Raw genomic sequence first — 92,060 nt, 5'->3', positions numbered from 1 at the left:
ACGGGACCCACTCCCCCCCCCCCACAACCACTTTTTCCTCTTTTCGTCGTTCCTCCCCCCCCCCCCCCCCCCCACCCGGAGCCCGTTCACCGACCCCTGCGCTGCCCGGGGGTGAGGGCCGCCCGCAGCGCCGGGTCGTCCAGGGCGTGCACCCCGCCGATGGCCACGGCGGCGAGCGGATCGCGCCGGCTCACCCGCGTCAGCAGGCTCTGCCCGGCGGGGGAGGCCCACCGGGTGTACGGGTGGACCTCGACGCGCGCGATGACCAGGCACCCGAGCGTCAGGACGAGCGGGAGCGCGAACCACGTCATGGCCCGGGCGTCCGGCGCGTGTCCGTCCGGGAGCAGCAGCGCGGCGACCGCCGCCAGCGCGACGGTCAGCACCGTGGAGCGGCGCACGCTCCGCAGCGCGGCCACGATGGCGGACCTGGCCGTCTCGGGGACGGCGAGCCCCGCCGCGACGAGCCGGTCGGCGAGCGCCCGGACCGGACCGGCGGCCGACGCCCCGGCCCGTACCGCCGCTATCCGCGACTGCCCTCCGGGCCCTATCGCACCCATCACCGACCGCTCCACCTCGTCGGCGCCCGCCGGGTCCGCGTCCACGACGGTCGCCCAGCCGGTGTGGGCCAGCCACAGCCGTCGCCGGTGGTGCATCGACACCAGCGCCAGGTCGGTCACCCGCTGCGGGCCGCCGGCCAGGAACGCGGTCTCGTACAGGCTCAGTTCACGGTCGCCGTCCGGCGCGGAGGGACCCACCGGCCGCGCGGCCTCGACGGCGGCCAGGCACAGCCGCGCACAGCTGACGGCCGCCGCGGCCCATGTGATGAGCAGGAGGGGGACCCAGAGCATGCCGGATTTCTACGCCAACCGGTGGGCGCGGCGCCACAAAGTTCTCACAATGCGGACGACGTGTGCCCGGCCGCCCGGAGGCCCTCCGGCGTGGTCAGGCCGCCGGGGTGACGTCCCCCTGCGTCACCGGGGAACGCGCCGGGCGTGGTGCCGACACCCCCGGGGCGTGCGTACGTCGGCGGCTTGCGGGCCCGGTCAGTCGCCGCCCCCGCCCCCTCCGCCGCAGCTCGATCCGCCCCCGCAACTGGACCCGCCCCCGCCCCCGCCGCTTCCGCAGCCCGACCCGCCGCTGCACGCCGAGCTGCCGCCCCCGCCCCCTCCGCAACCGCCGCCACAGCTGGACCCGCCCGTGTCGGCGCTCGCGCACCACACGGCGACGGACGTGGTCGCGAACAGGTCGTCCTGCTGCGTACCCCCTCCGCCGCCGCTCCGCCGCCCGTACATGCGCGCCGCCGCGACCAGTTGCTCCCGCAGGACGGGGTCGGGCAGGGCACGCAGCCCGTGCAGCGCCACCAGGTCCCCCGGCTCGACCAGGTGGGCATGGGCCCTGCGGTACGAGGCGAGGGCCCGGCGTCCCGCCCCCGTGAGCCGGCGGCCGCTGACGGCAGCGCAGACCAGCGCGGTCACCAGACCGGCGAACAGGGCCGGCAACACCTTGACGACGAAGGGGAACGGGATGTCCTCGCCGGGGCCGAGGGCGGTGTACTCGACGACGGTCGCCGCGATGGAGGCGAGGAACAGCAGGAAGCAGCTCACCGCCTGGACGACGCTCCACCGGCGCCAGGCGCGCCCGGTGCCGCGCGGCAGGATCAGCCCGCGGTGGGCGAGCCGGTCGCCGATCTCCTGCACGGCGGGGTGGCGCATGGCGGCCAGCCGCACCGCGTGCAGGGCGCCGTTGGGCGCGGCGGCGAGCTCGTGCAGCACGGCGCGCTCGACGGGGTCGTGGCCGAGCGGGCGGACCACGTGCACGATGCCCGGCCCGCCGACGGCCACCCGGCCGTCGGTGGCGAGCGAGGCGAGGACGGAGTCGACGACCCGTGCGGGCCCGCCGTTCAGGAACGCGGCCTCCACCCGGTAGTGGATCGAGCCGCCCGGTCCGCGCCGGGAGGTGGCGACCCCGTGGACGAGGAGGACGGAGGAGACGGCGACGGCGGCGTAGAGGAGCAGGGCGACGACGTTCACGCGGCCCGCCTCCCCACGAGCGCGGCGCGGGCGGCACGCACCAGCCGGCCGGTCCGGCCCGGTGGCCGCGCCCCGGCGCGCTCCTGCCACCACGCGGTGAGCCGCCGTCGGGCGACGGGATCCTCCGGCTGTCCGGCGATCAGGAGGTGCTCGGCGAAGTCCAGCGCGTCACGCCGGTAGCCGCCGCGCAGGGGGCGGGACCCGGCGTACCCGAGGAACGCGGGGCGGTAACCGCCCCCGAGGATCTCCGGCAGCTCGGGCGCCACTTTGGCGACGACCCCGGCCCGCTTGGCCGCCAGCGCCCGGGTCTGCACCCGCAGCCGCGCCCGGTCGAACCCCTCGGGCGCCGGCGTCCCGGCCACCAGCGCCGACAGCAGCGCGGCCTGCGCGATCCCCACCCGCTGCCGCACGCCACCGGGCACGGGCCCCGCCTCTGGCCGGTCCGCCCCGCCGCGGCCCCGCGCACCGGCCACCGCCGAAGCCACCGGGACCCGCCCGGCGCCGCCCGCCGCCCGCGCCGGGACGTCACCGTCCGCATCGCCGGCCGTCGTCCCCGGGCCCGCCGCCCCCGGGCCTGTCGCCGCCGCGCCGCGCACCGTCGCGCGGATCGCGGCGAGTTCGGCCGCCAGCTCCTCCGCCGGCGGGAAGTCGTCGTCCCGCTCCAGCAGCACGCCCGGCGGGGTCGCCCGGGACGCGAGGTCCGCCAGGATGTCCAGCACCGCCGGCGGGACCGGGTGGGCGTGGCTGTCGTGCCAGACGCCGTCCCGCTCGACGCCGCCCGCCACGTGCACGTACGCGATGGCCTCGACCGGCAGCTCCGCCAGGGCCTTCGCCGGGTCCTCGCCCCGGTTGACGTGGTTGGTGTGCAGGTTCGCCACGTCGATCAGGAGGCGGACGCCGGTACGCTCCACCAACTCGGCCAGGAACTGCCCCTCCGTCAGCTCCTCGCCCGGCCAGGAGAACAGCGCCGCGATGTTCTCCAGCGCCAGCGGCACCGGGAGCGCGTCCTGCGCGATGCGGACGTTCTCGCACAGCACGTCCAGCGCGTCCCACGTCCGAGGCACCGGCAGGAGGTGGCCCGCCTCCAGGGCGGGTGACGCGGTGAGCGGCCCCCCGGCCCGGACGAAGGCGATGTGCTCCGTCACCAGCGGTGCCCCCAGCGCCGTGGCCTTCGCCGCCAGCTCCGCGAGCCGTCCCCCGTCCGGCCGGCCGGCGCCGCCGAGGCCGAGCGACACGCCGTGCGGGACGACCGTGACGCCCCGCTCGCGCAGCCGCAGCAGGGAGTCGGGGAAGTGGCCGACGCAGAGGTTCTCCGCGACCACCTCCACCCAGTCCACCCCGGCCAGACCCTCCACCGCGTCAGCGATCTCCGGACGCCAGCCGATGCCGGTACCCAGTTCTCTCATGTCCCCCTCCTCCTGCGTCGGTCGGAAGGGTGATGGCCCCGCGGAGGGAACCCCGAAACGGCAGAACCGCAGTTCAGAGCTTCATTTGAGGTTACGGGCGGTTCGTGTTGATGGCGGTCGGCGGCCCGGGCTGCGTCGAGGGGCGGGAGGTGAACGACTGGTCCGTCCCCGTCGGTACGGCCGGTGTCGGCGCCGGCGGCAGGTTGCCGTTGGGCGCCGGCGGGCCGGACGGGCTCGCGGTCGCGTTGCCGGCCGCCTCGTTGGCGATCGCGTCGAAGTCGACCTTGCCCGTCGCCTCCAGCATCGTGATGTGGTCCAGTACCGTCTGGTTGGCGTCGCTCGCCAGCTGGCGTATCAGTGTGTTGCGGGTGGTGTGCCGCACCTGGGCGACGAGCGCGAACACCTTGCCGTGCGCGTTGCGCAGCAGGTTGGCGAACTTGCGCTCGTACTCCTCGCCGCTGGCCGCGGACAGCTCGCGCAGCCAGCCCTGCTGCTGCTCCGTCGGCTGGTTGGGCAGCTCCACCCCCAGCTTCGCCGCCACGTCCCGGGCCCGCTGGTCGAGGTCGGCGTGGCCGACGACGAGGTGGTCGCCCGTGTCCTTGATGGCCTGGCTGGGGGCGCGCTCGATGGCCTGCTGACCGGCCGGCAGCTCCCAGAGCCCTGCCAGCCGCACCTTCACCAGGAAGTCACGGTCCGTCGCCGACAACGGCCCCCACTGAGTCGCCACCGTCGACGCGTTGAGGTTGGCCTGGCCGGTCCCGGAACGGTCGGCGTACGACCAGACCGGGAACGCCAGCGCGCCGACCGTGACGACGAGGGCCGCGATGATGAGTGCCGAGCCGTTGATACGTCGCAACAACAAGGTGGTGCCTCCCGAACCCGATGGCATTACTGGGAGGTACGTATACAGGGACGCGACCGTTCAGTCGGCCCCGCCCCGGAAATCGAAGCCCCCGTATGCTGGCGCCCATGGGAGACGACGCCCCGCACGACACCCGTTCGGAAACCCTTCGCGACACCCCTCGGAGAACCCTTCACGACGCCGCTCACGACGCCCCCCGGGCGCACGACGTGGGGTACCAGGGCCGCGATCCGCGGCGCCGTGGCATCGGCCCGCTCGGATGGGCGTTGCTGGTGCTGCTCGTGGTCGCGCTGCTCACGCTGGGACCGCGCTGAACGGGCGGGACGGCCTCAGCGCCGGCTCACCGGGTAGTCGGCGACCACGGTGCAGGACCCCGGAGCGATCTCCGTGAACCCGGCGTCCCGTACCAACGGCAGCCCCGAGGAGGTCAGTCGGGCCCACTCGCCGGGGCCGGCCGTGCGTACCGCCAGCGGGAAACCGGCGTCCCGCCACGTCTCGCGGTCCTCGTCCGTCATCGCCCACCACAGCAGTTGGGCGCCGTGACCGACCTGCGCCATCTCCTTGCCGGTGGACATCCGCAGCTCCGGGTTGAGCCACAGCAGGGCCTGTCCGGGCCGCGTCCCGGCCGGCTCGCCGGCGTCGTCCAGCTCCGTCCCCGACACCTGGAGCCTGGCCAGCTCCTTGGGCCAGCCGTCCAGCGGGACGGGCGGGAAGACCCGTACCTCCGCGGAGCCGCCCGTGACGGTGATGCCCGGCAGCCGCGACGCCTTGCGCCATTCCGCGCCACGCGCGCGGCGCACCACCTTGCGGATCCGCGCGTCCTCCCAGGCGCGCACGGCCCCGGCCCATTCCCCGTCGCCGAGCGCACGGTCGTCCGACAGCATCACCAGTACCGCGCGCGCGGCGGTCTCCAGCGCGTCGGTACGGGCCGGCGGCTCCGCCCGCTCGATGCGGACCACCAGGGGGAGGACGTACTGGGGGGCGTCGTCGCTGCTCACCCGGACAGTCTGCCAGTCCGCCCAGGGCCCGTTCTTGGCGGAATGGGTGGTTCCGGGACACGATGCCCGCATGAAAAGCGATCTTTTCGCGTCCGAGAACATGGCGCAGCAGGCGACAGTGCCCGGCATGACCCTCCAGAACGCGAAGTCGGTCAAGTACGCCGTCAACGGGGAGATGCACGCCCGGCAGGGATCGATGATCGCCTACCGGGGAAACCTGCAGTTCGAGCGCAAGGGGCAGGGCCTGGGCGGCATGCTCAAGCGCGCCGTCACCGGTGAGGGCCTGCCGCTGATGGCCGTCCGCGGCCAGGGCGAGGCCTGGTTCGCGCACGAGGCGCAGAACTGCTTCATCGTGGACGTCGAGCAGGGTGACGCGCTGACCGTCAACGGCCGCAACGTGCTCTGCTTCGACGCGACCCTCTCCTACGACATCAAGACCGTGAAGGGCGCCGGCATGACCGGCGGCGGCCTGTTCAACAGCGTCTTCACCGGTTACGGCAAGCTCGCCGTGATCTGCGACGGCAATCCCGTCGTCATCCCGGTCACCACCAACCAGCCGGTGTACGTGGACACCGACGCCGTCGTCGGCTGGAGCGCCCAGCTGAACACCTCGCTGCACCGGTCGCAGTCCCTCGGCTCGATGATCCGGGGCGGCTCCGGCGAGGCCGTGCAACTGATGCTCCAGGGCGAGGGCTTCGTGATCGTACGGCCCAGCGAGCTGACCCCCGAGAAGGCGAAGCAGTCCTGAGCCCGCGGGGCGCCGGCCGCCGCTACGGCCCGGCCGCGCCCCGGTGCCGGTGGGAGCGGCGACCCCGGCCGGAGCCGCTCCCACCGGCACCGGCCGGCCGGGGCGATCACCGCGGCGGTGCCGCCGGCCCTCCGGTGACCACCGGGTTCACCACCGCGCGGGAGTGAGTACGCTCGTATACATGGACGATTCGTACCGCGGGACGACGCCTCCCGGGGCGACACCTCCGGAGAGGACACCTTCCGGCGCGGCCGAGCCGGAGGCGGGGCCGCCGTACGCCGCGTGCGTCCTGTGCCAGGAGCCGACCGGGTACCCGGAGTCGACGAAGGGCATCACCCTGTGCCCGGTCTGCGAGTGGCGGGAGGCGGAGCGCACCGCCTGTTCCGGTTAGGGCCGGCTCCTCCGGCTCGGGCCGAGCGGGACGCGCGCCACGTGCGGCGCTCGCCGATGTCCCGCGCAGGTGTAGCTGGGGGCCGGCGCGAACCGGTCGCGGCGGCCCTCCAGCGGCTTGCCCACGACCCTCTCGGAGACGCCGCCGCCGTGGATGTCGGCCGTGTCGACGAAGTCGCCGCCCGCGTCCGCGTCCGCGTCGAGAATCCGCCGCTCCACCTCCTCGTCGCCTTCGCCCCCATGGTCATGGCGCCCAGCGCCGGCTCGCCCACGCCCGGACCGGTCCGGCCGAACCGTGCGTGACGCACGGTGTGTCCCTCGTGGGTGGTGTCCCTGGCACACCGGACGCCAGGGGGTGGAGCGCGCTTCAGGGCAAGTCCGCCGCCGGGGCGCCGCGGCCGGCGGCGGCCATCAGGTCCGAGACCTTGACGAAGCGGTACCCGCGTGCGCGCAGCTCGGGGACGATGCGGCGGATGGCCCGCTCGGTGGCGGGCGCGGCGCTGGTGGTGCAGTGCAGCACCACCACGGAGCCCGGCCGGACGCCCGCCAGGACCTGCTCGGCGACCGCGTCGGCGTCGGTGGCGAACGCGTCGCCGCCGACCACGTCCCACTGGACGGCCGTCACCCTCGCGGCGGTCAGCGCGCGCAGCGCGTCGCCGTCGTAGCAGCCGCCGGGGAAGCGGAAGTACGGCACGACGTTGCGCGCCCCGGCCGCGCGGAAGGCGTCGAAGGCGCGGCGTACGTCGGCCGCCATGTCCGGTCGGCCGAGGGCGGGCAGGCCGTAGCAGGGCTCCTTGAAGGCGTGGTGGCTGTAGGAGTGGTTGGCGATCTCGAAGCGGGGGTCGTTGCCGATGGCCCTCGCCTGGTCGGGGTACTCCTCGGCCCAGCGCCCGGTCATGAAGACGGTGGCGTCCACGCGCAGGCGCCGGAGCGTGTCGATCAGCGCCGGGTTGTCGAACCGTTCGCCGCGGGCCGCCCTGGGGCCCTGGTCGGCCGTCATGTCGGCGTCGAAGGTGAGGGCGACGGTCCGGCCGGCCGTCGCGGGCCCCCGCTCGAACACGGGCGTGATCCCGCCGGGGCCGGGCGCCATGGTGGGCGGCGCCCCGGCGGGGGAGGGGCGCGCCGAGGCGGGTGAGGGATTCTCCGAGGCGGCCGGTCTTCCGGGCGGGACGGGGCGGGGACGGCCGCCGGGGAGGTCACCGCAGCCGACGAGGGCGGTGCACAGCACACCCAGAAGCGTCACAATACGTACAAAAGTGATCACATGCGGAAAATATATGATCATCGGGGTGGAGGGGGTGTCCTGCTTCCGTCCGGAGTAGTCCAGCGCGATGTTCCGCCCCGCGCGGGTGATGGTGAGGGGAACCCACGTCGTCGAAGGGACGGACGCACGCATGACCGAGGACACCGCGACACGGCCCATCCTGGGCCCGCCTCCCGTGCGGCACTGGCCCGCGCTGGACATCTCCGGCACGGAGTTCGACCCGGTGCTCGCCGAGCTGATGCGCGAGGGGCCGGTCAGCCGCGTCCAGCTCCCCCACGGCGAGGGCTGGGCCTGGCTGGTGACCCGCTACGAGGACGTCAGGATGGTCACCAACGACCCGCGCTTCACCCGCGCGCCCGTCGTCGACCGCCAGGTCACCCGGCTCGCGGCCCACTTCAAGCCCAAGCGCGGATCGCTGGCCTTCGCCGACCAGCCCGACCACAACAGGCTCCGGAGCGCGGTGGCGCCCGCCTTCACCCTGCGCGGAGTGGAGCGGCTGCGCTCACGCGCCCGGGACACCCTGGACGAGATGGTGGACGAGCTGCTCGCCGGCGCGCCGCCTGCGGACCTCGTCGAGCGGGTCCTGGAGCCGTTCCCCATCGCCGCCGTCTGCGAGGTCATGGGCGTACCCGCCGCCGACCGCGACCGGATGCGCGCCTGGACCCGGCAGATCGTCTCCCCGTCGGGCGGCGCCGCCACCAGCGCCCGCGCCAAGGAAGGCATGTACGGCTGGTTCGCCGAGGCGATCCGCGCGCGCTACGGCAGCACCGAGGACGACGTCATCTCCCTGCTCGGCGCGGCGGTGGGACGCGGCGACATCAGCGAGGAGGAGGCCATCGGCCTGGCCGGCCCCCTCCAGATCGGCGGCGAGGCCGTCACCGCCAACACCGGCCAGATGCTCTTCCTCCTGCTCACCCGCCCCGCGCTCCTCGAACGGCTCCGCGCCGAGCCGGCCGTCCGGCCCCGGGCCATCGACGAACTGCTGCGCTACATCCCGCACCGCAGCGCCGTCGGGCTGGCCCGCATCGCCCAGGAGGACGTGGAGATCCACGGCGTGCGGATCAGCGCGGGCGACGCCGTCTACGTCTCGTACCTCGCCGCCAACCGCGACCCGGAGGTGTTCGCCGATCCGGAGCGGATCGACTTCGACCGCGCCCCCAACCCGCACGTCGCGTTCGGGCACGGACCGCACTACTGCATGGGCGGGCTGCTCGCCCGGATGCAGACCGAGCTGCTGATCGACGCCCTCGTCGACCGCCTGCCGGAGCTGCGCCTGGCCGTCCCGCCCCAGGAGGTCCCCTGGCGGCGCGGCACACTGATCCGCGGCCCGGAGGCCCTGCCCGTCGCCTGGTGACCACCGCCGCCCCCCGTGCGGCGCGGCGGGACCGGGCGGTCGCGACGCCCCGGTGCGGGACGGCGGGCGCGCTCCCCGCACGCGCCGCCGTCCCGCACCCGCGTCACCTCAGCGCCACGGCCCGGTCACCGCGAACGTCGTACCCGGCGTGTAGCAGTTGACGTACATCGTCCCGCCGTCCGGCGAGAACGTCACGCCCGCGAACTCGCCCCACTCCGGTTCCTGCGGCGTACCGATGTTCTGCGCGCCGCGTGCCATCGGGTACACCTCGCCCCGCCTGGTGAGCCCGTAGACGTGCTGAGCGCCGTTGCCGTCCTCGCACACCATCAGACCGCCGCCGGGCGCCAGGCAGATGTTGTCGGGGGACTCGCCCGGCAGCCGGACGTCGCTGCTCGGGCCGAAGACGACGACCAGCGTGAGCCGGCGCCGGTGCGGCTCGTACCGCCACACCTGGCCGTAGTGGTCGGACGCCGAGCCCTCGGCGGCGCGCGCGAAGCTGGAGACGAAGTAGACGCCGCGCCCGCCCCAGTAGCACCCCTCCAGCTTCTGGGCGTGCGTGATGCCCCGGGGCCCGAAGTCCTGGAGCCGGATGGGCGTCCGGCGCGCCTGGCTGTCGGGCACCGGAACCCACTCGACGCCCTCGAACGTCGCGCCCGTCTCCTGGACGGCCGACAGGTCCGGCACGCCCGGCACGCGCATCGCCTCCAGGGTGCCGCCCGCGCGCAGCGAGCCGGTGCCGCCGAGCGGCCGGTTGGGCAGGAAGCGGTAGAAGAGCCCGAAGGGCTTCTGGAAGGCGTCCTCGGTCTCGTACACGATGCCGCTGCGCGGGTCGACCGCCACGGCCTCGTGCTGGAAGCGGCCCATCGCGGTCAGCGGTACCGCGCCGGTGCGCAGCGGGTCCGCCGGGTGGACCTCGAAGACGAAGCCGTGGTCCTTGGTGTAGCCGTTGGTGCCGGCTCTGTCCTCGGTCTCCTCGCAGGTCAGCCAGGTGCCCCAGGGCGTGAGCCCGCCGGAGCAGTTGACGGCGGTGCCCGCGATGGCGACGCGTTCGCCCAGGACGTTGTTGCGGTCGTCCAGTTCGAGGGCGGTGCACCCGCCCTTGGCCGCCGGGTCGTAGGTCAGGCCCCGGACGGTCGGCACGGCGAGGCGGGCCGAGGCGCGGTTCTCGTGGTTGCGGACGAGGTGGACGCGGCCGCGGCGGCCGGCGAAGGCGCCCATGCCGTCGTGGTTGCCGGGCACCGTGCCCTCGCCGGAGCGGAGCGGGTCGCCCTCGCGGGAGAGAACCTCGTAACGGAAGCCCCGGGGGAGGTCCAGCAGGCCGGCCGGGTCGGGGACGAGGGCGCCGTAGCCGGCGTGGCCCCGCGCGGCGGCGGTGCCGGTGAACAGCTCGGAGAAGGCGCCGGCGAAGGCGATCCCGGCGGCGGACGCACCGGTGCGGGCGAGGACTTGACGTCGTGTTGCGGACAGCCGTTCGGACACGAGGCAACAACTCCCTGCTCGGGGCACCCCCGGGCGCGGGGCCGGGGGTGGGACAGGTGTGACGTGACCCGCACGTGTGTATCACGTGGTGTGGTGACACGTGAACACTGCGGGCCACGTCGCCTCGTGCGGCCGTGTACCTAGACCAGCTTGGCGGTCAGCGTGATCGTCGTCCCGGTGAGGGCCTGGCTGACCGGGCAGTTCTTCTTGGCGTCCTCGGCCGCCGCCGCGAAGTCCTCGGCGTCCATGCCCGGCACCTCGCCCTCCACCGTGAGGTGGATGCCCGTGATGCCGGTGCCCGGCTGGAACGTCACCTCGGCCTTGGTGTTCAGGCGGGTCGGCGGGTTCCCGGCCTTCCCAAGGGCGCCGGAGAACGCCATGTTGAAGCAGCTCGAGTGCGCGGCCGCGATCAGCTCCTCCGGACTGGTCTTGCCGTTCGGCTGCTCGGCGCGCGCCGGCCAGGACACCGGGTACTCGCCGATGCCGGACGAATCGAAGGTCACGACGCCCTTGCCCTGGAGGAGGTCGCCCTCCCAGACGTTGTGTGCCTGCCGCGTGGTGGCCATGCTGGTTCCCTTCGTACGGTGTGGAGCCGACCGGCCCAACCTACTGGGCCACCAGCCCCTTCGCGTCGCGCGCCAGCGCGGTGAGCCGCGAGATCGCCCGGAAGTACTTCTTGCGGTACCCGCCGTTCAGCATCTCGTCACTGAACAGCTCGTCGAACGGCAGCCCCGAGGCCAGGACCGGGATCTCCCGGTCGTACAGCCGGTCGGCCAGCACCACCAGGCGCAGCGCCGTCGACTGGTCGGGCACCGGCGTCACTCCGGTGAGGCAGACCGCCCGGACGTCGTCGGTCAGCGCGCCGTACCGGCTCGGGTGGACCCGGGCCAGGTGCTCCAGCAGGCTCGGGAAGTCGTCGAGCGACGCGCCCGGCGTGGTGTACGCCGCCCGGGCCACCTGCTCGTCCGCGAACGGCGCCGGAGCCTCCGGCAGGCCGCGGTGGCGGTAGTCCTCGCCGTCGATGCGCAGCGGCCGGAAGTGGGCGGACAGGCCCTGGATCTCCCGCAGGAAGTCGGCGGCGGCGAACCGGCCCTCGCCGAGCTTGCCCGGCAGCGTGTTGGAGGTGGCGGCCAGGGCGACCCCGGCGTCGACCAGCTTGCCGAGCAGCGTCGACACCAGGACGGTGTCGCCCGGGTCGTCCAGCTCGAATTCATCGATGCACAGCAGCCGGTGCCCGCTGAGGGTGGCCACCGTCTTCTGGAAGCCGAGCGCCCCGACCAGGTTGGTCAGCTCCACGAACGTGCCGAACGCCTTCAGGGAGGGCTCGGCGGGCGTGGCGTGCCACAGGGAGGCCAGCAGGTGCGTCTTGCCGACGCCGTACCCGCCGTCGAGGTAGACCCCGCGCGGGCCGGTGGGCGCCTCCGGCTTCCTCCGGAACCAGCGGCGCTTCCCCGCGCCGGTCGCGTGCGCGCCGCCCAGTCCGGCCGCGAAGGAGCGCAGGCCCTCGACCGCCCGGGTCTGGCTCGGCTGGTTCGGGTCCGGGATGTACGTGTCGAAGCGCACCGCGTCGAAGCGCGGCGGCGGCACCATCTCGGCGACCAGACGGTCGGCGGGGACGTGCGGCTCGCGGGCGCACAGGGACAGTGGGGCCGCTTCGGTTATGGCACTGGTCGACACGTCTCTCACTCTAATCGCCGTGCCAGACTGCACGGCATGCGACGCCTCTTCCCTGTGACCGACCGGACAGTCCCCGCCGAAGGGCGTGAGTGGTCCCTCGACGAGCTGGCCGAGGCCTACGCGTACCCCGCCGAGGGGGCGTGGCTGCGGGCCAACATGGTGTCGTCCCTGGACGGGGCGGCCCAGCACGAGGGGCGGTCCCAGCCCATCTCGTCCGCCACCGACATGCGGATCTTCGGCACCCTGCGCGGGCTGGCCGACGTGGTGATCGTCGGTGCCGAGACGGTACGGCTGGAGGGCTACCGCCCGGCGCGCGCCCGCGAGGCCTTCGCGGAGCGGCGGGCCGCGGCCGGGCAGGGGCCCGCGCCGGCGATCGCCGTGGTCAGCGCCTCGCTGAGCCTCGACTTCTCCGCTCCGCTGTTCACCGAGCCCCTGGTCCCGACGCTGCTGCTGACGGGCGCATCAGCCGCCCCGGACCGGGTAAGCGCGGCCCAGGAGGCCGGCGCCGAGGTGGTCGTCGCCGGGGACGGACCGGGCGTGGAGCCGGAAAGGGCGGTGCGGGCGTTGGCCGAGCGCGGGCTGACCCGCCAGCTGACGGAAGGCGGCCCCCGGCTGCTCGGCCAGCTGGTGGCGGACGGGGTGCTGGACGAGCTGTGCCTGACGGTGTCGCCGATGCTGACCGCCGGGCAGGCGCAGCGGATCACGGGCGGGCCGTCCCTGAAGGTGCCGGAGCGGTTCGCGCTGGCGTCCCTCCTGGAGGAGGACGGGTTCCTGTTCACCCGTTACAGCCGGACGTGACCGATCAGCGGAATCAACCGTTCCGCTTAGCGTCCGGTGGGCAGACTTGACTCACGCAGTCCCCGTGCGGACACGGGGAAGGATGGTTTCCGCAGAAGGGCTCCCAAGTGTTCACAAGCGTTCTGATGATCGAGAAGCCGCTGTCGTCCGTGGACGTGGAGTTCGTCACCACCCTCCACGGCGACGAGGAGATGTCCTTCATCGTCCTGATGCAGCCGCGCGGCGACCAGGCCGTCGTTCTGCTGCGAGCCATCGACGACGTCGCCCTCGGCGAGCTGAGAGAAGCCGTCAAGGAGGGCGAGGAACCGGAGGGCAGGGCCGCGGAGCTCCCCGCCCAGGAAGGGCTCGACCACTCCCTGCGCGTCCTGCGCGAAGCCGGCTGCGACGCCGTCGGCCAGGTCGTCGAGGACCATCCGCTGGACAAGCTGAAGGCCGTCGTGGAGGAGTCCGGCGCCGACGAGGTGATCGTGCTGACCAAGCCCCACTACGTGGAGGAGTTCTTCCACCGGGACTGGGCCTCCCGCGCCCGCCACAAGGTCGGCGTGCCGGTGCTGAAGCTCTTCGCGCACAACGACGAGCCGGACACCGAATAGGCTGGGGCCCTCACGTACGCCACACCCCTGGAGAGACACGCATGGCACCCGCCGTTCCCGCCGCCATGATTCCCGCCGCCATGGAGCGACCGCACTTCATCGGCATCGGCGGCGCCGGGATGTCGGGCATCGCCAGGATCCTCGCCCAGCGCGGGGCCGAGGTCGCCGGCAGCGACGCGCGCGAGTCCGAGACCGCCGCGTCCCTGCGGGCCCTCGGCGCGACCGTCCACATCGGGCACGCCGCGGGCAACGTCGCGGACGGCACCACCGGCGTCGTCGTCTCCAGCGCCATCCGCCCCGACAACCCCGAGCTCGCCCGCGCCACCGAGCTGGGCATCCCGGTCGTCCACCGCTCCGACGCACTGGCCGCGCTGATGACCGGGCTGCGCGCGATCGCCGTGGCCGGGACGCACGGCAAGACCACCACCACCTCGATGCTCGCCGTCGCGCTCACCGAACTGGGCCTCGCCCCGTCGTACGCCATCGGCGGCGACCTCGCCGGGCCCGGCACCAACGCCCTGCACGGCGACGGCGACATCTTCGTCGCCGAGGCGGACGAGAGCGACCGCAGCTTCCAGAAGTACGAACCCGAGGTCGCCATCGTCCTCAACGTCGAGCTGGACCACCACGCCAACTACGCGTCCATGGACGAGATCTACGAGTCCTTCGAGGCGTTCGTCGCCAAGATCCGTCCCGGTGGCACCCTGGTCGTCGGCGAGCACTCCGGCGCCCGTGAGCTGGCCCGCCGGGTGGCCGGCCGCGACGACCTGACGATCGTCCGCGTCGGCGAGTCGGCCGACTCCGACGCCCGGATCCTCGCCATCACGCCCAAGGGCATGACCAGCGAGGTCACCGTCGCCCTCGACGGCGTCGAGCACACCTTCACCGTCTCGGTGCCCGGCCGCCACTACGCGCACAACGCCGCCGCCGCGCTCGCCGCCGGCGCCCGGGTCGGCATCGAGCCCGCCGCCCTGGCCCAGGCCCTGACCGCGTACACCGGCGTCGGCCGCCGCCTGCAGCTCAAGGGCGAGGCCGCCGGCGTCCAGGTCATCGACTCCTACGCGCACCACCCCACGGAGATGACGGCAGACCTGGAGGCCATGCGCGGTGCCGCGGGCGACGCGCGCCTCCTCGTCGTCTTCCAGCCCCACCTCTTCTCCCGCACCCAGGAGCTCGGCAAGGAGATGGGGCAGGCCCTCGCCCTCGCCGACGCCTCGGCCGTCCTGGAGATCTACCCCGCCCGGGAGGACCCGATCCCGGGCGTCACCAGCGACCTGATCATCGACGCGGCGCGCGCCGCCGGCGCCGACGTCACCGCCGTGCCCGACAAGGACACCGTCCCGGACGTCGTCGCGGGAATGGCCAAGCCCGGTGATCTCGTTCTCACCATGGGCGCCGGGGACGTCACCGACCTCGGCCCCAGGATCCTGGACCGCCTGGCGGACCGCGACTGAGGGAGAGAGCAGCACATGGCGTACGACGTCGAGAAGCCGGACGAGCAGTGGCGCGCGGAGCTGTCCCCCGAGGAGTACCACGTCCTCCGGGAGGCCGGCACGGAGCGCGCCTTCACCGGTGAGTACACCGACACCGCGACCGAGGGCGTCTACTCCTGCCGCGCCTGCGGAGCGGAACTGTTCACCTCCACCACCAAGTTCGCGTCGCACTGCGGCTGGCCGTCCTTCTACGACCCGAAGGACACCGACGCGGTCGAGCTGATCCAGGACCGCTCGCACGGCATGGTCCGTACCGAGGTGCGCTGCGCCCGGTGCGGCTCCCACCTGGGCCACGTCTTCGAGGGCGAGGGCTACCCGACCCCGACGGACCAGCGCTACTGCATCAACTCGATCTCGCTGAGGCTCACCCCGGCCGACGGCGAGGGCTGACGCCCGGGGGGTGCGCCGTCCGGCGGGCGCCCTCCGCCCGGCCCTGCACCGCGCCACCGCCCGGACGCCCGCCCAGGTGCCGTACGAAGCGGAGGCCGGGGCGGCCGTCCAGCTCGACGTCGCCGGTCGGCCGGAACCCCGTACGGACCAGCACGGCCCGCGAGGCGGCGTTGTCCAGCGTGGTGACGGCCCGCACGGCGGTCAGGCCGTACTCCGCGGCGGCCAGCGAGCAGACCTCACGGACCGCGGCCGTGGCCAGTCCGCGGCCGGTGGCCCGTTCGGCGAACCGGTACCCCAGCTCGGCCGCGCCGTCCGCCACGTCGACCAGGTTGACCCGTCCCAGCACCTCGCCGTCGTCACCCGTCACCACATGGAAGAAGCAGGTCCCCGCCGCCTGCTCGGCGAGCAGCGCGAGGTGGCGCGCCTCGAACCGCGCGAAGTAGTCGTCGCCGCGATCGGGGACGGACGCCGCGAAGAAGGCCCGGTTCTCCCGCTCGAAGACGAGCAGCGCCGGGGCGTGGTCGGGGCGGAGCGGCTGGAGGAGGGACATCCCGCCACCCTACGCACCGGCGCCGGGCGGCGACTTCGGGGCGGCGCCCAGCAGGTGGCGGGCGCCCCCTCCGGGCGTGCCAGGGGGCGCGGGCGGGGCGGCCCGAGGCCGTCAGGCCGGCTGGAGCAGGTCCCAGCGGTTGCCGTACAGGTCCTCGAACACGGCCACCGTCCCGTAGGGCTCGTGGCGCGGCTCCTCCAGGAACCGCACGCCCGCCGCCAGCATCCGGGCCCGGTCACCGGCGAAGTCCTCGGTGTGCAGGAAGAAGCCCACGCGCCCGCCGGTCTGCGCCCCGACGCTCGCCTCCTGCGCCGCGCCCGCCGCCCGGGCCAGCACCAGGCCGGTGCCCGACCCGGCGCCCGGGGGCCGGACGACGACCCACCGGGAGCCCTGCCCGCGGTCGGTGTCCTCGACCAGCTCGAAGCCGAGAGCACCGGTGTAGAAGGCGATGGCCTCGTCGTAGTCACGGACGACGAGGGTGATCAGGGCGATGTGCGACATGGTTCCAGACGTTATACGTATGACAGCGAGCTGACCAGCGGCGCCATCTGCACGGCCGTCGCCTGCCCCGAGCCGGAGGACGTCCCGGCCTCGGAAGAGCCGCTGCCTGCCGCTCGACGGCGTCCAGGGCGCCCCGGCGAATCCCGGCCCAGCGCAAGGCCCGCCGCGCGTAGGAGAACCGGGTCAGCACGTTCGGGCCGCCCGAACCATGATCGTCACCACCGGCATCCGCTGTACCGAGGCTCCCCGCGGCCGGACTGCCACACTGCTGCCATGGACTCGCAGCAGCTCGCCGAGCTCACCGCCCGCGCCCGCCGCCTCGCCGTCCCCGGCACCCGCCGCGTCCTGGGGCTGGCCGGAGCGCCGGGGGCCGGCAAGTCGACCCTCGCGGCCCGCCTGGTCGAGCGCCTCGACGGGCTCGCCGCGCTGGTCCCGATGGACGGCTTCCACCTCGCCCGCGCCGAGCTGAGCCGCCTGGGCCGCACCGACCGCAAAGGCGCCCCGGACACGTTCGACGCGGCCGGGTTCGCCGCCCTGCTGGCCCGCCTCCGCGCCCCCGAGCCCGGCACCGTCGTCTACGCTCCCGCCTTCGACCGCGCCCTGGAGGAACCGGTCGCGGGCAGCATCCCCGTCGGCCCGGAGGTGCCGCTCGTGATCACCGAGGGCAACTACCTTCTCCACGACGACGGCCCCTGGGCGCCCGTCCGCCCGCTCCTCGACGAGGTCTGGTTCCTGGACCTGGACGACCACCGCAGGATCCACCGCCTCGTCGAACGGCACGTCCGGTTCGGCAAGGACCGCCCGCACGCCGAGCGGTGGGTCAGGGAGTCCGACGAGGCCAACGCCCGGCTCGTCGCAGCCGGACGCGGCCGCGCCGACCTGGTGGTCCACATGGGCTGAGCACGCACGAGCCGCGGATATCGCTCGCGTCCCGCCGACCGCCCGGCCAGGATGACCGTCATGGACAGCCGCAACGACAGCGCCCCCGCCCCGTTCACCGCCGACGACTACCGCGCCCGCATGGCCCGCGCCACCGAAGCCGCGGCCGGTGCCGGGCTCGCCGGCCTCCTCGTCGCGCCCGGCCCCGACCTGGTGCACCTCACCGGCTACCGGCTCACCGCCGACACCGAGCGCCTCACGCTCCTCGTCCTCGCCCCCGGCCAGGACCCGGTGCTCGTCGTGCCGACCCTCGAAGCACCCGACGCCGCCCGGGCCGCCGGAGCCGCGGCGCTCACCCTCCGGGACTGGACCGACGGCACCGATCCGTACGCCGTCACCACCCCGCTCCTCGACCCCCGAGGCTGCTTCGGGGTCAGCGACAACGCCTGGGCCATGCACCTCCTCGGGCTCCAGAACCGGCTGCCGGGCACCACCTATGCCGCGCTCACGCAGGCCCTGCCCATGCTCCGGGCCGTCAAGGACGCCTCGGAGCTGGCCCGCCTGGAGGCGGCGGGCGCCGCCGCCGACGCGACGTACCGCGACATCCTCACGGTCCGCTTCGAGGGGCGGAAGGAGACGGACATCGCCGCCGACCTGGCCGGGCTGCTCGCCGATCACGGTCATTCACAGGTGGACTTCACCGTGGTCGGCTCCGGGCCCAACGGGGCCGACCCGCACCACGAGGCGGGCGACCGCGTCATCGAGCGGGGCGACATGGTCGTCCTCGACTTCGGCGGCCTCAAGCACGGATACGGCTCCGACACCACGCGCACCGTCCACGTCGGCGAGCCGACGGCCGAGGAGAGGCGCGTCCACGACATCGTGCGCGAGGCGCAGCAGGCCGGGTTCGAGGCGGTCCGGCCGGGCGCGGCGTGCCAGGACGTCGACCGGGCGGCCCGCGCGGTGATCACCGAAGCCGGGTACGGCGAGTACTTCATCCACCGCACCGGTCACGGCATCGGCGTCACCACGCACGAGCCGCCCTACATGATCGAGGGCGAGGAGCAGCCCCTCGTGCCCGGCATGTGCTTCTCGATCGAGCCGGGGATCTACCTGCCGGGCCGCTTCGGCGTCCGCGTCGAGGACATCGTCACGGTCACCGAGGACGGCGGCCGCCGCTTCAACACCACACCGCGCGAGCTCGCGATCGTCGCATAGGCGACCCCGCCGCGAGCCGCCGCATCCGGGCGGCGGCGCGGGGCGGTGCCGGCTGGAGAAACGGGGCCGGCCGGGCGGCGGCCTACGCGTCCGTCAGCACCACGCACGACTCCGGCGGCAGGGTCATCAGACCGTCGCCGTTCGGCATCTCCACCGGCTCCCAGGCCGCCAGCACCCGCCCCTTGCCGCCGAGCGGCACATGGGCGGGCTCCTTCGCGAAGTTGACCGCGACCCGCAGGTCCCCCCGCCGGTACGCCAGCCAGCGGGCGTCCTCGTCGAACGCCACCCGCACCGCCGCCAGATCGGGGTCGGTCAGGTCCGGCTGCGCGGCGCGCAGCGCGATCAGCTCCCGGTACCAGGCGAGCAGCCGGGCGTGCGGCTGCCGGCCTGGCTCGGTCCAGTCCAGACAGGAGCGGTCCCGGGTGGCCGGGTCCTGCGGGTCGGGAACGTCCTCGGCCGCCCAGCCGTGCTCGGCGAACTCCCGCCTCCGGCCGTCGCGGACCGCCTCCGCCAGCTGCGGGTCCGTGTGGTCGGTGAAGAACTGCCACGGGGTGCCCGCCCCCCACTCCTCGCCCATGAAGAGCATCGGCGTGGCCGGACCGGTCAGCACCAGGGCCGCCGCGCACGCCAGCAGCCCGGGGGAGCAGGACGCCGAGAGCCGGTCGCCGGTGGCCCGGTTCCCCACCTGGTCATGGGTCTGGGCATAGCCCAGGAAGCGGTGCGCCGGGGTCCTGGCCCGGTCCACCGGCCGCCCGTGCGTACGGCCGCGGAACGACGAGTACGTACCGTCGTGGAAGAAGACGTGGCCCAGGGTCTTGGCCAGCGCGGCCAGTGGGGCGCGCGCGAAGTCGGCGTAGTAGCCCTGCGACTCACCGGTCAGCGCGGTGTGCAGGGCGTGGTGGAAGTCGTCGTTCCACTGGGCGTGCAGGCCGAGGCCGCCCTCCGCGCGCGGCGCCGTGGTACGCGGGTCGGCCAGGTCGGACTCGGCGATCAGGAACAGCTCCCGGCCCTGCTCGGCGGCGAGCCCGTCCACCGCCGCCGACAGCTCCTCCAGGAACGTCAGCGCGCGCGTGTCGGCCAGCGCGTGCACGGCGTCCAGCCGCAGCCCGTCGACCCGGTAGTCGCGCAGCCAGGCCAGGGCGCTGCCCAGCAGGAAGGCCCGGACCTCGTCCGAACCGGGAGCGTCCAGGTTCACGGCGGCGCCCCACGGCGTGTGGTGGGTGTCGGTGAAGTACGGTCCGAAGGCCGGGAGGTAGTTGCCCGACGGCCCCAGGTGGTTGTGGACCACGTCCAGCACCACGCCCAGACCGAGCCCGTGCGCCGTGTCGACGAAGCGCTTCAGCGCCTCGGGCCCGCCGTACGGCTCGTGCACCGCCCACAACGACACGCCCTCGTACCCCCACCCGTGCCGGCCGGGGAAGGGGCACAGCGGCATCAGCTCCACGTGCGTGATGCCCAGCTCCACCAGGTGGTCCAGCCGGGCGGCCGCCGCGTCCAGGGTGCCCTCGGGCGTGTAGGTGCCGATGTGCATCTCGTACAGCACGGCGCCGCGCAGCCCGCGCGACGGGGACTCGTGCCGCCAGTCGTACACCGCGTGGTCCACGACCGCGCTCGGGCCGTCGGGCCCGTCCGGCTGGCGCCGCGACCGCGGGTCGGGCAGCACGGGGCCGCCGTCCAGCGCGTACCCGTACCGCGCGCCGTCACCGGCCTCCACGTCGGCCACCCACCAGCCGTCCCGCTCCGGATCACGCTCCAACGCGTGCGTCGCGCCCCGGAGTCGGAGCTCGACCCGTTCCTCTGCCTGTGGTGCCCACACCTCGAACAGCACTGGTGATCCCCTCGTCGTCGTAACGCCCCAATCCTGGCAAGATCGAGATCGGGAAGCACGGCACTTGGCCGAACGGAACCCCTGCGTCACACCAGGTGCGAAGCCCCCGCTGATCACGTACCAAGACCGTACCAACGGGGTCCGACAACGGGGTCCGTCTGGACACCCCGGCCCGCCCGGACCGACAATCACGTCTGTGACGTCCGCTTTCGAGTCCTCCACGTACCCCGCTCGGCTCTCCGACGCCGAACGGGACCGTGCGCTGGGGCTGCTGAGGGAAGGCGCAGCGCAGGGCAAGCTGTCGCACGACACGTTCCTGCGGCGCATGGAACTGGCCCTGGTCGCCCGCCGCCCCGACGAACTGGCGGCCCTCACCGCGGACCTGCGCACCGAGGGACGCTGGTCCAAGCGGCTGTTCGGCGCGGTCGAGCGGGTGTCCGGGTTCCATGTGCGGCTGCGCCGGGCGTGGCAGGCGGAGCGGCTGCCGAAGCTGCTGCTGCCCGAGCCCGGACCGTACCCGCTGCGCATAGGGCGGGACCCGGCCAACGGGCTGCGGCTCAGCCACGAGACGGTCTCCCGCCTGCACGCCGAACTCAGCCTCCAGGACGGGCTGTGGGTGCTGCGCGACCTGGGCTCCACCAACGGCACCTCGGTCAACGGGCAGCGGGTCACCGGCCCGGTCGTCGTCCAGGCCGGTGACATGGTCGCCTTCGGCCGGATGGGCTTCCGGCTCTCGGGCCGCTGACCCGGCCGGCCTCACCCGGTCGCGTCCTCCGCCGGCACGGGCCGGCGGCTCAGCAGGGCCACCGGCCGCGCCGTGAACAGGTCCGCCAGGGGCACCGCCTCGCCGCCCCGGAACTCGCGCCCCACGTCCACGGCGTCGAACCACCGCCCCTCCGGCAGCGTCAGGGAGGTGTCGCCCCAGCCGCCGCTCTCCGCGAGCCGCAGCGACAGCCGGGTGACCGCCGTGACCGTCTCGTCCGAGCGGCTGAACGCCACGCAGTGCCCGGCGGCCGGGCCGCTCGCCGTCAGCGGCCGGTACGTCCCCGACGCGCCGAACACCTCCGGGTGCCGCCGCCGCAGCCGCAGCGCCGCGCGCGTGACGGCGGTTTTCTCGTCGGGCGGCCCCTCGCGGAACGGCCGCCGGTTGTCCGGGTCGACCAGCGCCAGGTACACCCGCTCCGTCTCCTGGTACAGGTCCGGCACGCCCGGCATGGTGAGGTGCAGCAGCGCCGCGCCCAGCACGTTCGCCCGGACGTACGGATCCAGCTCGCGGGCCAGCAGGGAGAGCGTGTAGAGGCCGGGCCCGGCGGGCCCCGCGTCCACGAAGTCCAGCACCGCCTGCTCGTACGCCGGGTCCGGCTCCGTCCAACTGGTGCGCAGCCCCGCCTCCCGCACCGCCTTCAGCACCGCCGGGGCCAGCCGGTCCCCGTACGGGTACCCGAAGCCCAGCGCCGTCTGCCACGCCGTCCACGCCACCTGGCCGTCCGGCGCGGGCGTCCGCGCCACGTCGTCCAGCAGCTTCGCCCACCGCTGCGGGCACTCCGACAGGACCGCGATCCGGGCCCGCACGTCGGCGCTGCGCTTGGTGTCGTGCGTGGACAGCACCGTGCCCGTGGCCGGCCAGTCGCGGGCCAGCCGCGCGCAGTACGCGTGGAACTCCTCCGGACCCACCGCCGGCTTCCCCGGCTCGCCGCCCACCTCGTTCGCCGACACCAGCGGCGCGTACCGGTAGAAGGCCGTGTCCTCGACGGACTTGGCCCGCAGCGCCGACGAGGTCTGCGCGAACCGAGTCAGGAACGCCCGCTGGTCCGGCCCGTCCCCGAGCCGCCCCAGCGCCAGGTCGCGCACCACGTCGACGGCCGACGCCTCCTCCGGAACCACGAACGTGGCCTTCGCCTCCTCCGCCGCCTCCGCGGTCAGCACGTCCTCCGCGCCGGCCCCGTAGGGGCGGTAGACCGGCACCCGGATCAGCAGCTCCCGGACCGCCGCGCGCAGCGCCCACGGCGCGTGGTCGCGCAGCGCCGGGTCGGCGGCGCAGACGGCCGCCGCCGTCCGGGTCAGGTACCCGACCTCCGAGGCCAGCTGGTGCGTCACCACCTTGTACGCGGCCCGGCGCGCCGTCGCCTCCCAGTGGCCGCCCCGGTCCCCGGCCGGGCCGGCGAACCGCCGGTAGTCCTCGGCCAGTTCCGCCGCGCCCGCCTCGTCGACGAACAGCCCGTCGACGCGCCGCAGGGCGTCGTAGCCGGTCGTGCCGTCGACCCGCCACCGCGCGGGCAGGTGCTCGTCGCCGGTGAGGATCTTCTCGACGACGATCCAGCAGTCGTCACCCGCTTCCCGCCGCAGCCGGTCGAGGTACGCCCCGGGGTCCGCGAGCCCGTCCGGGTGGTCGATCCGCAACCCCTCGACCACGCCGTCCCGGACCAGCTCAAGGATCTTGGCGTGGGTCGCCTCGAAGACATCCGGCTCCTCGACCCGCACCCCGATGAGGTCCGAGATGGTGAAGAACCGCCGGTAGTTCAGCTCCGTACGGGCCAGCCGCCACCATCCCAGCCGGTACCACTGGGCGTCCAGCAGCTCCGGCAGGGCGAGCTCCTCCGTACCGGGCCGCAGCGGGAACTCCTGCTCGCCGTGGCGCAGCGTCCCGTCCTCGACCCGCATGCCGGCCAGCTCGTCGCCGATCCGGCCGGCCAGGACCGGCAGCAGCACCTTCCCGCCGCCGGCGGCCCAGTCGATGTCGAACCAGCGGGCGTACGGGGAGGAGGGGCCCTCGCGCAGCACCTCCCACAGCGCCCGGTTGTACCGGGGGGCCGCGGCCATGTGGTTGGGCACCAGGTCCACCACCAGGCCGAGGCCGTGCTCCCGAGCGGTGCGCGCGAGGGCCCGCAGGCCGGCCTCGCCGCCCAGTTCCTCGCGGACCCGGCCGTGGTCGGTGACGTCGTACCCGTGCGTGGAGCCGGGGACCGCCTCCAGGACCGGCGACAGGTGCAGGTGCGAGACCCCGAGCGAGGCGAGGTACGGCACCGCTTCCCCGGCGGCCCGGAAGGGGAAGTCCGGCTGGATCTGGAGCCGATAGGTCGAGTTGGGCGTCATGCGAACGTAGGTACCCGCTTGGGCGGCTTCTGTGTCATCGGGTGATGCCTTTTACGCCCGACGCCACGTTCCGTCCCGTTCCGCGGCCCGCCCGCCGGGGTGGCCGGACCGGGCGGCCCGGTCCCGGGGTGGGGGAGGACCGTCCGGCCCTCCCCCACCAGGCTCCCGCGCGCCGCCCCCTAGGCCGGGCGCCGCAGGACCGTCAGGCTGCGGCCGATCAGGGTGAGCCGGTCGCCCGCGGCGACCTTGGCGCCCTGTCCCGGTTCGACGCCCTCCGGGAGGGCGGTGTCCACCACCACCTGCCACTGCCGGCCGTGGTTGACCGGCACCACGAATTCCAGGTCCTCCGCGCTGGCGTTGAACATCAGCAGGAACGAGTCGTCCCCGATCCGCTCCCCGCGCGGGCCCGGCTCCGAGATGGCGCTGCCGTTGAGGAACACGGACAGGGCCTTGGCGTGGGCCGCCTGCCAGTCCCGTGCGGTCATCTCCTCACCCTCGGGGGTGAACCAGTTGATGTCCGACAGCTCGTCGTGCGTCCCCTCGACCGGCCGCCCGTGGAAGAAGCGCCGCCGACGGAAGACCGGGTGGTCGCGCCGGAGCCACACCATCGACCGGGTGAACTCCAGCAGTGACCGGGTCTCCTCGGAGTCCTCGTCCGGCCAGTGCACCCAGGCGACCTCGTTGTCCTGGCAGTACGCGTTGTTGTTGCCGCCCTGCGTACGCCCGAACTCGTCGCCGTGGCTCAGCATCGGCACGCCCTGGGACAGCATCAGCGTGGCGATGAAGTTGCGCATCTGGCGCAGCCGCAGCTCCGTGACCTGCTCGTCGTCCGTGTCGCCCTCGGCGCCGCAGTTCCAGGAGCGGTTGTGGCTCTCGCCGTCCCGGTTGCCCTCGCCGTTCGCGTCGTTGTGCTTGTCGTTGTACGAGACGAGGTCCCGCAGCGTGAAGCCGTCGTGGCAGGTCACGAAGTTGACCGAGGCGAGCGGGCGCCGCCCGTCGTCCTGGTAGAGGTCCGACGAGCCGGTCAGCCGGGAGGCGAACTCGGCGAGGGTGCGCGGCTCGCCCCGCCACAGGTCCCGCACCGTGTCACGGTACTTGCCGTTCCACTCGGTCCACAGGGGCGGGAAGTTGCCCACCTGGTACCCGCCCTCGCCGACGTCCCACGGCTCGGCGATCAGCTTGACCTGGCTGACCACCGGGTCCTGCTGCACCAGGTCGAAGAACGACGACAGCCGGTCCACCTCGTGGAACTGGCGCGCCAGCGTCGCCGCCAGGTCGAACCGGAAACCGTCGACGTGCATCTCCGTCACCCAGTACCGCAGCGAGTCCATGATCAGCTGGAGCACGTGCGGCGAGCGCATCAGGAGCGAGTTCCCGGTGCCGGTGGTGTCCATGTAGTACCGGGGGTTGTCCTCGACGAGCCGGTAGTACGAGGGGTTGTCCAGGCCCCGGAACGAGAGCGTCGGGCCCAGGTGGTTGCCCTCGGCCGTGTGGTTGTACACCACGTCCAGGATGACCTCGATGCCCGCCTGGTGCAGGGCGCGCACCGCCGACTTGAACTCCAGCACCTGCTGGCCGCGGTCGCCCCAGGAGGCGTAGGCGTTGTGCGGGGCGAAGAAGCCGATGGTGTTGTAGCCCCAGTAGTTGGACATCCCGGCGTCCACGAGCCGGTGGTCGTTGACGAACTGGTGCACGGGCATCAATTCGAGTGCCGTGACCCCCAGTTCGGTCAGGTGCTCGATCACGGCGGGGTGGGCGAGCCCGGCGTATGTGCCGCGCAACTCCTCCGGCAGCGCCGGGTGGAGCATCGTCAGGCCCTTCACATGCGCTTCGTAGATCACCGTCCGGTGGTAGTCGGTGCGCGGCGGCCGGTCGTCACCCCAGTCGAAGTACGGGTTGACGACCACGGACGTCATGGTGTGCGGCGCCGAGTCCAGGTCGTTGCGGGAGTCCGGCTTGCCGAAGTGGTAGCCGTACACCGCCTCTCCCCAGTCGATGGCGCCGGCGACCGCCCGCGCGTACGGATCGAGCAGCAGCTTCGCGGAGTTGCAGCGCTGTCCCTGTTCCGGCGCGTACGGTCCGTGGACCCGGAACCCGTACCGCTGGCCCGGCATCACGCCGGGCAGGTACGCGTGCCGTACGAACGCGTCGGTCTCGCGCAGCTCCACCGCGGTCTCCGAGCCGTCGTCGTGGAGCAGACACAGCTCGATTCGGTCGGCGGCCTCGGAGAAGACCGCGAAGTTGGTTCCGGCGCCGTCGTAGGTGGCGCCGAGGGGATACGCCTGTCCCGGCCAGACCTGCATAGATAAGACTCTTCCACTTCTGATCCGGCTGATGGGGGTCACTTGAGCCAGAATCCTCCCCGAAAGTGGCCCGAGCTCCTAGGACTTCGGCCGGTCCTACCGGGTGACCGGGGGGCGCGGGGGGCACACTGGCCGGAAATCGCTCCCTGGGCCTGATTCATCCGATCAGCACACCATCGGAGTGCGGGGAGAGCCTTCCGGTTGCCCGGGTCAACGCCGCGTTCCCGGGCGTCGCCCTGGCCGGAGCGGGGCGCGCCGGCCTTGGTCCTGGGGGCGGCGCGGGCCGGCCGGCCGGGAGGCCGCCCGCCCGACCATGATGAATCCGCTCACTCCGGCCCCCGGCCCGGCCGGGAACGGCCGGAACAATCATGGCCGTTGGGAAAGCACCCTGGGGATCGGGCTGCACCGCCTCCCGCTCCCGGAGTACCCTTCCTTGATCGTTGGAGACGGGCGTCCAGGAGCAGAAGGCGGTGCGCGGGTGAGCTCGGGAGGGCTGGAGCTGCCCCCAGGTGACTCAGGTCACGAGGGGGACTCCACTGACCCCGCTGATGTCCCGCCCGGCGCGGTCTCACTCGCCCGGCCCATGGAGATCGGTGCGGAACTGGACTGGGACGCCGAGGCCTGGAGCGAGGTACGGACCCGGGCCCAGCGGGCGGGCCGCGCCTATATCTGGCTGAATCTTGTCGAGCAGCGGCTGCGTGCCGTGGTGGCCGCCGTGCTGCGGCCCGTCTACGAGCCGGTGCACGGCGACGACTGGGTGGTGGCGGCGGCCGGGCCCGCGGGCCAGGAGTGGGTCCAGCGGGCCGTCGCCGTCCGCGAGGTCTCGCGCCGCAAGGGCTACCTCCTGGACCCCGCCGACGACAATGTGCTCAGCTTCCTCACGCTGCCCCAGCTGCGGGAGCTGATGGTCCAGCACTGGCCCTGCTTCGAGCCCTACTTCGACGACCGGCGCGAGGTCGAGCTCGCCCTGGACGAGCTCGAGGTGACCCGGAACGTGGTCTCCCGCAACCGGGCGCTGTCGCGGAACGTGCTGGACCAGTCCGAGCGGGCCTCCGCCAGGCTGCTGGAGATCCTCGGCGGCGGTGGGGGCGCGCCCCCCGCGCACCGGCTGCCGGTCGACGCGGTGGAGGACCTCGTCGGGGACCGGTACGCCGACGTCGTCTCCGTCCACCCCGACCGGGTGAGGCTGCAACGGCAGCTGCCGGCCGAGGACCTGTTCGGCGGGGCGCGGCGCCTCGACGCGATCGGCATAGGCCTCAACCTCCTGGTGCAGAACTTCTCCGGGCGCCGGCTGGTGCGGCTCGCCGAGTCCGGCTGCCGGATACGCCTGCTGTTCCTGAATCCGGCGAGCAGCGCCGTCAAACGGCGCGAAAGGGAACTGGGGATCAAAAAGGGCGAACTGAGTCGCTCGGTGGAGATGAACATCCTCCACATGCGGCGCGTGCGCTCGAAGCTGCGCGACCCGGGCGCCTTCCAGATCCAGGTCTTCGACGAGACGCCGCGCTTCACCGCGTACCTCGTCGACGGCGACGGACCCGACGGGGTGGGCGTCGTCCAGTCCTACCTGCGCCGGGCCCGTGGCATGGAGGTGCCGGTGCTGGTGCTCCGCGGCGGCAGGCGACCGGTCGTCACGGCCGGGGCCGAGAGCGACCACGGCCTGTTCGAGACCTACCGCGAGGAGTTCGAGTCGGTCTGGGCCGATTCCCGTCCGGTGTCGTGAGAGCGGGATCCGAGCGGCGTTGTCAGTGGTGCGTGGGAGGGTGAGAACCCACGGGGGAAGTGCACCGCACGGTGGTCGCACCACGGCATCGCGAGGAGGAGCAGCATGGGCTGGCACGGGGAGACGCTCGTCGGCTTCGATCTGGAGACGACGGGCACGGAGCCGCTGGAAGCGCGCATCGTGACGGCCGCGGTCGTGGAGGTGCGGGGCGGGGAGACGGTGGTGCGGCGCGACTGGCTGGCCGATCCGGGCATCAGGATCCCCGCGCAGGCCTCGGCGATCCACGGGATCAGCAACGAGCGGGCCATGGCGGAGGGGCGCCCGGTCCGTGAGGTCGCCGACGAGCTCGCCGACACCCTCGTCGGGTACTGGAACCGCGGCGTGCCCGTCGTGGCGTACAACGCCGCCTTCGATCTCACGCTGCTCAGCGCCGAGTTGCGGCGGCACGGGCTGCCGGACCTGAGCGAGCGGCTGGGCGGCGCGCCGATCGGCCCGGTCGTCGACCCCTACACCATCGACCGCGCCGTCGACCGGTACCGCCGGGGAAAGCGGAACCTGGAGGCGGTCTGCGCCGAGTACGGCGTGGTGCTCGACGGCGCCCACCAGGCGGCCGCCGACGCGCTGGCGGCCGTGCTGGTCGCCTGCGCGATAGCGGAGCGGCACTCCGCGGTGGCGGCACTGACCCCCGTGGAGCTGCACCAGCGGCAAGTGGTGTGGTACGCGCGGTGGGCGGCGGACTTCCAGAACTTCCTGCGCCGCAAGGGCACCCCGGACGCCGTCATAGACCCGGCCTGGCCGCTGCGCGGAGTCGCCCCGGCGGCCGCTCCCGTGACGGGCTGAACCACCACGCCGGTCCGGGGCCCGGCCGGAGCGCGGTCAGAACGGGTACCAGCGGACCCGCGGGTCGCCGTCCCGCAGCGAGGCCACCCGGCGGCGGAACTCGGCCAGCGCCTTCGGGTTCGCCGGGGCGTGCTGGGCCACCCAGGCACAGCTCGCCGTCTCCCGCGCGCCGCGCAGCACCTCGCAGCCCTCCCACTCGCGCACGTCCCAGCCGTACGCCTCGGTGAACGCGTCGTGGGCCGCCGGGTCCAGGCCGTAGCGGTCGCGGGAGAGCGCGAGCACCACCAGGTCGTGTTCGCGCAGGTCAGCGGAGAACGTCTCCAGGTCGACCAGCACCGGGCCGTCCGGCCCCACGTGCACATTGCGGGGCAGCGCGTCGCCGTGCACCGGACCGGGCGTCAGGTGCGGGGCGAGGGCGGCCGCCGCCCCGGCGAACCCGTCGCGGCGCTCGCGCAGGAACGCCGCGTCCGCCGGGTCGATCGCGTCGCCCGCGAGCCGCAGCCACCGCTCCACACCGCCCAGCAGGTCGCGCGGCGGCAGCGGGAAGGGCGGCCGCGGCAGCGCGTGGACGCGGCGCAGCAGCGGGGCGAGGTCGCGGGGCTCCGCCGGGCGCACGGCGTCGGGCAGCCGGTGCCACACCGTGAGCGGGTGGCCCTCCACCAGCCGGGGCTTGGGCTCGGCCGCCCGCACGGCGGGCACCCCGGTCTCCTCCAGCCAGGAGGCCACGGCCACCTCCCGCTCGGCCCGCTCCAGCAGTTCGGCGTCCCGGCCCACCTTCACCACCAGGTCGCCGACGGCGAAGACGGCGTTCTCGCCCAGCGCCAGCAGGGCCGCGCCCCTGCCCGCCGCACGTCCCGCCAGGCCGGCGGCGTCCAGGACCTCCCGCGCCCGCACCTCGTCCATCGCGTCCGTCCTCCCGTACCCGTACCGATCCGGTGCCCGCACCGGTCCGGCCAAGTCTCGCATCCGGGCGAGTGGTCTTGACGAACCGACGACCCGTCAGGACGATGACCGCCAGGCCGGACCGACTTCACCAAGGGGACTGTCCGTGACATTGCTGACCGCATCGCGGCGGTCCGGCGGGAAAGCCGGCGAGCCGGCGCACCGGCACCGGCCCACCGGTCACGGGGCCTGGTTCCTCGTGCTGCCCGCGCTGATCCCCATCCTCCTGCTCAGCGTCGGCCCCCTGCTCTACGGCGTCGCGCTGGCCTTCACCGACGCCCAGTCGGGGCGCACCAGGGCCACCCAGTGGGTGGGCACGCTCAACTTCCAGGACCTGCTGCACGACACGCTCTTCTGGGAGTCGTTCCGGATCGGGCTGCTGTGGGCGGTGGGCGTCACCGTCCCCCAGTTCCTCCTGGCCCTGGGCCTCGCCCTGCTGCTGGACCAGAACCTCCGCCTCCGCTGGCTCGCGCGCGCCCTGGCCATCGTCCCGTGGGCGATGCCCGAGGTCGTCGTCGGCATCATGTGGCGGCTCGTCTACCACCCGGACGCCGGCATCCTCAACGAGACCCTCCGCGACCTGGGCCTGGGCGATGGCCACGACTGGCTCACCGGCCTCACCACCGCGCTGCCCGCGGTGATCCTGGTCGGCGTCTGGGCCGGCATGCCCCAGACCACCGTCGCCCTCCTCGCCGGACTCCAGAGCACCCCGCGGGAGCTGCACGAGGCCGCCGCCCTCGACGGGGCCGGCGCCTGGCGCCGGTTCCGCACCGTCACCTGGCCCGCCCTCAGGCCCGTCGCCCTCGCCATCACCGCGCTCAACTTCATCTGGAACGTCAACGCCTTCGCGCTGGTGTACGTGCTCACCGGCGGCGGACCCGGCGGCCGCACCCGGCTGCCCATGCTTTTCGCGTACGAGGAGGCCTTCCGCTACGGGCAGTTCGGATACGCGGCGGCGATGGGGTGCGTGCTGGTCGCCGTCATCTCCGTACTCCTCGCCGTCCACCTGGCGAGCCGGCTGAAGGGGGAGGAATGAGCGGCCCGCGCACCCGGGGCCCGGTGCGGGCGGGGCAGTACCTCGCGCTTCTCGCGTATGTGGGTTTCCTCGCCCTGCCCTTCCTGTGGCTGGTGTCCATCGCCTTCAAACCGGCTCCGGAGATCGGTTCCCCGCACCCCGCCTGGATCCCCGAGGACCCCACCCTGGCCAACTTCCGGCAGGCGTTCGCCGAGCAGCCCCTGCTCCGGGCCGCCGCCAACAGCCTGGCCGCCGCCCTCGCCGCCGCCCTGATCGCCGTGGTCATCGCCACCCCGATGGCCTGGGCGACGGCCCGCCGGCGGGGCCGGCTGTCGGCCGCCACCACCGGCTGGGTCGTGGTCAGCCAGGCCTTCCCGTTCGTCCTGGTGATCATTCCGCTCTTCCTGGTCCTGAAGAACCTCCAGCTGATCAACACGCTGTCCGGTCTGGTCCTGGTGTACGTCGTCTGGTCGCTGCCGTTCGCGCTGTGGATGCTGACCGGTTACGTACGGGCCGTGCCGGCCGAGCTGGAGGAGGCCGCCGCCGTCGACGGCGCCGGCCGGCTCCGTACGCTCGTCTCGGTGACCGCGCCGCTGCTGGCACCGGGCATCGTCGCCACCGCGCTCTTCGCGTTCATCACCGCCTGGAACGAGTTCTTCTTCGCGCTCGTCCTGCTCAAGACCCCGGAGAAGCAGACCTTGCCCGTCGTCCTCACCCACTTCCTCGGCGCGGAGGGCGTCGCGGACCTCGGCCCGCTGGCCGCCGCGGCCTCCCTCGCCACCCTCCCCTCGCTCGTCGTCTTCGCGCTCATCCAGAGGCGCATCACGGGCGGCATGCTGGCCGGGGCGGTGAAGTCCTGATGCGCGTACGCCCGATCGCCGTCCTGGCCGCCGTCCTCGCCCTGCTGACGGCCGGCTGCACCGGTGGCGGCGACGGCCGCCGGGACGGCGTGACCGTGCTGCGGTTCCAGTCACTGGCCTGGCAGAAGGAGTCGGTCGACGCCAACAAGGAACTGGTCGCCGAGTGGAACGCCGCCCACCCCGGCATCCGGGTCGAATACGTGCAGGGCAGCTGGGACAGCGTCCACGACCAGCTCCTCACCTCCTTCGAGGGCGGTGAGGCACCCGACATCATCCACGACGCCTCCGACGACCTCGCCGACTTCGCGTACGGCGGGTACCTCGCCGACCTGCGCCCGCTGCTGTCCGGCCGGCTCAAGGCCGACATCCCGGCAGCGAGCTGGCGGTCGACCACCTTCGGCGGGGGTGTCTACGGCGTGCCGTTCCTCCAGGAGCCGCGCGTCATCATCGCGAACAGGAAGATCCTGGAGTCCTCCGGAGTCCGCGTGCCCACCCCGGCCCGCCCGTGGACGTGGCCAGAGTTCCGGCAGGTCGCCAAGGAGCTCACCGCGACGATGGGGGAGGGGAGGTACGCCGTCGCCTGGCCGCTGAGGGAACCGGTCTCCGTCTCCCTCAACCTGGGCCTGTCCGCGGGAGGGCGGCTCTTCCACCAGGACGGCGACGGCAGGGTCGAGGTCCGGTTCGGGAGCGGCGACGCGATCGTGCCCGACACCGTCCACGCCCAGGTGAACACCGACCGCAGCGCGCCGCGCAGCACGCTCGGCATGGGCGGCTCCGACACGCTTCCGGGCTTCTTCGGCGGCACGTACGCGATGGTCCCGCTGGGGTTCTCCTACCGTCAGCAGATCGTGCGTCAGGCACCGGAGGGGTTCGAGTGGGTGGTGCTGCCCGCTCCGGCGGGCGACGCCGGCCTGGCGCAGGGCGTCAGCCCGCAGACCCTGTCGATCGCGCGGGACAGTCCCCACAAGGAGGAGGCCGCCCGGTTCATCGACTTCCTCCTCCAGCCGGACAACATGGTGCGCCTCGCCCGCGGCGACTGGATGCTGCCGACCGGTGCGGAGGCGCTGAGGCATCCGTCGCTGCGCACCGCCGAGCACGGCTGGGCCACGGGTGCCGCGCTGGCCGCGAGCCTCCGGCCCGCCCCCGCGCAGTCGGTGCGCGGCTATCCGGAGTGGAAGGACAAGGTCGCCACGCCCGCGTACCAGGAGTACTACAGCGGCGCCATCGACGCCGTGGAACTGGAGGAACGCCTCGTCCAGGACGGCAACCTGGTGCTGGCGCGCTACCAGCGCTGACGCGCCTGCCAGTTGCACGAGACGTATCGTCTCGCTAATCTCCGGGGCATGACCTCCACCGAGCGTGCCCACATCGCCATGTTCTCCATCGCGGCCCACGGGCACGTCAACCCGAGCATCGAAGTGATCCGGGAGCTCGTCGCCCGTGGCCACCGCGTCAGTTACGCGATCCCCGACTCCTTCGCGGACACGGTCGCCGCCACCGGCGCACAGCCGGTGAGCCACACCTCGACGCTGCCGACGGACGAGGACCCGGAGGCGTGGGGGACGGAGCTGATCGACAACGTCGAACCCTTCCTGGATGACGCCGTCCAGGTGCTCCCGCAGCTCGCGGCGGCCTTCGCGGGGGACGAGCCGGACCTCGTGATCCACGACATCACCTCCTACCCGGCCCCCGTCCTCGCCCACCGCTGGGGCGTGCCCGCGGTCTCCCTGTGGCCCAACCTCGTCCCCTGGGAGGGGTACGAGGAGGAGGTCGCCGAACCGATGTTCGCCGACCTCAAGGCGTCCGAGCGCGGCAAGGCGTACTACGCGCGCTTCACGGCGTGGCTCGCGGCGAACGGCGTCGACACCCACCCCGACCGGTTCGTCTCCCGCCCCCGCAAGGCGATCGTCCTGATCCCCAGGGCCCTCCAGCCGAACGCCGACCGCGTCGACGGATCCGTCTTCACCTTCGTCGGCGCCTGCCAGGGCGAGCGGGCCGAACAGGGGGAGTGGCGGCGGCCGGCCGGGGCGGAGAACGTGCTGCTCGTCTCGCTCGGCTCGGCGTTCACCAAGCAGCCGGAGTTCTACCGCCGTTGCGTCGAGGCCTTCGGCGGCCTGCCCGGCTGGCACGTCGTGCTCCAGATCGGCAGGTACGTCGACACCGCCGAACTTGGCCCGCTGCCCGCGAACATCGAGGTGCACGACTGGGTGCCGCAGCTGTCCGTGCTGCGGCGGGCCGACGCGTTCGTCACGCACGCGGGCGCGGGCGGCAGCCAGGAGGGTCTCGCCACGGGGACGCCGATGGTCGCCGTACCGCAGGCCGCCGACCAGTTCGGCAACGCCGAGATGCTGGCATCTCTCGGCGTCGCCCGCCACCTCCCGATGGCCGACGCCACCCCCGAGGCCCTGCGGGCGGCCGTCCTGGAACTCGCCGGCGACCCGGAGGTGGCCCGGCGGGCCGAGGAGATCCGGCGGGACATGGCGGGGGAGGGCGGTACGAGGCGGGCGGCGGACCTCATCGAGGCGGAGCTCCCGGCGGCGGTCCGCCCGCGCTCGGCGCCCTGACGGGCCGTAGAACGTCACATGGCATGGCCATTTGCGCCGTGCCACGCCGTGTTGCCGTGATCGTTCCGGCGTGAGCGATTTGTTATTAAGGAAGTTTGTTGAGTAAGTCATAGCTATGTGAAGGCCTTGATCTGCGCGCATCAATCGACCAGGGTTTCGAACAGCCCCCGGAAGACTTCCCGTCCGGGGGCGAACCCCCCACACAATTGATGACGAGGAGTCCCCTCTTCATGGCAACTCTCAAGCGCACGGCCGGAGTTCGACTGGCCGCCGCCACCGCTGTCGTCGTCGGCCTCACCGCCTTCGGTACGGCTCACGCAGGCACCGCACCCGCCCCGGCAGCCGCCGAAGGAACGGTCTACGGCCTCGGCGCCGAAGGCGCCGTCTCCGGCAGCTACATCGTCCTGCTGGACGAGAAGGCGGACAAGGCGAAGCTCGCCCAGGAGTACGGCGGCACGCTCAAGCGCAACTACACCTCCGCGCTCAACGGTTTCTCCGCCGCCGGCCTCTCGGAGACCGAGGCCAGGCGCCTGGCCGCGGACCCGGCCGTCGCGAAGGTCGTGCAGAACAAGAAGTTCACCGTCAACGCCACCCAGGACAACCCGCCGTCCTGGGGTCTCGACCGCGTCGACCAGGCCGACACCGCCGGCGACCGCGCGTACACCTACCCCGACCACGCGGGTGAGGGGGTGACCGCGTACGTCATCGACACCGGCGTACGCGTCGGGCACAAGGACTTCGAGGGCCGGGCCGTCTCCGGGTTCGACGCCATCGACAACGACGACGACGCGAGCGACGGCAACGGCCACGGCACGCACGTCGCCGGCACCATCGCCGGTGCCGCGCACGGCGTCGCCAAGAAGGCGAAGATCGTCGCCGTCCGCGTGCTCGACGACAACGGCTCCGGCACCACCGAGCAGGTCGTCGCGGGCATCGACTGGGTCACCAAGAACCACCAGGGCCCGTCCGTCGCCAACATGAGCCTGGGCGGCGGGGCGGACCCGGCCCTCGACGCGGCCGTCAGCAAGGCCATCGCCTCCGGGGTCACCTTCGCCGTCGCCGCCGGCAACGAGTCGAGCGACGCCGGACAGAGCTCCCCGGCCCGCGTGCCGGAGGCCATCACCGTCGCCTCCTCCACCAAGGACGACCAGCAGTCGGACTTCTCCAACTACGGCTCGGTGGTGGACATCTACGCCCCCGGCTCGGACATCACCTCGGCGTGGAACGACAGCGACGAGGGCACCAAGACCATATCCGGCACCTCCATGGCGACACCCCACGTCGTCGGCGCCGCCGCCGTCTACCTGGCGGGCCACAAGGACGCCACCCCGGCACAGGTCGCCGAGGCCCTCACCGGCGGCGCCACGGCCGACAAGATCTCCAACCCCACCCAGGGGACGGCCAACAAGCTGCTGAAGATCGTCGAGTAGGACGCGCGCCATCCCGACCGGCGGCCGCCGTGCCCTCCCCCACGGGGCGCGGCGGCCGTCCTATGGTGTGACCATGACGACCAGGTACGCCGCACTGCTGCGCGGAATCAATGTCGGCGGACACAAGAAGGTCCCGATGGCGCGACTGCGCACGCTGCTGACGGAACTCGGCCACCGCGACGTCACGACGTACCTGCAGAGCGGGAACGCGGCCTTCACCAGCGCGTCCGGCGCCGGTGAGGACGCCCTGGCCGCGGAGCTGGAGACAGCGATCGAGCAGCACTTCGGCTTCCGCGTCGACTGCCTGGTCCGCAGCGGCCCCTACCTGCGCGCCGTCGCCGACGCCTGCCCGTTCCCCGCCGCCGGCCTGGAGCCCAAGCAGCTCCACGTCACCTACTTCTCCGCGCCCGTGACACCCGACCGATTCGCGGGCGTCGACCAGGCCGCGTTCCTCCCCGAGGAGTTCCGGCTGGGCGACCGGGCCCTGTACCTGTACGCCCCCGAGGGGCTGGGCCGCTCCAAGCTCGCCGAAGCCCTGGCACGCCCCGCCCTCACCAAGGGCATCACCGCCACCACCCGCAACTGGAACACCGTCGTCAAGCTGGTGGAACTGACCCGCGACTGAGCGGCGACGGCACGGTGGTGCGTGCGGCACGGCGCGGGCCACGGCACGGCACGTGCGGCACCGTGCGCGCGGTGCGGGCCCTCAGGCCGCCGCCGACAGGGCGACGCCCGCCTCGTCGTACCGCGCCAGCAGCAGTCGCGCCAGCTCCGGCGCCGGGCCCAGCACGTCCGCGAGGACGTCCGCGCCGGCCGAGCCCTCGGCGATGCGGTCCGGCAGACGGCCGGGCGCGATGACGTACGGCGCGACCGCCACCCGGCGTACCCCGTCCTGACGCAGGGCACGCACCGCGTCCTGGGTACGGGGAAGGGAGGCGGAGGCGAACGCAGGCCGCACGGCGCACCAACCGGTGTGCCGCAGCTCCCGCGCCATTTCAGCGATCACTGCGATCGCCTCCGGGTCCGATGAGCCCGCCGAGGCCAGGACGACCCCGGTCGAGCGCTTGTCGGCGGGCGTCAGGCCCGCCTCGTACAACCGCCGCTCCAGCGCCGCGACCAGCAGCGGCGAGGGGCCGAGGACCGGCGCCTGCCGGATCCGCAGGCAGGGCGGGGCGTCCCGCAGGACGGCCGGGATGTCCGCCTTGGCGTGGAAGGCGCGGGTCAGCAGCAGCGGGAGGGCCACCACGTCGCGCACGCCCTCCGCCGCCAGCCGCTCCAGGACGGCCGTCACCGACGGGACGTTGAAGTCCAGGAACGCCGTCTCCACCCGCAGGCCCGGCCGCAGCGCGCCCGCGCGCCGCACCAGGGCGTGCACGGTCGCGGCGTGCCGCGGGTCGCGACTGCCGTGGGCGATCACGAGAAGGACGGGCGCGAAGCGGCTCCCCGCACGGGCGGTGGTGGGCGACGGGAGGGCGGGACGGGTCATGGCGCGACGCTCAGCTCTTGACGAGGAGACCGCGCCGGCGCAGCACCGCGCGCTCCAGGGGGCTGAAGATCAGCAGGTCGATGGCGATGCCGACGATCAGGATCAGCAGGATCGCCAGGAAGATGCCGGGCATGTCGATGTTGTTGCGGCCGTTCTCCAGCAGCTGACCGAGCCCCAGGCCCAGTTCGGGCGAGGACGCGATGATCTCGGCGGCCATCAGGGAGCGCCAGGAGAACGCCCACCCCTGCTTCAGGCCCGCCAGGTATCCCGGCAGCGCGGCCGGCATCACGATGTGCCAGGCACCCCGCAGCCCGCTCGCGCCGAGCGTCCGGCCCGCCCGCAGGAACAGCGGCGGCACCTGGTCCACCCCGGACACCAGGCCGTTGGCGATCGACGGCACGGCACCCAGCAGGATCACCGCGTACATCATCGAGTCGTTGAGGCCCAGCCACAGCACCGCCGGCGCCACCCAGGCCACCGACGGCAGCGACTGCAGACCCGACAGGATCGGGCCGATCGCCGCCCGGACGAACCGCACCCGGGCCACCAGCAGCCCCAGCGGCGTACCGATGGCCAGCGCCATCACGAAGCCGAGCAGCGCCCGCGACACACTGGTCCACAGCACGTCCAGCAGCGTGCCCTCCAGCCACATGGCGGACAGGCTGTCCCACACGGCGGCCGGCGGCGGGAGCTTGTACTCGTCGGTGACCTTCGCCCACACCAGCAGCTGCCACACCACCAGCACCAGCGCGACGGCGACCAGCGGCGGCAGGACCTTGCGGAGCAGCACCTCCCGCACCGGCGTCCTGCCCACGTGCACCGCGTCGAGCGCGTCCAGCCCCGCCTCCAGGCCGGCCAGGTCGTCGGTCTTGGCGACGGCCTCGGTCGTCGTATCAGTGCTGGCCATGACGGCGGATCTCCCCACGCAGTTCTTCGGTGATCTCGACGGACAGCTCCGCCACCGCGGCGTCCTCGATACGGCGCGGCTGGGGGATGTCGATCTCCCACTGGCGGGCGATCCGCCCCGGCCGGGAGGACAGCAGCACCACGCGCTCGGCCAGCCGTACCGCCTCGCGCACGTTGTGCGTCACGAACAGCACCGACAGCCGCGTCTCGCGCCAGATGCGCGTCAGCTCGTCGTGCAGCACGTCACGGGTGATCGCGTCCAGCGCCGCGAACGGCTCGTCCATCAGCAGCAGGTCACTGTCCTGGGCCAGCGCCCGGGCCAGGGCCACCCGCTGGCGCATGCCGCCGGACAGCTCGTGCACCCGCTTGCCGTACGCGCCGCCGAGCCGCACCAGCTCCAACAGCCGCTCCGCCTCGCCCCGGCGCTCGTTCTTCGCCACGCCGCGCAGCCGCAGCGCCAGCTCGATGTTCTTCCCGGCCGTCAGCCAGGGGAACAGCGCGTGTTCCTGGAACATCAGCGCCGGCCGGCCGCCGGGGGTCTCGATGGACCCGACGGTCGGCCGGTCGAGCCCCGCCACCAGGTTCAGGAGCGTGGACTTGCCGCACCCCGAGGCCCCCAGGAGCGTGACGAACTCGCCCGGAGCGACATCGAGCGAGATGTCGTCGAGCACGAGCTGCTGTCCGGTCGGTCCGGGATAGGACTTCGAGACGTGCGCGATCCGGGCCGCGTGGCTCACCGCGACGCGGTCCTCGGCCTTGGCGAAGGTCGTGGCCATGGTCGTCACCTCCAGGGAACGGGGAACTGGGCTGCTGCGCGGGTTACTTGGCGCCGAGACCGGCGTCGGCGGCCTCGGGCCGGCCCTCGGCCTTCAGGACCTTGTTGAGCGGCCTCAGGTCGTAGATGCCCTTCAGGTCCGGCTTCTCCAGGAGCCCGGCCGCCACCGCGTGATCGGCCTGCGCCCGCAGCGTCGCGGCCAGCGGGTCGTCGGTGAACCGGATCGACGCCCACGCCGGGTCGATGATCTTGTCACCCAGCGGCTTGCCGGTCAGCGCCTTCAGCTTGGCGTTGGCCGAGTCCTTCGCCTTGTCGGGGTTGGCGTTGATCCACGCGTTGGTCCTCACCGAACCGCGCAGCACCGCCTCGACGACGTCCGGGTGCTGCTTGAGGAACCTCTGCGACACGATGATGTTCGTGATCACGAACTTCTGGTCCGGCCACAGGGTCGACTCGTCGAGGAGCACCTTGGCGCCCTCGCTGACCAGCTTCGACGCCGTCGGCTCCGGCACCCAGGCGCCGTCGATCGAACCGGACTTGTAGGCGTCCGGGGCGATCTTGTTCTCGGTGCGGACCACCGAGACGTCGCCCTGGCCGCTCTGGGCGTCGACCTTCCAGCCGCGCTCCTTGATCCAGTTGAGGAACGCGACGTCCTGCGTGTTGCCGTGCTGCGGGGTGGCGATCTTCTTGCCCCTGAGGTCGTCCAGGGTCTTGATCTTCTCCGGGTTCACGACCAGCTTCACGCCGCCGGACGCGGAACCGCCGACGATCCGCAGGTTCTCGCCCTTGGACTTGACGTAGCCGTTGATCGCGGGGGAGGGGCCGATGAAGCCGATGTCGATCGAGTCGGCGTTCAGCGCCTCGATCTCGGAGGGGCCGGCGTTGAAGGTCGACACCTTCAGCTCGGTGCCGCCCAGCTCCTTCTGGATGATGCCTTCCTGGTCGCCCACCAGGGCGGTGGCGTGGGTGAGGTTGGGGAAGTACCCGAGTCTCACCCGGTCGGCGGAGAGCTTCTCGCCCTCGGCCGCCACCTTCTTCTCGTCCTTCGGGGCCTTGGAGCCGTAGCCGCAGGAGGCGAGCGCGCCGATCAGCAGCGGCAGGGCCGCGGCGGCGGCGAGGGAGCGGCGCACGGTGGTACGGGAGGCAGGCACGGAGGTGGTTCCCCTCGGTTCAGGGTCTTCGGGATCTATGTCGGTGATGCGCGTGGCGCGGGTACGGCTCGGGGAGGGCGCACCTCAGGTGCGCGGGCGTCAGCCGGCACATCGCGCCACACCCCCGGTCCCCGCGCCGAGGGCGCCGCTGCCGACCCGGCCGCCCTCCTTCGCGAAGGTCGCGTAGACGTCCGCCGTCATCAGAAGTCCCAGCCCTCGTCGTCCTGCGCGGCGGCGGGAGCCTTGGCGGCGGACGCGAAGGCGTCACCCGCCATGCCGGCCGCCAGCGTGGTGCCGTCGGCCGGGTCGATCAGCAGGAAGGAGCCGGTGCGCCGCGAGTCGGCGTACGTGTCGAGCGCCAGCGGCTCGGCGGTGCGCACCACGACGCGGCCGATGTCGTTGGCGACCAGCCGGCCGGGCGCCGGGTGCTGGGACAGGTCGTCCAGCGTCAGCCGGGACGGGATGTCCTTGACGATCGCCTTGACCGTACGGGTGGTGTGCTTCAGCAGCACCCGCTGACCCACCGCCAGCGGCTCGTCCGCCACATGGCAGACCGTCGCGACGACGTCCCGCGTGGTCGCCGGCGCGTCACCGGCCGGGGCGATCAGGTCGCCGCGCGAGATGTCGATGTCGTCGGCCAGCCGGATCGTCACCGACTGGGGTGCCCACGCGATGTCCACGTTCTCGCCCAGCGCGTCGATCGCCGTGATGGTGCTGGTCCGGCCGGACGGCAGCACGGTGACCGTCTCGCCGACGCGGAAGGCACCGGCGGCGATCTGACCCGCGTACCCCCGGTAGTCCGGGTGCTCGGCCGTCTGCGGCCGGATGACGTACTGCACCGGGAAGCGGGCGTGGCAGGCGGTCAGGTCGTGGCTGACCGGGACGGTCTCCAGGTGCTCCAGGACCGTGGGGCCGCCGTACCAGTCCATGTTGGCGGACGGCTCCACCACGTTGTCGCCGGCCAGCGCCGAGATCGGGATGGCGGTGATCTCCGGGACGCCGAGCTCGGAGGCGTACGTGGTGAACTCCTCGGCGATCGCGGCGAAGACCGGCTCCGCGTAGTCGACGAGGTCCATCTTGTTCACGGCCAGCACCACGTGCGGGACGCGCAGCAGCGCGGCCACCGCGGCGTGCCGGCGGGTCTGCTCGACGACGCCGTTGCGGGCGTCGACCAGCACCACGGCCAGCTCGGCGGTGGAGGCGCCGGTGACCATGTTGCGGGTGTACTGCACATGGCCGGGCGTGTCGGCCAGGATGAACCGGCGCCGGGGCGTGGCGAAGTAGCGGTAGGCGACGTCGATGGTGATGCCCTGCTCCCGCTCGGCCCGCAGGCCGTCGGTGAGCAGCGCCAGGTCGGGGGTGTCCTGGCCGCGGCTCAGGGACGCGGCCTCGACGGCCTCCAGCTGGTCGGCCAGCACGGACTTGGAGTCGTGCAGCAGCCGGCCCACCAGTGTGGACTTCCCGTCGTCGACGGATCCGGCGGTCGCGAAACGCAGCAGGGTGGTGGCCGACGGGTCGGCGAGCTGCTCGCTCGTGGTGCTCATGTCTAGAAGTACCCTTCGCGCTTGCGGTCTTCCATCGCGGCCTCGGACAGCTTGTCGTCGGCGCGGGTGGCGCCCCGCTCGGTGAGCCGGGACGCGGCGATCTCGGCGATCACGGCCTGGAGCGTGGTGGCCTCGGAGTCGACGGCGCCGGTGCAGGACATGTCGCCGACCGTGCGGTAGCGGATCAGCCGCTTCTCCACCGGCTCGGTGTCCTTCGGGCCGCCCCACTCGCCGGCCGTCAGCCACATGCCGTTGCGGGAGAACACCTCACGCTCGTGCGCGAAGTAGATCTGCGGCAGCTCGATGCCCTCGCGCTCGATGTACTGCCACACGTCCAGCTCGGTCCAGTTCGACAGCGGGAACACCCGCACGTGCTCACCGGGGGCGTGCCGGCCGTTGTACAGCTGCCACAGCTCGGGGCGCTGGCGGCGCGGGTCCCACTGCGAGAACTCGTCGCGCAGCGAGAACACCCGTTCCTTCGCCCGGGCCTTCTCCTCGTCGCGCCGCCCGCCGCCGAACACGGCGTCGAAGCGGTGCTGCTGGATGGCCTCGGTCAGCGGCACGGTCTGCAGCGGGTTGCGGGTGCCGTCCGGGCGTTCCTTGAGGGCCCCGCGGTCGATGTAGTCCTGCACGGACGCCACGTGGAGGCGCAGCCCGTACTTCTCGACCGTACGGTCGCGGTACTCGATGACCTCGGGGAAGTTGTGCCCGGTGTCGACGTGCAGCAGCGAGAAGGGCACCGCGGCCGGCGCGAACGCCTTCAGCGCCAGGTGCAGCATCACGATCGAGTCCTTGCCGCCGGAGAAGAGGATCACCGGCCGCTCGAACTCGCCCGCCACCTCGCGGAAGATGTGCACCGCCTCGGACTCCAGCGAGTCCAGGTGCGACAGCGCGAACGGGGTGTCGGTGTCGTGGGTGTCGGTGACGGTGGTCGTCATGCCAGTCCCTTCTGGGTGAGCAAGGCGTGGACCGCCGCGGCGGACTCCTGCACGGTCTGGTTCTGGGACTCGATCCGCAGGTCCGGGTCCTCCGGCTCCTCGTACGGGTCGTCCACGCCGGTCAGCCCGCTGATCTCGCCCGCGGCCTGCTTGGCGTACAGCCCCTTCACATCCCGTACCGAGCACACCTCCACCGGAGTGGCGACGTGCACCTCGACGTACGGAGTGCCTTCCCGCTGGTGGCGCTTGCGCACGGCCTCGCGGCTGTCCGCGTACGGAGCGATGACCGGCACCAGGACGTGCACGCCGTTGGACGCCAGCAGCTCGGCGACGAAGCCGATCCGCTGCACGTTGGTGTGCCGGTCCTCGCGGCTGAACCCGAGGCCCGCCGAGAGGAACTCGCGGATCTCGTCGCCGTCGAGCACCTCGACCCGGCGGCCCCCGGCGCGCAGCCGGTCCGCCAGTTCGTAGGCGATCGTGGTCTTGCCGGCGCTCGGCAGCCCGGTGAGCCAGATGGTGGCCCCAGTCACGTTCTCTTCTCCCACAGTCGTCATCAGCCGTGCAGCCCGCACTCGGTCTTCGCCCGGCCCGCCCAGCGGCCGGCCCGCGCGTCCTCGCCCTCCACCACGCGGCGGGTGCAGGGCGCGCAGCCGACGGAGGCGTACCCGTCCATCAGCAGGGGGTTGGTCAGGACGCCGTGCTCGGCGACGTACGCGTCGACGTCGTCCTGCGTCCAGCGGGCGATCGGCGAGACCTTGACCTTCCGGCGCTTCTCGTCCCAGCCGACGACCGGGGTGTTCGCCCGGGTCGGGGACTCGTCGCGGCGCAGCCCGGTCGCCCACGCGTCGTACCCGGTGAGGCCCTCTTCCAGGGGCTTGACCTTGCGCAGCGCGCAGCACAGGTCCGGGTTGCGGTCGTGCAGCCTCGGGCCGTACTCGGCGTCCTGCTCGGCCACCGTCCGCCGCGGGGTGAGCGTGATGACGTTGACGTCCATCACCGCGTCGACCGCGTCACGGGTCCCGATGGTCTCGGGGAAGTGGTAGCCGGTGTCGAGGAAGACGACGTCCACGCCGGGCATGACCCGGGAGGCGAGGTGGGCGACGACCGCGTCCTCCATGGAGGAGGTGACGCAGAAGCGCGGGCCGAAAGTGTCGGTGGCCCACTTCAGGATCTCCAGGGCGGACGCCTCTTCGAGGTCCCGCCCGGCCCGCTCGGCGAGCGCCTTGAGCTCCTCTGTGCTCTGAACCGTCGTCATATCGCTTCCCCTCCACCGTCGTCGCGTCGAAGTCCGCGGGCCAGCAGCCCGAGGAACTTCAGCTGGAAGGCCCGGTTGCACGCCCCGCATTCCCAGGCGCCGTGACCCTGCTCGCCGGGACGCAGGTCCTCGTCGCCGCAGTACGGGCAGTGGAACGGTGCCGCGCGCTCGCTCATGCCGTGTCCCCCGTCTCCTTCGGCGCGTTCACGAGAGGGACTCCTCCGACGCGCGGGCCGCCCAGGAGGCGAAGCGCTCGCCGTCCTCGCGCTGCTCCTGGAAGCGCGTGAGGACCCGCTCGATGTAGTCGGGCAGCTCGGTGGCGGTGACCTTCAGGCCGCGGACCTTGCGGCCGAAGCCCGCCTCCAGGCCGAGAGCGCCGCCCAGATGCACCTGGTAGCCCTCCACCTGGTTGCCGGCGTCGTCGAGCACCAGCTGCCCCTTGAGACCGATGTCCGCCACCTGGATGCGCGCGCAGGCGTTGGGGCAGCCGTTGATGTTGATGGTGATCGGCTCGTCGAAGTCCGGGATGCGGCGCTCCAGCTCGTCGATCAGGGACGCGCCGCGCGCCTTGGTCTCGACGATCGCCAGCTTGCAGAACTCGATGCCGGTGCAGGCCATCGTGCCGCGCCGGAACGGTGACGGCTTGACCTGGAGGTCCAGCGCCTCCAGCCCCGACACCAGGGACTCGACCTGGGCCTCGTCGACGTCCAGGACGAGCATCTTCTGCTCGGCGGTGGTCCGCAGCCGGCCGGAGCCGTGCGCCTCGGCCACCTCGGCGATCTTGGTGAGGGTGGCGCCGTCGACGCGGCCGACGCGCGGCGCGAAGCCGACGTAGAACCGGCCGTCCTTCTGCCGGTGCACGCCCACGTGGTCGCGCCACTGCTGTACGGGCTGCTCGGGTGCCGGGCCGTCGACCAGCGGGTGCTTCAGGTACTCGTCCTCCAGCACCTTGCGGAACTTCTCCGCGCCCCAGTCGGCCAGCAGGAACTTCAGCCGGGCGCGGTTGCGCAGCCTGCGGTAGCCGTAGTCGCGGAAGATCGAGATGACGCCCTCGTACACGTCCGGGACCTCGTCGAGGGGGACCCAGGCGCCGAGCCGCACACCGATCTTGGGGTTGGTGGACAGGCCGCCGCCGACCCACAGGTCGAAGCCGGGGCCGTGCTCCGGGTGGTTCACGCCGACGAAGGCGATGTCGTTGATCTCGTGCGCCACGTCGAGCAGCGGGGAGCCGGAGATCGCCGACTTGAACTTGCGGGGGAGGTTGGAGAAGTCCTTGTTGCCGATGATCCTGCGGTGGATCTCCTCAAGCGCGGGGGTGCCGTCGATGATCTCGTCCTCGGCGATTCCGGCCACCGGGGAGCCGAGGATGACGCGCGGGGTGTCGCCGCACGCCTCGGTGGTGGACAGGCCCACGGCCTCCAGCCGGTTCCAGATCTCGGGAACGTCCTCGATCCGGATCCAGTGGTACTGCACGTTCTGCCGGTCCGTGATGTCCGCGGTGCCGCGCGCGAACTCCTGCGAGATCTCACCGATCACCCGGAGCTGTTCGGTGGTCAGCCGGCCGCCGTCGATGCGGACGCGCAGCATGAAGAACTCGTCGTCCAGCTCCTCCGGCTCCAGGATCGCGGTCTTGCCGCCGTCGATCCCGGGCTTGCGCTGGGTGTAGAGGCCCCACCAGCGCATCCGGCCCCGGAGGTCGTTGGGGTCGATCGAGTCGAAGCCGGCCTTGGAGTAGATCGTCTCAATGCGTGTCCGTACGTTGAGACCGTCGTCGTCCTTCTTGAACTGCTCGTTGCCGTTGAGGGGCGTGAAGTGGCCCACGGCCCACTGGCCTTCGCCACGGTGACGCCCGGTCTTGCGACGGGCGGTGGCGGAGGCGGGCTTCTCAGGGGTGGCGGCCATGACGATACGTCCTTCGGGACTGCAGGAGGGCGGCTCTGACCTGCACACTCGCGCGCTGAGCAGGGGTTGGCGCAGCGGTGCGCTGGGGGTGCAGAAGTTCGGGGGGTCGCGGTGGTGCTGGGCTGATCAGCTCACCGGACAGATGGCGCTGGACATGCGGCCGAGGTCGACGTGCCGCCGACTCACCAAGGCAATTCCAGCTCGAGACATGACGGAAGCGTGCCATGGGACTTTGGACCCAGTCCAGGTTCGTCCGCGATATGGACATCGGTGTCCCGCATCGTGGACACATGTGGCGTGGGTCACGTCAAGGGGTCCGGCGGCGGGTCCGCGGTCCCCCGCCGCCGGACGGGCGGGGGAGCCGCGTGCGGAGCGTTCAGCCGACCTCCGCGCCGGGCCAGGGTCCCGGGGCCGCCGTCTCCGGCTCCTCCGTCACCTTGGTGTCGAAGAGGGTGAAGCCGCGCCGCCGATAGTTCCCCATCGCGTGCTCCCCGTCCAGGGAGCAGGTGTGCAGCCAGACCCGCTTCGTCGGGGCCCGCCCCGGCCAGCGCTCGGCCAGATCCCAGGCGCGCGCCGTACCGTACGCCAGCAGGTGCCCGCCGATGCCCCGCCCCCGGAACGCCGGTATCAGCCCGAAGTAGACGATCTCCACGACCCCGTCCTCCTGCGGGTCCAGCTCCACGTACCCCGCCGGCGTCCCCCGGTCGTACGCCACCCAGATCTCCGCCCCGGGCCGCTCGACGATCTCCCGCCACTGGGCGTACGTCAGTCCCAGCCGGTCCGTCCAGTTGATGTCGCCGCCCACCGCCGTATAGAGGAAGCGGCCGAACTCGGGCGAGGGCACCTCCGCCCGGACGATCCGCACGTCACCGGAGGGCGCGGCGGCGGGCCGCAGGTCGTCGGGGGAGGTCTGTTCGAGGGACCAGGTGGTCACGGTGATGCTCATACGCCCAAGCGAACCACGTGCCCACCCGGCGGGACGATCGGCCACCCCCGCCCCCCGGTGATCGCCCCCCCGCCGGCCCCCGGCGACCCGCCTCCGCTCCCGGCGACCGGCTACCCCGTCCGCTCGCCGCCCCCCGAGGCGCGCACCGCCGGGGCCGTGGAGTGGGGGAGCAGGTCGGCCGGGTCCTCGGGGCGGACCACCGCCACCTCGACCTCCTCGCGGAACCGGTACGGGCGGTGCTCCAGCACGCCCGCCAGAGTGCGGCGCACCCGGGACATCTCCGCCCGGACCGTCACCGCACGCGTCCGGTCGCCGAACACGTCGTGCGCCAGCTCCGCCGCCGTCCGGCCGTCCCGGTGCAGCGCCAGCACGTACAGCAGCTCGGTGTGGCGCGGGCTCAGCTCCTGCGTCCAGCTGCCCGCCGGCCCCGACACCTCCAGCGACCAGCGGCGTGGCCGGCTCACGTCCAGCACCACCCGGCTCGCCGCCGCCCGCGCCTCCTCGCCCACCACCCGCAGCAGCCACCCGCCCGGCAGCGGCTCCGCCTCGCACATGCCCAGCGACGGGAGCCACACCCGACCCGGCCGGAACGACGCCGGCAGCGGCAGCCGGTCCACCGGCGGCATCCCGGTCACGCCGGCCAGCCAGCCGTGCGTGTCCACCGCCAGCGCCCTGCCCCCCACCCGGCACAGGATCGGCGCGGCCACCGCCCGCAGCCGCGCCAGCTCCGCGAAGTGCCGGTTGCGCAGCTCCGCCTCGGCGAGCCTCGCGACCGAGCGCACCAGCATCAGCGTGGCCGGGTGCATCGTCGCCAGCGGCCCGCTCACATCCACCGCGCCGAGCAGCCTCCCGTCCCGCGGGTCGGTGATCGGAGCGCCCGCGCACGTCCACGAGTGGTGCGTCGAGACGAAGTGCTCCGCCGAGTGCACCTGCACCGGGCGCCGCGCCACCAGCGCGGTGCCCACCCCGTTCGTACCGACCGTGGCCTCCGCCCAGTCGGCACCCGGCTCGAACCCGTGCCCGTCCGCCTTCCGCAGCACACTCGCGCTGCCCTCCCGCCACAGCACCCGGCCCTCGGCGTCCGCCACCACCATGATGTGCCGCACCGCCTCGGACTCGGCCGAGCACGACACCAGCCCCTCCCGCAGCACCGGCAGCAGCGCCGCCAGCGGCGAGTCGGCCCGTCGGCGCTCCAGCTCGCCCGGCGGGAGCAGTCCCGAACGGCGGTCCCGGTCCGGATCCACGCCCGTGCGCAGCATCCGCCGCCACGACTCGCCTATGTCGGAGCGCGGCGCCAGCGGCGCCCGCCCGCCCTTCAGCGCCGCCTCCCGCACGCCCTTGAGCAGCAACGCCGCCTCGCGCGGGTCCATGGCGGCGAGCCGCGTCATGTCCACCGTGGCCTGACGCACCGGTCCTCCCCGTTGCCGTCCCACCTGGTGGTCGGTACGTGTCACCCCATCCTCCCCGCCCGGCGGCGACGCGCCGTCGTCATGCCCACAACGGTGCAACCCTCTGCAACTCTCGCGCACGGCCCCACCCTCGTACGAAAGTGGTACGGCGACGGGATGGTGCCGTGTCGGCGCAGCACCATCCCAGCCGCTCCGGGGGCGCGGGCCGATCGGACACACGGCCCGCGCCTTTCCCGAGCGGCTCGGGGCTCCGGCGGCAGACCCCCATCCCTTTCGCCACCCGTGGCGCCCGCTTCGCGCTCCTATGCCACCGCGCGTGCCCGCTTAACGATTCCCGCCAGGTCCAGGGTGTGCGGCAGCGTTCCGAACGCCGCCCCCCAGTCCCCGCCCAGCCGCGACGCGCAGAACGCGTCCGCCACCGCCGACGGCGCCCACCGCACCAGCAGCGACCCCTGGAGGACCAGGGCCATCCGTTCCACCAGCCGCCGCGCCCGCGCCTCGACCCCGTCCAGGTCGGCCAGCTCGGCCAGCAGGTCCTTGATCGCCCCGTCCAGCCGGTGGTCCGCGCCCCGCGCCTTGCCGACCTCCTCCAGGAAGGCGTTCAGCGCCATCGGCTCCCGCTGGAGGGCCCGCAGCACGTCCAGCGCCTGGACGTTGCCCGACCCCTCCCAGATCGAGTTCAGCGGAGACTCGCGCAGCAGCCGGGGCATGCCGGACTCCTCCACGTACCCGTTGCCGCCCAGACACTCCAGCGCCTCCGCCGTCACCGGCGTGCACCGCTTGGTCACCCAGTACTTCGCCGCCGGCACCGCCAGCCGCAGGAACGCCCTCTCCTGCTCGTCGTCGGTGTCGTACGCCGCCGCCAGCCGCATCGCCAGCGTCGTCGCCGCCTCGGACTCCAGCGCCAGGTCGGCCAGGACGTTGCGCATCAGCGGCTTCTCGATCAGCACGCCGCCGAACGCCCCGCGGTAGGCGGCGTGGTGCGCCGCCTGCGCCACCGCCTGCCGCATCAGCGCCGCCGAGCCGACCACGCAGTCCAGCCGGGTCGCCGCCACCATCTCGATGATGGTGCGCACCCCGCGGCCCTCCTCACCCACCCGGCGCGCCCACGTCCCGTCGAACTCGACCTCGCTCGACGCGTTCGACCGGTTGCCGAGCTTGTCCTTCAGCCGCTGGATCCGGAACACGTTCCGGCCGCCGTCCTCCAGGACCCGCGGCACCAGGAAGCAGGTGAGTCCCCCGGGAGCCTGCGCCAGCACCAGGAAGGCGTCGGACATGGGCGCCGAGCAGAACCACTTGTGGCCCGTCAGGACGTACTCGCCGTCCGCCTCCAGAGGGGTCGCGGCCGTGGTGTTCGCCCGTACGTCACTGCCGCCCTGCTTCTCCGTCATGCCCATCCCGAAGAGCACACCGGTCTTGTCGGCGGCCGGGCGCGCCGTCTCCTCGCCCTCGTAGATCTGCGAGGTCAGCCTGGGTTCCCACTCCGCGGCGAGCGCGGGGTCGGTGCGCAGCGCCGGGACGGCGGCGTGCGTCATCGACAGCGGGCAGCCGTGCCCGGCCTCGGTCTGCGTCCACACCAGGAACCCGGCGGCGCGCCGCACGTGTCCGCCCGGCCGGCCCCAGGCGTTGGTGAGCCCGTTGGTCACCGCGTGGCCGAGCAGCCGGTGCCAGGCGGGATGGAAGTCGACCTGGTCGATCCGGTGGCCGTACCGGTCGTGGGTGCGCAGCTTGGGCGGGTTCTCGTTGGCGAGGAACCCCCACTCCTGCGCCTGGACGGAACCGGCGGTGGTGCCGAGCGAGGACAGCTCCTGGCGGGCCTCGTCGAGGAGTTCGAGCGGAAGGTGACGCTCCACGGCCTCGGTCAGCGCATGATCGGCGGTGAAGACGTCGTACCCGACCAGGGGCGGAGGCTGGTTGGTCACTGTGTGGGTGGTGGTCGCCATGCGGATACGGTAAGGAGGTGCAGGCAGCAAATGAAACACCCCCGGGACCTCCTCGGTCACAGGGCAGACTCCACCGGGCCCGGGCCCTCTATCGCAACGTGTCCAAGCGGAGGATGGCCTGGCTGCTCCTGAAGGACACGGTCAATTCGTGCATCGAGTACCGGATCCTCGGCCTCGCCGCCGAGGCGGCGTTCTTCACCCTCCTGTCACTGCCGCCCCTGATGCTCGGCCTGCTGGGTCTCCTCGGCTACATCGACGACTGGACCGACACCACCACCGTCGCCTCCATCGAGCGCAACATCCTCGGGGCGGTCGGCACGGTCCTGTCCGACCGGGGGGTCAACGACATCGCGCGGCCGCTGCTGGCGGACGTCACGCACGGCGGCCGTCCCGACATCATCTCGATCGGTTTCGCGATCGCGCTGTGGTCCGGCTCGCGGGCGGTCAACGTCTTCATCGACACCATCACGGTGATGTACGGCCTGGACGGCCACCGCGGCATCGTCGCCACCCGGCTGCTGGCCTTCCTGCTCTACGTCGCCGCCCTGCTCATCGGCGCGGTCGTCCTGCCGCTGGCGGTGGTCGGTCCCGACCGGGTGGTCGAGTTCGTGCCCTGGGGCACGGAGGTCGTCTCCGTCCTGTACTGGCCGGTCGTGATCCTGCTGTCCATCGCCTTCCTGACGACCCTGTACCACGTGTCCGTCCCGGTGCGCTCCCCCTGGATCGAGGACGTCCCCGGCGCGCTGGTCGCCCTCGCCATGTGGGTGTTCGGCAGCTTCCTGCTGCGCATCTACCTCACCAGTACGGTCGAGGGCCCGACCATCTACGGCTCGCTGGCCGCGCCCATCGCGGTCCTGCTGTGGATCGGCATCTCGGCGTTCGCGGTGCTGGTGGGCGCGGCGGTCAACGCCGCGATCGACCGCGTCTGGCCGTCGGTCGCCACCGCCGCCGCCCGCGCCGAGAACGAGCGCGCCCGCACGGCCGAGGCGGCGGCCCTGGTCGCTCGGGCGAAGGCGGCGGTCGAGGGCCTGGACGACCTGGACCCGGACATGCCCTCGGAGTTCCCGGAGCGCTGGTCGAGGTTCCTGCCGCCGGACGACGTGAAGTCCCGGCTGCACTCCGCCAAGGACAAGGAACGGGAGAAGGACCGGGAGCGCGCCAAGGACCGCGAGCGCGCCCAGGACCGGGAGCGTGACCGGCAGCGGGACCGGGACGGCGGCGGCCCGGTGTAGGCGGGGCCGCGGCGCCGGATCGTCGTGGGGCGCCGCCGGCGCCGTGCGCGGCACCGGCGGCATGCGGAACATCCGAGCCGGCCGGCACGTGTTCGACGACGGTGCCTGAGCCTCGGCGGCCTGAGGAGCGACAAGGGCGACCGCTTCGACGTCCCCTGCGGCGCCGCGGCCACCACCACAACGTAATGATACGGTAAAGAAGATCCTTTCTTCTTGTACGCCGGCTCCGCCGGCGACCACCGCGGAGGGGCGATCATGGGCACGCGTCGTACCCCACTGCCCGGCGTCGGGACGCAGTACGAGTTCACCACCGAGGCCGGACAGCACATCTCCGTCGTCGTCCACCACGACGGGCGCCGGTTCCTCGGCTTCTACGCGGCCGACGACCCCGACACCTGCCAGGCGTCGGTGCCCCTCACCCCCGAGGAGGCCACCGGCCTCGCCCACCTGATCGACCCCGCGCCGGTGGACGCCATCCGCACCGACGGCCTGGACCTGGTCACCGAGCACATACCCGTCGGCAGCCGTTCGCCCTACGGCGGGCGGCTGCTCGGCGACACCAGGGCCCGCACCCGCACGGGCGCCTCCATCGTGGCCGTACTGCGCCGCACCAGCGTCCACCCGTCGCCCGGACCGGACTTCCGGCTCGCCGTCGGGGACACCCTCGTCGCCGTCGGCACCCGCGAAGGCGTGGACACCCTCGCCGGCATCATCGCGGGGGACTGACATGCACAACACCACCGCACTCCTCATCGAGCTCGGAGCGGTCATCCTCGGCCTCGGCCTCATAGGGCGGTTCGCCGGACGCGTCGGCCTCTCCCCGATCCCTCTCTACCTCCTCGCCGGGCTGGCCTTCGGCCACGGCGGACTGCTCCCGCTCAACGCCAGCGGGGACTTCGTCGCCGTCGGCGCCGAGATCGGCGTCATCCTGCTCCTGCTCCTCCTCGGCCTCGAGTACAGCGCGGGCGAACTCGTCTCCAGCCTCAGGACGCAGTACCCCTCCGGCGCCGTCGACTTCGTCCTCAACGCCACCCCCGGAGCCGCCGCCGCGCTCCTCCTCGGCTGGGGACCGGTCGCCGCCGTAGCCCTCGCCGGAGTCACCTGGATCTCCTCCTCCGGCGTCATCGCCAAGGTCCTCACCGACCTCGGCCGCCTCGGCAACCGTGAGACCCCCGTCATCCTCGGCCTCCTCGTCATCGAGGACCTCTCGATGGCGGTCTACCTCCCGCTGCTCACCGCCCTGCTGGCCGGCGTGGGACTCGCCGGCGGCAGCATCACCCTGGTCATCGCCCTCGGCACCGTCGGCCTCGTGCTGTACGTCGCGCTGCGGCACGGCCGCCTCATCAGCCGCGCCGTCTCCTCCGACAACCCCGAGATGCTGCTGCTCGTCGTGCTCGGTCTGACCGTGCTCGTCGCCGGCATCGCGCAGCAGCTCCAGGTCTCCGCGGCGGTCGGCGCGTTCCTCGTCGGCATCGCCCTCTCCGGCGAGGTCGCGGAGGGCGCGCGCGAACTGCTCACCCCGCTGCGCGACCTGTTCGCCGCCGTGTTCTTCGTCTTCTTCGGACTGTCCACCGACCCGGCCGCCATCCCGCCGGTCCTGCTGCCCGCACTGCTGCTCGCCGTCGCCACCGCCCTGACCAAGGTCTTCACCGGCTGGTACGCGGCCCGGCGCGCCGGCATCGGCCCGCGCGGCCGGCTGCGGGCGGGCGGGGCGCTGGTCGCCCGTGGCGAGTTCTCCATCGTCATCGCGGGCCTCGCCGTCGGCACCGAACCCCGGATCGGACCCATCGCCACCGCGTACGTACTGATCCTGGTCGTCCTCGGCCCGCTCACCGCCCGCTGGACCGAACCCACCGTCGGCCGCCTGCGCGGGCTGCTCCACCGCGGCCCGCTCCACCGACGTCCCGGGCGGCGCCACGATCCGCCGCCGGGGCACGAGGAGATCGCCGAGGCGTCCGGGGCGCCCGGGGCGTCGGGCGTGCCCGAGGCGCAGACGGCGAACTGAGAAAAACCCTTGGCGCGTTCACCGGGCGCCCGCCTAGAGTGAGGCCGTTCCGCGGGGCCCGCGGAACGCGAGACGTCGAACCACGAGCGCAGGACCGGGAGGTGTGACCGATGGCTGTCATTGCGATGGGCGCTGCCCGCGTCACGACGATCCTCCACTCCACCTCCGTGGCCACCGGCTGACACATCGCCCGCAGCGGGCGCCGTCCGGGGCCACCCTCGGAAGGGTTCCCCCTTGTCTCTCGCTTCTTCTTCCCCGTCCTTCCCGTCCCCCTCGCACGCCCTGTCCCCGTACGGCTGGGACGGCGGATGGGAGGCGGAATTCGCCGCGTACGCCGACCAGGGCCTCGTCCCCGGGCGGGTCGTACGCGTCGACCGCGGCCAGTGCGACGTCATCACCGCGGACGGTGTCGTCCGCGCCGACACCGCGTTCGTGACCCCGCACGACCCCCTGCGGGTCATCTGCACCGGCGACTGGGCCGCCGTCGAGACGGACGGCACGCCCCGCTACGTCCGGGCGTACCTGCCGCGCCGGACCGCATTCGTACGGTCCACCTCCTCGACGCGGTCCGAGGGCCAGATCCTCGCCGCCAACGTCGACCACGCGATCATCGCCGTCCCGCTCTCCGTCGAGCTGGACCTCGGACGGATCGAACGGTTCCTCGCCCTCGCCTGGGAATCGGGCGCCCAGCCGCTCGTCGTCCTCACCAAGGCGGACCTCGTGCCCGACCCGGTCGGCCTGTCCTACCTCGTGCAGGACGTCGAGACGGTCGCGCCGGGCGTACAGGTGCTGCCGGTGAGCTCCACCGGCGGCGAAGGCGTCGACGTGCTCGCCGCCGTCGTCTCCGGCGGTACGAGCGTGCTGCTCGGCACCTCCGGCGCCGGCAAGTCGACCCTCGCCAACGCCCTGCTCGGCGAGGACGTCATGGCCGTCCAGGCCACGCGCGACGTCGACGGCAAGGGCCGGCACACCACCACCACCCGCAACCTCCTCACCCTGCCGGGCGGCGGCGTCCTGATCGACACGCCCGGACTGCGGGGCGTCGGCCTGTGGGACGCCGAGGCCGGGGTCGGCCAGGTCTTCTCCGAGATCGAGGCACTGGCGGAGGACTGCCGCTTCCACGACTGCGCCCACCTCGCCGAACCCGGCTGCGCGGTCCTCGCCGCCATCGAGGACGGCTCGCTGCCGCAGCGGCGGCTCGACAGCTACCGCAAGCTGCTGCGCGAGAACCAGCGGATCGTCGCCAAGACCGACGCCCGCCTGCGGTCCGAGATCCTCAAGGACTGGAAGCGCAAGTCCGCCGTGGGCCGCGCGGCCCTGGAGGCCAAGCGCGGCGGCCGCAACCGCTGAACGAGGCGGCGCGGCGGCCCCCGCCCGCCCGCGGTCCGGCCCCGGCGGGGCGGCCGTTCGTGGCGGGGGCGGCCCCGGCCCCCCCCGCCGAGCACTCGGCCACGGCAGGGGCAGCCTGCCCCCGGCGGGCGGGCCGTCCCTCCGCCGGGCACGCCCGTCCCGGCGGGGGCGCCCCGGCGCAGGGGCGGCCGGGCACGGCCGGCCGGGCCGGCGCCCACCGGGGCGCCCCACCGGCCGGGCACGGCCGGCCGGGCCGGCGCCCACCGGGGCGCCCCACCGGCCGGACGCGATGTCCGAAAACCGCCAGCGCGGCGGTCCTCCCAGCACGGAGACTGGTGCCGTGACGGACGAGGACACCAGATACCGCGCGGTCAGCAGCCGGGACGCGCGGTTCGACGGCGAGTTCTTCTTCGCCGTCGGGACCACCGGCATCTACTGCCGGCCCAGCTGCCCGGCGGTCACGCCCAAGCGGTGCAACGTGACGTTCTTCGCGACCGCTGCGGCGGCCCAGCGGCACGGCTACCGGGCCTGCCGGCGATGCAGGCCGGACGCCGTACCCGGCTCCGCCGCCTGGAACGTCCGCGCCGACGTCGTCGCCCGCGCGATGCGCATGATCGGCGACGGGGTGGTGGACCGCGAGGGCGTGCCCGGGCTGGCGCACCGGCTCGGGTACAGCGCACGCCAGGTGCAGCGGCAGCTCAACGCCGAGCTCGGCGCCGGTCCGGTCGCGCTGGCCCGCGCGCAGCGCGCCCACACCGCGCGGGTACTGCTCCAGACCACCCGGCTGCCGGTGACGGAGATCGCCTTCGCCGCCGGGTTCGCCAGCGTCCGGCAGTTCAACGACACCATCCGGCGGATCTACGCGCGGACGCCGAGCGGACTGCGCGCGGAGGCACGGGGGCGTCCGGGCGGCGGCGCCGGGGGGATCGCGCTGCGGCTGGCGTACCGGGGCGCGTACGCGCGGCGCGCGGTCTTCGACCTGCTGGAGGGCGAGGCCGTCGCGCGGATCGAGGAGGTCGTCGGGGCGCCCGGCGCCCGCACGTACCGCCGTACCCTGCGGCTGCCGTACGGCCCAGGAATCGTCGCCGTCGGCGAGCGCTCGCCCGGACCGTGGCTGGAGGCCCGGCTGCACCTGGGCGACCTGCGGGACCTCACCACCGCCGTCCAGCGGCTGCGACGCCTGTTCGACCTGGACGCCGATCCGTACGCCGTCGCCGAGCGCCTCGGCATCGACCCCGCCCTCGGGCCGCGGTCGCCCGGCGCGGCGGAGCCCGAGGAGTACGCGCTGCGGGCCCTGGTGGACCGGGCGGAGGCGGCCCGGCTGGTCGAGGAGCACGGCACGGCACTGGACGTGCCCTGTGGCGGGCTCACCCACCTGTTCCCCGAGCCGGGCGCGCTGCGGCGGCACCCGGCGGCCGGGCCCCTCGCCACGGCGCTCGCGGCCGGCGAGGTGCGGCTCGACCCGGGGGCCGACCGGGCCGCCGCCGAGCGGGCGCTGCGCGGCGTACCGGGGGTGGACGCCCGGACCGCCGCCCTCATCCGGATGCGGGCGCTCGGCGACCCGGACGTGGCGCCCGACGCCGGGGCGGACCGCGAGGAGTGGCGCCCCTGGCGCTCGTACGCCGCGCTTCTGCTGGGCTGAGGAGCGGTCAGCCGGCCAGCACGGCGCCCGTCCAGGCGCCGACGATCAGCAGGCACGCGAACAGCTCCACCAGCACGCTCGTCCCGATCGCCCGCATCACGGTCCGGGTGGACGTCATGGCCGGGCCGTGCCCGCCGAGGCGGCGCCGCTCGCACAGGTAGATCCCCCCGACGTAGCCGGGCACGGTCCCCACGACCGGCAGCACGACGAACCCGATCAGGGCGCCGACACCGGCGTACGCCACCATCCGCCGCGTCACGCCGACACCGCGCAGCCGGCGCGCCGGGAGCTGCCAGACGACCACCTGCGTCACCAGCAGCAACGCGCTGGAACCGACCAGCAGCCACCACGCCGCACCGGTCCGCACATGCAGCGACCACCACATCACCGCGGCCCAGACCAGCCACGCGCCGGGCACGCCCGGGACGAGCACGCCGAACAGGCCGAGCAGCATCACCAGCCCGGCCAGGAGCAGCTGCCACGCACCCATACCGCCAGCCTGCCGGACCGCTCCCCCTCACGCAGGTCAGCCGGGGTCCCGGCCCGGACCGCTCCCGCTCCCGCCAGGTCAGCCCGGCCCGGCCCGACCCGGACCGTTCCGCCGCCGCGGGTCAGGCGCGGGTCACCCAGCCGCGCTCATGGGCGTGCCAGCCCAGTTGGAGGCGGGTCGTCACGCCCGCCAGCTCCATCAGCCCCTTCACCCGGCGCTGGACCGTGCGCAGGCCCAGGTCCAGCTGCTTGGCGACGCTCGCGTCCGTCAGGCCCGCCAACAGCAGCGACAGCACCTCCAGGTCCGTCGCGTCCGGGCCCGCCGGGGCCTCCTCGGCGGCAGCGCCGCCCGGGCCCAGCCGCAGCGGCAGCGCGTCCCGCCACACCGCCTCGAACAGGGCCGTCAGCGACTCCAGCAGCCCGCTCGCCCGGGCCACCAGCGCCACCGGCTCCGCCCCCGGACCGGTCAGCGGCACCATGCCCGCCGACCGGTCGGCCACCACCAGCCGCGCCGGCACCCGGTCGGCCACCCGCAGCCGCACCTCACCGCCGAGCGCCGCCGACAGCGCGGCGGCGCCGCCCGGCCGCGACAGGACCTCCCGCTCCACCACCACCCGGCACGCCACACCCCGCGCCGGCACCGCGAGCGGGCCCTCCGTCACGAGGGCGCACACCTCCTCCGCCGCGCCCAGCAGCAACTGGTCCAGCCGGCGCTCCACCGCCGCCGCGCCGGTCACCACCTCCACCAGGTCGGGCACCGCCGGCTCCGCCGCCTCCGCCCGGTACTCCTCGGCCAGCCGGGCCGCCGCCGCCTCCACCCGCTCCAGCTCGTGCCGCTGCCGGGTGAGCAGCGCGCCGAGCGCCACCGCCGGGGGCGCGGCCACCCACCGCCCGGCCCGCGCGGACGACCCGGCCGCCAGCCCCCGCGACTCCAGCCGGCGCAGCGCCCGCTCGGTCTCCGCCTCGGGCAGGCCGAGCCGGTGCGCCAGGTCCGCCACGTCGGCCGCACCCAGCGCGACCAGCGCCCGGTACGCCGCCTCCTGCCGCTCGTCCAGCCCTATCGCCGCCAGCACCACTGGGACCCCCTCTCACTCCGTGGACGTCTTGTTCACGATTGGACCAAAGCGGTCTACTCTCGAACTCCGCCCATCCCCAAGAACCGTGGTCCGCGCGTATGACGTGCGTCGATCACGCCGGTCCGCCGGGCGTCCTTCCCGTGGGGGGTGGGGCCGCCCGGCGGACCACTTTTCCGCTCGCCCGTTTTCGTACGCCCCGCGCGGTCGACAATTATGGGCATGAGCCCACAGGGGGATACGCCCACCACCGGCGGGGACGACTGGTGGGACAAGCTGTACGACCCGACGGCGGCGGACGCCACCCCGGCCGGACCGTCCGCCGGTCCACCCGGCCGGGGGCGCGCCCCCTGGGAACCGAAGGACCCGGACGGCCCGGCGAGCGCCCCGCGCACGTTCCCCGGCGGCCCGCGCCCGTCCCGCCTGCCCCGGCCGCGCGTCGGGCACGTCGGCGAGCGCCCGCCCACCTACGAGCCCGAACCGACCGCCCTGCCCCCGGCCCGGCCGGACGAGCTGGACGAACTCGTCGCCGACACCGTCCTGGACGGCGCCCGGTACGGGACGTACACCCTGCGGGCCGTGTCCGTACGTGGCGACTCCGCGCGTCACCGGGGCGAACCCCGCCGCGACGCGCTGCTCACCGCCCGCTTCGGCACCGGGGCGTCCGCCCTCGTGCTGGCCGCCGTCGCCACCGGCGCCCGCTCCGCCCCGGGCGCGCACCTCGCCGCCGCCGACGTCTGCCGCTGGATCGGCGAAGCCGTCGGGCGCAGCCACGCGCGGCTCGCCGAGGACATCCGGGCCGGCCGCCGCCGCGACCTCAAGTCCGGACTGCACCGGCTCACCGACCGCTCCTACGGCCGTCTCCGCGCCCGCGCCGCGGACCTGGGCGTGGCGCCCGGCCAGTACACCGCCGGACTGCGCTGCCTGCTGCTGACCGCCGACCCCGGCTGCCGCACCCGGGTGTTCTTCGGCGTCGGCGAGGGCGGGCTCTTCCGGCTCCGCGACGGCGTCTGGCAGGACATCGAACCGGCCGTCCCCGAGCCGTCCGCCCTCACCGGCGAGCCCGTCATCGGCTACGGCTCGCCGCCGGCCGAGACCGAGCAGGGCGACCGGCTGACCATGGACCTCGGCATCACGACGCCCCCGGCCCCGTACGTCGAGGACCCCGTCCCGCCGCCCGCCGAACCCTTCCGCTTCCGCGCCTCCGTCGCCCGGCCCGGCGACACCCTGCTCCTCGCCGGCCGCGGCCTGGCCGAGCCGCTGCGCGACGAGCCCGCCCTCGCCGGGGAACTCGCCGGGCGCTGGGCCACCGGCGAACCGCCCGGACTGGCGCAGTTCCTGGTGGACACCCAGCTGAGGGTGAAGGGATACGCCGATGACCGTACGGGTGTGGCGATCTGGGAGGCGTAACCGCGTACGCCGTGACTTGATGGACGCATGGCCAAACAGAATGTGGCAGAACAGTTCGTCGACATCCTGGTCCGCGCCGGCGTGCGACGGCTGTACGGGGTCGTCGGGGACAGCCTGAACCCCGTCGTCGACGCCATCCGCCGCACCCGCGGCATCGACTGGATCCAGGTCCGGCACGAGGAGACCGCCGCGTTCGCGGCCGGCGCCGAGGCCCAGATCACCGGCAGCCTCGCCGCCTGCGCCGGCTCCTGCGGGCCGGGAAACCTGCACCTCATCAACGGGCTGTACGACGCGCACCGCTCGATGGCCCCCGTGCTGGCCCTCGCCTCCCACATCCCCTCCGGCGAGATCGGGCTCGGCTACTTCCAGGAGACGCACCCGGACCGGCTGTTCCAGGAGTGCAGCCACTACAGCGAACTGATCTCCAGTCCCAAGCAGATGCCCCGGCTGCTCCAGACCGCCATCCAGCACGCCGTCGGCCGCAGCGGCGTCAGCGTGGTGTCCCTGCCGGGTGACATCGCCTCCGAGGAGGCCCCGGAGAAGGCGGTCGAGCACGCGCTCGTCACCTCGCGTCCCACCGTGCGCCCCGGTGACGCGGAGATCGACGCCCTGGTCCGGCTCATCGACGACGCCGACAAGGTCACGCTGTTCTGCGGCAGCGGCACGAAGGGCGCGCACGCGGAGGTGATGCGGTTCGCGGAGCGGATCAAGTCGCCCGTCGGGCACGCCCTGCGCGGCAAGGAGTGGATCCAGTACGACAACCCCTACGACGTGGGGATGAGCGGGCTCCTCGGCTACGGCGCCGCCTACGAGGCCACTCACGAGTGCGACCTGCTGATCCTGCTGGGCACCGACTTCCCGTACAACGCCTTCCTGCCCGACGACGTCAAGATCGTCCAGGTGGACGTACGGCCCGAGCACCTCGGCCGCCGCTCCAAGCTCGACCTGGCCGTCTGGGGCGACGTGCGCGAGACCCTGCGCTGCCTCACCCCACGCGTGCGCCCCAAGACCGACCGCCGGTTCCTCGACAAGATGCTCAAGAAGCACGCCGACGCCCTGGAAGGGGTCGTCAAGGCGTACACCCGCAAGGTGGAGAAGCACAGGCCGATCCACCCCGAGTACGTGGCGTCCGTCCTCGACGAGATCGCCGACGACGACGCGGTGTTCACCGTCGACACCGGTATGTGCAACGTGTGGGCGGCCCGCTACCTCACCCCCAACGGACGGCGCCGGATCATCGGGTCGTTCAGCCACGGCTCGATGGCCAACGCCCTGCCGCAGGCGATCGGCGCGCAGTTCACCGACCGGAGGCGGCAGGTCGTCTCCCTGTCCGGTGACGGCGGGTTCTCGATGCTCATGGGCGACTTCCTCACTCTCGTCCAGCACGACCTGCCGGTGAAGGTGGTGTTGTTCAACAACTCCTCGCTGGGCATGGTCGAGCTGGAGATGCTGGTGGCGGGCCTGCCCTCGTACGGCACCGCCAACCGCAACCCCGACTTCGGGGCCATCGCCCGTGCCGCCGGCGCGTACGGCGCGCGGGTGGAGAAGCCCAAGCAGCTGGCGGGTGCGCTCAAGGACGCCTTCGCGCACCGGGGCCCCGCGCTCGTCGACGTCGTCACCGACCCCAACGCGCTGTCCATCCCACCGAAGATCAAGGCGGAGATGGTGACGGGCTTCGCCCTGTCCGCCAGCAAGATCGTGTTGGACGGGGGAGTGGGCCGGATGCTCCAGATGGCCCGCTCCAACCTGCGCAACGTCCCCAGGCCCTGACCGGCGCCCGGCGGTGTGCCCCGCGGCCGGCACCGGGGCCACGGGGACGCGGGCCGTGTGCCGCACGGGGCGCGTCCCGGCGCACGGCCCCTTCGCGGTGCCCTTCCACCAGCCGTGGTCGTCATACGCCAGCGCTTCTCCGCCGACCGGCCGCCGTGCGGTCGCCGCTCCGCGAGGCCGGCCGGGGGACTTACCCCGATGCGCCCCCCGGGCGCCCCCCGGACCTGTGATTCCCAGGCGTGACGCGGTGTAGGCGGGGGCATGCATCCCGTGAACCTGTTCGAGGGGAAGGGCCGACGACGTGCGGGTGGGGGAGATGATGGGACGTCAGGGAGGTGCTGGATCCGTCACCGACGGGCTGGTTCCCGGGGCCGAGCGGCACGGCCGGTCGGTGCAGTGGCGCCGCCACGTGGCGGGTGCGGACCTGTCGGCGGTACCGGAGGTGCGGCGCGCGCTCCGCGAGCTGCTGCGGCACTGGGGGGAACCGGACGTGCCGCACGTCGCGGAGCTGTTGACCAGCGAGCTGGTCACCAACGCGCTCATACACACCGAGCACGGCGCGGTGATCACGGCCACCCTGACCCCCAGGACGCTCCGGGTGGAGGTGCGGGACTTCGCCACCGACCTGCCGACCCCGTGCGCCCCCGCGATCGACGACGGGACGCACGGCAGGGGCCTGGTCCTGGTGCAGGCGCTCGCCGACGCGTGGGGGGTGCTCACGCACGGGGTGGGGAAGGTCGTCTGGTACGAGCTGTCCGGGGGCCCCGCCGCGCCCGCCGGGATGTAGGGCGAAGGGCCCGCCGCGACCGGCGGGCCCGCTCTCCGCGACTGTCAGCCGAACTGCTGCTCAAGGTGCGCGAGTTTGCGCTCCAGCGAGTCGAGCCGGGGCAGCGTCTGCGTGTCGTCCTCGGCGGTGAGGTCGACCGTACGGGGCGGGTCATCGCCCTTGACGGCCTGGAGGGAGGGCCGGGAGGACCGCGAAGGCTGGTGTCCCCGGTCGGCTATGGCGGGCTCCGCGACGGAGGCTCCGACGGCGGCCGGGGCGGAACCCCCCGGGTGGCTCGGCGAGTCGACGGGGTGGACGTCGACCTGGGCGGTGTTCATCGCCGGGACGTCGACCTGTCGGCCGCCCCGCCCCCAGGCCCGGTGCTGGCGGTTGAACGCCTTCAGGCGTGCCCGCTCCAGCTTGTGGTGCTCGCGCTGCCGCTGCCGGTCCTGCTCCTTGCGGCGCCGGTCCTCGCGCACCTCGTCGACCGCCTCGTCCAGGGTGCGCACGCCCTCCAGGAGCATCAGCGACCAGGCGCCGAACGTCTCGCGGGGCGCCCTGAGCCACCGTACGATCCGGATCTGCGGCAGCGGCCGGGGCACCAGGCCCTGCTCCCGCAGCGCGGACCGGCGGGTCTGCTTCAGCGCCCGGTCGAACAGCACGGCCGCCGACAGGGACATGCCCGCGAAGAAGTGCGGGGCCCCCGCGTGCCCGAGGCCGCGCGGCGCGTGCACCCAGTTGAACCAGGCGGCCGCGCCGGCGAACGTCCACACCAGCAGGCGGGAGCCGAGCGCCGCGTCGCCGTGACTGGCCTCGCGCACCGCGAGCACCGAGCAGAACATGGCGGCGCCGTCGAGACCGAAGGGGACCAGGTACTCCCAGCCCCCCGCCAGGTTCAGGTTCTGGCGGCCGAAGCCCACCAGGCCGTGGAAGGAGAGCGCGGCGGCGACCGCCGCGCAGCAGAAGAGCAGCAGGTAGGAGGCGGTGCCGTAGACCGCTTCCTTGCGGCGGCGGCGCTCCTCGCCGCGCTCCCAGGAGTCGTCGGCCGCGGCCTTGTCGCCGGCGCGCCTGCCGCGCGTCACCACCGCCACCGCAGCCAGGACTCCCACCAGCATCACGCCGCCCGGAAGCAGCCAGTCCAGCGATATGTCGGTCAGTCTCATGCGGTGTCCCTTGCATCGCTCCGGTAGGGCGTTCGGGCGCCATAGTGGCCGAACGCCGCGGAGCACCGGCGTGGTTTCGGGCAAGAGAACGCCATTGGGGCCGCAGGGCGTACGAATAGGTGCGATCTGCTCGAACTTCCGTATCCGTGCAAGGAGTTGAGTTCGATTGACGTCACTCGGGAGAGTGGCGTGGAGTCAGTCGGAGGTCACGCGGATGCGCTCAACCTGGCGACGCGGTCGGCGTCGCGGGTACGCGGACAGGTGACACAGGTGTCCTCGGGGCGCAGGGTGTAGAAGAGGCAGCAGCTCGCCCGGTCGCGGGTCGGCAGCGGTGCGCCGTCCGGCCCCGTCAGCTCCCGGAACCCGGCCGTACCGACGTACGGCTTCGCCGCGCCCGTCCCCGGCAGCAGCAGTCCCAGTTCCGCCATGGCGCGGGGCTCCTCGCCCAGCAGGTGTCCGACGTACCACAGGCCCTCGACGATCTCGTCGGTCGCCATCCCCCACAGGGCCCGCTTACCGCGCCGCATCCGCGGCCCGAAGCCCTCCAGCACCGGCCCCAGGTGCTCGGCGACGGCCGCCCGCACCTCGCCGCGCAGCGCCTCCTCGTCCGGTACGACCCGGGCTCCGGGCAGCGCGGCGGCGGGATCGCCGGGCAGGCAGGCGAATTCCCCCACCCGCACCGTCATCCGGCCGAGCGCCCGCTGGAACGCCACGTCCCCCACCGGCAGCCGCGGCACGCGGCGGTGCAGGAACCACGGCACGGTGATCAGGAGGCAGGCCGGCCATGCGTACCGGTGCAGACCGAAGCTGGCCACGACGTCCGGCCGCGCCTGCTGCCCGTAGTCCCGCAGCACCTGCGCGTCGTCCCAGGAGAGGAAGGCGTCCAGGGCGGGACCGCCCGCGGCCAGTTCGTCGGCCCCCACCCAGCCGGAGCCCCGAGGGGCCCGCTCGCCGTCCGCCAGCTCACGCACGCGCAGCCCGGGGAAGACCTCGGTCAGGCGGTCGTACGCCTCCGTCACGGGCGAGGTCAGGGCGGGGAGGAGGGTGGGAACGGACATGCGGGGGACCACCGAATCGCGATCGTTAGCAGGTAAGCCTTACCTTACCCGATTTGATCGATGTGTGAACGGCGACCCCGTGCGCCTATCGTGCACAGGGGCCCCGTCCACCGCGAGCCGGGCCCTTGGTACGCATCGCAGGAGGACCCGAGTGGAGCAGGGCAGAACGCGCGACACCGCGCCGCCGGACCCGGAGCCGCACGGCCCCGTTCGGGTACCCGAGCAGACCCGCGGCGAACACGTCCACAGCGAGCCCCCCGCTCCCCGGCTCGTCCGGCGCCACTCGGTACGCGGGCAGATCCTCGACGCCCTGCGCACCGCCCTCGTCGGCGGCGAGCTGGTCCCCGGCGAGGTCTACTCCGCGCCCGCCCTCGGCGCCCGTTTCGGCGTGTCCGCCACCCCCGTGCGCGAGGCCATGCAGCAGCTCGCCGTCGAGGGCGCCGTCGAGGTCGTACCGAACCGGGGGTTCCGCGTCACCGAACGCACCCCGCGCGAACTGGCCGAACTCGCCGAGGTCCGCGCCCTGATCGAGGTGCCCGTCATGCTGCGCCTCGCCCGCACCGTCCCGGCCGGCCGCTGGGCCGAGCTGCGGCCCCTGGCCGAGGCCACCTCCGCCGCCGCCGCCCGGGGCGACCGCGCCCACTACGCGGAGTCCGACCGCGCCTTCCACCGCGCCGTCCTCGCCCTGGCCGGCAACCAGCAGTTGGTCGCCGTCGCGGACGACCTGCACCGCCGCTCGCAGTGGCCCCTGGTGGCCGGCCCGGTGGTCCGGCGGGCCGACCTGGTCGCTGACGCGGCCGAGCACTCGGCGCTCCTCGACGCCCTGATCGCGCAGGACCTGCCGGTCGTCCAGTCCCTGGTGCGCGAGCACTTCACCAGCGCGAAATGAGCATGCGCGGCGCCGTCTGGGAGGTGGCGAACCGGCTCGGCGTCGTCGCCGGGACGCCCGCCGAACTGTTCTCCGCGCTGCTGGCGGGCCCGCGCCGCACGGTCCGGGTGCCGCTGCCGCCGGACCACGCCCTCGTACGGGCCCTGCGCCCCCTCGGCCATGTGGACCTGGTCGCCGACGGGCCCCCGGAGCTCCCGCCCGCGACGCCCGTCGACCTCGACGACCCGGCCGCCGTCTGCGCGGCCGACCCCGTGCGCGTCACCCGGGCGTACGAGGCCGACCCCGACCCGCGCGGCGGCCTGCGCCCCGCCTGGCTGCGCGCGGGCCAGTCGCTGCTGCGGGACCAGGATCCCGCCGACCGCGCCCTCGTGCTGCTCGCCGCGCTGGACGACGCCGCCGACCCGCGGCTGGCCCCGGCCCTCGCGCGGCGGGCCGCCGGATCGCCGTGGCGCCTCGCGTCCGCGTCCCGCGGACCGTGCACCGCCCTGGCGACCGGGCCCGACGGGCGGCTGGTGGTGCGGGCGGACCGCGTGCTCGCCGTCGCGTGTCTCCCTGACGGCACCCAGGCGGCCCTCGACGAACGGGGCCGCCTGCGCACCCGGGGCGGCCCGGGCGGCCGGCTGACCGACGCGGTCGCGGCAACCCTGGCCGGCCACCCCGCCACCGCGCTCGCGGCCGCCGGCGGCACGCTGCTGACCGGTGACCGGATGGGCACCGTCCACGCCTTCAGCCTGGCGGGCCTGGAACAGGCGGCAGCGCACTCCGGGCGCGTCACCGCGCTGACGGCTACGGAGACCACGGCGTACAGCGGCGGGGCGGACGGCACGGTACGCGCCTGGCGCCCCGGCCGGGCGCCCCGCCGGACGCCGGTGACGCACCGCCCGTACCCGGTCGTCGCCCTGCACGCCCGGGGCCGTTTCCTCGCGGTCGCCTGGGCGGACGGCCTCGCCGAGCTCCACCACCTGCCCGGCCGCCGTGCCGTGCCCTTCCGCCCCGGCCCCCGCGTCCGGGCGGTGGCCGTGACGGGCGACGGCTCCCTGGTGGTCGGGCTGGACGACGCGGTGCTGCGCCTGACCGCGACCGGGCGCGGTGCGCCGCCGGGGGCCGGGTCGCCGGCGACCTAGGGCCGCATGGCCGGCGAGTGGTCTCAGGCGGCCGCCGGCGGCGCCAACCGGGCGGCCAGCCAGGTCGGTACGCCGCCGAGGAGCTGGAACAGCCGCCGTGCCTCCGCGCGCAGCCGGGTCGCCTCCGGTTCGGGTTCGGTGTCGGCCAGGGCCACCAGCGCCGGGGCCGTACCGACCAGATAGCCGAGCTCCTCGCGCAGGCGCAGCGACTCGGCGAAGCCGTGCCGGGCCTCCGCCAAGTCGCCGTCGTGCAGCGCCAGCCCGGCCAGGTGCCGCCAGGTGGCGGACAGCAGCAGGGCGTCGCCCTGGGCGGCGGCGCCCGCGTGGGCGCGGTGGTACGCGGCGCGGGCGGCCTGCGGGGAGTCGCCGAGGTTCTGCGCGACCAGCCCGCGCCGGTAGTCCAGCAGCGGGCGGCCGGGCGCGGACGGGGCGATGAGCGCCGCCGCCCGCCCGAGCGCCGCCCGCGCCTCGTCGGCCCGGTCCCGTACGCCCAACAGGGTCGACGCGTACGCGAGGTGGCCGCGCTCGCAGGCGGCGGCGCCACGCTCGTCGTCCTCCTGGGCGATCGCCTCGGCCGCGCGCAGGGCGTCCTCGGCCTCGGCCCAGCCCTGCTCGGTGTAGAGGCACCGCTCGATCAGCAGGGACGCGCGTTGCAGGGCGGCCGCCGGGTCGGTCGCGCCGGGCGCGAGGAGGGCGGCCGCGTCGCTCCAGCAGCCGCGTGAGCGCAGCCGCCATACCGCGGTCTGGAGGGGATCGTCGCTTGCGGTCGTTCCGGAACCAGACATGGCGGTATGCGCCACATTGCCCTCCCCGAGCGCGCCATCGAGCTGTTGAGTCCGATGCATCTCAGCATGGAACCGACGCCCGGCCAAGAGGGCCAGGTGAATTGATTCACAATCACCTGCCGTGGCGCGGCCCGGCGCCCGGCGCTCCGCGCGGCCTCCGGCAGCCGCCGCCGGTCCACACGAACGAGTGAAGACCGACGCCCCGGCCCCGGCAGCTCGTGGACGGGGCCAACGGATCGGACTCGGAGGGGAGTTCAGGCGGGCGCTCAAGTGCGGGGGTGAGGCACGGTGAGGGCGCGCGGGCGGCGGCGGGCACGCCGGGCGCCGACGTGCCGGGTGGTCGAACGGTGCACCGGGGCGGCCGGCGCATGCATCGAGAGGACACACGCGGAAACGTTTCGCCTCCGACCGGGGGTGGGGCGGGCGGGTCCCGGCCACCGCTCGGGCGACAGGGCCGACGGCTTGAGAACCGGTCGGTCGGAATGGACAGTCATACCGTATGAGCAGCGGATGAGCTGTTGCGGTATCCCCCTCAACCGCCTCTACCTTCCGAAGCACGGCCGCTCGTCCTCATGGGGCGGGTGGCGAACCGAGCAGAAGGAGACGTCATGAAGAAGGCGTACGAGGCACCGACGCTCGTCCGGCTGGGAACGTTCCGGCGGAAGACCGGGCTCCTGCGGTTCCGCGGGAACGACCGTCTCATCCTGAGCAAGAACTGACGCCGACGGCGATCGCACGGTCTCATGACTGAAGCGCACGCAAGTGCGGGCCCGGGCCCCGGTGACGCGCACGTCGCGGTCTTCCCCGACCTCGACGCCGCGGCCGCCGTGGCCCGGTTCTTCGCCCGCCCCGGTACGCGCACACTGGCGCACCCCTCGGGCCGCCCCTGGCTGGTCGGCCACTGGCGGGACGAGGAGCTGCTGACCGCCCACGCGGGCTCCACCGCCCTCGCCCTCATCGGCTGCCACACCCTCGACGCGGACGCGCTGCACCGCCACGCCGCGCGGCTGCGGGACCTCGCCCGGCTCGACGCCCTGGCCCGTACCCTCCCCGGCAGCTTCCACCTCCTGGCCACGTTCGACGGCCGGCTCAGGGCGCAGGGCACCGCGTCCGGCCTGCGGCTGCTCTTCCACGCCCGGATCGACGGCGTGCCGGTGGCCGCCACCCGCGCCGACGTGCTCGCCGCGGCGCTGGGCCTCGCGCCGGACGAGGAGCAGCTCGCCGTCCGGCTCCTGTGGCCGGTGCCCCACCCGCTGGGCGAGGCGTCGATGTGGCGCGGCGTGACCGCCGTACCGCCCGGCGAGGCGCTCGTCGTCGGCCCGGACGGGCGCACCGTGCGCCACTCGCGGTGGTGGACGCCCCCGGAACCGGTCCGAACGCTCGCCGCCGGGGCGCCGCGGGTCCGCGAAGCCCTGACCGAGGCCGTCGACGCCCGTACCCGTGAGGGCGGCACTGTCAGCTGCGACCTGTCCGGCGGGCTGGACTCCACCACCATCTGCTTCCTCGCCGACCGCTCGCCGGCCCGCGTGGTGGCCAGCACCTGGCCCGGCCGGGACCCCGCCGACACCGACCTCCACTGGGCCCAACAGGCCGCCCGGTTCCTGCCGGACACCGAACACGTCGTCTGGGACGCCCACGCCTCACCGCTCGTCTACACCGGCCTGCTGTCCATCGACGACCTGCTGGACGAACCCACCATCGGCGTCATGGACCGCTCACGGGTCCTGCACCACCTGCCCGCCATGGCCGAACGGGGCAGCCGCCTGCACCTGACCGGCATCGGCGGCGACCACGTCGCCTGGTGCTCCGAGGCGTACTACCACCGACTGGCCCGCGGGCGACCGCTGTTCGCCCTCCGGCAACTGCGCGGATTCCGGGCCCTGTGGCGGTGGCCGCTCGGCGGAACGCTCCGGGCCCTGGCCGACTCCCGTCCCTACCGCGCTTGGCTCGCCGACGCGGACCGGCACCTGTACGACCCGCTGCCCGACTCGGTCACCAGCGCCCTGGGCTGGGGTGTCCCCCCGCGGTTGTTCGACTGGGTGACGCCCGACGCGGCGGTGATGGTGCGGCGGGCCCTGCGGGAGGCGGCGGAGAGCGCGGAACCGCTGCACCCGGACCGGGGCATGCACGCCGACCTGGAGCAGATCCGCTCCTGCACCCGCATCATCCGGCAGTGGGACCGGATGGCGGCCCGGGCCGGGGTGCCGATGTCCTCGCCGTTCCTCGACGACCGGGTCATCGAGACGTGCCTGGAGGTACGCCCCGATGAGCGCGTCACGCCCTGGGCGTACAAGCCGCTGCTCACCACCGCGATGCGGGGCATCGTGCCGGACGTCTGCCTGCGCCGCACCAACAAGGCCGCCGCCGCCATGGACGCCGCCGACGGACTGCGGCAGCACCGCGCGGACCTGGCCGAGCTCTGGGAGGACTCCCACCTCGCACGGCTCGGCCTGGTGGACGGCGAGGCGCTGCGCCGGCTCGCCCGGCGGCCGTCCGCACCGGGCCTGCGCGACGCCATCCTCTACTCGACGATCTCCTGCGAGGTCTGGCTGCGCGGCCTCACGCCCCGCACGGCACCCACGACGGAAGGGAAGTCACCATGGCACTGCGATTCGGAGCCGACGTCTCCACCGCGGAAACCGGATACGGCACCGTCCTCCTGGACCAGCGCAACGGACAGTACTGGGAACTGAACCCCAGCGCGACACTGATCGTCCGCGTGCTCATGGAGGGCGGCGACGAGGCGGCCGCCGCCGACGCGCTCGTCGGCGCGTACGACATCGACCGGGCCGGGGCCGAGGCGGACGTCGCCGCGCTGGTGGCCGAACTGCGCACCTCGGGCCTGGCCGCATGACCACGCCCAGCGCCCTGGACATCCCCGTGGGCGTGCCCTTCACCCGGCGGCTCGCCGCCCGGCTGGTGCTGGTGCCGGCGATCCTGCTGTCGCTGCTCCCGCCGCGCCGCATCCGGGCCGTGCTGGAGGTCGTCCGGCGCGGGGCGCGCCCCGCCACCGCCGGCCGGGCGCTGGCCGCCCGCGACGCGCTGTGCGCGGTGAGCCTGCGCTGCGCCGGGCCGCAGGGGTGTCTGCCCCGCTCACTGGGCGCGGCGCTGCTGTGCCGGCTCTCCGGCACCTGGCCGACGTGGTGCACGGGGGTGAGCATGGTGCCGCCCTTCAACGCCCACGCCTGGATCGAGGCGGGGGGCCGCCCGGTCGGCGAACCGATGCCCTCCTCCTACTTCGCGCGCCTGATCGACGTGGGCCCGGTGGCGCCGCCCGGTCCGCCGCCCCGCTGACGGGCGGGGGCCGCGGCCGCCCAGTGCGCGGGGCGGGTGAGCCGCGCGGGCAGGACCGTGCGGCTGTCGCCGCGCGCCGCGTTGAGCTGCGGCTGGGTGAGGAACAGCGCCCCGGAGAGGTCGGCGCCCGCGAGCCGCGCGTCGCGCAGGTCGGCGCCGAGCAGGTCGGCCTCGCGCAGGTCCGCGCCGGTGAGGTCGGCCGCGATGAGATACGCGCCGCGCAGGCTAGCCCCCCGCAGGTCCGCGCCGGTCAGGCGGGCGCCCATGAGGTCCGCGCCGCGGCGGTTCTTCCCCTTGCCCTTCGCACCGGGAACCCCCGCCCGGGCCAGCTCGCCCGCCCGTGACAGCAGGTCGCCGACGAGCCGGCGGTGCGCGTCCAGGTCCAGCGCCCCGAGCTCCTCCGGGGGGAGGAGCGAGAGCCGCTCGGTCTCCGCGAGGACGCGCCGCGCCTCGCCGTGCAGCCGGCGCGCGGGCTCCAGCGCCAGGACCTCGGTGAGGTACGCCAGCAGTTCGTGCAACTGTCGTACGACCGGGAACGCGGCGAACATCCGCCGTGCCGTCTCCGGGTCCTGCCGCCAGTCCCGGCCGCCGAAGGTGACCTGGGAGACCTTCTGCCCGGCGCCGAAGCAGTCGTACACCGTGCAGCCGTTGAAGCCGCGGTCGCGCAGCCGTTCGTGGATGCCGCAGCGGAAGTCGCTGGCCAGGTTGGCGCACGGGGTGCCGGCGGGCTTGTCGACCGCGAAGTCCGCGGAGGCGGCGAAGGGCAGTGCGACGCAGCACAGTCCGAAGCAGTTGGCGCAGTCGCCGCGGAGGGGGTCCGCGGAGGTGTCCGCGCGCGGCCCCGGCCGGGAGTCCGCCGGGGGATGCTCCTGGTTGTCCGGTCGGCTGACCGCCCGGCTGTCCAACTGTCCGGACACCACGTGGTGTTCACTCCCCGTCGATCGTATTGACGCCATGTCAGGACATGCGCAGGGCAAGGAAGAAGTCCAGCTTGTCCTCCAGCCGCGACAGGTCACGCCCCGTCAGCTGCTCGATCCGGCCCACCCGGTACCGCAGGGTGTTGACATGCAGGTGCAGCCGGCCGGCGCAGCGGGTCCAGGAGCCGTCGCAGTCGAGGAAGGCCTCCAGCGTCGGGATCAGCTCCGCCCGGTGCCGCCGGTCGTAGTCGCGCAGCGGGTCCAGCAGCCGGGCCGTGAACGCCCGCCGTACGTCGTCCGGCACGAACGGCAGCAGCAGCACGTGCGACGCCAGCTCGTGGTGCCCCGCCGCGCACACCCGCCCCGGCCGCGCCGCCGCCACGCGCCGGGCGTGCCGCGCCTCCTCCAGAGCGCCGCGCAGCCCCTCGGCCGAGTGCACGGCGGCGCTCACGCCCAGGGTGAGGCGCCCGTCGTCCGCCAGGCCCGCCGACAGGGGGCCGCGCACGGCGGACAGCAGGGCGTCCGCGTGCAGTCCGGCGGCGGCGCCGTCCGCGGCGGCGGCCCCTTCGCCGTCCTCCGCCGTGCCGTCGTCGTCCCCGCCCGGCACGGCCGGCAGCGGCACCAGGGCGATCGCCTCGTCCCCGGTGTGGGCCACCGCGATGCGGTCGGCCGAGTCGGGGCCCGCCGTCGCGGGGTCGACCAGGATCTCCTCCAGCAGCGACTGGGCCACCGGCCCGGCCTCGATGCCCGGCGCACCCGTACCGCCCTCGCCCCACTCCACCCGGGCCACCACGACCTGCCAGTGCGGGGCGGTGCCGAGCCCCGGCAGCAGCACCGGCGCGGCCACCCGCAGGCGGGCGGCGATCTCCGCGGGGGCGGCGCCCGTCTGCACCAGCTCCAGGACCTCCTGGGCCAGCCGCCGCCGCACCGTACGCGCCGCGTCCCGCCGGTCCCGCTCCACCGCGATCAGCTGGGTGACGCCCTGCAACAGGTCGAGCCGGGCGGCCGGCCAGTCGCCGGCGTCCGCCTCGACGGCCAGCAGCCAGTCGGACAGCACGCTCTCGCGCACGTCCCGCGAGGCGGGGGCGGCACCGCGCCCGGTGTTACGGATCGGGAAGAGCGAGTACGTCAGGCCCCGGACGACCGCCCGGTGCGGCCCGCGCCGCCCGGAGCGCGTGGCGGACAGGTGCTCACCGGCCAGGACGGCGCCGATCTCGGGGGGCAGCGGCGTGCCCGCCCCGGCGATCCGGCGTCCCGTGGGCGACAGCACCCAGGCGCGAAGGTCCAGGTCGGAGCCGAGGAGGTCGAGGACCACCTCCGGACCGCCGCCGGCCGGGCCGGAGGTCATCAGTCGTCTGTGCCGATCCACGACGGCCGCGAGGTCGCCGGCCCGCTCACCCGACACCTGTCGAACGACGTACTCGGTGATCGTTGCGAACGCAACCGACTCGTTCACCGCGAACAGCGGGAGCCGGTGGCGCAAACACGCCTGAACCAGATCGTCCGGGATCGCCCCCAGCTCCGCCTCGCCGGCCGCCAGGCCCGCCACCCCGGCGCTCGCCAGGATGCGGACGAAGGGCTCGGAGTCGGCCGAGTCCCGCCGCCAGGCGAGGCCGGTGAGGACCAGCTCTCCGCCGGACAGGTACCTGCTGGGGTCCCGCAGGTCCGTGGTCATCACGCCGCGGACCGTACGGTCGAGCTCGTCCTCGCCGCCGAGCAGCCGCAGCCCCAGCGCATCGGTTTCCAGCAGTGCGCGCAGCCGCATGTGATCGCCGCCGATCTGTCTCGTGGGTGTCTCGTTGTTGCCGGTGAGCCGTGGCCACCGTTTCCAGGGGGAAACGGCGAGGTTACTGCTCCACCTCTTTCGTTCGAATCTACAAGACTCGGCGGGCGACCGGCCAACTCCTTCATGGTTTCGGTGGCTGCACCGGGCGGAGCACCGCTGGGTGTACTTGGGCCACGACGCGTCAACAGCACTGAGCATGAAGACGAAGACGCGGGCCGGCCGTCCCCCGAGCCCCAGCGAACCAACTGATCACGCGGAACCCGGAACAAGTCGATCTCCACGATCACCCACCGCCGGACCAGTGATCACCGGATCACGTAGAAGAGAGCCACTCATGGACTTCCTTCGCCCCGCTAGCTGGGAGGAGGCGCTCGCCGCGAAGGCCGAGCACCCCACGGCTGTGCCCATCGCGGGTGGCACCGATGTCATGGTCGAGATCAACTTCGACCACCGGCGGCCGGAGTACCTGCTGGACCTGAACCGCATCGAGCAGCTCAGCGAGTGGGAGGTCGGCGAGGAGAACGTCCGGCTGGGCGCCTCCGTCCCGTACACCCGGATCATGGAGCACCTGCGGGCCGAGCTGCCCGGCCTGGCGCTGGCCTCCCACACCGTGGCCTCGCCCCAGATCCGCAACCGCGGCGGTGTCGGCGGCAACCTGGGCACGGCGTCCCCGGCCGGCGACGCGCACCCCGCCCTGCTGGCGGCCGGTGCCGAGGTGGAGGTGGAGTCCGTGCGCGGCTCCCGCTTCATCCCGATCGACGAGTTCTACACGGGCGTGAAGCGCAACGCGCTCCAGCCGGACGAGCTCATCAAGACCGTCCACATCAAGAAGGCCGACGGTCCGCAGCAGTACTCCAAGGTGGGTACCCGGAACGCGATGGTGATCGCGGTGTGCGCGTTCGGTCTGGCGCTGCACCCGGAGACCCGGACCGTCCGGACCGGCATCGGCTCGGCCGCCCCCACGCCCGTACGGGCGAAGGAGGCCGAGGAATTCCTGAACGCCGCGCTCGAAGAGGGCGGGTTCTGGGAGAGCGGCAAGATCATCACTCCCTCGATCGCCAAGCAGTTCGCGGAGCTCGCCTCCGGGGCCTGCAACCCGATCGACGACGTGCGAGGCACCGCCAAGTACCGGCGCCACGCCGTCGGCATCATGGCCCGCCGCACGCTCGGCTGGACCTGGGAGCAGTACCGCGGCACCGGCCGCACCCTTGAAGGAGCTGCATAAACGATGCGCGTCAATTTCACGGTCAACGGACGTCCGCAGGAGGCCGACGACGTCTGGGAGGGCGAGTCCCTCCTCTACGTGCTGCGTGAGCGCCTGGGCCTGCCCGGCTCGAAGAACGCCTGCGAACAGGGCGAGTGCGGCTCCTGCACGGTCCGCCTGGACGGTGTGCCGGTCTGTTCCTGCCTCGTGGCCGCCGGCCAGGTCGAGGGCCGCGAGGTCGTCACCGTCGAGGGCCTCGCCGACTACGCCAGGCAGCGTGCCGAGCACAGCGGCGCGTGCGGCACCGGCGCCTGCGGCACCTCCGGCACGTCCCTCCAGGAGGCCCAGGGCTGGAAGGCCCGTCCCTCCGACGGGGGCGGCGACTCCCGGACCGGCGAGGGCACCGAGCTCTCCCCGATCCAGCAGGCATTCATCGACGCGGGCGCCGTCCAGTGCGGCTTCTGCACCCCGGGCCTGCTCGTCGCGGCCGACGAGATGCTGGAGCGCAACCCCTCCCCGTCCGACGAGGACATCCGCGAGGCGCTCTCCGGCAACCTCTGCCGCTGTACGGGTTACGAGAAGATCCTCGACGCCGTCCGCCTCGCGGCCGCCCGTCAGGAACGTCAGGGAGAGGCGGTCTGATCCCGATGGCAACCACCACCCGAGTCGCCGCCGCCCCGGCCGGCACGCCCACCAAGGTCACCCAGGGCTCCCGGACCAAGGGCGGCATCGGCGAGTCCACGCTCCGCCCCGACGGCACCCTCAAGGTCACCGGCGAGTTCGCCTACTCCTCGGACATGTGGCACGAGGACATGCTGTGGGGCCAGATCCTCCGCTCCACCGTCGCGCACGCCGAGATCGTCTCCATCGACACCTCCGAGGCCCTCGCCCAGGCCGGCGTCTACGCCGTCCTCACCTACGAGGACCTGCCCACCGAGGTCAAGAACTACGGCCTGGAGATCCAGGACACCCCGGTCCTCGCCAACGGCCGGGTACGCCACCACGGCGAGCCCGTCGCCCTGGTCGCCGCCGACCACCCGGAGACCGCCCGCCGCGCCGCCGCCAAGATCAAGGTCGAGTACCGGGAGCTGCCCGTCGTCACCGACGAGGCCTCCGCGACCGCCCCCGGCGCGCCGCTGCTGCACCCGGGCCGCGACGACCACCACGCCGGTCACGTACCGCACCCGAACATCGTGCACCGCCAGCCGATCATCCGTGGCAACGCCGACGAGGCCGCCAGGAAGGCCGACGTCATCGTCTCCGGCGAGTACGTCTTCGGCATGCAGGACCAGGCCTTCCTCGGCCCCGAGTCCGGCCTCGCGGTCCCGGCCGAGGACGGCGGCGTCGACCTGTACGTGGCCACCCAGTGGCTGCACTCCGACCTCCGCCAGATCGCCCCCGTCCTCGGCCTGCCCGAGGAGAAGGTCCGCATGACGCTCTCCGGCGTCGGCGGTGCCTTCGGCGGCCGGGAGGACCTGTCGATGCAGATCCACGCCTGCCTGCTGGCGCTCCGCACCGGCAAGCCGGTCAAGATCGTCTACAACCGGTTCGAGTCCTTCTTCGGCCACGTCCACCGCCACCCGGCGAAGCTCTGGTACGAGCACGGCGCCACCAAGGACGGCAAGATCACGCACATGAAGTGCCGGATCGTGCTGGACGGCGGCGCCTACGCCTCCGCCTCCCCGGCCGTCGTCGGCAACGCCTCCTCGCTCGCCGTCGGCCCGTACGTCATCGACGACGTCGACATCGAGGCCGTCGCGCTCTACACCAACAACCCGCCCTGCGGCGCCATGCGCGGCTTCGGCGCGGTCCAGGCGTGCTTCGCGTACGAGGCCCAGATGGACAAGCTGGCGAAGAAGCTGGGCATGGACCCGGTGGAGTTCCGGCAGAAGAACGCCATGGAGCAGGGCACCCTGATGCCGACCGGCCAGCCGGTCGACTCGCCCGCCCCGGTCGCCGAGCTGCTGCGCCGCGTCAAGGCCCGCCCGCTGCCGCCGGAGCGCCAGTGGGAGTCCACCGAGGGCGCCGACGTCCGCGCGCTGCCCGGCGGCCTGTCCAACACCACCCACGGCGAGGGCGTCGTCCGCGGCGTCGGCTACGCGGTCGGCATCAAGAACGTCGGCTTCTCCGAGGGCTTCGACGACTACTCCACCGCCAAGGTGCGCATGGAGGTCATCAACGGTGAGGCGGTCGCCACCGTCCACACCGCGATGGCGGAGGTCGGCCAGGGCGGCATCACCGTCCACGCGCAGATCGCCCGCACCGAGCTGGGCGTCACCCAGGTGACCATCAACCCGGCCGACACCCAGGTCGGCTCGGCCGGCTCCACCTCCGCCTCCCGCCAGACGTACGTCACCGGCGGCGCGGTCAAGAACTCCTGCGAGCTCGTCCGCGAGAAGGTCCTGGAGATCGGCCGCCGCAAGCTCGGCACGTACCACCCCGCGTGGGCCACCGCCGAGCTGCTGCTCGAAGGCGGCAAGGTCGTCACCGACGGCGGCGAGGTCCTCGCCGACCTGGTGGACGTCCTGGAGGACGAGGTCGTCGAGATCGAGGCCGAGTGGCGCCACCGCCCCACCGAGGCCTTCGACCTGCGCACCGGCCAGGGCAACGGCCACGTCCAGTACTCGTTCGCCGCGCACCGCGCGGTCGTCGAGGTGGACACCGAGCTGGGCCTGGTCAAGGTCATCGAGCTCGCCTGCGCCCAGGACGTCGGCAAGGCCCTCAACCCGCTGTCCGTCGTCGGCCAGATCCAGGGTGGCACCACCCAGGGCCTGGGCGTGGCGGTCATGGAGGAGATCATCGTCGACCCCAAGACCGCGAAGGTGCGCAATCCCTCCTTCACGGACTACCTGATCCCCACCATCCTCGACACCCCGAGCATCCCGGTCGACGTGCTCGAACTCGCCGACGACCACGCGCCGTACGGCCTGCGCGGCATCGGCGAGGCCCCGACCCTGTCGTCCACCCCGGCCGTCCTCGCGGCGATCCGGAACGCGACGGGCCTGGAGCTCAACAAGACGCCGGTGCGCCCCGAGCACCTCACGGGCACCCTGTAGGCCCTCCGGGCGGTGCGTGCCTCCCGGGAACGTCACACTTCCGCGCCCGCACCGCCCGGAGCATCCCCCCACTGTCCCCGATCCCCCCATCCCCCCACCGCAGTACCGCCCCACACGGCATCACCCCGTTCGTCTCGGGCCGTCCCCCGGGTCGTGCAGCCCACGCACCATCCCAAATCCCGCAGTCTTTGCCCCCGGGCATGCGGGTGCCCCTTTGAACCTTGGGAGTAGGCACCATGACCCAATCGTCAGTGGAGCCGAAGACCGTCGCCGAAGACGCGGGACCCGGTTCCCGCGTTCCCGCCGGACGGTCTTGGCTCGACCGGTACTTTCACATAACCCACAGAGGATCCACGGTCGCGCAGGAAGTGCGCGGCGGCATCACCACCTTCATGGCGATGGCCTACATCCTCCTGCTCAACCCGCTGCTGCTCGGCGGTCCGGACGCGGCCGGTGACAAACTCAGCCAGCCCGCCCTCATCACCGCCACCGCTCTCGCCGCGGCGGTCACCACTCTGGCGATGGGTCTCATCGGCAAGGTCCCGCTCGCCCTCGCGGCGGGCCTGAGTGTCGCGGGCGTCATCTCCACCCAGGTCGCCCCGGACATGACCTGGCCGCAGGCCATGGGCATGTGTGTCATCTACGGCGTCGTGATCTGCCTCCTGGTGGTCACCGGCGTCCGCGAGATCATCATGAACGCGATCCCGCTCGCCCTGAAGCACGGCATCACCATGGGCATCGGGCTCTTCATCGCGATGATCGGCTTCGTCAACGCCGGCTTCGTCGGCAAGGGCGAGGGCGGCGGTCCCGTCACCCTCGGGGTCGGCGGTTCGCTCGCCGGCTGGCCGGTCGCCATCTTCTCCTTCACCCTGCTGCTGATCTTCATGCTGCAGGCCCGCAAGGTCCCCGGAGCGATCCTCCTGGGCATCGTCGTGGGCACCATCGTCTCCGTCACCGCCACCGCGACCGGACTCATCGACGAGGCGGCGTGGGCCGGGAAGGCCCCCGTCCTGCACGGCAGCGTCGTCTCCATGCCGGACTTCTCGCTCCTCGGGACGGTGGAGTTCGGCGGCTGGGAGCAACTCGGGTACACCACCGTCTCGATGATCGTCTTCACGCTGGTGCTGGCCGGCTTCTTCGACGCCATGGCGACGATCATCGCCGTCGGTCAGGAGGCCAAGCTCGCCGACGCGCAGGGCCGCATGCCGGGCCTGAGCAAGGCCCTGTTCATCGACGGCGCCGGCGGCGCGATCGGCGGTGTCTCCGGAGCCTCCGGCCAGACCGTCTTCATCGAGTCCGCCACGGGCGTCGGCGAGGGCGCGCGTACCGGCCTGTCGGCCTCGGTCACCGGCCTGTTCTTCGCCGCGTGCCTGTTCTTCACCCCGCTCACCCAGCTCGTGCCGGGCCAGGTGGCCTCGGCGGCCCTGGTCGTCATCGGCGCGATGATGCTGCAGAACGCCCGGCACGTGGACTGGACCGACTGGTCCATCGCCGTCCCGGTCTTCCTGACGGTCGTGCTGATGCCGTTCACGTACACCATCACCACCGGTGTCGGCGCGGGTGTCATCGCGTACTGCGCCATCAAGGCCGCGCAGGGCAAGTGGCGCGAGCCGAGCGTCCTGATGTGGGTGCTCTCCGCGGTGTTCATCTTCTACTTCGCCTCGGGTACCGCGCACTGACGGGACCCCTCACACATCCGTCGTCTGCAAGGAGGCCGACATGCTGGACATCGCCGAGGAGCTCCACCGGTGGGTCGAGCAGGGACGTGACTTCGCCGTCGCCACCGTGGTGGCGGTCGGTGGCAGCGCGCCCCGGCAACCGGGCGCCGCGCTCGCCGTGGACAGCGAGGGCACGGCGATCGGGTCGGTCTCCGGAGGATGTGTGGAGGGGGCCGTGTACGACCTGTGCCGGCAGGCGCTCCAGGACGGCGAAACCGTCCTGGAGCGCTTCGGCTACAGCGACGAGGACGCCTTCGCGGTCGGCCTGACCTGCGGCGGCATCATCGACATCCTCGTCACCCCGGTCCGCGGCGGGGTCTACCCCGCCGCGCTCGGAGCCGCCGCCGGAGGGGAGGCGGCGGCTCTGGCCAGGATCACCGACGGCCCGGCCGACCTGATGGGCCGCGCCCTCCTGGTCCGTCCCGACGGCTCGTACGAGGGCGGCCTGGGCGGCCACCCGGAGCTGGACCGCACGGCGGCGGGTGAGGCCCGCGCCATGCTCGACGCCGGCCGCACCGGCACGGTGACCATCGGCGAGGACGGCTCGCGCTGCGGGCAGCCGCTCACCCTGCTGGTGGAGACCAGCGTGCCCGCCCCCCGCATGATCGTCTTCGGGGCGATCGACTTCGCGGCGGCGCTGGTACGGGTGGGCAAGTTCCTCGGCTACCACGTCACGGTCTGCGACGCCCGCCCCGTGTTCGCGACGCCCGCCCGCTTCCCCGAGGCGGACGAGGTGGTCGTCCGGTGGCCGCACGAGTACCTGGCGGACACCGAGGTGGACGGCCGCACCGTGCTGTGCGTCCTCACCCATGACGCCAAGTTCGACGTCCCGCTGCTCGAACTGGCCCTCAGGCTTCCCGTCGCGTACATCGGCGCGATGGGCTCCCGCCGCACCCACCAGGACCGCAACGCGCGCCTGCGCGAGGTCGGCGTGACGGAACTCGAACTGGCCCGGCTGCGTTCCCCGATCGGCCTCGACCTGGGCGCCCGTACGCCGGAGGAGACCGCCCTGTCCATCGGCGCGGAGATCGTGGCCGCCCGGCGCGGCGGCAGCGGTGTGTCCCTCACCGGCGCCCACACCCCCATCCACCACGACGGCCCGGACGCCGCCCCGGCGGGACGCATCGGCTCGGTGGCCTGACCCACCCGCGTCCCTCCTCGTCCACCGGCGACGAGTTCCGGCCCCCGGGGGAAAAGACGCCGGAGCGGATCCGGCCGGAGGCGTCGGGAACCCGCCACATCCCCCGCGCAGGCCCGATGGACCGGTGCGCGCGGGCCTCCCGGCCGGGATGATGGGGCGTCCCGCGCAGTCCCCGCCGGACGCGATCGGAAAGGTGGTTTCCGTTGCGCACTGTCGGAGTGGAAGAGGAACTCCTCCTGGTGGACCCGCGGAGCGGTGAGCCACGCGCCCTGTCCACCGCCGTGCTGGCCGCCGCCACCCGGGAGAGCCGGGGCAGGGCCCACGCCTTCACCAAGGAACTCCAGGGACAGCAACTGGAGTTCGCCACGTACCCGCAGTCCGGTATGAAGGAGCTCGGCGCCGAGATCGAACGCTTGCGCGCCGAGGCCGCGCGGCACGCGGCCGGGGCCGGGGCCGCGGTGGTGGCCCTCGCCACCTCCCCGTTGCCCGCCGGCCCCGCCGTCACCGAAGGCGGACGCTACCGCTGGATACGGGAGCAGTTCGGCCTCACCGCCCTGGAACAGCTCACCTGCGGCTGCCACGTCCACGTCTCGGTCGAGTCCGACGACGAGGGCGTCGGAATCCTGGACCGGATGCGGCCGTGGCTGTCCGTCCTGCTCGCACTGAGCACCAACTCCCCCTTCTGGCAGGGCTGCGACAGCGGGTACAGCAGCTACCGCAACCGGGTGTGGGGGCGCTGGCCCTCGGCCGGCCCCGTGGAGGTCTTCGGCTCTGCCCGCCGCTACCACCAGCAGGTGAGCGACCTGCTGGACACCGGGATCCTCCCCGACGAGGGGATGGTGTACTTCGACGCCCGGCTCTCCCGCACCTACCCCACCGTCGAGGTCCGCGCCGCCGACGTCTGCCTCGACGCCTCCACCACCGTCCTGCTCGCCGCCCTGACCCGCGCCCTGGTGGACACCGCCGCCCGCGAGTGGCGCGACGGCGAGCCCCCCGCCCGCCACGGCGTGGGCGTGCTGCGGGCCGCGACCTGGCAGGCCGCCCGCTCCGGCCTGGACGGCCCCCTGGTCCACCCGCTCACCATGCGCCCCGCCCCCGCCGACCGCGTCGTGCACGCCCTGTTCGGCCACGTCGAGAAGGCGCTCGACGAGAACGGGGACCACACCCGGGCCCGCCAGGGCATCGCCGGTCTCCTCGGCGGCGGCAACGGCGCCCGCGTCCAGCGGGACCTGCTGCGCCGTACCGGCAGCCTCCGCGAGGTCGTCGCCTCCTGCGTACGCCGCACCCAGGAGGGGCGGTAGGCCGCGAGGACGGGCCGGACAGCGCGTGTCTTGCCCGGCGCCGGCGGGGTACCCGGTGCCTCACGACACGGAAGGAGCCGGTGTGGCGATCGAGAAGGGTGCCTTCCACGTGGCGCGCCGCCTGGCCCGGCGGCGTTCCGCACCCGCCTTCCACCCGCGGGGCCTGGTCTGCGCCGGGGCCCTCGACGTGCCCGGTACCGGCGACGCCGCCCGGTGGGGCGTGCCGTTCCTCGACCGGGCGGGGGAGTACGCCGTGACCCTGCGCTGGTCCCGGGCCGCCGGGCTGCCGGCGCGGTGGCCGGACGGCCTCGGCCTGGCGCTCCGGGTGCGGGAAGCGGGCGGGCCGGACACCCCGCTGGACCTGCTGATGACCTCCAGCGGCACCGGCCGGCTGTTCCGCCACCTGCCCCTGCCGCGGCGCGACGCCCTCGGCGGGCCGTACTCCACCCTGCTGGCGTACCGGACCGGCGACCGGGAGCGGGTGATCGCGGCGTTCCCCGCCCGCGAGGGCCGCGCCGGGGTGCCCGGCGACCCCGACGCGCTGCGCCGCGCGCTGGACCGCGGCCCCCTCCGCCTCCGGCTGTGCGCGGCCGCCCCGCACGAGCCCTGGCGGATCTTCGCGACCCTGACCGTACGGGCGCCCCTGCCGTACCCGGAGGCCGCCGTGCCCGCCTACGACCCGTACCTCCACGCGCTGCCCGGCCTGCGCCCCACCCACCTGCTGCGCGACCTGCGCACCGCCGCCTACCGCGGATCGCGCCACGGGCGGGACGCGGTGCTCACGGAGCGGCATGATCCGGCGTCCCGGGGGCAGACGCCCGGGCGCCGGGACCGCCCCGGCACCCCGTAGCAGCCCGCGCCCAAGGAGAGACCTCTCGTGATGCCGCACCGCACCGCCGCCGCCTCGCCGATATACGACCGGCTCGTCGACGAGCACGGAGACGTCCTTCACGAGGTGAGAAGGCTCGCCGAGCTCACCCACCAGGAGGCCGAGCGGCTCCTGCTGGGACGTCTCCGCCTCCGGGGCGGACCGGCCGGAATAGCCCACGGTCGGGCCCGCCGTTCCGCGCCGCCCGGAATGCCGGGAGGTGTGACCTGATCCAGGCTGGATACGCGATCAGGCAGACGATCAGGAGCAGCACACGGGAGCGATGCCATGGACACCGAGAACGCGATGGGCGACAACGTCTACCAGCCCGACACCGAGGGCCGGGAGGACGACGGGATCCTCGACCCCGAGGACACCCTGACGGACCGGGAGGCCGACCCCTACGACGAGGGCTACTCCCCGCCCGAGCGGCCCCTCGCCGTCGACCACGTCGGCACCACCGCCCGTGAGCAGCGCGAGGGCGAGACCCTCGACCAGCGGCTCGCCGAGGAGGTGCCGGACCCGGCCCTGGCGGAGCCCGACGACTCCAACGGCATCGGCGACCTCCCGGGCGGTGACGGCGAGCCCATCGACGACCAGGTCGGCCGTGAGCGCTCCGGCCGGCTCGTCGCCCCGGACGAGGGCGTGCGGGAGGACGACGAGAAGGACGTCGTCGCCCGGGACGTCGGCATCGCGGGCGCCGCCGCCTCCGCGGAGGAGGCCGCCATGCACACCGTCCCCGACGAGGCCGACGAGACCCTCTGATGAGCACCGCGCACCCGCACCGGGACCGGGCAGGCGACCCGGCCGCCCACGAAGGGCACCCCGACGGGGCGGCCCCGACCCGGTCCCGGGTCACCCTCCATGTGAACGGCGAACCGAGGGACCTCACCGTCGACCACCGGACCACCCTGCTCGACGTGCTGCGCGAGAACCTCGGCCTGACGGGGGCCAAGAAGGGCTGCGACCACGGGCAGTGCGGGGCGTGCACCGTGCTCGTCGACGGGCGGCGCGCCAACAGCTGCCTGCTCCTCGCGGTCGCCCAGGACGGGGCGGAGGTCATCACCGTCGAGGGCCTGGCCGCGGGCGGCGAGCTGCACCCGGTCCAGCAGGCGTTCCTCGACCGGGACGCCTTCCAGTGCGGCTACTGCACCCCCGGCCAGCTCTGCTCGGCGGTGGGCGTGTTCGCCGAGGCCGCCGCCGGGCACCCCTCCCACGTCACCGACCCCGGCCGGGCCGCCGGCCAGGGCCCGGTGGAGCTCACGCCCGCGGAGATCCGCGAGCGGCTGAGCGGCAACCTGTGCCGCTGCGGCGCCTACCCCAACATCGTCGCCGCCGTCGAGGACGTGACCCGGTGAAGCCCTACGGATACGTACGCGCCCGAACGGTCGAGGAGGCCACCGCCGCCCACGCGGCCCGCCCGGGAGCCCGCTACCTGGCCGGCGGCACCAACCTCGTCGACCTGATGAAGCACGGCGTCGAGACCCCCGGCACCCTCGTCGACGTCAGCCGGCTGCCGCTCGACACCGTCGAGGAGCCGCCCGGCGGGGGGCTGCGCATCGGCGCGACCGTACGCAACAGCGACCTGGCCGCCCACCCGCTGGTGCGCGAGCGGTATCCCGTGCTGTCGCAGGCGCTGCTCGCCGGGGCGTCGGGCCAGCTGCGGAACATCGCCACCACCGGCGGGAACCTGCTCCAGCGCACCCGGTGCCCCTACTTCCAGGACACCGCGACGCCCTGCAACAAGCGCGCGCCCGGCACCGGCTGCGCCGCCCGCGAGGGCGTCCACCGCGACCACGCCGTCCTCGGCCACTCCCCGCACTGCGTGGCGACGCACCCCTCCGACATGGCCGTCGCCCTCGCCGCCCTGGAGGCCACCGTCGAACTGCACGGCCCCGACGGCGAACGGACCGTGCCGGTGACCGAGTTCCACCGGCTGCCCGGCGACCACCCCGAGCGGGACACCGTCATCCGGCCCGGCGAGCTGATCACCGCGGTCGTCCTGCCGCCCGGCACGGCCGGCCTGCCGTCCGCGTACCGCAAGGCCCGCGACCGCGCCTCCTACGCCTTCGCGCTCGCCTCCGTCGCCGCCGTCCTGGACCTGGCCGAGGACGGGACCGTACGCCACGTGGCCCTGGCCTTCGGCGGCCTCGCCCACCGGCCGTGGCGCGCCCGGCTCACCGAGACCGCGCTGCTCGGCGCCACGCCCACCGAGCACGCCGTCGCCCACGCGGTGGAGGCCGAACTCGGCCTGGCCCAGCCGCTGCGGGACAACGCCTTCAAGGTGCCGCTCGCCCACAACCTCGCCTGCCGGGTCCTGTCCGAACTGGCGGCCGACCGCCCCTGAACCGAAGGTCCAGCGATGCACTCCACCCGTGCCCGGGTGCCCGCCGCACCCGCCCCCGCCCTCGGTGTCGCCACCGAGCGGATAGAGGGACGCGACAAGGTCACCGGCACCGCCCGCTACGCCGGCGAGCACGCCCACACGCCGCCCGACTGCGCCTACGCCTGGCCCGTCCCGGCCACCGTGCCCCGCGGCCGGGTGACTGCCGTCGACACGGCCGAGGCCCTCGCCCTGCCCGGCACCCTCGCCGTCCTCACCCCCGGCACGGCACCGCGCCTCGGCGAGTCCGACGACCCCACGCTCGCCGTCCTCCAGGACGACGCCGTGCCGCACCGCGGCTGGTACGTCGCGCTCGCCGTGGCCGAGACGCTGGAGGACGCCCGGGCCGCGGCGGCGGCCGTCCGCGTCGGCTGCGCCACCGAGCCCCACCACGTCACCCTCACCGATGACCACCCGGACGCCTACCGGCCCGACCTGGGCGACGGCGGCCAGGCGGCGCGGCGCGAGCGCGGTGACGCCGAGGGCGCCTTCGCCGACGCGCCCGTCCGCGTGGACGCCACGTACCGCGTCCCGCCGCTGCACAACCACCCGATGGAGCCGCACGCCGCCTTCGCCCGCTGGGACGGGGAGGGTGACGGGGCCCATCTCACGGTGTACGACTCCAGCCAGGGCTCCGACCCGGTCCGCAGCACCCTCGCGAAACTCTTCCGCCTGCCCCCCGACCGGGTGACGGTGGTGTCCGAGCACGTGGGCGGCGGGTTCGGCTCCAAGGGCACCCCGCGCCCGCACGTGGTGCTCGCCGCGATGGCCGCCCGCCACACCGGCCGCCCCGTCAAGCTCGCCCTGCCCCGGGGCCACCTCGCGGCGGTCGTCGGCCACCGCGCGCCGACCGTGCAGCGCGTACGGCTGGGCGCCGACCGGGACGGCAAGCTGCTCAGCCTCGGTCACGAGGTCACCGCCCACACCTCCCGCGTCAAGGAGTTCGTCGAACAGGCCGGCATCCCCGCCCGGGTGATGTACGCGTCGCCGCACAGCCTCACAGACCACCACGTGGTGCCCCTCGACGTGCCCACCCCCTCCTGGATGCGCGCCCCGGGCGAGGCACCCGGCATGTACGCGCTGGAGTCGGCCATGGACGAACTCGCCGACGCCGTCGGTCTCGACCCGATCGAGCTGCGGGTCCGCAACGAACCCGCCACCGAACCCGACAGCGGCCTGCCCTTCAGCAGCCGCAACCTCGTCGCGTGCCTGCGCGAGGGGGCCCGCCGGTTCGGCTGGGACGACCGCGACCCCCGCCCCGCCGCGCGCCGCGAGGGCAGGTGGCTCACCGGCACGGGGGTCGCCGCCGCCACCTACCCGGTGCTGGCCTCGCCGTCCACGGCCGGCGCCACCGCCCGCCACGACGGCGGCTACGACATCCGCGTCAACGCCACCGACATCGGCACCGGCGCCCGGACCGTCCTGGCCCAGATCGCCGCGGACGTGCTCGGCGTCGCGGTCGACTCCGTGACGATCAGCGTCGGCAGCACCCGGCTGCCGCGCGCCCCGCTGGCCGGCGGGTCGTCCGGCACCGCCTCCTGGGGCTGGGCCGTGCACCGGGCCTGTACGCATCTGGCCGAACGGCTGGCCCGGCACACCGGCCCGTTGCCGGCCGAGGGCATCACCGCCTTCGCCGACACCGCCGAGGAGACCGAGCGCACCCCGCCGTTCGCCCGGCACGCCTTCGGCGCCCACTTCGCCGAGGTCCAGGTCGACACCGGCACCGGGGAAGTGCGGGTCCGGCGGCTGCTCGGCGTGTACGCCGCCGGGCGGATCCTCAACCCGCGCACGGCCCGCTCCCAGTTCATCGGCGGCATGGTGATGGGGCTGGGGATGGCGCTGACCGAACACAGCACCGTCGACCCGGCCTTCGGTGGCTTCGCCGAGCGGGACCTCGCGTCCTACCACGTGCCGAGCAACGCCGACGTGCCGGACGTCGACGCCCACTGGATCGACGAGGACGACCCCCACCTCAACCCCATGGGCAGCAAGGGCATCGGCGAGATCGGCATCGTCGGCACCCCCGCCGCCATCGGCAACGCCGTGCACCACGCCACCGGCGTCCGCTTCCGCGAGCTGCCGCTGACCCCCGACCGGGTGCTGCCGGCCCTGGCCCGGGGAGTGCCCCGCCACCAGGCATGATCGGCAGGACACCCACTAGATGAATGAGTCCGATGTATTCAGTGGTCGTAGGCGATCAGGGATCGTTTGATCACGGCGCCGGTGGTCCAGTTGTGCCAGATGCCGGCGGCGAGGGCGAGGAGGCGTTGTCCGGTGCGGGCGAAGACGCCGGCTGGGGTTCTGCCGCCGTGCTGTTCGAGGCTGAGCTGGCCTTTAAGGGTGTCGATGACGGACTCGATCCACTGCCGGACGTGGGCGATACTTCCGTGCCGGGTCGGTTCGTCCTTGCGGTCCGGCCGCACCAGGTGAACGCCGAGGCGCTCGGTGCAGAAGGCCTCGAACTCCTTCCCGGCGAAGCCCTTGTCGGCGAGGATCACCTGCCCTTGGCGGATGAGGCGGTGGTCGCGTTGCAGCAGCGCGGCCATCACCTCCCGTTCCCCGGTCTTCGGGTTGGCCAGGCACCAGGTGACGGGCATGCCCTCCGCTGTGGTGACCAGGTAGAGGCGGAATCCCCAGAAGAACCGGGAATGGGAGCGGCAGAATCCGTAGCCGCAGTGCCCGGCCAGGTGGGAGCGTTTGACGGTCTCGCGGGAAGCCGCGCAGGGCAGCGGGGTGGAGTCGATCAGCCGCAGGTCGTCGTCCCAGGTGGGAACCTGCCGGGCCAGGGCCTCGATCACGTGGCTGATCAGCGGCCCGGCGGCGTTCAGGCGCTTGTTGTAGGCGGACTGCTGGGGCAGGTAGCGAAAGAGGTGTCCCAGCCGGGCGTGGGCGAAGCGGATCCAGTGCCGGGCCGAGGGGAATCCGAGCAGGACCTGGGCGACCGCGAGGCACAGCAGTTCGGCGTCCGTGAGTTTCGGGGGTCGCCCGATCCGGCGACGGGGGGCCACATGGTCGTCGATGAACACGTACAGTGCCGCCAGAAGGGCGTCCAGGCTGGTCTTCACACACAAGCCAACGGGCGCCCTTCGCCATGGTCGCGGCCAGCACAAACATCGGACTCATTCATCTAGAGTGGGCGACCGTGTCACCCTCTTTCCAGCCCGTCACCGACTTCCGGCCGGTCCTCGACCGGATCGCCGCCGACATCGCCGCCACCCCCGGCCGTGGCCGGCCCGCCGACTACATCCCGCTGCTCGCCGAGGCCGACCCGGGCCGCTTCGGGATGGCCGTGGCGGAGCTGGACGGCACCGTGTACGGGATCGGGGACTGGCGGCAGCCGTTCTCGGCCCAGTCGATCACCAAGGTGTTCACCCTCGCGCTCGTCCTGGCCATGGACGGCGGGGCGCTGTGGGAGGGCGTGGGCCGCGAGCCGTCCGGCAACCCGTTCAACTCCCTGGTGCAGCTGGAGTACGAGAACGGCATCCCGCGCAACCCGTTCATCAACGCGGGCGCCCTCGTCGTCACCGACCGGCTCCAGACCCTGACCGGCGACGCCTCCGGGACGCTGCGGGACTTCCTCCGCGCCGAGAGCGGCAACGCGGCGCTGGACTTCGACGAGCGGGTGGCCGCCTCGGAGTCCGCGCACGGCGACCGCAACGCCGCCCTGGCCCACTTCATGGCGTCGTACGGGAACATCGCCAACCCGGTGCCCGCCCTGCTCGGCCAGTACTTCCGTCAGTGCTCGGTGGAGGCGTCCTGCGCCGACCTGGCCCTGGCCGCCGGATTCCTGGCCCGCCACGGCATCAGGGCCGACGGCTCGACGCTGCTCACCCGCAGCCAGGCCAAGCAGATCAACGCGGTGATGCTGACGTGCGGGACGTACGACGCGGCTGGCGACTTCGCCTACCGCGTCGGCCTGCCCGGCAAGAGCGGCGTCGGCGGGGGCATCATCGCCGTCGTGCCCGGCCGCTGCACCTTGTGCGTCTGGAGCCCCGGCCTGGACCGGCGCGGCAACTCGGTGGCGGGCGTGGCGGCGCTGGACCGCTTCACGACCCTCACGGGGCTGTCCGTCTTCTGATCACGCCGTGGCGATCCGGGCGAAGCGGCCCGCGACCCGCAGGTCGGACTCGACGCGGTCCGCCGCCGCCCGCAGCTCCGGCAGCAGCTCGTCCACGCACTGCGCGGCGGTGCGGCGGACGCTGTGCATGGCGACGTTGACCGCCGCGACGACCGTCCCGGCCCGGTCGCGGACCGGTACGGCGAGGGAGCGCAGCCCCTCCTCCAGTTCCTCGTCGACGAGGGCGTACCCGGACCGGGCGACGGCGTCCAGGGCGGCGGCGAGCTCGCCCGGGTCGGTGACGGTGTGCGGGGTGAGCGGGCGCAGGTAGGTGCGGGCCAGCCGCTCGGTCCGCTCCGCCGGGGGGAGGGCGGCCAGCATGACCCGGCCCATCGAGGTCGCGTACGCCGGAAAGCGCGTCCCGACGGTGATGTTGACGCTCATGATGCGGCTGGTCGCGACCCGGGCCGTGTACTGGATGTCGTCGCCCGCGAGCACGGCCAGCGACGCCGAGTCGTGCACCCGGGTGGCGAGCGCCGCCAGGTGGGGCGCGGCGATGGCGGACAACGTGGTGCGGGACAGCGGGGGATAGCCGAGGTCCAGGACGCGCGGGGCCGGGCGGAACGTCCGCTCGTGGGCCGTGACGTACCCGAGGTGTTCCAGGGTGATCAGCGCGCGGCGCGCGGTGGCGCGGGCCAGGCCCGTCGCCTCGGCGACCTGGGTGAGCGTCAGGGCGTCCCGGCCCTCGCCGAACGCGGTCAGCACGGTCAGCCCGCGGGCCAGCGACTCGATGAAGTCCCGCCCCAGTTCCTGCTTGGACGCCCCGGTCCAGGCGGCCAGCCCGCCGGACGGGGCGGCCGGAGCGGGCGGCCGGGCGTCACGCAGCTCCCGCTCCATGTCCTGGACGGCCCCGCGCAGCCGGGGCAGGGCCGCGTCCCGCAGCGAGGCGGCGCCGTGCCGGCTGGTGTGGCTCACCACGCTCACCGCGCACGCCACCCGCCCGCCGGGCCCGCGCACCGGTACGGAGAGGGCGACCAGGCCGGGCTCGATGCGCTGGTCGTCCAGCGCCCAGCCGCGCTCCCGAGCCTCGGCGGCCCGCTGCTCGAACCGCTCTCCGTACGGCTCGGCCGGCGGCGGTACGTCGGGGTAGTCCCGGCCGTCGGGGTCGGCGGCGCGGTGCTCACGCCACCGCGTCCACTCCGCCGCCGTCCAGCCGGCGGCGAACAGCGGCCCGGGGCCGGTGCGCTCGGCGGGCAGCAGGTCGCCGATGCGGAAGCTGAGGGACATCGCGCGGCGCCGGGTCGTCTGGTGGACGAAGCGGATGCCGTCCCGGTCGGGGACCGCGAGGGACACCGACTCGTCCAGTTCGTCGGCGAGGGCGTCGGCGCGGGCGCCGAGCAGGTCGGGGAGGCGGATCGCGGCCAGGTAGGCGTTGCCCAGCTCCATCAGGCGCGGGGCGAGGGTGGCGTCGCGGCCGTCGAGGCGGACGTACCCCATGCGCGCCAGGGTGGCGGTGACCCGGTCGACGGTGGCGCGGGCGAGGCCGGTGGCGCGTTCCAGTTCGCTGAGGCGACACGTCCCGGCGGCACGGGTGAGCGCGCGCAGGACGGCGATGCCGCGGATGAGGGGGGCGACGGCCTCGGGCGGCGGCTGCGCGGGGCTTGTGGCGGTCATCGGATCTCCGTCGCTCGGGTCGGGCCGTCGGGCGTTGACGGCGTGGGGCACCGGCCGCACACTCACCCGGCCCGGATATGAAGTTTACTTCACTGGACGAACAGGAGGGCGGGCACAGGGCGGCACACCACCGTCGCAATCATCGGCGGCGGCCCGGCCGGACTGCTGCTCGCCCGCCGAACCGCAGCGCCGTACACGGTGACGTCCATCCCGGGAAGAAGACGGCCGGCCGCTGGCCAATACGGGTGACGTGTCCAGCGCCGTACGGGCGCAAAGGGGGTGGCGTCCCGGTGCGACTGCGTAGCGTTTCGGCATGCGGCAAGGGGGTACTTCGCCGCGCGTCCTGCCCGTGCGTGTGACGACGAGGATTCGTATGGTGACGACGACGGAGCCGGTCACCCCGGTACCGGTGGCACGACGCGGCCCGGGACGTGTCGTGGTGGCGTGGCTGACCACCACCGACCACAAGAAGATCGGGCACCTCTACCTGGCCACGTCGTTCGCGTTCTTCCTCGTCGCCGGCGCGCTCGCCCTGCTGATCCGGGCCGAACTCGCCCGCCCCGGGATGCAGTTGCTCTCCATGGAGCAGTACAACCAGGCGTTCACGCTGCACGGCACCCTGATGCTGCTGCTCTTCGCCACCCCCACCTTCGCGGGGTTCGCCAACGCCGTCATGCCGCTGCAGATCGGCTCACCGGACGTCGCGTTCCCCCGGCTCAACATGCTCTCGTACTGGCTCTTCCTCTTCGGCGGCCTCATCGTCATCGGCAGCCTGCTGACGCCCGACGGGAGCGCCGACTTCGGCTGGACGGCCTACACGCCGCTCAGCCGCGAGGAACGCTCCCCGAGCCTCGGCGCCGACCTGTGGATCATGGGGCTGGCGCTCTCCGGCTTCGGCACGATCCTCGGCGCGGTCAACTTCATCACCACCATCATCTGCATGCGCGCGCCGGGCATGACGATGTTCCGGATGCCCATCTTCACCTGGAACGTGCTGCTGACCTCGGTCCTGGTGCTGCTGGCCTTCCCGGTGCTCGCCGCCGCCCTCCTGTGCCTGGAGTCCGACCGGCGCTTCGGCTCCCACATCTTCGACCCGGCCAACGGCGGAGCCCTGCTGTGGCAGCACCTCTTCTGGTTCTTCGGCCACCCCGAGGTCTACATCCTGGCCCTGCCGTTCTTCGGCGTCGTGACCGAGATCCTCCCCGTCTTCTCCCGCAAACCGCTCTTCGGCTACATCGGGCTGATCGGCGCCACCATCGCCATCACCGGCCTGTCCGTCGTGGTGTGGGCGCACCACATGTTCGCCACCGGCGCCGTCCTCCTGCCGTTCTTCTCCTTCGTGAGCTTCCTCATCGCCGTACCCACCGGAGTGAAGTTCTTCAACTGGGCGGGCACGCTGTGGAAGGGCTCCCTGACGTTCGAGACCCCGATGCTGTGGGCCGTCGGATTCCTCGTCACGTTCCTCTTCGGCGGCCTCACCGGCGTCATCCTCGCCTCACCGCCGATGGACTTCCACGTCACCGACTCGTACTTCGTCGTCGCCCACTTCCACTACGTGCTCTTCGGCACGATCGTCTTCGCGATGTTCGCCGGATTCCACTTCTGGTGGCCCAAGATGACCGGCACCATGCTCGACGAACGCCTCGGGAAGATCCACTTCTGGACCCTCTTCGCGGGCTTCCACACGACCTTCCTGGTGCAGCACTGGCTCGGCGCGGAAGGCATGCCGCGGCGCTACGCCGACTACCTCGCCGCCGACGGGTTCACCGCCCTCAACACCGTCTCGTCCATCGGCTCGTTCCTGCTCGGCCTGTCCACCCTGCCGTTCCTCTACAACGTCTGGAAGACCGCCAGGTACGGCAAGCGCGTCGAGGTCGACGACCCCTGGGGCTACGGCCGCTCCCTGGAGTGGGCGACGTCCTGCCCGCCGCCCCGCCACAACTTCACGACCCTGCCCCGCATCCGCTCCGAGTCGCCGGCCTTCGACCTGCACCACCCCGAGATCGCCGAGGTGGAGAAGGCACACACCGGGGGTCGCCGCGACGTCCTCGAACCCGGCCGGGGCATCGCGTCCCCGCTGGGCGGGCCGGACGAGCGCGGCGAGGGGCACGCCTGACCGGCGTCAGCCGCCGCGCGCGGCCCGCAGGGTCCGCACCACCTCGTCGTCGGTGAGCTGGGCGAAGTCGTCGTACCACTGTCCCACCGCCTCGAAGCGCGGCGGCTGGTACACGTACACGATCTCGTCGGCCTCCCCCCGCAGCGCCGCCGTAGCCTGCGACGAGCACACCGGCACCGCCAGCAGCAGACGGGCGGGGGACGCGGCCCGCACGGCCCGCAGCGCGGCCCGCGCCGTGACCCCGGTCGCCAGCCCGTCGTCCACCACCACGACCGTCCGCCCGCCGAGCACCGGAGCGGGCCGGCCGCC

The 92,060-nt window shown here is 73.6% G+C and carries 86 protein-coding genes and 1 pseudogene (1 of these 87 cut by a window edge); 47 read left to right on the top strand and 40 right to left on the bottom strand.

What is annotated here, in order from left to right; all coding sequences use genetic code 11:
• Positions 1-86: 86 nt before the first annotated feature.
• The 4 genes from AC07DW_RS15600 to AC07DW_RS15585 form a co-directional block, all read right to left on the bottom strand.
• Positions 87-848: a TIGR04222 domain-containing membrane protein gene (locus AC07DW_RS15600; RefSeq protein ID WP_478858187.1), complete on the bottom strand. Its 762-nt coding sequence runs from the start codon at positions 846-848 to the stop codon at positions 87-89.
• A 195-nt stretch (positions 849-1,043) separates the two neighbouring features.
• Positions 1,044-2,030 carry a TIGR04222 domain-containing membrane protein gene (locus AC07DW_RS15595; protein ID WP_478858186.1) on the bottom strand — a complete coding sequence of 329 codons (987 nt, stop codon included), beginning with the start codon at positions 2,028-2,030 and terminating at the stop codon, positions 1,044-1,046.
• Positions 2,027-3,436 (bottom strand): MbnB/TglH/ChrH family RiPP precursor modification enzyme, encoded by a 1,410-nt coding sequence (locus AC07DW_RS15590; protein ID WP_478858185.1) that lies wholly within the window; start codon positions 3,434-3,436, stop codon positions 2,027-2,029. Before AC07DW_RS15590 ends, AC07DW_RS15595 begins: the two co-directional genes overlap by 4 nt.
• A gap of 91 nt (positions 3,437-3,527) precedes the next feature.
• Positions 3,528-4,292 carry a DUF4142 domain-containing protein gene (locus AC07DW_RS15585; protein ID WP_478858202.1) on the bottom strand — a complete coding sequence of 255 codons (765 nt, stop codon included), beginning with the start codon at positions 4,290-4,292 and terminating at the stop codon, positions 3,528-3,530.
• Between the two features lie 113 nt (positions 4,293-4,405).
• Here AC07DW_RS15585 and AC07DW_RS15580 point away from each other — a divergent pair, with 113 nt between their 5' ends.
• Positions 4,406-4,612, top strand: a complete 207-nt coding sequence (locus tag AC07DW_RS15580; RefSeq protein ID WP_478858184.1) for a hypothetical protein — start codon at positions 4,406-4,408, stop codon at positions 4,610-4,612.
• Between the two features lie 15 nt (positions 4,613-4,627).
• On the opposite strand, the gene AC07DW_RS15575 is transcribed toward AC07DW_RS15580, so the two are convergent.
• Positions 4,628-5,368, bottom strand: a complete 741-nt coding sequence (locus AC07DW_RS15575; RefSeq protein ID WP_478858183.1) for an aminoacyl-tRNA hydrolase — start codon at positions 5,366-5,368, stop codon at positions 4,628-4,630.
• Here AC07DW_RS15575 and AC07DW_RS15570 point away from each other — a divergent pair.
• Both AC07DW_RS15570 and AC07DW_RS15565 read left to right on the top strand, forming a co-directional pair.
• Positions 5,367-6,044 carry an AIM24 family protein gene (locus AC07DW_RS15570; RefSeq protein ID WP_478858182.1) on the top strand — a complete coding sequence of 226 codons (678 nt, stop codon included), beginning with the start codon at positions 5,367-5,369 and terminating at the stop codon, positions 6,042-6,044. The genes AC07DW_RS15575 and AC07DW_RS15570 overlap by 2 nt on opposite strands.
• Before the next feature lie 181 nt (positions 6,045-6,225).
• Positions 6,226-6,435 (top strand): hypothetical protein, encoded by a 210-nt coding sequence (locus tag AC07DW_RS15565; RefSeq protein WP_478858181.1) that lies wholly within the window; start codon positions 6,226-6,228, stop codon positions 6,433-6,435.
• Here AC07DW_RS15565 and AC07DW_RS15560 read toward each other — a convergent pair.
• Positions 6,432-6,653: a hypothetical protein gene (locus AC07DW_RS15560; protein ID WP_478858180.1), complete on the bottom strand. Its 222-nt coding sequence runs from the start codon at positions 6,651-6,653 to the stop codon at positions 6,432-6,434. The two genes, AC07DW_RS15565 and AC07DW_RS15560, sit on opposite strands and share 4 nt — an antisense overlap.
• Positions 6,654-6,801: 148 nt before the next feature.
• Entirely contained in the window at positions 6,802-7,677 is an 876-nt protein-coding gene (locus AC07DW_RS15555; RefSeq protein ID WP_478858179.1) for a polysaccharide deacetylase family protein, read from the bottom strand.
• Positions 7,678-7,828: 151 nt separating this feature from the next.
• Here AC07DW_RS15555 and AC07DW_RS15550 point away from each other — a divergent pair, with 151 nt between their 5' ends.
• On the top strand, positions 7,829-9,052 hold the full coding sequence (locus tag AC07DW_RS15550; RefSeq protein ID WP_478858178.1) for a cytochrome P450: 1,224 nt from the start codon (positions 7,829-7,831) through the stop codon (positions 9,050-9,052).
• Between the two features lie 108 nt (positions 9,053-9,160).
• Here the strand turns inward: AC07DW_RS15550 and AC07DW_RS15545 are convergent, their stop codons facing one another.
• The 3 genes from AC07DW_RS15545 to zapE all read right to left on the bottom strand — a co-directional run bounded on the left by AC07DW_RS15545 (position 9,161) and on the right by zapE (position 12,217).
• The gene (locus AC07DW_RS15545; protein ID WP_478858177.1) at positions 9,161-10,531 is read right to left on the bottom strand and encodes an alkaline phosphatase PhoX; all 1,371 of its coding nucleotides are present in this window, start codon (positions 10,529-10,531) and stop codon (positions 9,161-9,163) included.
• A 140-nt stretch (positions 10,532-10,671) separates the two neighbouring features.
• Positions 10,672-11,097, bottom strand: coding sequence for an OsmC family peroxiredoxin (locus tag AC07DW_RS15540; RefSeq protein ID WP_478858176.1), 426 nt, complete (start codon positions 11,095-11,097; stop codon positions 10,672-10,674).
• Between the two features lie 40 nt (positions 11,098-11,137).
• Positions 11,138-12,217 carry a cell division protein ZapE gene (zapE, locus tag AC07DW_RS15535; protein WP_478858175.1) on the bottom strand — a complete coding sequence of 360 codons (1,080 nt, stop codon included), beginning with the start codon at positions 12,215-12,217 and terminating at the stop codon, positions 11,138-11,140.
• A 27-nt stretch (positions 12,218-12,244) separates the two neighbouring features.
• Here zapE and AC07DW_RS15530 point away from each other — a divergent pair, with 27 nt between their 5' ends.
• The 4 genes from AC07DW_RS15530 to msrB all read left to right on the top strand — a co-directional run bounded on the left by AC07DW_RS15530 (position 12,245) and on the right by msrB (position 15,482).
• On the top strand, positions 12,245-13,006 hold the full coding sequence (locus AC07DW_RS15530; RefSeq protein ID WP_478858174.1) for a pyrimidine reductase family protein: 762 nt from the start codon (positions 12,245-12,247) through the stop codon (positions 13,004-13,006).
• Between the two features lie 107 nt (positions 13,007-13,113).
• Positions 13,114-13,599: an indole-3-glycerol phosphate synthase gene (locus AC07DW_RS15525; RefSeq protein ID WP_478858173.1), complete on the top strand. Its 486-nt coding sequence runs from the start codon at positions 13,114-13,116 to the stop codon at positions 13,597-13,599.
• 41 nt (positions 13,600-13,640) lie between these two features.
• On the top strand, positions 13,641-15,053 hold the full coding sequence (murC, locus tag AC07DW_RS15520; RefSeq protein WP_478858172.1) for a UDP-N-acetylmuramate--L-alanine ligase: 1,413 nt from the start codon (positions 13,641-13,643) through the stop codon (positions 15,051-15,053).
• Between the two features lie 15 nt (positions 15,054-15,068).
• The gene (msrB, locus tag AC07DW_RS15515; protein ID WP_478858171.1) at positions 15,069-15,482 is read left to right on the top strand and encodes a peptide-methionine (R)-S-oxide reductase MsrB; all 414 of its coding nucleotides are present in this window, start codon (positions 15,069-15,071) and stop codon (positions 15,480-15,482) included.
• Here msrB and AC07DW_RS15510 read toward each other — a convergent pair.
• Both AC07DW_RS15510 and AC07DW_RS15505 read right to left on the bottom strand, forming a co-directional pair.
• Positions 15,457-16,032, bottom strand: a complete 576-nt coding sequence (locus AC07DW_RS15510) for a GNAT family N-acetyltransferase (protein WP_478858170.1) — start codon at positions 16,030-16,032, stop codon at positions 15,457-15,459. The genes msrB and AC07DW_RS15510 overlap by 26 nt on opposite strands.
• Positions 16,033-16,143: 111 nt before the next feature.
• Positions 16,144-16,533, bottom strand: a complete 390-nt coding sequence (locus AC07DW_RS15505) for a VOC family protein (protein WP_478858169.1) — start codon at positions 16,531-16,533, stop codon at positions 16,144-16,146.
• Between the two features lie 273 nt (positions 16,534-16,806).
• On the opposite strand from AC07DW_RS15505, the gene AC07DW_RS15500 reads away from it, so the two are divergent.
• A complete protein-coding gene (locus AC07DW_RS15500) occupies positions 16,807-17,433 on the top strand; it encodes a nucleoside/nucleotide kinase family protein (protein ID WP_478858168.1) in 627 nt (208 codons plus the stop codon).
• Between the two features lie 60 nt (positions 17,434-17,493).
• Complete coding sequence (locus tag AC07DW_RS15495) at positions 17,494-18,630, top strand: M24 family metallopeptidase (protein ID WP_478858167.1); 1,137 nt, start codon at positions 17,494-17,496, stop codon at positions 18,628-18,630.
• Between the two features lie 82 nt (positions 18,631-18,712).
• On the opposite strand, the gene treZ is transcribed toward AC07DW_RS15495, so the two are convergent.
• Positions 18,713-20,458 (bottom strand): malto-oligosyltrehalose trehalohydrolase, encoded by a 1,746-nt coding sequence (gene treZ, locus AC07DW_RS15490; RefSeq protein ID WP_478858166.1) that lies wholly within the window; start codon positions 20,456-20,458, stop codon positions 18,713-18,715.
• A 196-nt stretch (positions 20,459-20,654) separates the two neighbouring features.
• On the opposite strand from treZ, the gene AC07DW_RS15485 reads away from it, so the two are divergent.
• Positions 20,655-21,203: a DUF1707 and FHA domain-containing protein gene (locus AC07DW_RS15485; protein WP_478858165.1), complete on the top strand. Its 549-nt coding sequence runs from the start codon at positions 20,655-20,657 to the stop codon at positions 21,201-21,203.
• 11 nt (positions 21,204-21,214) lie between these two features.
• Here the strand turns inward: AC07DW_RS15485 and treY are convergent, their stop codons facing one another.
• Both treY and glgX read right to left on the bottom strand, forming a co-directional pair.
• Positions 21,215-23,551, bottom strand: coding sequence for a malto-oligosyltrehalose synthase (gene treY / locus AC07DW_RS15480; RefSeq protein ID WP_478858164.1), 2,337 nt, complete (start codon positions 23,549-23,551; stop codon positions 21,215-21,217).
• A 179-nt stretch (positions 23,552-23,730) separates the two neighbouring features.
• Positions 23,731-25,854, bottom strand: coding sequence for a glycogen debranching protein GlgX (gene glgX, locus AC07DW_RS15475; RefSeq protein WP_478858163.1), 2,124 nt, complete (start codon positions 25,852-25,854; stop codon positions 23,731-23,733).
• Between the two features lie 478 nt (positions 25,855-26,332).
• Between glgX and AC07DW_RS15470 the strand changes: the two genes are divergently transcribed.
• Both AC07DW_RS15470 and AC07DW_RS15465 read left to right on the top strand, forming a co-directional pair.
• Positions 26,333-27,574, top strand: coding sequence for an SAV2148 family HEPN domain-containing protein (locus AC07DW_RS15470; protein ID WP_478858162.1), 1,242 nt, complete (start codon positions 26,333-26,335; stop codon positions 27,572-27,574).
• Between the two features lie 105 nt (positions 27,575-27,679).
• Positions 27,680-28,414, top strand: coding sequence for an exonuclease domain-containing protein (locus AC07DW_RS15465; protein ID WP_478858161.1), 735 nt, complete (start codon positions 27,680-27,682; stop codon positions 28,412-28,414).
• A 36-nt stretch (positions 28,415-28,450) separates the two neighbouring features.
• On the opposite strand, the gene AC07DW_RS15460 is transcribed toward AC07DW_RS15465, so the two are convergent.
• Positions 28,451-29,317, bottom strand: a complete 867-nt coding sequence (locus AC07DW_RS15460; protein ID WP_478858160.1) for a phosphotransferase — start codon at positions 29,315-29,317, stop codon at positions 28,451-28,453.
• 145 nt (positions 29,318-29,462) lie between these two features.
• Between AC07DW_RS15460 and AC07DW_RS15455 the strand changes: the two genes are divergently transcribed.
• The 6 genes from AC07DW_RS15455 (at position 29,463) to AC07DW_RS15430 (ending at position 35,850) form a co-directional block, all read left to right on the top strand.
• A complete protein-coding gene (locus AC07DW_RS15455; RefSeq protein WP_478858159.1) occupies positions 29,463-30,392 on the top strand; it encodes a carbohydrate ABC transporter permease in 930 nt (309 codons plus the stop codon).
• Positions 30,389-31,231, top strand: a complete 843-nt coding sequence (locus AC07DW_RS15450; protein ID WP_478858158.1) for a carbohydrate ABC transporter permease — start codon at positions 30,389-30,391, stop codon at positions 31,229-31,231. The genes AC07DW_RS15455 and AC07DW_RS15450 overlap by 4 nt, the downstream gene beginning before the upstream one ends.
• A complete protein-coding gene (locus AC07DW_RS15445; RefSeq protein ID WP_478858157.1) occupies positions 31,231-32,526 on the top strand; it encodes an ABC transporter substrate-binding protein in 1,296 nt (431 codons plus the stop codon). The genes AC07DW_RS15450 and AC07DW_RS15445 overlap by 1 nt, the downstream gene beginning before the upstream one ends.
• A 48-nt stretch (positions 32,527-32,574) precedes the next feature.
• Positions 32,575-33,795, top strand: a complete 1,221-nt coding sequence (gene mgt / locus AC07DW_RS15440) for a macrolide-inactivating glycosyltransferase (RefSeq protein ID WP_478858156.1) — start codon at positions 32,575-32,577, stop codon at positions 33,793-33,795.
• 230 nt (positions 33,796-34,025) lie between these two features.
• Positions 34,026-35,225: a S8 family peptidase gene (locus AC07DW_RS15435; RefSeq protein WP_478858155.1), complete on the top strand. Its 1,200-nt coding sequence runs from the start codon at positions 34,026-34,028 to the stop codon at positions 35,223-35,225.
• A 73-nt stretch (positions 35,226-35,298) separates the two neighbouring features.
• A complete protein-coding gene (locus tag AC07DW_RS15430; RefSeq protein ID WP_478858154.1) occupies positions 35,299-35,850 on the top strand; it encodes a DUF1697 domain-containing protein in 552 nt (183 codons plus the stop codon).
• 81 nt (positions 35,851-35,931) lie between these two features.
• On the opposite strand, the gene AC07DW_RS15425 is transcribed toward AC07DW_RS15430, so the two are convergent.
• The 14 genes from AC07DW_RS15425 to AC07DW_RS15360 all read right to left on the bottom strand — a co-directional run bounded on the left by AC07DW_RS15425 (position 35,932) and on the right by AC07DW_RS15360 (position 49,480).
• Positions 35,932-36,711 carry a sirohydrochlorin chelatase gene (locus AC07DW_RS15425; RefSeq protein ID WP_478858153.1) on the bottom strand — a complete coding sequence of 260 codons (780 nt, stop codon included), beginning with the start codon at positions 36,709-36,711 and terminating at the stop codon, positions 35,932-35,934.
• Positions 36,712-36,721: 10 nt separating this feature from the next.
• On the bottom strand, positions 36,722-37,618 hold the full coding sequence (locus tag AC07DW_RS15420) for an ABC transporter permease (protein ID WP_478858152.1): 897 nt from the start codon (positions 37,616-37,618) through the stop codon (positions 36,722-36,724).
• Positions 37,605-38,393, bottom strand: a complete 789-nt coding sequence (locus tag AC07DW_RS15415; protein ID WP_478858151.1) for an ABC transporter ATP-binding protein — start codon at positions 38,391-38,393, stop codon at positions 37,605-37,607. Before AC07DW_RS15415 ends, AC07DW_RS15420 begins: the two co-directional genes overlap by 14 nt.
• Before the next feature lie 43 nt (positions 38,394-38,436).
• Positions 38,437-39,543: an ABC transporter substrate-binding protein gene (locus AC07DW_RS15410; RefSeq protein ID WP_478858150.1), complete on the bottom strand. Its 1,107-nt coding sequence runs from the start codon at positions 39,541-39,543 to the stop codon at positions 38,437-38,439.
• Between the two features lie 200 nt (positions 39,544-39,743).
• A complete protein-coding gene (locus AC07DW_RS15405) occupies positions 39,744-41,087 on the bottom strand; it encodes a sulfate adenylyltransferase subunit 1 (protein WP_478858149.1) in 1,344 nt (447 codons plus the stop codon).
• Positions 41,088-41,089: 2 nt separating this feature from the next.
• Positions 41,090-42,025, bottom strand: coding sequence for a sulfate adenylyltransferase subunit CysD (gene cysD, locus AC07DW_RS15400; RefSeq protein ID WP_478858148.1), 936 nt, complete (start codon positions 42,023-42,025; stop codon positions 41,090-41,092).
• On the bottom strand, positions 42,022-42,579 hold the full coding sequence (gene cysC / locus AC07DW_RS15395) for an adenylyl-sulfate kinase (protein ID WP_392274229.1): 558 nt from the start codon (positions 42,577-42,579) through the stop codon (positions 42,022-42,024). The genes cysD and cysC overlap by 4 nt, the downstream gene beginning before the upstream one ends.
• Entirely contained in the window at positions 42,579-43,280 is a 702-nt protein-coding gene (locus tag AC07DW_RS15390; protein WP_478858147.1) for a phosphoadenylyl-sulfate reductase, read from the bottom strand. The genes cysC and AC07DW_RS15390 overlap by 1 nt, the downstream gene beginning before the upstream one ends.
• On the bottom strand, positions 43,277-43,456 hold the full coding sequence (locus tag AC07DW_RS15385; protein ID WP_189549397.1) for a hypothetical protein: 180 nt from the start codon (positions 43,454-43,456) through the stop codon (positions 43,277-43,279). Before AC07DW_RS15385 ends, AC07DW_RS15390 begins: the two co-directional genes overlap by 4 nt.
• Positions 43,457-43,484: 28 nt before the next feature.
• The gene (locus AC07DW_RS15380) at positions 43,485-45,182 is read right to left on the bottom strand and encodes a nitrite/sulfite reductase (protein ID WP_478858146.1); all 1,698 of its coding nucleotides are present in this window, start codon (positions 45,180-45,182) and stop codon (positions 43,485-43,487) included.
• 126 nt (positions 45,183-45,308) lie between these two features.
• Complete coding sequence (locus AC07DW_RS15375) at positions 45,309-45,392, bottom strand: putative leader peptide (protein WP_312846103.1); 84 nt, start codon at positions 45,390-45,392, stop codon at positions 45,309-45,311.
• A gap of 166 nt (positions 45,393-45,558) precedes the next feature.
• Positions 45,559-46,128: a GNAT family N-acetyltransferase gene (locus tag AC07DW_RS15370; protein ID WP_478858145.1), complete on the bottom strand. Its 570-nt coding sequence runs from the start codon at positions 46,126-46,128 to the stop codon at positions 45,559-45,561.
• A 110-nt stretch (positions 46,129-46,238) separates the two neighbouring features.
• On the bottom strand, positions 46,239-47,537 hold the full coding sequence (locus AC07DW_RS15365) for a GAF domain-containing protein (protein ID WP_478858144.1): 1,299 nt from the start codon (positions 47,535-47,537) through the stop codon (positions 46,239-46,241).
• A 302-nt stretch (positions 47,538-47,839) separates the two neighbouring features.
• The gene (locus AC07DW_RS15360) at positions 47,840-49,480 is read right to left on the bottom strand and encodes an acyl-CoA dehydrogenase family protein (RefSeq protein ID WP_478858143.1); all 1,641 of its coding nucleotides are present in this window, start codon (positions 49,478-49,480) and stop codon (positions 47,840-47,842) included.
• Positions 49,481-49,497: 17 nt separating this feature from the next.
• Between AC07DW_RS15360 and AC07DW_RS15355 the strand changes: the two genes are divergently transcribed.
• From AC07DW_RS15355 to AC07DW_RS15335, 5 genes are all read left to right on the top strand, one after another.
• Entirely contained in the window at positions 49,498-50,712 is a 1,215-nt protein-coding gene (locus tag AC07DW_RS15355) for a YihY/virulence factor BrkB family protein (RefSeq protein ID WP_478858142.1), read from the top strand.
• A 255-nt stretch (positions 50,713-50,967) separates the two neighbouring features.
• Positions 50,968-51,438, top strand: coding sequence for a cation:proton antiporter regulatory subunit (locus AC07DW_RS15350; RefSeq protein ID WP_478858141.1), 471 nt, complete (start codon positions 50,968-50,970; stop codon positions 51,436-51,438).
• Between the two features lies 1 nt (position 51,439).
• Entirely contained in the window at positions 51,440-52,717 is a 1,278-nt protein-coding gene (locus AC07DW_RS15345) for a cation:proton antiporter (RefSeq protein ID WP_478858140.1), read from the top strand.
• 234 nt (positions 52,718-52,951) lie between these two features.
• Positions 52,952-54,067 (top strand): ribosome small subunit-dependent GTPase A, encoded by a 1,116-nt coding sequence (gene rsgA / locus AC07DW_RS15340; RefSeq protein WP_478858139.1) that lies wholly within the window; start codon positions 52,952-52,954, stop codon positions 54,065-54,067.
• 289 nt (positions 54,068-54,356) lie between these two features.
• Positions 54,357-55,709: a DNA-3-methyladenine glycosylase 2 family protein gene (locus tag AC07DW_RS15335; RefSeq protein ID WP_478858138.1), complete on the top strand. Its 1,353-nt coding sequence runs from the start codon at positions 54,357-54,359 to the stop codon at positions 55,707-55,709.
• A gap of 7 nt (positions 55,710-55,716) precedes the next feature.
• Here AC07DW_RS15335 and AC07DW_RS15330 read toward each other — a convergent pair whose 3' ends face one another.
• Together AC07DW_RS15330 and AC07DW_RS15325 are read right to left on the bottom strand one after the other, a co-directional pair.
• Positions 55,717-56,199: a DUF456 domain-containing protein gene (locus AC07DW_RS15330; RefSeq protein WP_478858137.1), complete on the bottom strand. Its 483-nt coding sequence runs from the start codon at positions 56,197-56,199 to the stop codon at positions 55,717-55,719.
• Between the two features lie 121 nt (positions 56,200-56,320).
• Positions 56,321-57,271 (bottom strand): helix-turn-helix domain-containing protein, encoded by a 951-nt coding sequence (locus tag AC07DW_RS15325; protein ID WP_478858136.1) that lies wholly within the window; start codon positions 57,269-57,271, stop codon positions 56,321-56,323.
• A gap of 222 nt (positions 57,272-57,493) precedes the next feature.
• Here AC07DW_RS15325 and AC07DW_RS15320 point away from each other — a divergent pair, with 222 nt between their 5' ends.
• The 3 genes from AC07DW_RS15320 (at position 57,494) to AC07DW_RS15310 (ending at position 61,238) form a co-directional block, all read left to right on the top strand.
• Positions 57,494-58,681, top strand: coding sequence for a protein phosphatase 2C domain-containing protein (locus AC07DW_RS15320; RefSeq protein ID WP_478858135.1), 1,188 nt, complete (start codon positions 57,494-57,496; stop codon positions 58,679-58,681).
• A 27-nt stretch (positions 58,682-58,708) separates the two neighbouring features.
• Entirely contained in the window at positions 58,709-60,451 is a 1,743-nt protein-coding gene (locus AC07DW_RS15315) for a pyruvate dehydrogenase (RefSeq protein ID WP_478858134.1), read from the top strand.
• A 316-nt stretch (positions 60,452-60,767) separates the two neighbouring features.
• Positions 60,768-61,238 carry an ATP-binding protein gene (locus AC07DW_RS15310; RefSeq protein ID WP_478858133.1) on the top strand — a complete coding sequence of 157 codons (471 nt, stop codon included), beginning with the start codon at positions 60,768-60,770 and terminating at the stop codon, positions 61,236-61,238.
• Positions 61,239-61,282: 44 nt separating this feature from the next.
• Here the strand turns inward: AC07DW_RS15310 and AC07DW_RS15305 are convergent, their stop codons facing one another.
• Together AC07DW_RS15305 and AC07DW_RS15300 are read right to left on the bottom strand one after the other, a co-directional pair.
• Positions 61,283-62,380: a DUF2637 domain-containing protein gene (locus AC07DW_RS15305; RefSeq protein ID WP_478858132.1), complete on the bottom strand. Its 1,098-nt coding sequence runs from the start codon at positions 62,378-62,380 to the stop codon at positions 61,283-61,285.
• A 206-nt stretch (positions 62,381-62,586) separates the two neighbouring features.
• Positions 62,587-63,438: a (2Fe-2S)-binding protein gene (locus AC07DW_RS15300; RefSeq protein ID WP_478858131.1), complete on the bottom strand. Its 852-nt coding sequence runs from the start codon at positions 63,436-63,438 to the stop codon at positions 62,587-62,589.
• Positions 63,439-63,589: 151 nt separating this feature from the next.
• Between AC07DW_RS15300 and AC07DW_RS15295 the strand changes: the two genes are divergently transcribed.
• Both AC07DW_RS15295 and AC07DW_RS15290 read left to right on the top strand, forming a co-directional pair.
• Positions 63,590-64,327, top strand: a complete 738-nt coding sequence (locus tag AC07DW_RS15295; protein ID WP_478858130.1) for a GntR family transcriptional regulator — start codon at positions 63,590-63,592, stop codon at positions 64,325-64,327.
• Entirely contained in the window at positions 64,324-65,451 is a 1,128-nt protein-coding gene (locus AC07DW_RS15290) for a hypothetical protein (protein ID WP_478858129.1), read from the top strand. Before AC07DW_RS15295 ends, AC07DW_RS15290 begins: the two co-directional genes overlap by 4 nt.
• A gap of 23 nt (positions 65,452-65,474) precedes the next feature.
• Here the strand turns inward: AC07DW_RS15290 and AC07DW_RS15285 are convergent, their stop codons facing one another.
• Entirely contained in the window at positions 65,475-66,236 is a 762-nt protein-coding gene (locus AC07DW_RS15285; protein ID WP_478858128.1) for a hypothetical protein, read from the bottom strand.
• A gap of 608 nt (positions 66,237-66,844) precedes the next feature.
• On the opposite strand from AC07DW_RS15285, the gene AC07DW_RS15280 reads away from it, so the two are divergent.
• From AC07DW_RS15280 to AC07DW_RS15265, 4 genes and pseudogenes are all read left to right on the top strand, one after another.
• Positions 66,845-66,955: a keywimysin-related RiPP gene (locus tag AC07DW_RS15280; RefSeq protein ID WP_478858127.1), complete on the top strand. Its 111-nt coding sequence runs from the start codon at positions 66,845-66,847 to the stop codon at positions 66,953-66,955.
• Between the two features lie 24 nt (positions 66,956-66,979).
• Positions 66,980-68,800: pseudogene (locus AC07DW_RS15275) on the top strand (lasso peptide isopeptide bond-forming cyclase); the annotation flags it as partial.
• Between the two features lie 35 nt (positions 68,801-68,835).
• Positions 68,836-69,090, top strand: coding sequence for a lasso peptide biosynthesis PqqD family chaperone (locus AC07DW_RS15270; protein WP_478858126.1), 255 nt, complete (start codon positions 68,836-68,838; stop codon positions 69,088-69,090).
• Positions 69,087-69,530, top strand: coding sequence for a lasso peptide biosynthesis B2 protein (locus tag AC07DW_RS15265; RefSeq protein ID WP_478858125.1), 444 nt, complete (start codon positions 69,087-69,089; stop codon positions 69,528-69,530). Before AC07DW_RS15270 ends, AC07DW_RS15265 begins: the two co-directional genes overlap by 4 nt.
• Here the strand turns inward: AC07DW_RS15265 and AC07DW_RS15260 are convergent.
• Complete coding sequence (locus tag AC07DW_RS15260) at positions 69,470-70,312, bottom strand: pentapeptide repeat-containing protein (RefSeq protein ID WP_478858201.1); 843 nt, start codon at positions 70,310-70,312, stop codon at positions 69,470-69,472. The two genes, AC07DW_RS15265 and AC07DW_RS15260, sit on opposite strands and share 61 nt — an antisense overlap.
• Before the next feature lie 175 nt (positions 70,313-70,487).
• Positions 70,488-72,212 (bottom strand): PucR family transcriptional regulator, encoded by a 1,725-nt coding sequence (locus AC07DW_RS15255; protein WP_478858124.1) that lies wholly within the window; start codon positions 72,210-72,212, stop codon positions 70,488-70,490.
• Between the two features lie 355 nt (positions 72,213-72,567).
• Here AC07DW_RS15255 and AC07DW_RS15250 point away from each other — a divergent pair, with 355 nt between their 5' ends.
• The 12 genes from AC07DW_RS15250 to AC07DW_RS15195 all read left to right on the top strand — a co-directional run bounded on the left by AC07DW_RS15250 (position 72,568) and on the right by AC07DW_RS15195 (position 86,046).
• Complete coding sequence (locus tag AC07DW_RS15250) at positions 72,568-73,458, top strand: FAD binding domain-containing protein (RefSeq protein ID WP_478858123.1); 891 nt, start codon at positions 72,568-72,570, stop codon at positions 73,456-73,458.
• 3 nt (positions 73,459-73,461) lie between these two features.
• Positions 73,462-74,079: a (2Fe-2S)-binding protein gene (locus AC07DW_RS15245; protein ID WP_478858122.1), complete on the top strand. Its 618-nt coding sequence runs from the start codon at positions 73,462-73,464 to the stop codon at positions 74,077-74,079.
• Between the two features lie 5 nt (positions 74,080-74,084).
• A complete protein-coding gene (gene pucD, locus AC07DW_RS15240) occupies positions 74,085-76,493 on the top strand; it encodes a xanthine dehydrogenase subunit D (protein ID WP_478858121.1) in 2,409 nt (802 codons plus the stop codon).
• Between the two features lie 236 nt (positions 76,494-76,729).
• Positions 76,730-78,172, top strand: a complete 1,443-nt coding sequence (locus tag AC07DW_RS15235) for an NCS2 family permease (RefSeq protein ID WP_478858120.1) — start codon at positions 76,730-76,732, stop codon at positions 78,170-78,172.
• Between the two features lie 40 nt (positions 78,173-78,212).
• Positions 78,213-79,352, top strand: a complete 1,140-nt coding sequence (locus tag AC07DW_RS15230; protein ID WP_478858119.1) for an XdhC family protein — start codon at positions 78,213-78,215, stop codon at positions 79,350-79,352.
• Between the two features lie 203 nt (positions 79,353-79,555).
• On the top strand, positions 79,556-80,653 hold the full coding sequence (locus tag AC07DW_RS15225) for a glutamate--cysteine ligase (protein WP_478858118.1): 1,098 nt from the start codon (positions 79,556-79,558) through the stop codon (positions 80,651-80,653).
• A gap of 82 nt (positions 80,654-80,735) precedes the next feature.
• The gene (locus tag AC07DW_RS15220) at positions 80,736-81,503 is read left to right on the top strand and encodes a catalase family protein (protein WP_478858117.1); all 768 of its coding nucleotides are present in this window, start codon (positions 80,736-80,738) and stop codon (positions 81,501-81,503) included.
• 30 nt (positions 81,504-81,533) lie between these two features.
• Positions 81,534-81,752: a hypothetical protein gene (locus AC07DW_RS15215; protein WP_478858116.1), complete on the top strand. Its 219-nt coding sequence runs from the start codon at positions 81,534-81,536 to the stop codon at positions 81,750-81,752.
• Between the two features lie 57 nt (positions 81,753-81,809).
• Positions 81,810-82,286, top strand: a complete 477-nt coding sequence (locus AC07DW_RS15210) for a DUF5709 domain-containing protein (protein WP_478858115.1) — start codon at positions 81,810-81,812, stop codon at positions 82,284-82,286.
• Positions 82,286-82,879 carry a 2Fe-2S iron-sulfur cluster-binding protein gene (locus tag AC07DW_RS15205; protein ID WP_478858114.1) on the top strand — a complete coding sequence of 198 codons (594 nt, stop codon included), beginning with the start codon at positions 82,286-82,288 and terminating at the stop codon, positions 82,877-82,879. The genes AC07DW_RS15210 and AC07DW_RS15205 overlap by 1 nt, the downstream gene beginning before the upstream one ends.
• A complete protein-coding gene (locus AC07DW_RS15200) occupies positions 82,876-83,868 on the top strand; it encodes an FAD binding domain-containing protein (RefSeq protein WP_478858113.1) in 993 nt (330 codons plus the stop codon). The genes AC07DW_RS15205 and AC07DW_RS15200 overlap by 4 nt, the downstream gene beginning before the upstream one ends.
• A 15-nt stretch (positions 83,869-83,883) precedes the next feature.
• Complete coding sequence (locus AC07DW_RS15195) at positions 83,884-86,046, top strand: xanthine dehydrogenase family protein molybdopterin-binding subunit (RefSeq protein WP_478858112.1); 2,163 nt, start codon at positions 83,884-83,886, stop codon at positions 86,044-86,046.
• Between the two features lie 38 nt (positions 86,047-86,084).
• Here AC07DW_RS15195 and AC07DW_RS15190 read toward each other — a convergent pair whose 3' ends face one another.
• Positions 86,085-86,969 carry an IS982 family transposase gene (locus AC07DW_RS15190; protein ID WP_478858111.1) on the bottom strand — a complete coding sequence of 295 codons (885 nt, stop codon included), beginning with the start codon at positions 86,967-86,969 and terminating at the stop codon, positions 86,085-86,087.
• A 77-nt stretch (positions 86,970-87,046) separates the two neighbouring features.
• Here AC07DW_RS15190 and AC07DW_RS15185 point away from each other — a divergent pair, with 77 nt between their 5' ends.
• Positions 87,047-87,982: a glutaminase gene (locus AC07DW_RS15185; protein WP_478858110.1), complete on the top strand. Its 936-nt coding sequence runs from the start codon at positions 87,047-87,049 to the stop codon at positions 87,980-87,982.
• Here the strand turns inward: AC07DW_RS15185 and AC07DW_RS15180 are convergent, their stop codons facing one another.
• On the bottom strand, positions 87,983-89,635 hold the full coding sequence (locus tag AC07DW_RS15180; protein ID WP_478858109.1) for an IclR family transcriptional regulator domain-containing protein: 1,653 nt from the start codon (positions 89,633-89,635) through the stop codon (positions 87,983-87,985).
• Positions 89,636-90,008: 373 nt separating this feature from the next.
• On the opposite strand from AC07DW_RS15180, the gene ctaD reads away from it, so the two are divergent.
• The gene (gene ctaD / locus AC07DW_RS15175) at positions 90,009-91,751 is read left to right on the top strand and encodes an aa3-type cytochrome oxidase subunit I (protein WP_478858108.1); all 1,743 of its coding nucleotides are present in this window, start codon (positions 90,009-90,011) and stop codon (positions 91,749-91,751) included.
• Positions 91,752-91,757: 6 nt separating this feature from the next.
• On the opposite strand, the gene AC07DW_RS15170 is transcribed toward ctaD, so the two are convergent.
• On the bottom strand, positions 91,758-92,060 hold the end of the coding sequence (locus AC07DW_RS15170; RefSeq protein ID WP_478858107.1) for a phosphoribosyltransferase. It continues 348 nt past the right edge of the window; only the last 303 of its 651 coding nucleotides appear in the window; its start codon lies off the right edge, out of view; the stop codon is at positions 91,758-91,760.

It is taken from the genome of Streptomyces sp. NPDC045701, assembly GCF_056432045.1.
Note: the sequence above shows the minus strand (reverse complement) of the source record. Positions and strands in the feature narration are given on the sequence as shown.

Coding starts and splice junctions, on each gene's coding strand:
- AC07DW_RS15600 (WP_478858187.1), bottom strand. CDS start 848: ATGCTCTGGGTCCCCCTCCTGCTCATCACATGGGCCGCGGCGGCCGTC.
- AC07DW_RS15590 (WP_478858185.1), bottom strand. CDS start 3,436: ATGAGAGAACTGGGTACCGGCATCGGCTGGCGTCCGGAGATCGCTGAC.
- AC07DW_RS15580 (WP_478858184.1), top strand. CDS start 4,406: ATGGGAGACGACGCCCCGCACGACACCCGTTCGGAAACCCTTCGCGAC.
- AC07DW_RS15570 (WP_478858182.1), top strand. CDS start 5,367: ATGAAAAGCGATCTTTTCGCGTCCGAGAACATGGCGCAGCAGGCGACA.
- AC07DW_RS15575 (WP_478858183.1), bottom strand. CDS start 5,368: ATGCGGGCATCGTGTCCCGGAACCACCCATTCCGCCAAGAACGGGCCC.
- AC07DW_RS15565 (WP_478858181.1), top strand. CDS start 6,226: ATGGACGATTCGTACCGCGGGACGACGCCTCCCGGGGCGACACCTCCG.
- AC07DW_RS15550 (WP_478858178.1), top strand. CDS start 7,829: ATGACCGAGGACACCGCGACACGGCCCATCCTGGGCCCGCCTCCCGTG.
- AC07DW_RS15540 (WP_478858176.1), bottom strand. CDS start 11,097: ATGGCCACCACGCGGCAGGCACACAACGTCTGGGAGGGCGACCTCCTC.
- AC07DW_RS15530 (WP_478858174.1), top strand. CDS start 12,245: ATGCGACGCCTCTTCCCTGTGACCGACCGGACAGTCCCCGCCGAAGGG.
- murC (WP_478858172.1), top strand. CDS start 13,641: ATGGCACCCGCCGTTCCCGCCGCCATGATTCCCGCCGCCATGGAGCGA.
- msrB (WP_478858171.1), top strand. CDS start 15,069: ATGGCGTACGACGTCGAGAAGCCGGACGAGCAGTGGCGCGCGGAGCTG.
- AC07DW_RS15510 (WP_478858170.1), bottom strand. CDS start 16,032: ATGTCCCTCCTCCAGCCGCTCCGCCCCGACCACGCCCCGGCGCTGCTC.
- AC07DW_RS15505 (WP_478858169.1), bottom strand. CDS start 16,533: ATGTCGCACATCGCCCTGATCACCCTCGTCGTCCGTGACTACGACGAG.
- AC07DW_RS15500 (WP_478858168.1), top strand. CDS start 16,807: ATGGACTCGCAGCAGCTCGCCGAGCTCACCGCCCGCGCCCGCCGCCTC.
- AC07DW_RS15495 (WP_478858167.1), top strand. CDS start 17,494: ATGGACAGCCGCAACGACAGCGCCCCCGCCCCGTTCACCGCCGACGAC.
- treY (WP_478858164.1), bottom strand. CDS start 23,551: ATGACGCCCAACTCGACCTATCGGCTCCAGATCCAGCCGGACTTCCCC.
- glgX (WP_478858163.1), bottom strand. CDS start 25,854: ATGCAGGTCTGGCCGGGACAGGCGTATCCCCTCGGCGCCACCTACGAC.
- AC07DW_RS15465 (WP_478858161.1), top strand. CDS start 27,680: ATGGGCTGGCACGGGGAGACGCTCGTCGGCTTCGATCTGGAGACGACG.
- AC07DW_RS15460 (WP_478858160.1), bottom strand. CDS start 29,317: ATGGACGAGGTGCGGGCGCGGGAGGTCCTGGACGCCGCCGGCCTGGCG.
- AC07DW_RS15450 (WP_478858158.1), top strand. CDS start 30,389: ATGAGCGGCCCGCGCACCCGGGGCCCGGTGCGGGCGGGGCAGTACCTC.
- AC07DW_RS15445 (WP_478858157.1), top strand. CDS start 31,231: ATGCGCGTACGCCCGATCGCCGTCCTGGCCGCCGTCCTCGCCCTGCTG.
- mgt (WP_478858156.1), top strand. CDS start 32,575: ATGACCTCCACCGAGCGTGCCCACATCGCCATGTTCTCCATCGCGGCC.
- AC07DW_RS15435 (WP_478858155.1), top strand. CDS start 34,026: ATGGCAACTCTCAAGCGCACGGCCGGAGTTCGACTGGCCGCCGCCACC.
- AC07DW_RS15430 (WP_478858154.1), top strand. CDS start 35,299: ATGACGACCAGGTACGCCGCACTGCTGCGCGGAATCAATGTCGGCGGA.
- AC07DW_RS15425 (WP_478858153.1), bottom strand. CDS start 36,711: ATGACCCGTCCCGCCCTCCCGTCGCCCACCACCGCCCGTGCGGGGAGC.
- AC07DW_RS15420 (WP_478858152.1), bottom strand. CDS start 37,618: ATGGCCAGCACTGATACGACGACCGAGGCCGTCGCCAAGACCGACGAC.
- AC07DW_RS15415 (WP_478858151.1), bottom strand. CDS start 38,393: ATGGCCACGACCTTCGCCAAGGCCGAGGACCGCGTCGCGGTGAGCCAC.
- AC07DW_RS15405 (WP_478858149.1), bottom strand. CDS start 41,087: ATGAGCACCACGAGCGAGCAGCTCGCCGACCCGTCGGCCACCACCCTG.
- cysD (WP_478858148.1), bottom strand. CDS start 42,025: ATGACGACCACCGTCACCGACACCCACGACACCGACACCCCGTTCGCG.
- cysC (WP_392274229.1), bottom strand. CDS start 42,579: ATGACGACTGTGGGAGAAGAGAACGTGACTGGGGCCACCATCTGGCTC.
- AC07DW_RS15390 (WP_478858147.1), bottom strand. CDS start 43,280: ATGACGACGGTTCAGAGCACAGAGGAGCTCAAGGCGCTCGCCGAGCGG.
- AC07DW_RS15385 (WP_189549397.1), bottom strand. CDS start 43,456: ATGAGCGAGCGCGCGGCACCGTTCCACTGCCCGTACTGCGGCGACGAG.
- AC07DW_RS15380 (WP_478858146.1), bottom strand. CDS start 45,182: ATGGCCGCCACCCCTGAGAAGCCCGCCTCCGCCACCGCCCGTCGCAAG.
- AC07DW_RS15375 (WP_312846103.1), bottom strand. CDS start 45,392: ATGTCTCGAGCTGGAATTGCCTTGGTGAGTCGGCGGCACGTCGACCTC.
- AC07DW_RS15370 (WP_478858145.1), bottom strand. CDS start 46,128: ATGAGCATCACCGTGACCACCTGGTCCCTCGAACAGACCTCCCCCGAC.
- AC07DW_RS15360 (WP_478858143.1), bottom strand. CDS start 49,480: ATGGCGACCACCACCCACACAGTGACCAACCAGCCTCCGCCCCTGGTC.
- AC07DW_RS15350 (WP_478858141.1), top strand. CDS start 50,968: ATGGGCACGCGTCGTACCCCACTGCCCGGCGTCGGGACGCAGTACGAG.
- AC07DW_RS15345 (WP_478858140.1), top strand. CDS start 51,440: ATGCACAACACCACCGCACTCCTCATCGAGCTCGGAGCGGTCATCCTC.
- AC07DW_RS15335 (WP_478858138.1), top strand. CDS start 54,357: ATGTCCGAAAACCGCCAGCGCGGCGGTCCTCCCAGCACGGAGACTGGT.
- AC07DW_RS15330 (WP_478858137.1), bottom strand. CDS start 56,199: ATGGGTGCGTGGCAGCTGCTCCTGGCCGGGCTGGTGATGCTGCTCGGC.
- AC07DW_RS15320 (WP_478858135.1), top strand. CDS start 57,494: ATGAGCCCACAGGGGGATACGCCCACCACCGGCGGGGACGACTGGTGG.
- AC07DW_RS15315 (WP_478858134.1), top strand. CDS start 58,709: ATGGCCAAACAGAATGTGGCAGAACAGTTCGTCGACATCCTGGTCCGC.
- AC07DW_RS15310 (WP_478858133.1), top strand. CDS start 60,768: ATGATGGGACGTCAGGGAGGTGCTGGATCCGTCACCGACGGGCTGGTT.
- AC07DW_RS15305 (WP_478858132.1), bottom strand. CDS start 62,380: ATGAGACTGACCGACATATCGCTGGACTGGCTGCTTCCGGGCGGCGTG.
- AC07DW_RS15300 (WP_478858131.1), bottom strand. CDS start 63,438: ATGTCCGTTCCCACCCTCCTCCCCGCCCTGACCTCGCCCGTGACGGAG.
- AC07DW_RS15290 (WP_478858129.1), top strand. CDS start 64,324: ATGAGCATGCGCGGCGCCGTCTGGGAGGTGGCGAACCGGCTCGGCGTC.
- AC07DW_RS15285 (WP_478858128.1), bottom strand. CDS start 66,236: ATGTCTGGTTCCGGAACGACCGCAAGCGACGATCCCCTCCAGACCGCG.
- AC07DW_RS15280 (WP_478858127.1), top strand. CDS start 66,845: ATGAAGAAGGCGTACGAGGCACCGACGCTCGTCCGGCTGGGAACGTTC.
- AC07DW_RS15270 (WP_478858126.1), top strand. CDS start 68,836: ATGGCACTGCGATTCGGAGCCGACGTCTCCACCGCGGAAACCGGATAC.
- AC07DW_RS15265 (WP_478858125.1), top strand. CDS start 69,087: ATGACCACGCCCAGCGCCCTGGACATCCCCGTGGGCGTGCCCTTCACC.
- AC07DW_RS15255 (WP_478858124.1), bottom strand. CDS start 72,212: ATGCGGCTGCGCGCACTGCTGGAAACCGATGCGCTGGGGCTGCGGCTG.
- AC07DW_RS15250 (WP_478858123.1), top strand. CDS start 72,568: ATGGACTTCCTTCGCCCCGCTAGCTGGGAGGAGGCGCTCGCCGCGAAG.
- AC07DW_RS15245 (WP_478858122.1), top strand. CDS start 73,462: ATGCGCGTCAATTTCACGGTCAACGGACGTCCGCAGGAGGCCGACGAC.
- pucD (WP_478858121.1), top strand. CDS start 74,085: ATGGCAACCACCACCCGAGTCGCCGCCGCCCCGGCCGGCACGCCCACC.
- AC07DW_RS15235 (WP_478858120.1), top strand. CDS start 76,730: ATGACCCAATCGTCAGTGGAGCCGAAGACCGTCGCCGAAGACGCGGGA.
- AC07DW_RS15230 (WP_478858119.1), top strand. CDS start 78,213: ATGCTGGACATCGCCGAGGAGCTCCACCGGTGGGTCGAGCAGGGACGT.
- AC07DW_RS15215 (WP_478858116.1), top strand. CDS start 81,534: ATGCCGCACCGCACCGCCGCCGCCTCGCCGATATACGACCGGCTCGTC.
- AC07DW_RS15210 (WP_478858115.1), top strand. CDS start 81,810: ATGGACACCGAGAACGCGATGGGCGACAACGTCTACCAGCCCGACACC.
- AC07DW_RS15205 (WP_478858114.1), top strand. CDS start 82,286: ATGAGCACCGCGCACCCGCACCGGGACCGGGCAGGCGACCCGGCCGCC.
- AC07DW_RS15195 (WP_478858112.1), top strand. CDS start 83,884: ATGCACTCCACCCGTGCCCGGGTGCCCGCCGCACCCGCCCCCGCCCTC.
- AC07DW_RS15180 (WP_478858109.1), bottom strand. CDS start 89,635: ATGACCGCCACAAGCCCCGCGCAGCCGCCGCCCGAGGCCGTCGCCCCC.
- ctaD (WP_478858108.1), top strand. CDS start 90,009: ATGGTGACGACGACGGAGCCGGTCACCCCGGTACCGGTGGCACGACGC.